This window comes from Glutamicibacter sp. AOP12-B1-11 (assembly GCF_052379245.1).
Classification (GTDB): domain Bacteria; phylum Actinomycetota; class Actinomycetes; order Actinomycetales; family Micrococcaceae; genus Glutamicibacter.
In genome coordinates this window covers 1-112,539 of record NZ_JBQSYL010000004.1, presented here as the reverse complement: position 1 = coordinate 112,539, position 112,539 = coordinate 1, and the positions used below count along the sequence as shown (strand labels likewise).

103 protein-coding genes, 7 tRNA genes and 1 riboswitch (1 of these 111 only partly in view) are annotated in these 112,539 nt (G+C 63.5%); of the genes, 43 read left to right on the top strand and 67 right to left on the bottom strand.

Annotated elements, in window-relative coordinates; genetic code table 11:
* From ACT3UQ_RS03605 to ACT3UQ_RS03585, 5 genes are all read left to right on the top strand, one after another.
* A protein-coding gene (locus ACT3UQ_RS03605) for a glucose-6-phosphate dehydrogenase assembly protein OpcA (RefSeq protein WP_105552303.1) crosses the window boundary here: on the top strand, window positions 1-701 show its 3' portion. Its footprint begins 241 nt before the window's first position; 701 of the gene's 942 nt are visible here — the last part of the coding sequence; its start codon lies beyond the left edge, outside the window; the stop codon is at window positions 699-701.
* A complete protein-coding gene (gene pgl, locus ACT3UQ_RS03600) occupies window positions 691-1,431 on the top strand; it encodes a 6-phosphogluconolactonase (protein ID WP_444636501.1) in 741 nt (246 codons plus the stop codon). Before ACT3UQ_RS03605 ends, pgl begins: the two co-directional genes overlap by 11 nt.
* A 73-nt stretch (window positions 1,432-1,504) precedes the next feature.
* Window positions 1,505-2,485: an FAD-dependent oxidoreductase gene (locus ACT3UQ_RS03595; RefSeq protein WP_444636500.1), complete on the top strand. Its 981-nt coding sequence runs from the start codon at window positions 1,505-1,507 to the stop codon at window positions 2,483-2,485.
* 212 nt (window positions 2,486-2,697) lie between these two features.
* Window positions 2,698-4,065 carry a TrkH family potassium uptake protein gene (locus ACT3UQ_RS03590; RefSeq protein ID WP_444636499.1) on the top strand — a complete coding sequence of 456 codons (1,368 nt, stop codon included), beginning with the start codon at window positions 2,698-2,700 and terminating at the stop codon, window positions 4,063-4,065.
* Window positions 4,058-4,753, top strand: coding sequence for a potassium channel family protein (locus ACT3UQ_RS03585; RefSeq protein ID WP_444636498.1), 696 nt, complete (start codon window positions 4,058-4,060; stop codon window positions 4,751-4,753). Before ACT3UQ_RS03590 ends, ACT3UQ_RS03585 begins: the two co-directional genes overlap by 8 nt.
* A 72-nt stretch (window positions 4,754-4,825) precedes the next feature.
* Here the strand turns inward: ACT3UQ_RS03585 and secG are convergent, their stop codons facing one another.
* The 12 genes from secG to uvrA form a co-directional block, all read right to left on the bottom strand.
* Window positions 4,826-5,077, bottom strand: a complete 252-nt coding sequence (secG, locus tag ACT3UQ_RS03580; RefSeq protein WP_096285146.1) for a preprotein translocase subunit SecG — start codon at window positions 5,075-5,077, stop codon at window positions 4,826-4,828.
* Between the two features lie 22 nt (window positions 5,078-5,099).
* On the bottom strand, window positions 5,100-5,915 hold the full coding sequence (gene tpiA / locus ACT3UQ_RS03575) for a triose-phosphate isomerase (RefSeq protein WP_105552307.1): 816 nt from the start codon (window positions 5,913-5,915) through the stop codon (window positions 5,100-5,102).
* Between the two features lie 4 nt (window positions 5,916-5,919).
* On the bottom strand, window positions 5,920-7,146 hold the full coding sequence (locus ACT3UQ_RS03570) for a phosphoglycerate kinase (RefSeq protein WP_444636497.1): 1,227 nt from the start codon (window positions 7,144-7,146) through the stop codon (window positions 5,920-5,922).
* Between the two features lie 16 nt (window positions 7,147-7,162).
* Complete coding sequence (gap, locus tag ACT3UQ_RS03565; RefSeq protein WP_096285152.1) at window positions 7,163-8,170, bottom strand: type I glyceraldehyde-3-phosphate dehydrogenase; 1,008 nt, start codon at window positions 8,168-8,170, stop codon at window positions 7,163-7,165.
* A gap of 199 nt (window positions 8,171-8,369) precedes the next feature.
* Entirely contained in the window at window positions 8,370-8,999 is a 630-nt protein-coding gene (locus tag ACT3UQ_RS03560) for a superoxide dismutase (protein ID WP_105552309.1), read from the bottom strand.
* Between the two features lie 63 nt (window positions 9,000-9,062).
* A complete protein-coding gene (gene whiA / locus ACT3UQ_RS03555; protein ID WP_105552310.1) occupies window positions 9,063-10,043 on the bottom strand; it encodes a DNA-binding protein WhiA in 981 nt (326 codons plus the stop codon).
* A gap of 27 nt (window positions 10,044-10,070) precedes the next feature.
* Complete coding sequence (locus ACT3UQ_RS03550) at window positions 10,071-11,096, bottom strand: gluconeogenesis factor YvcK family protein (protein ID WP_105552311.1); 1,026 nt, start codon at window positions 11,094-11,096, stop codon at window positions 10,071-10,073.
* A gap of 6 nt (window positions 11,097-11,102) precedes the next feature.
* The gene (gene rapZ, locus ACT3UQ_RS03545) at window positions 11,103-11,996 is read right to left on the bottom strand and encodes an RNase adapter RapZ (RefSeq protein WP_096285160.1); all 894 of its coding nucleotides are present in this window, start codon (window positions 11,994-11,996) and stop codon (window positions 11,103-11,105) included.
* Window positions 11,997-12,005: 9 nt separating this feature from the next.
* Window positions 12,006-13,943 carry an excinuclease ABC subunit UvrC gene (gene uvrC, locus ACT3UQ_RS03540; RefSeq protein ID WP_105568933.1) on the bottom strand — a complete coding sequence of 646 codons (1,938 nt, stop codon included), beginning with the start codon at window positions 13,941-13,943 and terminating at the stop codon, window positions 12,006-12,008.
* Between the two features lie 2 nt (window positions 13,944-13,945).
* The gene (locus tag ACT3UQ_RS03535) at window positions 13,946-14,617 is read right to left on the bottom strand and encodes a lysophospholipid acyltransferase family protein (RefSeq protein ID WP_105552313.1); all 672 of its coding nucleotides are present in this window, start codon (window positions 14,615-14,617) and stop codon (window positions 13,946-13,948) included.
* Entirely contained in the window at window positions 14,617-15,315 is a 699-nt protein-coding gene (locus tag ACT3UQ_RS03530; RefSeq protein WP_258133478.1) for an HAD hydrolase-like protein, read from the bottom strand. Before ACT3UQ_RS03530 ends, ACT3UQ_RS03535 begins: the two co-directional genes overlap by 1 nt.
* 97 nt (window positions 15,316-15,412) lie before the next feature.
* Window positions 15,413-18,283, bottom strand: a complete 2,871-nt coding sequence (uvrA, locus tag ACT3UQ_RS03525; RefSeq protein WP_444636496.1) for an excinuclease ABC subunit UvrA — start codon at window positions 18,281-18,283, stop codon at window positions 15,413-15,415.
* Between the two features lie 385 nt (window positions 18,284-18,668).
* Between uvrA and ACT3UQ_RS03520 the strand changes: the two genes are divergently transcribed.
* On the top strand, window positions 18,669-19,499 hold the full coding sequence (locus tag ACT3UQ_RS03520; protein WP_096285170.1) for an SDR family NAD(P)-dependent oxidoreductase: 831 nt from the start codon (window positions 18,669-18,671) through the stop codon (window positions 19,497-19,499).
* A 166-nt stretch (window positions 19,500-19,665) separates the two neighbouring features.
* Here the strand turns inward: ACT3UQ_RS03520 and ACT3UQ_RS03515 are convergent, their stop codons facing one another.
* Window positions 19,666-20,043, bottom strand: coding sequence for a GntR family transcriptional regulator (locus tag ACT3UQ_RS03515; protein WP_096285172.1), 378 nt, complete (start codon window positions 20,041-20,043; stop codon window positions 19,666-19,668).
* A gap of 82 nt (window positions 20,044-20,125) precedes the next feature.
* On the opposite strand from ACT3UQ_RS03515, the gene ACT3UQ_RS03510 reads away from it, so the two are divergent.
* Window positions 20,126-20,779, top strand: coding sequence for an MBL fold metallo-hydrolase (locus ACT3UQ_RS03510; RefSeq protein ID WP_444636495.1), 654 nt, complete (start codon window positions 20,126-20,128; stop codon window positions 20,777-20,779).
* A gap of 28 nt (window positions 20,780-20,807) precedes the next feature.
* Here ACT3UQ_RS03510 and ACT3UQ_RS03505 read toward each other — a convergent pair whose 3' ends face one another.
* Both ACT3UQ_RS03505 and ACT3UQ_RS03500 read right to left on the bottom strand, forming a co-directional pair.
* The gene (locus ACT3UQ_RS03505) at window positions 20,808-21,287 is read right to left on the bottom strand and encodes a GNAT family N-acetyltransferase (RefSeq protein ID WP_444636494.1); all 480 of its coding nucleotides are present in this window, start codon (window positions 21,285-21,287) and stop codon (window positions 20,808-20,810) included.
* A gap of 40 nt (window positions 21,288-21,327) precedes the next feature.
* Window positions 21,328-22,119 carry a methyltransferase domain-containing protein gene (locus ACT3UQ_RS03500; protein WP_105568929.1) on the bottom strand — a complete coding sequence of 264 codons (792 nt, stop codon included), beginning with the start codon at window positions 22,117-22,119 and terminating at the stop codon, window positions 21,328-21,330.
* A 77-nt stretch (window positions 22,120-22,196) separates the two neighbouring features.
* Between ACT3UQ_RS03500 and ACT3UQ_RS03495 the strand changes: the two genes are divergently transcribed.
* Together ACT3UQ_RS03495 and ACT3UQ_RS03490 are read left to right on the top strand one after the other, a co-directional pair.
* Window positions 22,197-24,725, top strand: coding sequence for a DEAD/DEAH box helicase (locus tag ACT3UQ_RS03495; protein ID WP_444636493.1), 2,529 nt, complete (start codon window positions 22,197-22,199; stop codon window positions 24,723-24,725).
* A gap of 245 nt (window positions 24,726-24,970) precedes the next feature.
* On the top strand, window positions 24,971-25,174 hold the full coding sequence (locus ACT3UQ_RS03490) for a hypothetical protein (protein WP_105552320.1): 204 nt from the start codon (window positions 24,971-24,973) through the stop codon (window positions 25,172-25,174).
* A 60-nt stretch (window positions 25,175-25,234) separates the two neighbouring features.
* Here ACT3UQ_RS03490 and ACT3UQ_RS03485 read toward each other — a convergent pair whose 3' ends face one another.
* A complete protein-coding gene (locus ACT3UQ_RS03485; protein ID WP_444636492.1) occupies window positions 25,235-26,239 on the bottom strand; it encodes an NAD-dependent epimerase/dehydratase family protein in 1,005 nt (334 codons plus the stop codon).
* A gap of 150 nt (window positions 26,240-26,389) precedes the next feature.
* Here ACT3UQ_RS03485 and ACT3UQ_RS03480 point away from each other — a divergent pair, with 150 nt between their 5' ends.
* Window positions 26,390-26,962 (top strand): dihydrofolate reductase family protein, encoded by a 573-nt coding sequence (locus tag ACT3UQ_RS03480; protein WP_105568926.1) that lies wholly within the window; start codon window positions 26,390-26,392, stop codon window positions 26,960-26,962.
* On the opposite strand, the gene ACT3UQ_RS03475 is transcribed toward ACT3UQ_RS03480, so the two are convergent.
* Window positions 26,959-27,711, bottom strand: coding sequence for a metal-dependent hydrolase (locus tag ACT3UQ_RS03475; RefSeq protein WP_105568925.1), 753 nt, complete (start codon window positions 27,709-27,711; stop codon window positions 26,959-26,961). The genes ACT3UQ_RS03480 and ACT3UQ_RS03475 overlap by 4 nt on opposite strands.
* Before the next feature lie 62 nt (window positions 27,712-27,773).
* Here ACT3UQ_RS03475 and ACT3UQ_RS03470 point away from each other — a divergent pair, with 62 nt between their 5' ends.
* The 3 genes from ACT3UQ_RS03470 (at window position 27,774) to ACT3UQ_RS03460 (ending at window position 30,399) form a co-directional block, all read left to right on the top strand.
* Entirely contained in the window at window positions 27,774-28,250 is a 477-nt protein-coding gene (locus ACT3UQ_RS03470; protein WP_444636491.1) for a GNAT family N-acetyltransferase, read from the top strand.
* Entirely contained in the window at window positions 28,247-29,533 is a 1,287-nt protein-coding gene (locus tag ACT3UQ_RS03465; RefSeq protein WP_444636490.1) for an alpha/beta fold hydrolase, read from the top strand. The genes ACT3UQ_RS03470 and ACT3UQ_RS03465 overlap by 4 nt, the downstream gene beginning before the upstream one ends.
* A 194-nt stretch (window positions 29,534-29,727) precedes the next feature.
* Window positions 29,728-30,399, top strand: a complete 672-nt coding sequence (locus ACT3UQ_RS03460; protein ID WP_105568922.1) for a hypothetical protein — start codon at window positions 29,728-29,730, stop codon at window positions 30,397-30,399.
* 74 nt (window positions 30,400-30,473) lie between these two features.
* On the opposite strand, the gene ACT3UQ_RS03455 is transcribed toward ACT3UQ_RS03460, so the two are convergent.
* The 6 genes from ACT3UQ_RS03455 to coaE form a co-directional block, all read right to left on the bottom strand.
* Window positions 30,474-31,751 carry an MFS transporter gene (locus ACT3UQ_RS03455; protein ID WP_444620551.1) on the bottom strand — a complete coding sequence of 426 codons (1,278 nt, stop codon included), beginning with the start codon at window positions 31,749-31,751 and terminating at the stop codon, window positions 30,474-30,476.
* Between the two features lie 50 nt (window positions 31,752-31,801).
* Window positions 31,802-32,254, bottom strand: coding sequence for a MarR family winged helix-turn-helix transcriptional regulator (locus ACT3UQ_RS03450; RefSeq protein WP_096285196.1), 453 nt, complete (start codon window positions 32,252-32,254; stop codon window positions 31,802-31,804).
* A gap of 133 nt (window positions 32,255-32,387) precedes the next feature.
* Window positions 32,388-33,446 (bottom strand): TerC family protein, encoded by a 1,059-nt coding sequence (locus ACT3UQ_RS03445; protein WP_105568920.1) that lies wholly within the window; start codon window positions 33,444-33,446, stop codon window positions 32,388-32,390.
* 292 nt (window positions 33,447-33,738) lie between these two features.
* A complete protein-coding gene (uvrB, locus tag ACT3UQ_RS03440) occupies window positions 33,739-35,820 on the bottom strand; it encodes an excinuclease ABC subunit UvrB (RefSeq protein WP_096285200.1) in 2,082 nt (693 codons plus the stop codon).
* Window positions 35,821-35,882: 62 nt separating this feature from the next.
* Complete coding sequence (locus ACT3UQ_RS03435) at window positions 35,883-36,140, bottom strand: hypothetical protein (RefSeq protein ID WP_105552329.1); 258 nt, start codon at window positions 36,138-36,140, stop codon at window positions 35,883-35,885.
* Window positions 36,140-36,730 (bottom strand): dephospho-CoA kinase, encoded by a 591-nt coding sequence (gene coaE, locus ACT3UQ_RS03430; protein ID WP_105649596.1) that lies wholly within the window; start codon window positions 36,728-36,730, stop codon window positions 36,140-36,142. Before coaE ends, ACT3UQ_RS03435 begins: the two co-directional genes overlap by 1 nt.
* Window positions 36,731-36,756: 26 nt before the next feature.
* Between coaE and ACT3UQ_RS03425 the strand changes: the two genes are divergently transcribed.
* The 3 genes from ACT3UQ_RS03425 (at window position 36,757) to ACT3UQ_RS03415 (ending at window position 40,225) form a co-directional block, all read left to right on the top strand.
* Entirely contained in the window at window positions 36,757-37,428 is a 672-nt protein-coding gene (locus ACT3UQ_RS03425; protein ID WP_105552330.1) for an IMPACT family protein, read from the top strand.
* Window positions 37,425-38,543: a class I SAM-dependent methyltransferase gene (locus tag ACT3UQ_RS03420; protein WP_181148235.1), complete on the top strand. Its 1,119-nt coding sequence runs from the start codon at window positions 37,425-37,427 to the stop codon at window positions 38,541-38,543. Before ACT3UQ_RS03425 ends, ACT3UQ_RS03420 begins: the two co-directional genes overlap by 4 nt.
* A gap of 62 nt (window positions 38,544-38,605) precedes the next feature.
* Window positions 38,606-40,225 carry an HNH endonuclease signature motif containing protein gene (locus tag ACT3UQ_RS03415; RefSeq protein ID WP_444636489.1) on the top strand — a complete coding sequence of 540 codons (1,620 nt, stop codon included), beginning with the start codon at window positions 38,606-38,608 and terminating at the stop codon, window positions 40,223-40,225.
* On the opposite strand, the gene ACT3UQ_RS03410 is transcribed toward ACT3UQ_RS03415, so the two are convergent.
* From ACT3UQ_RS03410 to polA, 5 genes are all read right to left on the bottom strand, one after another.
* Entirely contained in the window at window positions 40,222-41,535 is a 1,314-nt protein-coding gene (locus ACT3UQ_RS03410; RefSeq protein WP_444636488.1) for a hypothetical protein, read from the bottom strand. The genes ACT3UQ_RS03415 and ACT3UQ_RS03410 overlap by 4 nt on opposite strands.
* A gap of 232 nt (window positions 41,536-41,767) precedes the next feature.
* Window positions 41,768-43,249: a 30S ribosomal protein S1 gene (gene rpsA, locus ACT3UQ_RS03405; protein ID WP_105552334.1), complete on the bottom strand. Its 1,482-nt coding sequence runs from the start codon at window positions 43,247-43,249 to the stop codon at window positions 41,768-41,770.
* 218 nt (window positions 43,250-43,467) lie between these two features.
* The gene (locus ACT3UQ_RS03400) at window positions 43,468-44,781 is read right to left on the bottom strand and encodes a GNAT family N-acetyltransferase (protein WP_105568917.1); all 1,314 of its coding nucleotides are present in this window, start codon (window positions 44,779-44,781) and stop codon (window positions 43,468-43,470) included.
* Between the two features lie 67 nt (window positions 44,782-44,848).
* Window positions 44,849-45,751 (bottom strand): polysaccharide deacetylase family protein, encoded by a 903-nt coding sequence (locus ACT3UQ_RS03395; RefSeq protein ID WP_105568916.1) that lies wholly within the window; start codon window positions 45,749-45,751, stop codon window positions 44,849-44,851.
* Between the two features lie 101 nt (window positions 45,752-45,852).
* Window positions 45,853-48,555 (bottom strand): DNA polymerase I, encoded by a 2,703-nt coding sequence (gene polA, locus ACT3UQ_RS03390; RefSeq protein ID WP_105552337.1) that lies wholly within the window; start codon window positions 48,553-48,555, stop codon window positions 45,853-45,855.
* Here polA and ACT3UQ_RS03385 point away from each other — a divergent pair.
* On the top strand, window positions 48,554-49,039 hold the full coding sequence (locus tag ACT3UQ_RS03385; protein ID WP_105568915.1) for a hotdog fold thioesterase: 486 nt from the start codon (window positions 48,554-48,556) through the stop codon (window positions 49,037-49,039). The two genes, polA and ACT3UQ_RS03385, sit on opposite strands and share 2 nt — an antisense overlap.
* Window positions 49,040-49,046: 7 nt before the next feature.
* On the opposite strand, the gene ACT3UQ_RS03380 is transcribed toward ACT3UQ_RS03385, so the two are convergent.
* The 4 genes from ACT3UQ_RS03380 to ACT3UQ_RS03365 all read right to left on the bottom strand — a co-directional run bounded on the left by ACT3UQ_RS03380 (window position 49,047) and on the right by ACT3UQ_RS03365 (window position 52,066).
* Window positions 49,047-49,592 (bottom strand): dihydrofolate reductase family protein, encoded by a 546-nt coding sequence (locus ACT3UQ_RS03380; protein WP_105568914.1) that lies wholly within the window; start codon window positions 49,590-49,592, stop codon window positions 49,047-49,049.
* Between the two features lie 71 nt (window positions 49,593-49,663).
* The gene (locus ACT3UQ_RS03375) at window positions 49,664-49,900 is read right to left on the bottom strand and encodes a hypothetical protein (RefSeq protein ID WP_105552340.1); all 237 of its coding nucleotides are present in this window, start codon (window positions 49,898-49,900) and stop codon (window positions 49,664-49,666) included.
* Complete coding sequence (locus tag ACT3UQ_RS03370; RefSeq protein WP_105552341.1) at window positions 49,897-51,138, bottom strand: inorganic phosphate transporter; 1,242 nt, start codon at window positions 51,136-51,138, stop codon at window positions 49,897-49,899. Before ACT3UQ_RS03370 ends, ACT3UQ_RS03375 begins: the two co-directional genes overlap by 4 nt.
* Before the next feature lie 310 nt (window positions 51,139-51,448).
* Window positions 51,449-52,066: an ANTAR domain-containing response regulator gene (locus tag ACT3UQ_RS03365; protein WP_096285230.1), complete on the bottom strand. Its 618-nt coding sequence runs from the start codon at window positions 52,064-52,066 to the stop codon at window positions 51,449-51,451.
* A 188-nt stretch (window positions 52,067-52,254) separates the two neighbouring features.
* Between ACT3UQ_RS03365 and ACT3UQ_RS03360 the strand changes: the two genes are divergently transcribed.
* Window positions 52,255-52,336 (top strand) — tRNA-Leu (locus tag ACT3UQ_RS03360).
* A 183-nt stretch (window positions 52,337-52,519) separates the two neighbouring features.
* Here the strand turns inward: ACT3UQ_RS03360 and pyk are convergent.
* The 11 genes from pyk to hisI all read right to left on the bottom strand — a co-directional run bounded on the left by pyk (window position 52,520) and on the right by hisI (window position 67,638).
* Window positions 52,520-54,031, bottom strand: a complete 1,512-nt coding sequence (pyk, locus tag ACT3UQ_RS03355) for a pyruvate kinase (RefSeq protein ID WP_105552342.1) — start codon at window positions 54,029-54,031, stop codon at window positions 52,520-52,522.
* Window positions 54,032-54,114: 83 nt separating this feature from the next.
* Window positions 54,115-55,584, bottom strand: a complete 1,470-nt coding sequence (locus ACT3UQ_RS03350; protein ID WP_105552343.1) for a glutamate synthase subunit beta — start codon at window positions 55,582-55,584, stop codon at window positions 54,115-54,117.
* A complete protein-coding gene (gene gltB / locus ACT3UQ_RS03345; protein ID WP_444636487.1) occupies window positions 55,577-60,190 on the bottom strand; it encodes a glutamate synthase large subunit in 4,614 nt (1,537 codons plus the stop codon). The genes ACT3UQ_RS03350 and gltB overlap by 8 nt, the downstream gene beginning before the upstream one ends.
* A gap of 509 nt (window positions 60,191-60,699) precedes the next feature.
* Window positions 60,700-61,662 (bottom strand): prolipoprotein diacylglyceryl transferase, encoded by a 963-nt coding sequence (gene lgt, locus ACT3UQ_RS03340; RefSeq protein WP_444636486.1) that lies wholly within the window; start codon window positions 61,660-61,662, stop codon window positions 60,700-60,702.
* A 2-nt stretch (window positions 61,663-61,664) separates the two neighbouring features.
* Window positions 61,665-62,447: a tryptophan synthase subunit alpha gene (gene trpA / locus ACT3UQ_RS03335; protein WP_444636485.1), complete on the bottom strand. Its 783-nt coding sequence runs from the start codon at window positions 62,445-62,447 to the stop codon at window positions 61,665-61,667.
* Window positions 62,448-63,710, bottom strand: a complete 1,263-nt coding sequence (gene trpB / locus ACT3UQ_RS03330; protein ID WP_105552345.1) for a tryptophan synthase subunit beta — start codon at window positions 63,708-63,710, stop codon at window positions 62,448-62,450.
* Window positions 63,711-63,796: 86 nt separating this feature from the next.
* Window positions 63,797-64,621, bottom strand: a complete 825-nt coding sequence (gene trpC, locus ACT3UQ_RS03325; protein ID WP_444636484.1) for an indole-3-glycerol phosphate synthase TrpC — start codon at window positions 64,619-64,621, stop codon at window positions 63,797-63,799.
* A 1-nt stretch (window position 64,622) separates the two neighbouring features.
* The gene (locus ACT3UQ_RS03320) at window positions 64,623-64,871 is read right to left on the bottom strand and encodes an HGxxPAAW family protein (RefSeq protein WP_105552347.1); all 249 of its coding nucleotides are present in this window, start codon (window positions 64,869-64,871) and stop codon (window positions 64,623-64,625) included.
* A gap of 146 nt (window positions 64,872-65,017) precedes the next feature.
* Window positions 65,018-65,602, bottom strand: coding sequence for a Trp biosynthesis-associated membrane protein (locus tag ACT3UQ_RS03315; protein ID WP_181148234.1), 585 nt, complete (start codon window positions 65,600-65,602; stop codon window positions 65,018-65,020).
* Window positions 65,599-67,161 (bottom strand): anthranilate synthase component I, encoded by a 1,563-nt coding sequence (locus ACT3UQ_RS03310; protein ID WP_105552349.1) that lies wholly within the window; start codon window positions 67,159-67,161, stop codon window positions 65,599-65,601. Before ACT3UQ_RS03310 ends, ACT3UQ_RS03315 begins: the two co-directional genes overlap by 4 nt.
* A gap of 75 nt (window positions 67,162-67,236) precedes the next feature.
* A complete protein-coding gene (hisI, locus tag ACT3UQ_RS03305; protein WP_096285251.1) occupies window positions 67,237-67,638 on the bottom strand; it encodes a phosphoribosyl-AMP cyclohydrolase in 402 nt (133 codons plus the stop codon).
* A gap of 134 nt (window positions 67,639-67,772) precedes the next feature.
* On the opposite strand from hisI, the gene ACT3UQ_RS03300 reads away from it, so the two are divergent.
* The 3 genes from ACT3UQ_RS03300 (at window position 67,773) to ACT3UQ_RS03290 (ending at window position 70,099) form a co-directional block, all read left to right on the top strand.
* Complete coding sequence (locus ACT3UQ_RS03300; protein ID WP_105552509.1) at window positions 67,773-68,414, top strand: TIGR03085 family metal-binding protein; 642 nt, start codon at window positions 67,773-67,775, stop codon at window positions 68,412-68,414.
* A gap of 134 nt (window positions 68,415-68,548) precedes the next feature.
* Window positions 68,549-69,181, top strand: coding sequence for a DUF6318 family protein (locus ACT3UQ_RS03295; RefSeq protein ID WP_444636483.1), 633 nt, complete (start codon window positions 68,549-68,551; stop codon window positions 69,179-69,181).
* Between the two features lie 78 nt (window positions 69,182-69,259).
* Window positions 69,260-70,099: a hypothetical protein gene (locus tag ACT3UQ_RS03290; RefSeq protein ID WP_141393509.1), complete on the top strand. Its 840-nt coding sequence runs from the start codon at window positions 69,260-69,262 to the stop codon at window positions 70,097-70,099.
* 77 nt (window positions 70,100-70,176) lie between these two features.
* On the opposite strand, the gene hisF is transcribed toward ACT3UQ_RS03290, so the two are convergent.
* From hisF to ACT3UQ_RS03225, 13 genes are all read right to left on the bottom strand, one after another.
* Window positions 70,177-70,947: an imidazole glycerol phosphate synthase subunit HisF gene (hisF, locus tag ACT3UQ_RS03285; protein WP_096285255.1), complete on the bottom strand. Its 771-nt coding sequence runs from the start codon at window positions 70,945-70,947 to the stop codon at window positions 70,177-70,179.
* 27 nt (window positions 70,948-70,974) lie between these two features.
* Window positions 70,975-71,823 carry an ATP phosphoribosyltransferase gene (gene hisG / locus ACT3UQ_RS03280; RefSeq protein WP_096285257.1) on the bottom strand — a complete coding sequence of 283 codons (849 nt, stop codon included), beginning with the start codon at window positions 71,821-71,823 and terminating at the stop codon, window positions 70,975-70,977.
* Window positions 71,824-71,958: 135 nt separating this feature from the next.
* Complete coding sequence (locus ACT3UQ_RS03275; RefSeq protein WP_096285317.1) at window positions 71,959-72,222, bottom strand: phosphoribosyl-ATP diphosphatase; 264 nt, start codon at window positions 72,220-72,222, stop codon at window positions 71,959-71,961.
* Window positions 72,223-72,293: 71 nt separating this feature from the next.
* Complete coding sequence (ribH, locus tag ACT3UQ_RS03270) at window positions 72,294-72,770, bottom strand: 6,7-dimethyl-8-ribityllumazine synthase (protein ID WP_105568907.1); 477 nt, start codon at window positions 72,768-72,770, stop codon at window positions 72,294-72,296.
* A 30-nt stretch (window positions 72,771-72,800) separates the two neighbouring features.
* Complete coding sequence (gene ribB, locus ACT3UQ_RS03265) at window positions 72,801-74,024, bottom strand: 3,4-dihydroxy-2-butanone-4-phosphate synthase (RefSeq protein WP_444636482.1); 1,224 nt, start codon at window positions 74,022-74,024, stop codon at window positions 72,801-72,803.
* Complete coding sequence (locus tag ACT3UQ_RS03260; RefSeq protein WP_105552353.1) at window positions 74,024-74,647, bottom strand: riboflavin synthase; 624 nt, start codon at window positions 74,645-74,647, stop codon at window positions 74,024-74,026. Before ACT3UQ_RS03260 ends, ribB begins: the two co-directional genes overlap by 1 nt.
* 13 nt (window positions 74,648-74,660) lie before the next feature.
* Window positions 74,661-75,719 carry a bifunctional diaminohydroxyphosphoribosylaminopyrimidine deaminase/5-amino-6-(5-phosphoribosylamino)uracil reductase RibD gene (gene ribD, locus ACT3UQ_RS03255; protein ID WP_105552354.1) on the bottom strand — a complete coding sequence of 353 codons (1,059 nt, stop codon included), beginning with the start codon at window positions 75,717-75,719 and terminating at the stop codon, window positions 74,661-74,663.
* Complete coding sequence (gene pnuC / locus ACT3UQ_RS03250; protein ID WP_105552510.1) at window positions 75,716-76,426, bottom strand: nicotinamide riboside transporter PnuC; 711 nt, start codon at window positions 76,424-76,426, stop codon at window positions 75,716-75,718. The genes ribD and pnuC overlap by 4 nt, the downstream gene beginning before the upstream one ends.
* A 113-nt stretch (window positions 76,427-76,539) precedes the next feature.
* A riboswitch (FMN riboswitch) is annotated at window positions 76,540-76,677 on the bottom strand.
* A gap of 32 nt (window positions 76,678-76,709) precedes the next feature.
* A complete protein-coding gene (rpe, locus tag ACT3UQ_RS03245; protein ID WP_105552355.1) occupies window positions 76,710-77,372 on the bottom strand; it encodes a ribulose-phosphate 3-epimerase in 663 nt (220 codons plus the stop codon).
* Between the two features lie 41 nt (window positions 77,373-77,413).
* Window positions 77,414-78,928, bottom strand: coding sequence for an RsmB/NOP family class I SAM-dependent RNA methyltransferase (locus ACT3UQ_RS03240; RefSeq protein ID WP_105552356.1), 1,515 nt, complete (start codon window positions 78,926-78,928; stop codon window positions 77,414-77,416).
* Window positions 78,925-79,857 (bottom strand): methionyl-tRNA formyltransferase, encoded by a 933-nt coding sequence (gene fmt, locus ACT3UQ_RS03235; protein WP_105568902.1) that lies wholly within the window; start codon window positions 79,855-79,857, stop codon window positions 78,925-78,927. The genes ACT3UQ_RS03240 and fmt overlap by 4 nt, the downstream gene beginning before the upstream one ends.
* 3 nt (window positions 79,858-79,860) lie before the next feature.
* Window positions 79,861-80,424 (bottom strand): peptide deformylase, encoded by a 564-nt coding sequence (def, locus tag ACT3UQ_RS03230; protein WP_105552358.1) that lies wholly within the window; start codon window positions 80,422-80,424, stop codon window positions 79,861-79,863.
* A 72-nt stretch (window positions 80,425-80,496) separates the two neighbouring features.
* The gene (locus tag ACT3UQ_RS03225; protein ID WP_444636481.1) at window positions 80,497-81,360 is read right to left on the bottom strand and encodes a cytochrome; all 864 of its coding nucleotides are present in this window, start codon (window positions 81,358-81,360) and stop codon (window positions 80,497-80,499) included.
* A 194-nt stretch (window positions 81,361-81,554) separates the two neighbouring features.
* Between ACT3UQ_RS03225 and ACT3UQ_RS03220 the strand changes: the two genes are divergently transcribed.
* The 8 genes from ACT3UQ_RS03220 to ACT3UQ_RS03185 all read left to right on the top strand — a co-directional run bounded on the left by ACT3UQ_RS03220 (window position 81,555) and on the right by ACT3UQ_RS03185 (window position 83,905).
* Window positions 81,555-81,627: transfer RNA gene (locus ACT3UQ_RS03220), tRNA-Gly, on the top strand.
* A 55-nt stretch (window positions 81,628-81,682) separates the two neighbouring features.
* Window positions 81,683-81,753: transfer RNA gene (locus ACT3UQ_RS03215), tRNA-Cys, on the top strand.
* Window positions 81,754-81,776: 23 nt separating this feature from the next.
* Window positions 81,777-81,848 (top strand) — tRNA-Val (locus ACT3UQ_RS03210).
* Between the two features lie 34 nt (window positions 81,849-81,882).
* Window positions 81,883-81,955 (top strand) — tRNA-Gly (locus tag ACT3UQ_RS03205).
* A 54-nt stretch (window positions 81,956-82,009) separates the two neighbouring features.
* A tRNA-Val gene (locus tag ACT3UQ_RS03200) sits at window positions 82,010-82,081 on the top strand.
* Window positions 82,082-82,109: 28 nt separating this feature from the next.
* Window positions 82,110-82,185: transfer RNA gene (locus ACT3UQ_RS03195), tRNA-Gly, on the top strand.
* 164 nt (window positions 82,186-82,349) lie between these two features.
* Complete coding sequence (locus ACT3UQ_RS03190; RefSeq protein WP_105552360.1) at window positions 82,350-82,571, top strand: antitoxin; 222 nt, start codon at window positions 82,350-82,352, stop codon at window positions 82,569-82,571.
* A gap of 146 nt (window positions 82,572-82,717) precedes the next feature.
* The gene (locus tag ACT3UQ_RS03185; RefSeq protein ID WP_444636480.1) at window positions 82,718-83,905 is read left to right on the top strand and encodes a benzoate/H(+) symporter BenE family transporter; all 1,188 of its coding nucleotides are present in this window, start codon (window positions 82,718-82,720) and stop codon (window positions 83,903-83,905) included.
* A 22-nt stretch (window positions 83,906-83,927) separates the two neighbouring features.
* Here ACT3UQ_RS03185 and zapE read toward each other — a convergent pair whose 3' ends face one another.
* Window positions 83,928-84,968, bottom strand: a complete 1,041-nt coding sequence (zapE, locus tag ACT3UQ_RS03180) for a cell division protein ZapE (RefSeq protein WP_096286345.1) — start codon at window positions 84,966-84,968, stop codon at window positions 83,928-83,930.
* Window positions 84,969-85,183: 215 nt separating this feature from the next.
* On the opposite strand from zapE, the gene ACT3UQ_RS03175 reads away from it, so the two are divergent.
* Genes ACT3UQ_RS03175 through ybaK form a run of 3 tightly spaced genes read left to right on the top strand, consistent with a single transcriptional unit; the run spans window position 85,184 to window position 87,072 of the window.
* Window positions 85,184-86,098 carry a sulfurtransferase gene (locus ACT3UQ_RS03175; protein ID WP_105552362.1) on the top strand — a complete coding sequence of 305 codons (915 nt, stop codon included), beginning with the start codon at window positions 85,184-85,186 and terminating at the stop codon, window positions 86,096-86,098.
* Entirely contained in the window at window positions 86,095-86,529 is a 435-nt protein-coding gene (locus ACT3UQ_RS03170; protein ID WP_096286349.1) for a SufE family protein, read from the top strand. The genes ACT3UQ_RS03175 and ACT3UQ_RS03170 overlap by 4 nt, the downstream gene beginning before the upstream one ends.
* Window positions 86,530-86,565: 36 nt before the next feature.
* Window positions 86,566-87,072, top strand: coding sequence for a Cys-tRNA(Pro) deacylase (gene ybaK, locus ACT3UQ_RS03165; protein WP_096286351.1), 507 nt, complete (start codon window positions 86,566-86,568; stop codon window positions 87,070-87,072).
* On the opposite strand, the gene ACT3UQ_RS03160 is transcribed toward ybaK, so the two are convergent.
* Window positions 87,063-88,280, bottom strand: a complete 1,218-nt coding sequence (locus ACT3UQ_RS03160) for an alpha/beta hydrolase family protein (protein WP_096286353.1) — start codon at window positions 88,278-88,280, stop codon at window positions 87,063-87,065. The genes ybaK and ACT3UQ_RS03160 overlap by 10 nt on opposite strands.
* A 62-nt stretch (window positions 88,281-88,342) precedes the next feature.
* Here ACT3UQ_RS03160 and msrB point away from each other — a divergent pair, with 62 nt between their 5' ends.
* The 10 genes from msrB (at window position 88,343) to ACT3UQ_RS03110 (ending at window position 98,760) form a co-directional block, all read left to right on the top strand.
* Window positions 88,343-88,750 carry a peptide-methionine (R)-S-oxide reductase MsrB gene (gene msrB / locus ACT3UQ_RS03155; protein WP_096286355.1) on the top strand — a complete coding sequence of 136 codons (408 nt, stop codon included), beginning with the start codon at window positions 88,343-88,345 and terminating at the stop codon, window positions 88,748-88,750.
* A 147-nt stretch (window positions 88,751-88,897) separates the two neighbouring features.
* Window positions 88,898-90,271 carry a DUF6421 family protein gene (locus ACT3UQ_RS03150; RefSeq protein ID WP_105568899.1) on the top strand — a complete coding sequence of 458 codons (1,374 nt, stop codon included), beginning with the start codon at window positions 88,898-88,900 and terminating at the stop codon, window positions 90,269-90,271.
* A 10-nt stretch (window positions 90,272-90,281) separates the two neighbouring features.
* Entirely contained in the window at window positions 90,282-90,971 is a 690-nt protein-coding gene (locus ACT3UQ_RS03145; RefSeq protein WP_181148233.1) for an SDR family NAD(P)-dependent oxidoreductase, read from the top strand.
* A gap of 81 nt (window positions 90,972-91,052) precedes the next feature.
* Entirely contained in the window at window positions 91,053-92,114 is a 1,062-nt protein-coding gene (locus ACT3UQ_RS03140) for a threonine aldolase family protein (protein ID WP_105568897.1), read from the top strand.
* 55 nt (window positions 92,115-92,169) lie between these two features.
* Window positions 92,170-92,811 (top strand): DUF3000 domain-containing protein, encoded by a 642-nt coding sequence (locus ACT3UQ_RS03135; RefSeq protein WP_105552367.1) that lies wholly within the window; start codon window positions 92,170-92,172, stop codon window positions 92,809-92,811.
* Between the two features lie 34 nt (window positions 92,812-92,845).
* Window positions 92,846-94,063, top strand: coding sequence for a ribonuclease D (locus ACT3UQ_RS03130; protein WP_444636479.1), 1,218 nt, complete (start codon window positions 92,846-92,848; stop codon window positions 94,061-94,063).
* 147 nt (window positions 94,064-94,210) lie between these two features.
* A complete protein-coding gene (locus ACT3UQ_RS03125) occupies window positions 94,211-95,461 on the top strand; it encodes a thiolase family protein (protein WP_105552369.1) in 1,251 nt (416 codons plus the stop codon).
* Window positions 95,462-95,471: 10 nt separating this feature from the next.
* Window positions 95,472-97,586 carry a 3-hydroxyacyl-CoA dehydrogenase NAD-binding domain-containing protein gene (locus ACT3UQ_RS03120; RefSeq protein ID WP_444636478.1) on the top strand — a complete coding sequence of 705 codons (2,115 nt, stop codon included), beginning with the start codon at window positions 95,472-95,474 and terminating at the stop codon, window positions 97,584-97,586.
* A 153-nt stretch (window positions 97,587-97,739) separates the two neighbouring features.
* Complete coding sequence (locus ACT3UQ_RS03115) at window positions 97,740-98,213, top strand: Rieske (2Fe-2S) protein (RefSeq protein ID WP_105568894.1); 474 nt, start codon at window positions 97,740-97,742, stop codon at window positions 98,211-98,213.
* Window positions 98,214-98,283: 70 nt separating this feature from the next.
* The gene (locus ACT3UQ_RS03110) at window positions 98,284-98,760 is read left to right on the top strand and encodes a QcrA and Rieske domain-containing protein (protein ID WP_105552372.1); all 477 of its coding nucleotides are present in this window, start codon (window positions 98,284-98,286) and stop codon (window positions 98,758-98,760) included.
* 91 nt (window positions 98,761-98,851) lie between these two features.
* On the opposite strand, the gene ACT3UQ_RS03105 is transcribed toward ACT3UQ_RS03110, so the two are convergent.
* Window positions 98,852-99,826 carry an aldo/keto reductase gene (locus tag ACT3UQ_RS03105; protein WP_105552373.1) on the bottom strand — a complete coding sequence of 325 codons (975 nt, stop codon included), beginning with the start codon at window positions 99,824-99,826 and terminating at the stop codon, window positions 98,852-98,854.
* A 136-nt stretch (window positions 99,827-99,962) separates the two neighbouring features.
* Between ACT3UQ_RS03105 and argG the strand changes: the two genes are divergently transcribed.
* Window positions 99,963-101,390 carry an argininosuccinate synthase gene (gene argG, locus ACT3UQ_RS03100; protein ID WP_096286375.1) on the top strand — a complete coding sequence of 476 codons (1,428 nt, stop codon included), beginning with the start codon at window positions 99,963-99,965 and terminating at the stop codon, window positions 101,388-101,390.
* A gap of 246 nt (window positions 101,391-101,636) precedes the next feature.
* Here argG and ACT3UQ_RS03095 read toward each other — a convergent pair whose 3' ends face one another.
* The 8 genes from ACT3UQ_RS03095 to ACT3UQ_RS03060 form a co-directional block, all read right to left on the bottom strand.
* Window positions 101,637-101,972, bottom strand: coding sequence for a hypothetical protein (locus ACT3UQ_RS03095; protein ID WP_105649551.1), 336 nt, complete (start codon window positions 101,970-101,972; stop codon window positions 101,637-101,639).
* 105 nt (window positions 101,973-102,077) lie between these two features.
* On the bottom strand, window positions 102,078-102,647 hold the full coding sequence (locus tag ACT3UQ_RS03090; protein ID WP_105568890.1) for a hypothetical protein: 570 nt from the start codon (window positions 102,645-102,647) through the stop codon (window positions 102,078-102,080).
* 34 nt (window positions 102,648-102,681) lie between these two features.
* Window positions 102,682-103,257 carry a DUF402 domain-containing protein gene (locus ACT3UQ_RS03085; protein ID WP_105552511.1) on the bottom strand — a complete coding sequence of 192 codons (576 nt, stop codon included), beginning with the start codon at window positions 103,255-103,257 and terminating at the stop codon, window positions 102,682-102,684.
* Between the two features lie 8 nt (window positions 103,258-103,265).
* The gene (gene dxs, locus ACT3UQ_RS03080) at window positions 103,266-105,233 is read right to left on the bottom strand and encodes a 1-deoxy-D-xylulose-5-phosphate synthase (protein ID WP_444636477.1); all 1,968 of its coding nucleotides are present in this window, start codon (window positions 105,231-105,233) and stop codon (window positions 103,266-103,268) included.
* Window positions 105,234-105,413: 180 nt separating this feature from the next.
* Window positions 105,414-106,268, bottom strand: coding sequence for a phosphotransferase family protein (locus ACT3UQ_RS03075; RefSeq protein ID WP_444636476.1), 855 nt, complete (start codon window positions 106,266-106,268; stop codon window positions 105,414-105,416).
* Window positions 106,269-106,381: 113 nt separating this feature from the next.
* The gene (gene acnA, locus ACT3UQ_RS03070) at window positions 106,382-109,090 is read right to left on the bottom strand and encodes an aconitate hydratase AcnA (RefSeq protein ID WP_444636475.1); all 2,709 of its coding nucleotides are present in this window, start codon (window positions 109,088-109,090) and stop codon (window positions 106,382-106,384) included.
* Window positions 109,091-109,280: 190 nt separating this feature from the next.
* Complete coding sequence (locus tag ACT3UQ_RS03065; protein ID WP_105649554.1) at window positions 109,281-110,603, bottom strand: class I SAM-dependent RNA methyltransferase; 1,323 nt, start codon at window positions 110,601-110,603, stop codon at window positions 109,281-109,283.
* A 5-nt stretch (window positions 110,604-110,608) separates the two neighbouring features.
* Window positions 110,609-112,537 carry an APC family permease gene (locus ACT3UQ_RS03060; protein ID WP_444636474.1) on the bottom strand — a complete coding sequence of 643 codons (1,929 nt, stop codon included), beginning with the start codon at window positions 112,535-112,537 and terminating at the stop codon, window positions 110,609-110,611.
* Between the last annotated feature and the right edge of the window lie 2 nt (window positions 112,538-112,539).

Genomic DNA, 112,539 nt, shown 5'->3' with positions numbered 1-112,539 from the left:
GCGTCGGCGGTGACGCCGGCGCCTCCGAGGTCATCGTGATGCGCACGCATGGCCCGGATATGGCCGCCGACGAGGCGCTGATCTCCGCGCTGCTGCTGCCCGACGCGCCGATCGTGGCCTGGTGGCCGCACGGGGTCCCGGCCGACCCGTACAACACCGCGCTGGGCAAGCTGGCGCACCGGCGGATCACCGACTCGAACGAGACCAAGGATCCTACCGAGGCGCTCTTCCAGCGCGCGAGCACCTACCGCGCCGGGGACACCGACCTGGCGTGGACCCGCATCACCCTCTGGCGCGCCCAGCTGGCGAGCATTATCGATTTGATCGGTACCGAGGGCTTGAGCGGCATCACCGTGAAGGGTTCGGAGAACTCTCCGTCCACCTCGCTGCTGGCGGCCTGGCTGACCATGCGCCTGGACGTCCCGGTGACCATCGCGGCGGATAAGTCCACCGGCGGGCTCTCCAGCGTGCGTCTGGCTCGTGAGGATGGCGACGTGGAGCTTTCCCGTCCCTCCGGAGCCGTGGCCCACCTCTACCTGCCCGGCAGCGCGCCGCAGCGCATCTCGCTGCCGCGCCGCTCGGTGGCCGAATGCCTGGCCGAGGAGATGCGCCGCCTGGACGCGGACGATGTCTTCGGCGAGGTCATCACCCGCGGGCTGAACCTGACCAACCTAAGGAGCATCATTCCCAGTGATCGCTAGACAGATTGTCATCCATGAAGACACCGCCGCCACCGCGCACGGGGTCGCAGCCCGGCTGATCACCTCCATCGCCGATGCGATCGCCGCCCGCGGGGTCGCCCATGTGGTGGTTACCGGCGGCACGCTGGGCATCGCGGCGCTGGTTGCCGTGGCGCAGAACCCGGCGAAGGCTTCGGTGAATTGGTCCCAGGTGCACTTCTGGTGGGGAGATGAGCGCTTCGTCGCCGCCGGCAGCACCGAGCGCAACGCGGTGCAGGCCGAACCGCTGTTCGCCGCCCTGGACGAGCTGGGCCTTGACCGTGGCGCCGTCCACGCGATGGGTGACAGCGACGCTTACGCCAGCGCCGAGGACGCGGCTGCCGCCTACACGCGGCTGCTCGCCGAGGAGGCCGGCGACGGCGCGGCGAACCCGGTCTTCGACGTGCTGATGCTCGGCATGGGCCCGGATTCGCACGTGGCCTCGCTGTTCCCGGACCACACGCGCTCCACCGAGCTCGGGGCGATCGCGGTGCACGACTCCCCCAAGCCGCCACCGCACCGGGTGTCGCTGACCATGAGCACCATCAACACGGCCCGCGAGGTCTGGTTGCTGGTCTCCGGTGCGGAGAAGGCGCCAGCCTTGGCCGCTGCACAGCACGAGGTCAACGAGGCCAAGGTGCCGGCAAGCGCCGTGCAAGGCACCGAGGCTACCCGCTGGCTGATCGACCGCAGCGCCGCGACGCTGCTCTAAGCATCACCGCAGACCGGTGCCGCCCCAAAGCAATGGGCGGCACCGGTCTTGGTGATTTGAAAGGACCCTAGACATGACCGCGCAGCAACAGCCGGCAGAGGCTCAGCGCATCACGGTGATTGGCGCCGGAGTGATCGGGCTGTCCACCGCCCACGAGCTGGCCCGCGCCGGCCACCGCGTCACCGTCATCTCGGATCAAGAACCATGGCAGACCGTCTCCGCCGTGGCCGCCGCCATCTGGTTCCCCTACCACTCGGAGAACTCCCCCGCCGCGGATCTGCTGCTGGCACGCTCGCTGGCGCGGTTCGAAGAACTGGCGTCCATCCCCGAAACCGGAGTGGACCTGCGTTCGGGTCTAAACGTGGATCACCTGCCCGGGGCCGACCGCTCCTGGACCAGAATCGTTGCGAAGACAATCGAAGCGCCAAAGGCAGAGCTGCCCGAAGGTGCCCACGCCGGAGTCTACGCCCGCCTCCCGATCATCCCCATGACCACCTACCTTTCGTGGCTGCGCACTGAGGTCGAAGCGCTCGGGGTGGTTTTCATCCACGCTACGGTCAAGGAACTAACCGAGCTTAATGGCAGCGCAGATCTTGCGGTCATCGCCGGCGGGCTGCGCGGTGGACAGCTATTGGGCGATGACGAGTCCGTCTACCCGATCCGCGGCCAGGTGGTACGCCTGGCCAACACGAAAAAGCTCACCGACTGGCTGTGCGACGACGACTACCCCGGCGGGGTCAGCTACATCATTCCCCGGCGCGAGGACATCATTGTCGGCGGCACCGACACGGTCAATGATTGGAACCGCGACGTCGAGCCGGAGACCGCGGCGGCAATTCTGCGCCGCGCCACCGAGCTGGTGCCAGAACTCGAAGGGCTGGAGGTCCTGGAGCACAAGGTGGGACTTCGTCCGGCGCGCGATGCCATCCGCCTCGAACGCGTTGCGGGACACCGGATTCCGGTCATCGCCGCCTACGGCCATGGCGGCGCGGGAGTCACCCTGTCGTGGGGCACCGCGCAGCGCGTCGTCGAGCTGGTCGGCGAAAGCCACTAGCCGCTCGCATTCCCCGAAGATCCTCGAAGGCAAATCCCGATTATGCGGTTTGACTTCGGGGATCAACGCTTTAATCCCGATCGTCGACGCACCGGGCGGCCCGATTCGATGAGATGCATATCACGGATTAATACCTTGAAGGCAGGCGTAGTATTTCATTCGTTACACGCGCTCGCGCTTCCGCACGGCGTCACTACGACCAATGTGAAATCATGCTCGCAAAGAAGTCCGGACTCCAAGTGAGCCCTCGCCACAATTCCCTGGCCCGGCCAGCGCAACTCGTCGCCCTGGGGTTTCTGGGCGCTATCCTGATCGGTGGCTTGCTGCTCGCCACACCGTGGGCACACACCGATGGAAGATTCACCCCACTGATCGACGCGCTCTTCACCGCCACCTCGGCGGTCTGCGTCACGGGCCTGACCGTGGTGGACACCGCAACCCACTACACGCTCTTCGGCAAGATCATCATCTTGGCGCTCATCCAGCTCGGCGGGTTGGGCATCATGCTTGTCGCCTCCCTGCTGAGCATGCTGCTCATGGGCAAGATCGGGTTGCTCACCCGGCAGTCCTCCCAGCGCGAAAGCAAGGCCCTGAGCGGACAGGACGTCCGCACAGCCACGAAAACCATTCTGCTCTTCTCCCTGTCCCTCGAAGCCATCACAGCGGTGCCACTGGCCCTGCGCTTCTGGTTGAGCTACGACTACGATGCCCCCTCGGCCCTATGGCACGCGGTGTTCCATGCGGTGTCCGCGTTCAACAACGCAGGATTCGCGCTCTATTCGGACAGCCTCATGGGTTTCGTGGACGACCCCTGGATCAGCTTGCCGGTCAGCTTCGCGATCATCCTCGGCGGACTCGGCTTCCCGGTACTCGTTCAGCTGCGCCGCTACGGACGCAACACGCTCAAATGGAGCATGAACACCCGACTCGTGCTGCTCATGACCGCCCTGCTGCTGCTCGGCGGTACGGTGTTCATCACCGCCATGGAGTGGAACAATCCGGAAACCCTTGGCACCTTGGACCCGGCGGCACGCGTGCTTGCCGGCTTTTTCCACTCGGTGCAAACTCGTACCGCCGGGTTCAACTCCATCGATATCGGTGCCATGCACCCTGCCTCGTGGCTCGGCATGGATGTACTCATGTTCATCGGCGCCGGCCCGGCCGGCACCGCCGGTGGCATCAAGGTCACCACCGCGGCGGTGCTGCTATTTATCATCCTCACCGAGCTGCGCGGCGAAACGGCCGTCAATGTGCTGGGCAAACGGCTTTCGCGGTCCATTCATCGCCAAGCGCTGACGGTCACGCTCTTGGGCACCGCCGCGGTCTTCGCGGGCACCATGGGATTGTTGCTGCTGACGCCGTATTCGCTGGATCGTTGCCTCTTCGAGGCGACCTCGGCCTTCGCCACCGTTGGCCTGTCCACCGGCATCACCCCCGACCTGCCCGATGGCGGCAAAACCATTCTGATCGCGCTCATGTACTTAGGGCGCGTCGGAGTGCTCTCGCTCGGCTCGGCCCTCGCCTTGCGCGACCGCAAGGCCCTCTACGAACTTCCAAAAGAAAGGCCCGCAATTGGGTAAGCTACTGAATTTCCGCTCAGATTCGAAGAACATTGCCGCCGCGGACTCGGTCGCGGTGATTGGCTTGGGGCGCTTTGGCGCTTCGCTCGCCATGGAATTGATGAAATCGGGCACCCATGTGCTGGGCATCGACTTGAACGAGGATAATGTCCAGGCGTTGAACGGTGAGCTGACCCAGGTGGTGCGGGCGGACGCCGCACGCCGCGAGGTGCTCGAGCAGCTTTCAATTCACGACTTTGACCGCTTAGTGGTCGCCGTAGGCAGCCATCTGCAGTCCTCCATCCTGTGCTGCTCGCTGCTGGTCAGCATGAACATTCCATTGATTTGGGCGAAGGCTCAGGATGACCGGCACGGGCTGATCCTCGAACAACTTGGGGTGCACCACATTGTCTACCCCGAAAAGGATATGGGCCGGCGCGTAGCGCATCTGGTGCGCGGCTCGATCATGGATTACGTGGAGGTCGACCCGGGCTACGCCCTGGTGAAGATGACCGCACCGGCTAGCCTGCATGGGATGCGGTTGAGCGAGATGGGGGTCCGGAAGAAGTACCGGGTCACCATCGCCGCGAAAGCCAATGCGTCCGGCGTTTGGCAGAATACCGATGCGGACACGGTGCTGGTCGAAGGGGACCGCGTGCTGGTGCTTGGATCCACCGCGGACACCGATCGCTTCGGCCAGCTGCGCTAGGCGGCAAAAGCGAATCCAGGCTTAACTAGGAAAGGGGACCCACTGTCGTGGATCCCCTTTCCTAGTTGTCTGCTATGACTCGATGCTGAAGCGCATGACCAGGGCTAGGCCGATAATGACCGCGCCCCAGACCAGACCAAGAACAATGGTGATGCGGTTCAGGTTGCGCTCGGCAACACCGGAGGAACCCATCGAGCTGGTCATGCCGCCACCGAACATGTCGGACATACCGCCGCCTCGACCCTTATGGAGAAGGATCAATAGGGTGAGCAGGACACTGGTGATACCCAGCAGTACCTGCAGAATGATCTTGATGATATCCAAGTCGACGGTTCCTTAATTAGATTCAGTCGGTGACGAGATGGTGCTCGAACCTAACAATATTAGCAAACTCTTCGGCATCCAAACTAGCACCGCCGACCAGCAGGCCATCAACATCGCGTTCACGCATGATCTGCGCGGCATTTGCGGCCTTGACGCTTCCGCCATAGAGCAGGCGCGCCTTCTGCGCAATCTCCTCGCCGAAGCGCTCGACCAATGCTCCGCGAATCGCGGCGCACAGCTCCTGCGCATCGGCCGGGCCCGCCACCTCGCCGGTTCCGATAGCCCACACCGGCTCGTAGGCGATGACCAGCGTTTCGGCCTGTTCGGCGGTGACGCCTTCCAGGGACTCGGCAAGCTGGTTCAGCGTGTAGGCAACATGCTCGTTCGCCTGGCGTACCTCAAGGCCTTCGCCGACGCAAAGCACCGGGGTCAGCTCGTGGCGGTACGCGGCGGCAAGCTTCGCGGCAATCACGGCGTTGGACTCGTTGTGGTACTCGCGGCGCTCCGAGTGGCCGACCAGCACGTAGCTGCAGCCAAGCTTATTCAGGAACTGGCCGGAGATCTCCCCGGTATAGGCTCCCGAGTCCTGTGCGGACAGGTCCTGTGCCCCGTAGACGACGTCCAGCTTGTCGCCCAGGGTCAGGGTCTGCACACCGCGGATGTCGGTGAACGGTGGGAACACCGCAACCTCGGCACGGTCGTAATCGTGCTGCGCATCCTTCAGCGTCCACGCGAGCTTCTGCACCAGGGTGATGCCCTGGACGTGGTCCATGTTCATCTTCCAGTTGCCCGCGATCAGCGGCTGGCGCACGTAGGCGCCGTTATTCGACATCGTCATAAATTTAGCCTTCCAAAGCGGCAACACCCGGCAGGGTCTTGCCTTCAAGGTATTCGAGCGACGCTCCGCCACCGGTGGAGATGTGGCCGAAGTCGTCCTCCGAGAAGCCCAGGGCACGTACCGCGGCGGCTGAGTCGCCACCGCCTACGACGCTAAACGCCTCGGAACCTGCCAATGCCTGGGCCACCGTGCGGGTGCCCTCGGCGAAGGTCGGGATCTCGAAGACGCCCATTGGGCCATTCCAGAACACGGTGTTTGCGCTCGTGATGTAGCTTGCGAACAGTTCGGCGGACTTCGGTCCGATATCGAGGCCGAGTCCGTTCGAGCCGAAGCTGGCTTCTTCGATCTTGTCGGCGGCAAGCACCTCGTGCTCGGCGTCTGCCCCGAACTTGCTGGCAACGACGACGTCCGATGGAACGATGATGTCGCAACCGAGCTTTTCGGCGCGGGCCAGGTATTCCTGGCAGACCGAGATCTGGTCTTCTTCAAGCAGCGAGCCGCCGATGGCGTATCCCTGGGCCTTGAGGAAGGTGAATGCCATGCCGCCACCGATCAGCAGCTGATCGGCCTTGCCTAGCAGGTTGTCGATGACCGCGAGCTTGTCCGAAACCTTCGACCCGCCCAGTACGACCACGTAGGGACGCTTTGGTGCTTCGGTCAGGGTCTTGAGGACCTTGACCTCGGTTGCCACCAGGTCGCCCTGGTAGCTTGGCAGCAAGGCTGCGATGTCGAATACCGAGGCATGCTTGCGGTGCACCGCACCGAAGGCATCGTTGACGTAGGCGCCGTTGTCACCGGTCAGTGCGGCCAGCGCCGTGGCGAATTCTTCACGCTCGGCGTCGGCCTTGGAGGTCTCGCGGGCGTCGAAGCGCACGTTCTCGAGGACCAGCACCGCACCCTCGGCCAACGCGGCGGCGGATTCGCGAGCCGAAGCTCCTACTACGTCCGTTGCCACGGTGACATCGAAGTCTGCAAGTTCGTTCAAGCGGCGAGCGGCAGGCTCGATGGAGTACTTCGAATCGACCTGGCCCTTAGGGCGACCCAGGTGTGCCATCACGATGACCTTGGCGCCAGCCTCGGTCAGTTTGGTGATGACCGGAAGGGACGCGCGCACGCGTCCGTCATCGGTTACGGTCGCCCCGTCGAGCGGTACGTTCAGGTCGCTTCGGACCAAAACGTACCGCCCGCGGACACCGTCAGCGAGTAATTCGTCGAGAGTGTGAGAAGACATGTCTCTAGGTTATCGACTAGAGGCTTGATCCCACGAATTCAACAAGGTCAACAAGTCGCGAGGAGTAGCCCCACTCGTTGTCGTACCAAGCCACAACCTTGACGGTGTTGCCAATCACGGAGGTCAGGCCGGAGTCGAAAATGGCGGAGTGCTTGTTCGTCACAATGTCGGAGGAAACCAGCGGATCGGTCGAGTACTCGAGGTAGTCGGCCAGCTTGCCTTCGGTGGCAGCCTTTTCGAAGGCGGCGTTGATTTCTTCAACGGTCGCGGTGCGAGCCAGGTTGACGGTCAGGTCGGTGGCCGAGCCGGTTGGTACCGGTACGCGCATTGCGTAACCGTTAAGCTTGCCCTTCAATTCCGGAAGCACCACGCCGATGGCCTTAGCGGCACCGGTGGAGGTCGGGATCAGGTTCAGCGCTGCGGCGCGGGCACGGCGCGGGTCGCTGTGCGGTGCATCCTGCAGGCGCTGGTCGGCGGTGTATGCGTGGATGGTGGTCATCAGGCCGTCGACAATGCCGAATTCATCGTTCAGAACCTTGGCCATTGGGGCCAGGCAGTTAGTGGTGCACGATGCGTTCGAGATGATGTTGTGCGTGGCTGGATCGTACTTGTCGTGGTTGGCGCCCATCACGATGGTGATGTCTTCATCGCTGGCCGGAGCCGAGATGATGACTTTCTTTGCACCGGCGGTGATGTGCTTGCCAGCGTCGGCAGCCTTGGTGAAGAATCCGGTCGATTCGATGACAACGTCGACGTTCAATTCGCCCCATGGCAGGTTTGCCGGGTCGCGCTCCGAGAGCACCTTGATGCGGCGCTCTCCGACGACGATGGTGTCGCCATCTACGGATACCGCTTCGCCGACTGGGCCCAGAACGCTATCGAACTTCACCAGGTGAGCCAGTGCATCGATGGAACCGAGGTCGTTGACTGCAACGATTTCGATGTCTGCCTTGTGCGCCAGAGTGGCACGCAGGAAGTTGCGTCCGATACGACCGAAACCATTGATTCCAACACGAGTAGTCATGTGGCTATCTCCTCTAAATGGGATGATTGCGCCACTGCCGTGCTTTTCACGGAAGTGGCCTGCTTATCTAAGAGGACACTCCGTTGTGTCGTGAGTTGCAGACCTCGTGAAACACGAGGTCTGCAACACACCTGATACATCCTACGCGAAATTCGCGGAGAATGTGAGCTGAATTACCAGAAGGTTAATTCGGCAATAATTACTTACCTGGAACCACCAGCGAAGCAGCGCCAGTGCGAGCGGCTTCGAAGCGAGCCTGGACGTCGGCCCAGTTCACGATGTTCCAGAAGGCCTTGACGTAGTCAGCCTTGACGTTGACGTAGTCCAGGTAGAAGGCGTGCTCCCACATGTCCAGCATCAGCAGCGGGATGGTTCCCACTGGGACGTTGCCCTGCTGATCGTACAGCTGCTCGATGACCAGCTGGCCACCTAGCGGCTCGTAGGCCAGAATTGCCCAGCCCGAGCCCTGCAGGCTCATGGCCGAAGCGGTGAAGTGACCGCGGAATCCGTCGAAGGAGCCGAAGAACTCGTCGATGGCCGCTGCCAACTCGCCTACTGGCTTGTCGCCACCCTCTGGTGAGAGGTTGTTCCAGAAGATCGAGTGGTTGGTGTGTCCACCCAAGTGGAACGCCAGGTCCTTCGAAAGCTTCGGGATGTTGCCGAATTCGCCCTTTTCGCGGGCTTCTGCCAGCTGCTCCAACGCCGAGTTAGCGCCTGCAACGTAGGTTGCGTGGTGCTTCGAGTGGTGCAGCTCCATGATGCGAGCCGAGATGTTCGGCTCCAGTGCAGCGTAGTCATACTGCAGTTCTGGCAGTGAATAGACAGCCATGATTCTCCTCAATCTTCTCAATTGGTTGAATCTCCGCGGAAGGTCTGCCGCGGGGACACTTTTTTACTGTTCCAGTTCATCTACTGGAACACTGGACTCGGTACCAGGTATTCCCAGATCACCAGCTTTTTTATCCGCCATGGCTAAGAGCCTGCGGATCCGGCCGGCAATCGCGTCCTTGGTCATTGGAGGTTCGGCCATGCGGCCCAATTCATCCAGCGACGCTTGCTTGTGCTCCAGGCGAAGCACCCCGGCGTAACGCAGGTGCTCAGGCACCTCGTCGCCAAGAATCTCCAGTGCGCGCTCCACGCGTGCACCGGCAGCCACAGCAGCTTGCGCGCTGCGGCGCAGGTTCGCATCGTCGAAGTTCGCCAGCCGATTTGCGGTGGCGCGGACTTCTTTGCGCATGCGGCGTTCTTCCCACACCATCAGTGCGTCGTGTGCGCCCATGCGTGTCAGGAGTTGGGCGATGGCATCGCCATCGCGAATCACCACTCGGTCCACCCCGCGTACCTCACGCGCCTTGACGGTCAGGTCCAGGCGTCGAGCCGCACCGACCAGGGCGAGTGCGGCCTCTGGGCCGGGACAGGTAATTTCAAGTGCCGAACTGCGACCCGGTTCGGTTAGTGAACCGTGGGACAAGAACGCGCCACGCCACACCGCTTCGGCGTCGGCGGTGGAACCGTTGACGATGACCGAGGGCAGACCGCGTACCGGCCGTCCACGTTGGTCGAGAAGCCCGGTTTGGCGTGCCAAAACTTCGCCGTCCTTAGCGACGCGCACGATGTATCGGCTGCCCTTACGGATGCCGGAACCGGAGACCATGACAATCTCCGCGTCGTGTCCGTAGAGCTCGCCAATGGCGACCTTGAGCCTGCGAGCGGTCGCAGCTAAGTCAACCTCAGCCTCGATTACTATTCGCCCGGAGACAATATGCAGTCCGCCGCTGAAGCGGAGCATGGTCGAAACCTCGGCTTTGCGCACCGATGGCTTGCGAATCTCAACCCGCGACAGCTCGTCTTTGACGGAAGCCGTCAATGCCATGAATCAAACTCCCTTACATAGATCCGATTAGGATCCTATTGCGGTAAACACCTCATGATAGGCCGCCGCTAAGCGCAACGGGTCGTGCTCGGCACGACCGTCAGATACACCTACTCTACTAAAGAAGACACGTGCCCCGAGTTTTTGCGCTGCCAGCTCAAATCTCTCCTTGTTACGAACCCGCGATTCATCAGCGATAATCGCGTCGAATTGAACGTTCGGGGCGTAACGTCCCAAAACCTCTAGATGCGCGGCGGCATCCATTCCAGAGGTCTCGGCAGTATCGACGGATAGATTCATGGTCAACAGTTTTTTCGCCGTGGTATCTGCGATGGCTTGACGCATATCGGGCAGCAACAAGTGCGGAAGCACCGAGGTGTACCACGACCCTGGACCCAGAATGATCCAGTCGGCCAATTCGATCGCGTCCAACGCCTCGGGGCAGGCCGGAGCTCCGTCAGGTTCCAAATACACCTTGGAGACCAGTCCCCCGCCACCCGCCGCGGCCAACTGCGCCTGGCCATCTATGCGACGCTTGATCAGGGTATCGGTGACTTCGTCCGCTTCAAGAACTTCACCATGGATCGACAGCGGAACGGTGCTCATGGGCAGCACCTGGCCACGTGCGCCCAGCAACGCGCCGGCCCAGCGCAGTCCAGCTACCGGGCTATCAAGCAATTCCCAGAGCGCGAGAATCAGCAGGTTGCCCACCGCATGGCCGTTCAGCGGCTCTTCTGGATGCTCATCCGATTGGAACCGGTGCTGCATGACATCGCGCCAGGTGCGGCCCCAGTCATTATCGTCACATAAGGCGGCCAGCGCCATGCGCAGGTCCCCCGGGGGAAGCACATCGAAGGAACCGCGCAGCCTTCCGGAACTTCCACCGTCATCGGCCACGGTCACCACGGCGGTCAGTTCCGTGGTGAGCCGGCGGAGCGCCGAAAGCGAGGCAGACAGGCCATGCCCACCACCCAACGCAACCACCGAGGGGTTGCGCATATCATCGGGCCGGGTAAGACCCTGAATCGGGATTGGTCCCGTTGCGAATGCCATCGAAGACTACTCCCGGCCTAAATCACGGTGCGTGATATTCACTCGCACATTGGGCAGCTGCGCCAGTCGGCGCCCCAATTCAATGGTCGTTGCCACGGAGCGGTGCTTGCCGCCGGTGCAGCCAACGGCAATCGTCGCGTAGTGCTTATTCTCTCGCCGATACCCCTCGAACACTGGCTCCAGTGCCTTAAGGTAGTTTTCGATAAATTCATTGGTCCCCGGCTGACGCAGGACGTAGTCCGAGACTTCCTTGTCCTTGCCGGTTTGCGGACGCAATTCCGGAACCCAGTGCGGGTTCGGAATGAAGCGCACGTCGGCCACGTAGTTGGCGTCGGTGGGCAGGCCGTATTTGAACCCGAAGCTCATGACGTTGATCCGCAAAATGATCGGACCCGATTCGGCAAATAGCTCATTCGCCGAACGCGCCAGGTCATGCACCGACATGGATGAGGAGTCCAGAATGAGTTCAGCGGCTTCACGCAACGGTCCAGTCACGTCCCGCTCTCGCTTGATGCCGTCGACGATCCGCCCGTCGCCCTGCAACGGGTGCGGACGGCGACCCTGTTCGAAGCGCCGGACCAGGACCTCATCGCTGGCGTCCAAGTAGACCAGGCGGTACTTCACCCCGCCGCTGGTGAGCAGCGCCAGAGATTCACGAATCTCTGGAAAGAGATCTTTGGAGCGCACATCCATGACCACTGCCAATCGTGGAATGGTTCCTTGGGAACGGCTCATCAGCTCGGTGAGCATACCCAGCATGGATGGCGGCAGGTTCTCCACCACATACCAGCCAAGGTCTTCGAGTGCGTGGGCCACCGTGGTTCGACCGGCGCCTGACATGCCGGTGACGATCACGAGTTCGGATTCCGGAGGTTTTACAGCTTCATACTCGGTGGTCATACCTCAAGGCTAGTCGAGAATTTCACCGGTAGTCATGTTCACACCCGCACGTGAAGTATCTTCCAAGGATTCTTTGATGGAAGTCGCAAGCTTTTCCCCGACTCCAGAGACCTCCATGAGCTGCTCCAAGGACGCGGCCCGGATCTTTTTCATCGATCCAAAGTGCTTACGGAGCGCTTCCTGTTTCGATTTGCCTAAGCCCGGAACGGCATCCAAATCCGAGGAAATCATCGACTTCGAACGCTTGGCGCGGTGGAAGGTAATGGCAAAGCGGTGTGCCTCATCGCGCAGGCGCTGCACCAGGTACAACGCCGCCGAAGCACGCGGCAAGATCACCGGGAATGGGTCCTCCGGCAGCCAAAGCTCTTCGAGCCGCTTCGCCAAGCCAACGACGGGAATATCATCAATCCCCAAGTCATCGAGGGCTTTTTGAGCCGCGGCCACCTGCGGCGGGCCACCGTCGACGATCACCAAGGACGGCGGGTAAGCAAATTTCTTCACTTCGCTGGTTCCGGGCTCAACCTCGCCGGTGCTGAAAGTGTCCGGGTCGATTTTTTCCTTCAGGTACCGGCTAAAGCGTCGGTGGATCACGTCGTACATGCTCGCGGTGTCATCACGCGCGGCATCACCGGTAATCGAGAATTTTCGGTATTCGCTCTTCTTGGGCAGCCCGTCCTCGAAAACCACCATCGAGGCGACAACGTTGGTCCCCTGCGTATGCGACGCGTCGTAACATTCGATGCGCAACAGGGCGGTTTCGGCACCGAGCGCTTCTTGCAGTTCCTGCATCGCGGCCGAACGGGTCGAAATATCACCGGCACGTTTGGACTTGTGCAGGCGCAGCGCCTGCTCGGCGTTCTCCACCACGGTTGAGGCCAGCGCCGCCTTGTCACCACGCTGCGCAACGCGCAGGGAAACCTTCGAGCCACGCAGTTCGGTCAGCCAGGTGGTGACATCTTCAATGTCATCGGGCAAGGTGGGCACCAGAACTTCACGCGGGATCCGGTCGGCATGATCGGCATAAACCTGGGTGAGCAGCTGCTCGACGAATTCAGCGTCCGTCAGGTCGGCGACCTTTTCGACCACCCATCCGCGTTGCGAGCGGATACGGCCGTCGCGCACGTGGAAGACCTGCACCGCGGCTTCAAGCTCATCGGCATGAATGCCGAAGATATCCGCTTCGGTGCTCTCGGCAAGCACCACCGCATTGCGCTCGAAAACCCTGTTCAGGGCGGCGATGTCGTCACGGTAGCGGGCTGCTTGTTCGTATTCAAGATTGGCGACGGCAGCCTGCATCTGCGCGGTCAGCTCGCGGGTGAACTTCCCTGCTTCGCCACCCATGAAGGTACACAGGTCATCGGCCAGGGCTCGGTGGTCTTCTGGAGAGATCCGACCGACGCAAGGCGCGGAGCATTTATCGATATACCCCAGCAAGCACGGGCGGCCCGAGGCTTCGGCACGCTTGAAGACCCCTGGCGCACAGGTGCGTACCGGGAAGACGCGCAAAAGCGTATCGAGAGTTTCGCGGATCGCCTTGGCCGGATAAAACGGGCCGAAATACTTCACGCCCTTGCGCTTGTCCCCGCGCATGACCAGGGCGCGCGGGAATTGTTCGTCCATCGTGATGGCCAGGTACGGATAGGTCTTATCGTCGCGGAAGACAATATTGAATCTCGGGGTGTATTCCTTGATCCAGGTGTACTCGAGCTGAAGCGCCTCCAGCTCGGATCCGACGGTTGTCCATTCGACGCTGGCCGCGGTGAACACCATCGTGCGGGTTTTAGCGGTCAGGCGTTCCGGGTTGATGAAATATGAGGCCAAACGATTGCGCAGGACACGGGCCTTGCCCACATAGATGACCCGGCCGTGCTCGTCGCGGAAGCGGTAGACACCCGGTTTAGTGGGGATATCCGATGATTTCGGACGGTAGCTGGCTGGATCTGCCATGGCTACTTCGCGTCCGGTGGCAACTGGTTGTACGAGTCCACACGTTCCTGACCGCTCAGCTCGGCGATCGCGTCAACGATCCGGTCCGTCGCGCGGCGGCGTTCGGGCAGCGGATGCTTGCGGCCCAGCTGGTCAAAGTACAGCGGCTCCCCGTAGTGAATGGAGAACTTCGTCGGGCGAATGCCCTTGGTGTCGGCCGGCTGCAGCTTCTCGGTGCCGATCAGTCCCACCGGGATCACCGGGACACCCGTGGTCAGGGCCAGCCAGCCCACTCCGGTCCGGCCACGGTAGAGCTTGCCGTCGCGTGACCGGGTGCCCTCCGGGTAGATTCCGATGCCGCTTCCGTTTTCGATGATCTCCACCAGCGAGTCCAGGGCCGCCACGGAGGCCGCCTGCTCACCGCGCTGCACCGGGATGGACCCTACGGATTCGAAAAAGGTCTTCATGGCTTTGCCTTTGAGGCCGGGGGTGGTGAAGTATTCGGCCTTGGCGAAGAACGCGACATCGCGTGGGGTCAACGCCTGCACGATAATCGAGTCGAGGAACGACAAGTGGTTGGAGGCGACGATGAAGCCGCCTTCCTTGGGAACGTTGTGGACCCCGGTAATCTCCGGACGGCACAGGGTGTGCAGCATGCCGCGGATCGAGGAGCGGGTCATGGTGTAGAGGCTCATTAGTTCAGGCCCTCCTGCATCGGCTGTCCGTTGAGCGCCGCAGCACGTTCTTCACCCAGCAATAGGACGGCGAGCTCAGGCACGCTATCGGCCAGGTGGTCTGCCGCGTCCAACTCGTTGGGAAGCGCAAAACCCCAGCTGACACCAATCGATGCCACCGAGTTTTCACGCGCCGCATCCAGGTCGTAGTAGCGATCGCCGACGACCACGGTGCGTGCCGGATCCAGCTCGCCCGCCTGGAGCGCGGCCCGGACGATATGCGTCTTGCTCGAACCCAAGGATCCGTGCTCCGAGGCGTTGCCGAAGATGGCGTCCAGCGCGGAATCCAGCCCCTGCTTGGCGATCAGGTCCCGTGCAATGGGCTCCGGCTTGGCCGTCGTCACTGCCACGTAGATTCCGGCCGCGCGGAGCGCAGCCAACAGTTCGCGCAGTCCCGGGTAAACCCGCGAGGCGGCCATGCCCACCGCCGCGTACCTGGCACGGTATGCGGCGATGATCTGATCGATATTCTCGTCGGTGACACCGTCCAGGGTGCGCAGACCGATTTGCAGCGGTGGACCCACCAACGCCTCGACGGCTTCCTCTCCGGGATCGGTGACATCATGCGCCACGAGGGCATGACGAATTCCGGAAGTAATGGAACCTGCGGGGTCCACGAGAGTCCCGTCCAGATCAAAGAGCACGCTTGTTACCGACATATTCACTTAGACATCATCCCATGAAGCGGACTCACGTTAGGAATCCATAACTGAAAACGCATATTCAGCGGGTCCGCCTCGCTCGGGATTTGAGGTTCTAGAGAATTTCGGCCAGGTACTTTCCGGTGTGCGATTCGTCGACCTTCGCCACGGATTCCGGGCTTCCGGTGGCCAAAATCGTTCCGCCGCCCGAGCCGCCTTCCGGCCCCAGATCGATCACCCAGTCGGCCGACTTGATGACGTCCAAGTTGTGCTCGATGGTCAACACGGTGTTTCCCTTGTCCACCAGTCCTTGCAGAACCAGCAGCAGCTTGCGGATGTCTTCGAAGTGCAGACCGGTGGTCGGTTCGTCGAGCACGTAGATGGAGCGGCCGTTTGAACGCTTCTGCAATTCCGCGGCGAGCTTCACACGCTGCGCCTCGCCGCCGGAAAGCGTGGTGGCCGGCTGCCCCAGGCGCACATAGCCCAGTCCCACATCGACCAGGGTCCTCAGGTGGCGGGCGATCGGGGTGAACGCGGCGAAGAACTCGGCGCCCTCGGAGATCGGCATATTCAGCACGTCCGAGATGTTCTTGCCCTTGTAGAGCACCTGCAGGGTTTCGCGGTTGTAGCGCGCGCCCTGGCAGACCTCGCACGGCACATATACGTCCGGCAGGAAGTTCATTTCGATCTTCAGCGTGCCGTCACCCGAGCAGGACTCGCAGCGCCCGCCCTTGACGTTGAATGAGAAGCGGCCCGGCTGGTAGCCGCGCAGCTTCGCCTCATTGGTCTCCGCAAAGAGCTTGCGGATATTGTCGAAAACTCCGGTGTAGGTGGCCGGGTTCGACCGCGGGGTCCGCCCGATCGGCGACTGGTCCACGTGCACGACCTTGTCCAGGTGCTCGAGGCCCAGCACCCGGGTGTGGCGGCCGGGAACCTGCTTGGCGCCGTTGAGCTTATTGGCCAGCACCTTGTACAGGATGTCGTTGACCAGCGTCGACTTGCCCGAACCTGAGACACCGGTAATGGCGGTCAGCACGCCCAGCGGGAACTCCACGGTGACGTCCCGCAGGTTGTTTTCCTTCGCGCCCACCAGCTTGAGCATGCGCTTCTTGTCGGCCTTGCGGCGCTTTTTCGGCAGCTCGATCTGCTTGCGCCCGGAGAGGTAGTCTCCGGTCAGCGAGCGGGTGTTCTCCTTCAGCCCCTCCAGCGAGCCGGAATGGACCACCTCACCGCCGTGCTCCCCTGCGCCCGGACCGATGTCCACAATCCAATCCGCCTCGGCGATGGTGTCCTCATCGTGTTCGACGACGATCAGCGTATTGCCCAGCGAACGCAGATGCAGCAGGGTTTCGATCAGCCGGCGGTTGTCGCGCTGATGCAGGCCGATGGAGGGCTCGTCCAGCACGTAGAGCACTCCGACCAGCCCGGAGCCGATCTGCGTGGCCAGGCGGATGCGCTGCGCCTCGCCACCGGACAGGGTGCCCGCGGCGCGTTCCAGGGTCAGGTATTCCAGGCCCACGTCCAGCAGGAACTTCATGCGCGCGCCAATTTCCTTCAGCACCTGGGTGGCGATCTGCGCCTCGCGGTCGCTGAGCTCCAAGGTGGTGAGGAATTCGGCCGCCGCGCGCAGATCCATGGCCGCCACCGCGGCGATCGACTTGCCGCCGATCAGCACCGACAGCGAGGCCGGGTTCAGGCGTGCGCCGCCGCAGGTAGGGCACGGAATCTGGCGCATGTACTGCTCGTAGCGATCGCGTGCGTGATCCGATTCGGTTTCCTCATGCTTGCGGTGCACATAGGAGATGACGCCTTCGAACCCGGTGGAGTACTTGCGCTCCCGGCCGAAACGGTTCTTGTACTGCACGACGACCTTGTGGTCTTTGCCGTTCAGGATCGCCTGGCGCGCCGGTGCCGGCAGGTCCTTCCAGGCGGTGTCCATGCTGAAGCCCAGCTCCTTGCCGAGCCCCTCGATCAACCGGTTCCAGTATTCGGTGGTCGCCTTGCCCAAGGACCACGGCGCGATGGCCCCGTCGGCCAGTTTGACCTCGGCATCCGGGACGATCAGGTGCTCATCGACTTCGAGCTTGGTGCCGATGCCGCTGCAGGCCGAACAGGCGCCGAAGGGGTTATTGAAGGAGAAGGTCCGGGGTTCGATCTCATCGATGGCCAGCGGGTGCTCGTTCGGGCAGGCGAGGTTCTCGGAGAACGCGCGGACGCGCTTCGGGTCGTCCTCTTCCAGATCCACGAAGTCCACCAGCACGCGGCCCTCGGCCAGGTTCAGTGCGGTTTCCACCGAGTCGGTCAGCCGCTGGTGCACCGTGTCGTTAATGGCGAGGCGGTCAACGACCACCTCGATGGTGTGCTTGACCTGCTTGGCCAGCTTGGGCGGCTCGGTCAGCTGAATGGTCTTGCCGTCGACCCGGGCACGGGAGAATCCCTTGGAGGAGAGTTCGGCGAACAGGTCAACGAACTCGCCCTTGCGGGCGCGCACCACCGGGGCCAGCACCTGGAAGCGGGTCTTCTCCGGCATCTCCAGCAGCTGGTCGACGATCTGCTGCGGCGACTGCTTCGAAATGGGTTCCCCGCATTCGGGGCAGTGCGGGCGTCCTACGCGGGCCCAGAGCAGGCGCATGTAGTCATACACCTCGGTGATGGTGCCCACGGTGGACCGCGGGTTGCGGCTCGTGGACTTCTGGTCGATCGACACGGCCGGGGAAAGCCCTTCGATGAAGTCCACATCCGGCTTGTCGACCTGGCCCAGGAACATGCGCGCATAGGCGGACAGGGATTCGACATAGCGGCGCTGCCCCTCGGCGAAAATCGTGTCGAAGGCCAGCGATGACTTGCCGGAGCCGGACAAGCCGGTAAAGACGATCATCGCGTCGCGCGGAAGATCCACGTCTACGTTCTTCAGGTTGTGCTCGCGCGCACCCTTGACGATCAGACGGGACAAATCCAGTTTTTTGCTTTCTGCAGTAATAGCCACGAAGTAATACTAATCGAAAACTACTTCGAATAAACGTGGTGCTTGGCACAAATGCGCGTTACTTTCGCGCAGGGCGATATCCCGGGCATTTCCTTGCCTGAAGATTTGCTGGTCGGCGGCCGTTTGGGGCCTCAAACGGATCGAGCAGGAGAAACCAGACGATTAGGCACCAGCGTCGGCAGCGTTCATCCTCTTGGCATGTCCCCACAAAACTGCCCCGACGAGCCATGTGGCCGGCACCTCCCGGCGAAGCGCTCCAGCCCGGCCACGGAACCCTTGGCCTTCAACTAAATACGGCCACCGGCGTCCGCTGGGATGACTTGCCAGTTCGCTCGGATAATGGGAGGCTGAGCTCCCGCGCCGGCATTGAGGAAATGTATCCACCATGAGCAAAACCATTATCATCACCGGCGGCAGCGACGGCATCGGTGCGGCCGCCGCGCGCACGCTGGTTGGCCGTGGCCATCGCGTCGTCATCGTCGGGCGCTCGGAGGGCAAAACCAAAAGCATCGCCGCAGAGCTGTCTGTGCCTTACTATGTCGCGGATTTCGCGGAGCTGAACCAAGTCAGAAAGCTGGCAGATGATCTGCTGAAGGCATACCCGGAAATCAACGTGCTCGCGAATAACGCAGGCGGGATCATGGGTAAGCGAACCCAAACCGTTGATGGGCATGAAACCACTTTCCAGGTCAACCACCTTGCTCCGTTCCTGCTCACCAGCTTGCTCATGCCAGCGCTGTTTGCCGGCAAGGCAACGATTATCCAGACAGCCAGTGCGGCCGCTCGGATCTTCGGGCGGATGGATATCGAAGACCTGCAGAATACCGTGGGCTACGCCCCGCAGAAAGCCTATGGCAACGCGAAACTCGCTAACATCCTCTTCACTCAGGAATTGCAGCACCGGTTCGGACCACGAGGCGTCACTGCCGTTGCTTTCCATCCGGGTATCGTCGCCAGCAGCTTTGCCAGCGAAACTACGCATTTCATGCGGCGCATTTACCACGGGCCACTCAAACGACTATTTACGGTCACTCCCGAAAAAGGGTCAGATCAGCTTGTTTGGCTCGCGGAAGGGACTCCTGGAACGACTTTCCTGCCGGGTTCCTACTATGAATCCCGCAGGATAGCGACAAGGGTAAGTGCCGAAATGCACAACCCGAAGTTCGCAGAACAACTCTGGAAGAAGTCGGCTTCACTGCTCCGAACCGCCAACTGACAGGATTTGCCCGAGTTATCTGAGCGTGGCGCAGAATCTGCCGATGGTTCTGGTGCAGTGCGGTTTGGGCCCAACTTGCATGAACCAACCTCTAGGGACACTCAAATCGCGTTTCGGGTTAGCTCGCCTCGCACAGCCCGGTGCCCCATGGCCCGAAGGCCACTAATTAACGGGGCAGCGAGCTGAAAGCGGCGCGCAGGTATCTGACCGCGGTTTCTTCGTCCACCGACCAGGTCTGGGCAACGCGTGCCAGATCGGCTGCGGCATCGCTGACTTCTTGCTGGGCACGATCCTCGGCCGCTTGCACGATGGTTCCGTGCCGCCCGCGGGTCACGACCGCGCCCTGAGCTTCCAGCTCCTTATAGACCTTAGCCACCGTGTTCACCGCAAGATCCAGGTCACCGGCGAGCGCCCGCACCGAGGGAAGCTTGGTTCCGGGTGCCAAATCTCCACCCGCAATACGTGCCAGGATTTGCTCTCGTACCTGCTGGTACGGTGCGACAGCCGATTTCGAGTCGATACGGATGAAATCCAGATTGGCCATGGGCGCTCCATTCGGTGCAATGCTTTAGTTGATTCACTGAGCCTATCGCGTTCAAGCCAGTCGCCACCGTAGGGTAATGGGTATGAGTGAACTTCTATTAGCCGACGTCACGATTCGGTCGGTGAGCGTCTCGGAAATGAACAACAACGTTTACTTGGTCACCGAACGGGCCAGTGGCAAACAACTACTGATCGATGCGGCCGACGAAACTCCTGCGATTCTTGAACTCGTGGCCAGCGCCGCCAAGGATGGCCCCGAACCAGAGGTCGTTGGCATCGCCACGACCCATGAGCATTGGGACCACGTGCGGGCCCTGGCCGAGGTCGTCGAACGCTTCGCCGTTCCAACGTATGCAGGCGCCGAAGATATCAACGGTATCGCCAAGGAGTCCGGCGTGAAGATCAGCCACGGGCTGACCCATGGTGATCGAGTTTCCGTTGGCAAGGTGGAACTTGAGGCCATCCACCTTCGCGGGCACACCGCGGGCTCGATCGCATATGCATTGCAGGACTCCTCGGGACAGCAGGTCATCTTCAGCGGAGACAGCCTTTTCCCCGGGGGTGTAGGCAATACCTGGGAGGACCCGGAGCGCTTCGAGTCGTTGCTCAACGACGTATCCGAACGTATCTTCGAAAAGTTCCCGGATGATACCGTCGTCCTGCCCGGTCATGGTGGCTCCACCACCGTGGGCACCGAGCGCCCGCACCTCGGTGAATGGCGACAGCGCGGCTGGTAATCCATCATTTGCAGCATTGCCCATCAGGCTATGGCCCGGTGGGCAATTCTTGCAGGTAGAGCAGCATCCGCCATTCACTGCCCGGTTCGTGGTTCACAAACCCGCGGTCCTCATAAAAGCGACGAGCCTGCGCATCGTCTTCATCCACGTTGATGTGCATTTCGCTGCCCCCGCGCGCGGCCAGCTGGCGCAGGACATGATCAAGGATGGCGCCGCCGATGCCTTCGCCGCGCAGTGGAGGGCGCACATACAGCTCATCAAGCACCGCGAGCGGTCCGTCGGAATAGATGGTTGGCCGCAGGGTCACGATGGCGTGGCCCGACGGCTCAGGTGCAGGACCGGCGAGCACCGCATAACAGTGTGGGCCAGCGAGCATGCCCCGCAACCGCCTGGCTAGTATCTGCTCCGTGGGGCAGGGAGAACCGAACTCCGCATTAAAGTCAGCCTGCAGCTTTGCCAGCTGCGCGCAGTGTTCCGCCGTGGCTACGTAGGTGCGCCGCTTTTCCATGCGGCCATTGTCCTCCATGTCCAGCGCCGGCACCAGTGATTCAGCCCTGCTTGCGTGCCACCATAAAGATGCGCCGGAAGGGAAAGTTCGTCAGCTTGGCACCGTCCGGTGCCGTGAACGACGGGTAATGCTCGGCGACGGCAGCGGAATAGTCCGCTTCGAAATCCAGGTATTCGTCCTCGGGCAATGTGGCCTTGATGGGCAGCAAAGCGGTGCCTCGCACCCAGTCAAGGATCGGGCTCTCCCCCACCATCACCTGGTGGTACGTCGTCTCCCACACATTTGCCTGGAACCCTGCCTCGAGCAATAGCCGCTGGTACTCTTGTGGTTCGCCCACCACGTCTTCGTGCCGCAGCACGCCACCGAGCCTGCCCGCCCACTTCGCCCCGTCGGCCACCTGACGCATCACCGCATGGGAGGCAGCGCCGAAGTTTCCCGGCATCTGGATTGCGACGTAGGCGCCGGCCTTCAAATCACCCAACCAGTTTTTGAGCAGTTCGCGGTGTTCGGGGAGCCACTGCAGCATGGCGTTGGAAAAGAGCAGGTCGATCTCGGGTCCCGGGTGCCAGTGGCGTGCATCGAGCAGGTCGAAGCCCAGATTCGGCAGCCGCACCGCGCCGTTGGCTTGGGCGATCATCTCCGGCGAGGAATCCAATCCGGTCACCTGCGCCTGCGGCCAGGTTTCGGCCAGCAGACTCGTCTTGTCTCCCGGCCCGCAGCCCAGGTCAACGATCTGCCTAGGGGTGATTTCGCCTAGCTGACCCAGCAGGTCTTCGTAGGGTCGTCCGCGGTAATTCGCGAATTCAGCGTATTTATTCGGGTTCCACTTCATATTTCCGAGCCTAGTACCACGGCTCAGCGTTCAGCTAGCCTCCGGTCACAGTTCTCAACGGATAGGCTTAGAGCATCATGTTGCTCACCGATTACCTGCCTGCAGATGCGAAGAACGTTTCCGACGACGAGATCTACGAGTCCTTTGGCCGCTGGGTAACCACCCGCGGCATCGACCTATACCCCGCCCAGGACGAGGCTTCGATGGCCTTGGCCGCCGGAAGCAACGTCATTTTGGCGACGCCCACCGGCTCGGGCAAGTCGCTGGTCGCCATTGCCGCGCACTTCTACGCGATGTCCCGCGACCAGATCAGCTTCTATACCGCCCCGATCAAGGCCCTGGTCTCGGAGAAGTTCTTCGACCTGTGCAAGATCTTCGGGGCCGAAAACGTCGGCATGGTCACCGGCGACTCCTCGGTGAATGCCGACGCGCCGATCATCTGCTGCACCGCCGAGATCTTGGCAAACATCGCCCTGCGCGAAGGCTCGCGCGCGGATGCCGGGGTGGTCATCATGGACGAGTTCCACTTCTATGCAGATCCACAGCGCGGCTGGGCCTGGCAATTGCCGCTCATCGAGCTGCCGCAGTCGCAGTTCCTGCTGATGAGCGCCACCCTGGGCGACGTGAGCCGTTTCGAGAAGGAACTTGAAGACCGCACCGGAAAAACCACCGTGACGGTGGCGCACTCCGAGCGTCCCATCCCGCTGCACTTCTACTACTCGATGGAACCGGTTCAGGAAGCCGTCGAGGAACTGATCAAAACCCAGCAGGTCCCGATCTACATCGTGCACTTCTCCCAGCTGGACGCGATCGATCGCGCCACCGGCTTGATGAGCGTCAACGTGTGCACCCGCGAGGAAAAGGACCGCATCGCCGAGCTGGTGGCCGGATTCCGCTTCGCGGCAGGGTTCGGCAAGACGCTGAACCGGCTGGTGCGCCACGGCATCGGCGTGCACCACGCCGGCATGCTGCCCAAGTACCGCCGGCTGGTCGAGCAGCTGGCCCAGGCCGGGCTGCTGAAGGTCATCTGCGGTACCGACACCCTGGGCGTGGGCATCAACGTGCCCATCCGCACGGTGCTGATCACCGCGCTGTCCAAGTTCGACGGCACCCGTACCCGCACCCTCAACGCCCGCGAGTTCCATCAGATTGCCGGCCGCGCCGGGCGCGCCGGCTTCGACACCGCCGGCACCGTGCTGGTCCAGGCTCCCGAGCATGCGATCGAGAACCACAAGGCCATGGAAAAGGCCCTGAAGAAGCACGGTGAGGGCTCCTCAAAGCTCAAGCAGATCCCGAAGAAGAAGCCGCCGCAGAACTTCGTCACCTGGGGCGAGAAGACCTACGACAAGATCGTGCATGCCGATCCGGAGACGCTGAAGTCCTCCTTCCAGGTCTCCCACTCGATGCTGCTGAACCTGCTCGAACGCGAGGACAATGCCTTCGAGGCGGCCATGCGCCTGCTCACCGAGAACCATGAGACCCCCGCCTCACAGCGCAAGCTGAAGCTGCGCGCCCTGGGCATTCTGCGCGAGCTGATCGCCACCGGCGTGGTGGTGCGGCGCGCGGAACCCGATGAATACGGCAACTACTACGAGCTGACCGTGCACCTGCAGCAGAACTTCGCGCTGAACCAGCCGCTGTCGCCATTTGCCCTGGCGGCCCTGGAACTCTTCGAACCAGAATCCCCCAGCTACGCGTTGGATGTCGTCTCGGTGATCGAGGCGACCTTGGAGAAGCCGCGCCAGGTGCTTTCGGGCCAGGAGAAGAAGGCCCGCGGCGAGGCAATTGCCGCGATGAAGGCCGAAGGCCTGGACTACGACGCGCGCATGGCGGCCCTGGATGAGGTCACCTACCCGCAGCCGCTGGCGGAGAAGCTCGAGGCGGCCTTCGAGCAGTACCGTTCCGGTGCCCCCTGGTTGGCGGACTTCGAGCTTCAGCCCAAGTCCGTCGTGCGCGACATGTACGAACGCGCCATGGGCTTCTCGGACTTCGTCCAGTACTACCAGCTGGCTCGCTCCGAAGGTGTGCTGCTGCGCTACCTCACCGATGCGTACAAGGCCCTGCGCCAGACCGTCCCGCAGGATTCGCTGCGCGAAGACCTCGAAGACCTCATCGAATGGCTGGGCGAATTGATCCGCCAGATTGACTCTTCGCTGCTCGACGAATGGGAGGAGCTCTCGCGCGGCGAGCTGCACGAAGAAACCGAGATCACTCCCCCTGCCCCGGAGAGGCTCACCACGAATATGCGTGCCTTCCGCGTGATGGTTCGCAACGAGATGTTCCGCCGGGTCAAGCTCTTCGCCGATGAACAAGATCAGGCCTTGGGCGAACTCGATGGGCATAGCGGTTTTGCTGCCGATGACTGGGCCGAGGCCATGGATGACTACTTCGAGGAACACGAGGACATCGATGACGGCCCGAACGGCCGCGGCTCGAACCTATTTGTGGTCACCGAGAAGCCGAACCGGATCTGGGAGGTCCGCCAGATCTTCGCCGATCCGGAAGAGCACCATGACTGGGGAATCAACGCCACCATCTCCTTGGACGACTCCGATGAACTCGGCGCCCCGGTAGTCACGGTCACCGCGGTCGGTCGGATGGACTAGTTCTTCGCGGCAGTCGATTGCCTTGCCTTTCGCTCACCTAGTGGCGGTTGTCATGTACCTGATGCAGGTGCATGAGAACCGCCACTTTTATAGCAGCAAGGTTTTTCCATATCTCCTAGTCCGGCCGGCTATCAGATAGCTCTAGCGGGTACTTGCCCACGGTCAAACGCAGCCGAAAAAAATTCGGCGGAAATTAACCTGTCACGGCTAACCTTTTGCGTGGATTCGACGGTATTGTTTGTCCCATGAATCCAATCAGGCTGCGCAAGATCGGCAGTTTCGTCATGTTCCTCGCATGGCTGAGTCTCATTAGCAATCACGCGGTGCTGTTCACCGCCGAAGGTCTGCTGGCCACGCTGCTGCAGGTGGCATTGACTGTTGCGGGTACGTGGTTGCTGTACCAGAGCTGGAAACCACGGTCCCAGGCGCAAGGGTTGCCTCAGCCCTAAACCGGCGAACCGCCCCGTCCGGGGAATAATTAAAATACGCGGTTCGCTACGGCGCGTGGCCTAGCGGCTGGTTCCGCGCGCGGCGGCGGCCAAATTTTCCAGGACGCCTACCTCCTCTTCACGACTCAGACCGGTCCGTGCGCGGTCTGTTCCGTTGAGCCATTGAAGCGTGTCAAGACTAGTCCGCGCTAAGGACCGGGTGCGCAGCCCCGCTTGCCGAGCCGGACGATGATCGCGATCAAGCATGCCGGCCACCGCCGGATCCGGAAGCCACAGCGGAAGCGAGCGTTCCCCGCTCCATGGCACCACGCCCTGCTCGTGCAGCGACGCAGCATCGGCCCAGTGCACCCTTGGCTCGCCTTCCAGCGCCTCGAAGATCTGCGCGATGAATTCGCGGCGCGAAGTTGCCGGGCCCACCGCGTCAAAGGTTCCGGTGGATTTATTCTCGGCGAGCTCGATGAGCCAGGTTGCCAGATCGCGCGCGTCCAGTACCTGCACCGGGTCTTCGGCGGCAAGCGGCACCAATAGTTCCAAGCCGTCCGCTAGGCTGCGCGCCGCATGCTCCGGCCAATAACTGAACCTGCCGGTGGGATCCTCGGGCCCGATGAGCAGTCCCGGCCGGATGATCGCGGCCGGCGCGTGAAGTTCTCCAATGAGTTGCTCGCAGGCAACCTTCATCGCCCCATAGGATTCGGCCGTTGATTGCCCGCCGTCGCTTTCCAGCGGTTCGAATAGTTTGGTGTCGGCTGGTGTTCCGCCGGGGTGCGACAGATCGGCATACACGGAGATGGTGGACACGAAGACCCAATGATCGGCGCGGAGCTCTTGCGTGGCCCGGCGTACGTGCGCCGGGGTTCGCGAGACATCGATCACCGCGTCGAATTGCCCGGCGGTGAGTTCGACTGGCGCCGGCTCGTTCCGGTCCCAATAAATGAACTCGCAGCCCTGCGGAGCCACCCCGCTTTCCCCGCGGGCCGCGCAAGTGACCCGGTGCCCGGCATCCGACGCGAATTGGGCAACGTACTGCGATAGGAACATCGTTCCGCCAAGCACAAGAAGTTTCATGCTCCCAAGTACAGCAGTGGCAGAGGCCACAACAAAGGGCTTTCACTCTGGGCACACCGCCCAGGCCCGGTTCCCTAGCGGCCGTATTCCGTGCGTGTTAGCATGTGAAAATTACCGGGCCGAGAACCGGTTCGAAGAAGGGTGTGCGCGATGGGTCGAAAGCTTGTTTACTATGTGGCGGTGAGCCTGGATGGTTATATCGCGGCGCCCGATGGCGGTTTTGCGGCGTTTCCCACCGAGGGAGACCACATGCAACCGATCCTTGGCGAATACGCCGACGCGGTACCCGCACATATTCACCAGGCCCTTGGAACCAGCGCTCCGGGTACCAAATTCGACACCGTGCTGATGGGCTGGAATACCTACAATCCCGAAATCTACGGCGGCCTCGACAGCCCCTACACCCATCTTCGGCAGATTGTGGTCTCGCGTTCCGCGCGCACGGTCCCGGAGCACATTGAACTCACCGGCGACCCGGTGGGCAAGGTACGCGAATTGAAACAGGATGCCGGGCTAGATATCTACCTTTGCGGCGGCGGGCAATTGGCCGGAGCGCTCAGCGAGGAAATCGACACGCTCATCCTCAAACGCCACCCGCTGGTCTTCGGCTCGGGAATCGCGTTGTTCGGTGCCGCCGGCTACGCCGCGTTGCCCTTTGTCCCGGTGCGCACTCGGACCTTTGATTCCGGAGTGAGCATCATCGAGTACGAGCGCACGCGCTAAGCCAAGATGATCGCTATGGCCACATAGGATGTCATCAGGCTGGCAAGGATCCATTCGGCCTTCGAACCGGTTTCGGCGAGGATCGGCAAGGCGACCCGCCCGTTAGCTTTCCAGCAGTCCCCGATGACCGGTATTCTGCGGAACCACCGCGGGGCACCGATCTTGATCGGCCACAGCAAGTTGCACCCGCCGATGGTGAGCATATCCCCCAGAATGTGCACGATCACCCCGGCGGTGACCGCCAGCGGGAACCAGGCCCGTTCGAGCGGAGCGTTCATGCCGACAAACGCCCCGGCGGCCAGGGCAATCACCCAGCACAGCAAGGGCGGCATGAATTTCACGCTTTTCACCGCGAAGGAAATCAGCAGGATCGCAAAGAGCGCTGCGCCGGGATACACCACCCCGAGCTGGGACACTTCCATCGACCACGAGTCGGCCAGCCAGGCCACAAAAATGAAGAACAAGATGCCCAGGATCGAGTGCGTCCCGTTGCGGTGGCCGCCGGCGACCTTCCCGATGATCCGCGCGAGGATATTGGAAATCGGCGGCAGGGAACGGGCGATCGTGGCGTTGTGATGGTCGGCGTCGGGCAGCAGGGCCGCCCCGGCGCAGACGATCGCCCCGGCGAGGGTTTCCCACCGCTCCATGTGCAATGCGCCGAATCCCAGGTTCACGGATCCAACGGTCACCGGAGTTGTTATTGCTAGCCATGCGGCTGCGCCGCTCATGGCGTGGTGTCCACCCATCATGGATTCCACCTTAGGACTGGTCACCGACGTTATAGCCGCACGACGGCGGTAAGCTTAAGCACATGTCACGAATCAGAGAAGCGCGCCTTGCGGACTGCCCGCGAATCCTCGACTTGATCCACGAGCTGGCGGTGTATGAAAAAGAACCAGACGCCGTGAAGAACACGGTCGCGGACTTGGAAGAACACCTCTTCGGCGAGGATCCGAAGGTCTTCACCCACGTCGCCGAGGACGAGTCCGGGCAGCTTGTCGGAATCGCGATGTGGTTCCCGACCTACTCCACCTGGGAAGGACGCCACGGCATCCACCTGGAGGATCTGTACGTGCAGGAAAGCGAGCGCGGCAAGGGCACCGGCACCGCGCTGCTCAGAACCTTGGCGCAGATCTGCGTGGCGCGCGGCTACCGCCGGCTGGAGTGGGCGGTACTTGACTGGAACGCCCCGGCGATCGCCTTCTACGATTCGATTCATTCCTCCACCATGGACGGTTGGAGCACCCGCCGCCTGGACGGCCCCGCACTAGAGGAGATGGCCCGATGATTCACTACCGCGGCATGGACGTCACCGAGCACCGCATCGAAGTCCCGCTGGAGCATGGGACCGCAGGCGGGGAGAAGATCACCGTCTTCGCCCGCGAAATCAGCACCGATGCGGGCAAGCCATGGTTGCTGTTCCTGCAGGGCGGCCCGGGCGGGAAAGCCCCGCGCCCCGGCTCCCTGTCCGGCTGGCTGGCCGAAGCGGTCAAGCACTTCCGGGTGCTGCTGCTCGATCAGCGCGGCACCGGCCTGTCCACCCCGGCGAACCACCAGACGCTGGGTTTGCGGGGCGACGCGGCCGCCCAAGCGCGCTACCTCACGCATTTCCGCGCCGACTCGATCGTGCGCGACGCCGAGGCGCTGCGTGAGCAGCTGGGCATCGAGAAGTGGAGCACCTTCGGGCAGAGCTACGGCGGGTTCTGCACGCTGACCTACCTGTCGATGTTCCCCGAATCCCTCGAACGCAGCCTGGTCACCGGCGGGCTCGCCTCCCTGGATGCCGATGCGCAGACCGTGTACCGGGCCACCTACCAGCGCATGGCCGAACGCAACCGCGAATACTTCTCCTGGTACCCGCAAGACTTCGAGACCCTGCACAGGATCTACGAGCACCTGCGGCACAATGACGACGAGCTGCTGCCCGACGGGCGCAAGGTCACGGTGCAGCTGGTGCAGATGCTCGGCATGTTCCTAGGCGGCAACACCCGCGTGCACCTGCTGCACCACGTCTTCGAGGAGGCCTTCGCACCGACTCCGGGAGGCCCCCGGCTCTCGGATGCCTTCCTGTCCGCCCTGTACGCCCAGGCCTCCTTCGCCGCCAATCCGCTCTACGCGCTGATGCACGAAACCATCTACGCCCAAGGTTCGGCGACCCAGCGGGCCGCGGAGCAGGTACTGGAGGAGTATCCGGACTTCGCCGAGCAGGCGGACACCCCGCTGCTCACCGGTGAGATGGTCTACCGCTGGCATTTCACCGAAGATCCCGCGCTGCGCCCGCTCGAAGAGGTGGCGCGGATTTTAGCCGAGCACGAACATTTCGGCCCGCTCTACGACCTCGACGTGCTCGCGCGCAACACCGTCCCGGTCGCGGCCGCCGTCTACCACGATGACGTCTATGTCGACCGCGAACTGTCCTTGCGCACCGCTTCCCAAGTCAAGGGCCTGCAACCCTGGGTCACCGAGGATTTCCACCACGACGGAATCGGCGATGACGGTCCGGCCATCTTCCGCCGGCTGCTGGCGATGACTAACGGGGAAGACCCGGAAGCCGCAGCGGCCGGCGACTGAGCACTATCGCCGGTGCTCCGCGGTGGCTAGACTGGCACACAAGCAAAGGCGCCAACCAACCTCGAAGTTGCTTGGCGCCTTCGCTTTGGCGGGCCTTGGTGCAACTGGTGTGGCGGATGCTGTTCGCGCACGCCGCGCGTGCTAGGTTTTCGCTCAAGGGCAGCTAGCCCGATATATAGGTCGAAAGGAACACTATGGGAAACAATACTAATGGTGTCGATGTTCCAGACGATCTGGTCTCGAAGGTCGAAGAATTTGACGGCATCATCGCAGCCGCACACCTGCCATACAACATGACGATCGATCGCGCCGAAGAGGACGCGTTGGTCTACAAGTTCGTCGAGTCCGAAATTGACTTCGCTCTGGTTCTGCATGGTGAAGCAATTTTCGCCACGACCTCCGCACTGGATGATTCGGACGCTGATTTCGAGCCGGTTTATACCTTCGACCCGGAGTTCCCGCTCACCGCCGAGGACTTCGCCGAACGGCTCACCGACTTCGTGAACCTGGCGCAGAATTGGCAGGAAGTTTCCGAACTGCCTTTCGTGGCCGAGCACCCCGAGTACTTCGGCCCCTCGGACAAGCCGAACAGTGTGCTGCTCTACGAGGATGGCTACCGCTACGAGCTGCTGTTCGTTGAGAACGGCGACCATTTGGTTCTGGCACGTCCCATCGATACCGAGGCCTACGAAGTGGACCCCGAAGAGGACGAAGATGAAATCCCGTTGATCTACACCAACCACCACATGCTGCACCCCACCATGGGCGGAGCATTCATCGTGATGTTGGCGGAGACCTTCGGGCTGCCGGCCGAGGAAGAGGCGCTGCTCGCGCCACTGCGCATCATCCTCACTCCGACGAACTAAGTATCAGTTAAACACGGCTGGGGCCTGAGTTACCTTAAGTGGTAAGTCAGGCCCCAGCATCGTTTTAAGCCCGGCTAGCGGGTCGAACCGGTGGGAGCCACCGTATCGGCGGCAGCTATTTCCTCGGGCCCCGTGTGCGCCCCGGCGCCGAGGTGGGACAGGTGCCCACCGAGCAGTCCCAGCACCAGGATCGAGGCGAACACGGCGGCGGCGCCGAACCAGTAGGGCGCGCCGGCCCCCATGGCCGCGGCGATCGGTCCGGCCACCGCAGGGGCGATCGCTCCTCCCAGGAAACGCACTCCCGAGTAGGTGGAGCTTGCCACGTTGCGCGGCAGCTCGGTGGCTTCCATCACCGCCTCGGTCAGCGCGGTGTTGAGGATGCCCAGCACCAGGCCGGCGACGACGATCAGCGCGATGAGCGCGCTCAGCTGCGTGTGCAACACCGCCATCGAGGCGAGCAGCAGTCCCAGCAGGCTCAGCGCGGCAAACATGATGGGGCGCAGGCCGAAACGCCGGGTCAGCAACGGGGCGACGAGCACCGAGGTGATCGCCAGCGACAGTCCCCAGCCGAAGAACACCCAACCAAGTTCCGCGGCGCCAAATTCGATTCCCTGCGTCTTGGCGGCGGCCTCCAGCGGGTAGGGCGAATAGGCCAGCAGCACGAAGAACCCGAAGTTGTACAGCACCGCGGTGAGCGCCATGGTGCGCAGGGCGGGATTCCGCAGGGCCGCAAAGCTTGCCCACGGGGAGATCTTCAGCTGGCCCGCGGGCTTGTCCGGCAAGCTGAGGAATGCGAGGATCGCGATGAGTCCGATCGCCATCAGCGAGGCGGTGCCGAAGAACGGTCCGCGCCAGGACAGGCTGCCGAGCACCCCGCCCAGCAGCGGCCCCACCGCCATGCCCACGCCCAGCGCCGCCTCGTAAAGCACGATCGCCTGCCGGCTGCCACCGCTGGCGGCGCCGACGATGGCGGCCAGGGCCGTGGAGATGAATAGCGCATTGCCCAGTCCCCAACCGGCGCGGTAGGCGAGGATCTGGTTGATCGAGCCGCTGGCCCCGGCCAGCGCGGCGAAGAGCACGATCAGCACCAGTCCGCCGAGCAGGGTCTGCTTCACGCCGATCAGCGTGGAGACCCAGCTGGTGAAGAACATCGCCAACCCGGTGATGAACAGGTAGCTGGTGAACAGCAGCATGGTTTGCGAGGCCGTGGCGTCCAGGTCTCGGCTGATCGCCGGAAGGATCGGATCGACCAGCCCGATTCCCATGAACGAGACCATGCAGGCGAAGGCGATGGCCCACACGGATTTTGGTTGGTGCAACAGCGGATTGCGCGGTTGAGTATTTTTCGTCATAAAGCCAGCTTCTGCGAATTATTAGTTGTTTTGGCAGGTGCGGCGCGGGGCTAGCGATCCAGGTTTTCGGCCAGTTCCAGCACCATGCGCTCGAGCAGCGGCAGCGCCCGGTTGAGCGTCTCCCGCTCCGGCTCGGTCATCGCTTCGATGCTGCCGGTCAACGCGTTGATCGCCCGTTGCCTATACGCCGTGAGCTCTTCTACCCCGAGCTCGGTCACCGAGACAAGCGAGGCGCGGCCGTCTTGCGGATCGGCGGCACGCTGCACCAGTCCGTCCTTTTCCAGGCGCATCACCAACCCGGTCATGCTCGGTTGGGCGATGCGCTGCTGCACGGCCAGATCCCCCACGCGCTGCGGTCCCTGCCGGTGGAGCACCGAGAGCACCCGCCATGCGGTGACCGACCGCCCGTCGCCAGCGGCCTGGCCGAGCAGCCGGGACATCGCCCCGGAAAAGAGCGTCAGGCCTCCCGCGAGGCCGGCCAGGGGATCTTCTTCGCTTGTCACAAGTACAACCTAGCAGATTTACATAGGCCACCTATGTAAATTGCGGCTTTATGTTACCCAGAGAACAGAAAACCCGCCGTATTCCATCGGTGAGGATGGAATACGGCGGGTGATTTCCCGATTCGGGTTCGGACTACTTGCCCGAGTCCTGATCGCGTTCGATCGAAGCATTGGAAGCAGCCTTTTCGGCCTCCGCAGCCTCGGCCTTGGCGGCCGCGTTGCGGCCCAATGGGGTCCAGAGCGAGAGCACCGTGGCAATAACGATGGTCGCCAGGATGACGATCAGCGACAGCGAGGTGCTGATGTCGAGCCATGGCAGGTCGATGTGCTGGCCGCCGTTGATGAACGGCAGCTCGTTCTCATGCAAGGCGTGGAATACGAGCTTGACGCCGATGAAGGCCAGGATGAAGCTCAGTGCGTGCTTCAGGAAGACCAAGCGGTTCATCAAGCCGCCAAGCAGGAAGTACAGCTGGCGCAGGCCCATCAGCGCGAAGATGTTCGCGGTGAAGACGATGAATGCCGAATCGGTCAGCCCGAAGATCGCCGGAATGGAGTCGACCGCGAACAGCAGGTCGGTCATGCCGATGGTAATGAAGACCATGACCATTGGAGTGAACAACTTCTTGCCGTTTACCACGGTGCGCAGCTTGTTGCCGTCGTACTCCTTGGCGAATGGCATCTTGCTGGTCAGCTTCTTGACCAGGCCGTTTTCGCTGCCCTCATCCTCATCGTCGTCCTTGAGCTGGTGCCAAGCGGTCCAGAGCAGGAAGGCGCCGAAGATGTAGAAGACCCAGGAGAAGTGCTCGATCATGGCCGCGCCGGCGAGAATGAAGATCGCACGCAGCACCAGTGCGATGATGATGCCGAACATCAGCACCTCTTGCTGGTACTTACGCGGCACCGCGAAGCGGGTCATGATGATGATGAAGACGAACAGGTTGTCGATGGACAACGAGTACTCGGTAATCCAGCCGGCGTAGAACTCCTGGCCGATCTGGGAGCCAGCCTGCCACCAGACAATGCCGCCGAAGATCAGCGCCAAGGTGATGTAGAAACCGACAAAAAGCCCGGCTTCCTTCATCGATGGTTCGTGCGGTCGACGCACGACGTACAACAAATCAAGCAGCAGGATGACGCACAGCGCCACCAAGGCAATGATTTCAAATTGGATAGTTAACCCTGTAGTGCCCACAGAAGAGCAGCCTTTCGTCGTAAGGGTAGGACAAAGATTCGCAAGTCTCTCCGCCGTCACAAATCAATTCGTGTTCGGCTGCTGCGCCCGGCGAAACTTCGATGGTCCGCGTGTTGACGTTCACAGCATTTGGGATACTCCCCTACGTACGAGATTCAATTGTAGCCTACAGGCGGTCTAGCGCGCGCCCCGGGCGGGGCACCCCACTGCCGCGCCACCACCCTTCCTGCACCTCCAGCGCCTGCATCCACGCTAGTCAGAGGGTACACGGACGGCGCTGATTAACATTGTGTTAAGCGTGCCCGGCGTCCTTCATCTGGCGTAGTTCCTTCTTCAGCTCCCCCACCTCGTCGCGAATGCGCGCGGCCAGCTCGAACTGCAGCTCGGCGGCCGCCGCATGCATCTGCTCGGTCATCTGCTCGATCTGCCCGAGCAGGTCCTCCGCCGGCGCGGCGGCCAGACCATCCTTGCGGATCGGCGCGGCCTTGCGCTTGGCGTCCTTGGCCAACCGGTTGTTGCTCAGCAGCTCCTGGGTGTCGGCATCCTCGCGGGCCAGCTGATCGGTGATATCGGCGATCTTCTTGCGCAACGGGGTCGGGTCGATCCCATGCTTCTCGTTGTGCGCCCGCTGGATCTCCCGGCGCCGGTTGGTTTCTTCGATGGCCTTTTCCATCGCATCGGTGACCTTGTCCGCGTACATGATCACCTGGCCGGACACGTTGCGCGCGGCACGGCCGATCGTCTGGATCAGGCTGGTCGCCGAACGCAAAAAGCCCTGCTTGTCCGCATCCAGGATCGTCACCAGCGACACCTCGGGAAGGTCCAGGCCCTCGCGCAGCAGGTTGATGCCCACCAGCACGTCGAAGGAGCCCATGCGCAATTCGCGCAGCAGCTCCACGCGGCGGATCGTATCCACATCCGAGTGCAGGTACTGCACGCGGATCTGGTGCTCGGTGAGGTAGTCGGTCAGGTCCTCGGCCATCCGCTTGGTCAGCGTGGTCACCAGCACGCGCTCATTGCGGGCCACGCGCACGCGGATCTCGTCGAGCAGGTCATCGATCTGCCCCTTGGTGGGCTTGACGATGATCTCCGGGTCGATCAGCCCGGTGGGACGGATGATCTGCTCCACGAAGCCATCGGCCTTGCCCAGCTCGTACTTGCCCGGGGTGGCCGAAAGATACACGGTCTGCCCGACGCGCTCGAGGAATTCATCCCACTTCAGCGGGCGGTTGTCCATGGCCGAGGGAAGCCGGAAGCCATGCTCCACCAGGTTGCGCTTGCGCGACATATCCCCCTCGTACATGGCGCCGATCTGCGGCACCGTCACATGCGACTCGTCGATCACCAGCAGGAAGTCATCGGGGAAATAATCGATCAGGCAGTGCGGGGCGCTGCCCGACTCGCGGCCGTCGATATGCCGTGAATAGTTCTCGATGCCGTTGCAGAAGCCCATCTGCTCCATCATTTCCAGGTCATAGGTGGTGCGCATGCGCAAGCGCTGGGCCTCGACGAGCTTATTCTGCGACTCCAGCTCCTTCAGCCGCGCCGCCAGCTCGTCTTCGATGGTCTTGATCGCCTTGTGCATGCGTTCGGCGCCGGCGACATAGTGGCTGGCCGGGAAGATGTACATTTCGGTTTCCTCGCGGATGACCTCCCCGGTCACCGGGTGCAGCGTGTAGATCGCCTCCACCTCGTCGCCGAAGAACTCGATGCGCAGCGCCTGCTCCTCGTACATCGGGATGATCTCCACGGTGTCCCCGCGCACCCGGAAGGTGCCGCGGTGGAAGTCCATGTCATTTCGGGTGTACTGCATGGCCACGAACTGGCGCAGCATCGCGTCGCGGTTCAGCTCCTCGCCCCGGCGCACCGTGACCATGCCCTCCACGTACTCCTCTGGGGTGCCCAGCCCGTAGATGCAGGACACCGTGGCGACGACGATCACGTCCCGGCGGGTGAGCAGCGAGTTGGTCGCCGAGTGGCGCAGCCGCTCGACCTCCTCGTTGACCGAGGAATCCTTTTCGATGAAGGTATCGGTCTGCGCGACATAGGCTTCGGGCTGGTAGTAGTCGTAGTAGGAGACGAAGTACTCGATCGCGTTATTCGGCATCAGCTCGCGGAATTCGTTGGCCAGCTGCGCGGCGAGCGTCTTGTTCTGCACCAGCACCAGGGTGGGGCGCTGCACCTGCTCCACCAGCCAGGCGGTGGTCGCCGACTTGCCGGTTCCGGTGGCGCCGAGCAGCACGATGTCCTTCTCGCCGCCGTTGAGCCTTTGGGTCAGCTCCGCGATGGCGGTGGGCTGATCTCCGGCGGGGGTGTATTCGCTGACGACTTCGAAGGGGGCGACGACGCGCTTGATCGGCTGTGCAAGGCTCATGCCTCCAGCATAACGAGGCGCACCGACACTCGCCTACGCTTGGGGGCATGCCGATCGCGAAATTACCTGCCGCGGCCCAGCCGGGTGCCGGTGCGCACCGCATTGCGCGCCGCGGTCCGGCGGATCTGCGCGCCGAAGAACCCAACGGTCAGCGCCGTGGCGGCGATCAGCCCGAGCAGGGCGATCCAGCCGGAGAGATACACCACCGGCGAGTAGGGGCCATTGGAGGCAACATATTCCGCCCGGCCCCCGAAGCCCAGCCAGAGCACCAGCGCGAGCGCGAAGCTCGCCAGCATCGTCCACTTCGAAATTTTCAGCATCAGCGGCGCAGTTCCTTCTCAAATAGTTCGGTCACCCGGGCGCGGAGCTCTTCGAGTGTCCCCTCATTATGCAGCAGATGATCGGCGATCTGCGCACGCTGCGCGTCGCTGGCCTGGGCGGCCATCCGGGATTCGGCATCCGCCCGGGTCCACCCGCGGTCCTCGATCATCCGGCGGATCCGCTCCGCGCGGGGGGCCTGCACGACGATGACGGTGTCAAAATCCTGCGCCTGCCCGGATTCGGCGAGCAGCGGAATGTCCTCCACCACGATCGCCTGCTGCCCCGCGGCCGCGCGCAGCTCCTGCGCCCGGGCGCGCACCAGCGGGTGCACGATCGCGTTGAGCTTGCGCCGCTGGGCCTCGTCGCCGAAGACCAGCGCACCGAGCGCCGCACGGTCCAGCGACCCGTCGGCGGCGAAAACGCCCTCCCCGAAGGCCGCCCGGATCGCCTCCAGGCCCGGCGTTCCGGGCGCAACAACCTCCCGGGCGAGCTTGTCCGCGTCGATCAGCACCGCGCCGAGTTCCACCAGACGCGCCGCCACTGCCGATTTGCCGGAAGCCACGCCGCCGGTCAGTCCCACATGGATCATGTCTACCACCCTATAAACTAAGTACGATGAACACCAACGACTCGGCCGCCACCCGCTACACCACGCTCGGCGGCGACAGCGTGCACGAGGTCGAGATCAAGCGTTCGCGCTTCATCACCTACCTCTTCCGCGTCGAATCCGAGGCCGCCGCCCGGACGCATCTCGCGGCGCTGCGCAAAACCCATTTCGACGCCCGCCACCACTGCAGCGCGTTCATCATCGGCCCGGATCGGATGACCCAGCGTTCAAACGACGACGGCGAGCCCTCGGGCACCGCCGGAATCCCGATGCTCGAGGCGCTGGCCAAACGCGATACCGGGCAGGGCGCTGACCTCTCCGATGTCCTCGCCGTCTGCGTGCGCTACTTCGGCGGCATCAAGCTCGGCGCCGGCGGCCTGGTCCGCGCCTATTCCGACTCCGTCTCCCAGGCGCTGAACCACGCGGCCCTGCGCACCCGCCAACGGCTGCGCCTCTTCGAGCTGCCCGCCGCGCATGCGCTGGCCGCCCGCTGGGAAAACGAGCTGCGCTCCGCCGGCTACCAGCTGGGCGACACGCTCTGGCGGGAGACCGACGCGGTGCTGCGTATCGGCATCAACGACGAGCCCGGTGACGCCCAGGCGCTGCGCACCGCCATCGCCACACTGACCTCCGGCGCCGGAATGCTGCGCCCGATCGACACCAGATGGGTGGACCTATGAGCCGCGAACTCCTGGCGCAGCTGCGCCGCTGGCCCGATATCGAGGCGGAGAACCTCTTCGCCGCCGATGCCGCGGACCGGCTGATCCTGGACACCGTCACGCACTGGCCGGAAACGGTGGCCGTGATCGGGGACCATTACGGCGCGCTGGCCCTCGGGGCGCTGGCCTCCGGCGCAAGCCGGGTGCAGGTGCACACCGACTCGCTGACCTCCGCGCGGGCGATCAGCGCGAACCTGCAACGGCTGGCCCCGGACTGGGCGGACCGTCTGGAATTCCGCGCGCTCGATGAGGTAGCCCGCGGCGCGACCCTGGTGCTGCTCTGCCTGCCGCGCGGGCTGGATGTGCTCGAGGAGCAGGCCGCCGCCATCGCCGCACAGTGCGACGCGCACACCATCGTGCACGCCGGCGGCATGCTCAAGCATATGAACCGCACGATGAACGAGCTGCTGGCCAAGCGCTTCGCCGCCCTGGAGGTCTCGCACGCCCGGCAGAAGGCCCGCGTGCTCACCGTGCACACCCCCTTGCCCGGGGCACCGTCGGGCGCCTACCCGCTCGCGGCCACGCATTCGGTGAACGGGACCGAATTCACCCTGCGCGCCGGGGCGGCCACCTTCGGCGCGCAACGCCTGGACCCGGGCACCCGGCTGCTGCTGGAGAACCTGCCGGAGCTCTCCGACCATGCCACGCTGCTCGATCTGGCCTGCGGCAACGGCTCCATCGGAGTCTACGCCGCGCTCACCCACCGCGCGCTGCGCGTGGACGCCTCGGATCATTCGGCCTCGGCGGTCGCCTCCACCCGGCTTTCGGCCGCCGCCAATGGGCTCGAAGGACGGATCAGCGCCGTGCAGGACGACGGCCTGGCCCGGCACCCCGCGGCCAGCGCCACGCTGGTCACGCTCAATCCGCCCTTCCACATCGGGAACACGGTCCACGCCGGCATCGCGCTGAAATTGATCGACGAGGCGGCCCGCGTGCTGGCCGAGGGCGGGATCCTGCTCTGCGTCTTCAACTCGCACCTGCGCTACCGCGGCGAGCTCGCCCGGCGCATCGGCCCCACCGAGCAGCTCGCCCGCAACTCCACCTTCACCGTCACCCGCTCCGTTCGCCGCCGCTGACCTTATCCACACCCCGGAACCCGGCCGCGCGCTTCGGACCGCGCCCCGGGCACACTGGAGCCATGAGTACGAGGATCGAGCAGACCGTCGCGGATCTGCAAGCGCAGCTGGCCGGCTCGGGGGAACTTTCCACCCCCGAGCTGCTGGCCCTGTCCTCGCTCGCCGCCGATATCCTGCCCGCCCTGCGCACCGCCAGCACCACGCTCACCGACCCGCGGGCCGCGCTGGCCCTGAGCACGCACACCGAACGGCTGGCCCATGAGGCGGTCCGCACCCAAACCCACTGCGCCCACCTGGTCGAAGCCAGCGGCGCGCACCGCTTGGACATCGCCACCCTCGACGCGCTGCGCGCGCAGGCCATCGACTACGCCACCGCCCCGGCATTCGCCGAGTCCCGCCCCAGCTACAAGGGCGCGACGGAACTCCTCGCCGCCTGGCTGAACCTCGACATTTTCGAGGCCCGCCGCCGGGTGGAGGACGCGCACCTGGTCATCTGCCAATTCGACCAGCAGGGAAACCGCTACCCGGCGCAATTCCCCCGCCTCGCCCAACGCTTCGCGACCCGCGGCGCCGACCCGCGCGAAACGCTGAGCGCCGCCCGCCGGCTGCATAAGCTCGAACCGGTTCCGGGAGAATTCGACGCACCCGGCACGGCCTGTGCGCAGGATGCCAGCGGGCAGCTGGTCGAAGAAGCCGCCGTGGAACTGCTGGAGGAGCCGGAACCGAAAACCCGGTCCAAGAAGTTGAACCAGCTGATCAAATCCGCCAAGGCCACTGCTGCCGAGCTCGAGCCGGAGTCGGCTGCCGGAATCTACCGCCAGGGTGAAAAGGATGGGCTCATCGTCTACCAGGTCCGGCTCTCCGCCTTGGACGCCGATGCCTTCGAATCGCTGCTTTCGCAGGCGGACAATCCGCGCACCGAGGCCGGCGCCGCCAGCCGCCAAGTCGAATCGGCCCACGCATCGGGCACCATCCCGGAGCACCCGGATTTCGTCTCCGACGAACAGGCCGCGGCGAGCACCTGGAACCCGCTGGTGGAGGCGACGGTCGCCCGGCGCCGACTGCAGGGGCTGATGAACCTGTTGACGGTCAATAGCCAGAAGCTCAGCCGGCTGCTGACCGCCCGCACCGCGCAGAAGCCCTCCGCGGGCACACCCGGCGAGGCGCTCGCCCCGGCGGACCTCGAGATCCCGGTGGTTCAGCCTACCATCATGGTCCATCTGACCTTGGCGGAGCTGACCGGATTGGCCAAAACCCACGGGGTGACCGACAGCGGCTTTGAAATGCGGCCCACCGACCTGAGACAGGCCCTGGCCAAAGCGAAGATCATTCCCCTGGTGCTCGGCGGCCGCGGAGAAATCCTGGACATCGGCCGCGAACAACGAAACTTCCCCAAGTACATGCGCCGGGCGATCAAAGCCAGAGACCGTGGCTGCATTGTGCCCGGTTGCACCGTGCCGCCCGAGCACTGCGAACTCCACCACATCTGGTGGTGGTCAAACGGTGGACCCACCGCGGTGTACCTGGGCTGCTGCCTGTGCACCGGGCATCATCACGACGTGCATGCCGGAGTGCTGAAGGTTGCCTCCAACGGCGGCGTCCCGCAGGTCATCCTGCCCAAATTCGTCGATCCGACGCAGACTCCGCAACGCAACAGCATCAATGCCCGCCGCGCGGCCTAGCCTACCGGGTGCCCGCAGATAAACGGCCGCTTGCTGCGCACCCGCACCGCATAGCCATCGATCCCGGCGCCAGCCAAGGAGATCCGCTCGAACTCCGGCAGTGCGGCCGGGTCAAACTGTTCGACCTGCATGGTGTTATCCGCTCCATCGCGCCAATGCAGTCCACGCGTCTGGCGTTTGCGCGGTTCCGCGGCCCGGCGCGGCAGGTAGTTCGCGGCCGCTTGGCGGCCCTGGCCGAACACCGTACGCACCTCCAAACGCACCGGCATCGAGTCCCAGCCGCTGAGCCCGGCGATCACCATCCGGTCCCCGCGCCGCACCAGACGGTCGCTGACATGCTCGCCCCAGACCCATGGCTGATCGGCCACGCGCAAGAATTCGGCGGGGCTCAAGTTATTAACCGCCGCGATCCCATGCACCCGGCAGTTATCGAGGCATTCGGCGAATTGCCCGTATTCCAGCGTCTTGGGCTCCCGGCCCGGATCCGTGCAGTCGCATCCGCCCCCGGACAGCGGCTCGGCCGGCACCACCTTGCCCACCGCGGTGAAACTCAGCGGTCCATATCCCCGGGCCAGCGGGATCTCCAGTGCAAGGTGCCCGGCCAGCCGTTGTTCGATGAACCGCACGAGCACCACGACCAGGCACAGAGCCAATGCCATGACTCCGATGACCAGGGAGTCGATGCGATCCCGATCCAGCGCGTTGACCACCTGCTTCGCATCGGTGAAAAACTGCCAGACCAGCTTCAGCAAGGGGTAGATCATCGAGCCCAGCGCCAGATACCACAACGTTTTCGGCAATTGCCGGTAGGCGTGCAACCGCGAGCGCTGCTCGGGCGGAATATCGACCGTGGAGGTTGAAAGAGCACGCCAACGACGCAACCTGGCGATAAAGCGCAGCTGATTGAACAGTCCCGTCAGCGCCAGCAGCCCGAAGAAGGCGCCGCTGCCCAGCAGCACCAGCTGCGGCACACCCACTGGCTGCAGGATCAGATACAGCGCGGCCGTCGCCGTCAAAGCCAGCCAGGGCGCGATCCGGCAGGCGGCCCACATCACCGCAACGCATGCGGCGATCACCGAGAAGGTCAGCAGTCCGCCCAGTTCGAGCTCTTCCCGATCGCGGTAGGCGAAGCGGAACAGGTAAACGTTCAACGCGATCAGCGGCAGCCAGCTCGCGAGCAGGACGATCACATTGGGGATGTCGCGCGGGATGCTGCGCCACTCTTCCTCGGTCACCGAGTAGAACGGCACAGGCTTGCTTTGCGCCGCCCGCACTCCCTCCGAGGCGTATCTCGCCTTCAACTGAGCCATTGCTTATCCTCACCGGCCTCGACTACCCGCTAACAATGATTTAGTCTATAGGCCGGACTTTATGCTTGCACTCCACCTTTGGGTTGATCTTCAATACGCCCCCTACGCAGCCTGGATGAACCGCATCTGGAAAAGAGCAGTTAAATGAAGGAAAGGCCCAACCCGGAGCGGGTTGGACCTTTCCTCTCAGTACTTGCCTAGCTTGACGCTAAGCTCAGCGCAGCAACAGAAATTAGTTGCCGGTCAGCTTCTCGCGCAGGGCAGCCAGTGCTTCGTCCGAAGCCAGGGTGCCTGCATCGGTGGCTGGAGCCTCCGAGGAGTACGATGCTGGAGCAGCAGCTGCGGCAGTTTCGCCGGCAGCAGCAGGCTCTGCTTCTGCGTCGGCAGCGATTGCGGCAACAACCTGCTTCTTGTGAGCTTCCCAACGCTCCTGAGCGGCAGCGTACTGTGCCTCCCAAGCGGCGCGCTGGGTGTCGAAGCCCTCGAGCCATTCGTTCGACTCTGGGTCGAAGCCCTCTGGGTACTTGTAGTTGCCCTCTTCGTCGTACTCTGCGGCCATGCCGTACAGAGCTGGATCGAATTCGGTACCCTCTGGGTCCACGCCTTCGTTAGCCTGCTTGAGCGACAGCGAGATGCGGCGGCGTTCCAGGTCGATGTCGATGACCTTGACGAACAGCTCGTCGCCCACGGAGACAACCTGCTCGGCCAGTTCAACGTGGCGCACTGCAAGCTCGGAGATGTGGACAAGGCCTTCGATGCCGTCTTCGACGCGAACGAACGCACCGAATGGAACCAACTTGGTGACCTTACCTGGTACAACCTGGCCCAGCGCGTGAGTGCGGGCGAAGGTCTGCCAAGGATCTTCCTGGGTAGCCTTCAGCGACAGCGAAACGCGCTCGCGGTCCAGATCGACTTCGAGAACCTCGACGGTGACTTCCTGGCCAACTTCGACAACCTCGGATGGGTGGTCGATGTGCTTCCAGGACAGCTCGGAAACGTGGACGAGACCGTCTACGCCGCCAAGGTCCACGAATGCACCGAAGTTGACGATGGAGGAAACGACGCCCGGACGAACCTGGCCCTTTTCCAGCTTGTTGAGGAAGGTCGAGCGGACCTCGGACTGGGTCTGCTCGAGCCATGCACGGCGGGAAAGCACAACGTTGTTGCGGTTCTTGTCCAGCTCGATGATCTTGGCTTCGATTTCCTGGCCGATGTACGGAGCCAGGTCGCGCACACGGCGCATCTCGACGAGCGATGCTGGCAAGAAGCCACGCAGGCCGATGTCCAGGATGAGGCCACCCTTGACAACCTCGATGACGGTACCGGTAACGACGCCGTCTTCTTCCTTGATCTTCTCGATGTCGCCCCAGGCACGCTCGTACTGAGCGCGCTTCTTGGACAAGATCAGACGGCCTTCCTTGTCTTCCTTGGTCAGGACCAAGGCTTCGACGCTGTCGCCAACGGTGACAACTTCACCTGGGTCAACGTCGTGCTTGATGGAAAGCTCGCGGGAAGGGATGACACCTTCGGTCTTGTAACCGATATCGAGCAGAACTTCGTCGTGGTCAACCTTGACGACGGTGCCTTCGACGAGGTCACCATCGTTGAAGTACTTGATGGTGGCATCGACTGCGGCCAAGAAGTCCTCAGCGGATCCGATGTCGTTAATTGCGACAACTGGTGCGCTGCTGTTCTCGTTCGAGGTGATGGTCATGTAGTAGGGACTCCGATGTGGATAGATTTGATCAGTCGAAACCCCGGAAGTCCCGGAATTTCGAAGGGGGTAGAACATGAATGCGGACACAACAAAGCCATGGCACGCTGTTCAAGTCTACGCGCCTAGCACACGGCGGGTCAAAGCGTAACCCGCCAACATCCTCGCAAGCGTTTTGTGAACTTCGTCATATCTGCCGGTTAATGCGACCCGTCCCACTAGAAACCGTGCGGAGTGAATCCCTCGCAAGCCGTGCTGAATAAGTCCAGCCACGGCCCTGCTGTTCCTCCGCCTTCCAGTTCAGCGCGTCCTGACGCAAGCAGGAGGTCCAGCTGAACAGTGCCCAGATACAGTCCAGCCAGATCCCGCTCCGACAGCGCCACCCGCGGCAGATCGGATTCGGCCTGCCCTTCCTCGATTCGGCTCACCGTGGCGCGGGAATCGGACACGTCGAACAGGTAGGTTCCGGAGATCAGGTTCATCGGATCATTCACGCACAACAGCAGACGGCCGTCACGCTGGTAGCCGCGGGCTTCGAAGGCAGCGGCAACGTCAAGCACCCGAAGCCACAGCACATCATCGATCGAACGCACCTGGTAGTCCCGCACGTTATCCAGTACATTGCGCAGTGGATCCGCCACAGGGCCTTGGCCGTGCACTTCCTCGACCAGGTCATGGTTGCCCAGGTACTCGAAGAGCTTGAAGCGGGCGGCGTCGCTCGTGGCCACCAGCTTTTGCACGACCAGCTTTGCCTTGGGCTCATCCCATCCGCCGAACTTGTAGGCGGCGAAACCACCGAGCTGGCCGGCGCCGTCGTAATAAGCGGCGAAGCGCAGGTTCTTCGGCTTATCCAAGGTCTCCCAAGTGTCCCAGCGTCCCAGGGCGAAGCCGTTGTCGTACTCGGTGCTGTCCACGGAACCGAAGGTTTGCTCCAGCGCACGCACGGCCAGCGCAGCATACTCGGCCCCGAACTGCTTCGGATCAATGTCGATCACCTGTCCAGGCACCTGCACCCGCAGCTTGACCCCGTGGGCGCACTTGAGCGTGAATCGGCTTTGGTAGGTGGCTGGCTCGAAGCCGTACCGCCCGTAAATGGTCGCCTCCGACGCGGTCAACGCCGCAATCGGGAATCCCGCCTGCTGGGCATAAGCCAGGTCGGCAGTGATCTGCCTCGACAGGATTCCGCGCCGCCGATAGCTCGGAGCGACCGTGACCGCAGTAATCTTGTGCGCTGCAACGGGCGCCTGGCCGCCGGCATTGAGCAGCCCTGGGAACGCGCCATAGGTGTGCACCGGGTGCGCGGCATGTCGCGAGTGCGGCTCGGCAGCTGGATCGAACACCAGTGAAAAGCGCATTTTCAGCGCGTAGGTCAGATCCAGGTAGTTCGACCACTGGTTCTCTTCGGGCAGCTGCTCATAGAAGCCGATCCCGGTGGCCTGGTGGAACAGCTTGATCGATTCATCGAGCTCGGGGCTGCGGACGGTGGCCTGGTAGGTCCGGGTTTCCAGCTTCGGCTTGCTTGCTAATTCCATCGTGCTCCTCGGCAGGAAATATGTGGCTGATCACAGTCTATGCTAGCGCCGGTGCGGCGCAAGGGGTTCACCAGGCTTCGGAGAGCTTAACGAACTCCAGTCCGTCCTGGAGGGCACCAGCCAGTCCGCGAGCGATCCCCCGGGCCGTGCCTGACGCCGGTTGGTTGAAATGCCCGATCCCCACGCCGCCGTCCTTCAGCAACTGAAATTGTGCGGCCACCGTTGCTGCCGGGAAGGTCGCGCCCGCATCCAGATTCACCGTGAAGTTCATCGGGATCAGTCCCAGCTGGCGGCACAGCGCCGCTGAGACCTCATCCATATGCGCGGTGCCCGATCGGAAAAACCGCGCCGCCACCCCGAACTCATCGTTCAGATACCGCTGGTTGCCCATGACCTCGTCGTAGGCTTCGCCCACCGAACGAGTTCCGGAAATTCCGTAGGCCGCTTGCCCATCTATGGTCAATGGAACATGCGAGGTTCCATGATTTGCGATTTCAAACAATGGATCGTCTACCAGCTGCGCCAAGTATCTGCCGTTGCTCCTGGCCCATCGCTGGTTGACGAACAATGTTGCGGGCACCTCGCGCTCGCGCAAGGCATCGATCAGCGCATGGTCGATAGCCGAACCATGCGCTCCCCCGCAGGCGTCAAAGGTCAGCGCCACCCTATTTTTCCCGGTGGGCATCGCCAGTTCGATCCCCTTGGCCTCCAAACCGAACTCGCCTGCCGGAGCATTCTTGAATTGCTCGATGATCTGCGCGCGCGTGGGGTACTGCTGCGCGGGGCTGGCAACGGACGAGGGCGCGTTGGTTGCAGGGGTACTGGTTGTCGAAGCAGGCGAGGATGCAGCCATCGATTCCGACGCACCCTTGGGCACCTGTGCAGCGCAGCTGCTAAGCAGCCCCGCTGCGGCTGCCCCGAAGCCCAAGGCTCCGGCCTTCAAAGCCCAGCGGCGCGAGCGCTGTTCCATGTTCGTCTCTTCCATCATGCACAGTGGTTCGCACCGAGGGGCAGGTGCACCATCAGATGCCCCTGCCCCTCGGTGTTTGCTTCGCTTCGGGAGCAGGGCTCTTAGTGCTCGGCCTCATGCCAGGACTTGCCGATGCCCGGCTGGACGTCCAAGGGGACCTTCAGCTCGGCGGCCCGGCTCATCTCGCCCGTCACCAGTTCCTGCACCGCGTCGAGTTCACCGGCGGCTATCTCCAGCACCAGCTCATCGTGCACCTGCAAAAGCATCCGGGATTTGTACTTCCCCTCGGCCAGCAGCTTGGCAATGTTCAGCATCGCGACCTTCAGCAGATCCGCGGCGGATCCCTGGATCGGCGCGTTCAGCGCCGCGCGTTCGGCGATATCGCGCAGCCTGCGATCGGAGCTGTTGAGCTCCGGCAGGTAGCGCCGGCGGCCGAAGATCGTTTCGGTGTAGCCGTCCTTGCGCGCCTGGTCGACGACGGAACGCAGATAGGTGCGCACCGCGCCAAAGCGTGCGAAGTAGTCCTTCATCAGCGTGCGCGCCTCATCGACGGAGATCTTCAGCTGCTTGGACAGCCCGAAGGAGCTCAGCCCGTAGGCCAGGCCGTAGCTCATCGCCTTCACCTTCGAACGCATCTCGCTGGTGACCTCTTCGGGGGCCACGTCGAAGACATGCGAACCGACGAACCGGTGCAGGTCCTCGCCGCTCTGGTAGGCCTCGATCAGGCCCTCGTCGCCGGACAGGTGCGCCATGATACGCATTTCGATCTGCGAGTAGTCCACGGTCAGCAGGGTTTCGTATCCCTCGCCGACGACGAACACGTCGCGGATGCGCCGACCCTCTTCGGAGCGGATCGGGATGTTCTGCAGGTTCGGGTTCAGGCTGGACAAGCGTCCGGTCGCGGCCACCGTCTGCGCATAGGTTGTGTGGATCCGGCCATCGTCGCCGATCGATTTGAGCAGCCCCTCAACGGTCTGGCGCAGCTTGATCGCCTCGCGGTACGCCATCAGCGCCACCAGGAACGGGTGCTGGGTCTTGACCAGCAAATCCTGCAGGGATTCGGCATCGGTGGTGAAACCGGTTTTGATCTTCTTGGTTTTCGGCAGGTCGAGCTCTTCGAAGAGCACCACCTGCAGCTGCTTCGGGCTGGAGAGGTTCACCTCGTGCCCGATGGAATCGTAGGCTTCCTTGGTGGCCTGGTCCACCTGCGAGGTGAAGTGCGCGTGCAGCTCGTCCAGGCGCTCGCGGCTCACCGCGATGCCCGCACGCTCCATCTCGAAGAGCACGTCGATCAGCGGCAGCTCCATGTCCTTGGCCAGCTCCGCGGCATGCTTTTCGGCGAGCTTGGTGGCGAGGAACGCGGACAGATCAAAAATCGCCTGTGCCTGCGCCAGCGTCGGCTCGATCAGGTCCGCGGTGAGACCCAGATCCAGTTCGCCCTTCTTCGCCGGCTTGAGCACCGGTACCGTGTACTTCAGGTGGTATTGCACCAGATCCACCAGCTCGTGGCTGCGCCGGTCCGGCTGGATCAGGTAGGCGCTGATCAACGTGTCATCGCCTAGGCCGGCGACGCGGAAGCCACGCTCGTAGAGCCGGTGCATGGCGAGTTTCGCGTCGTGGAAGATCTTCGGTGCCTGCGCGTCGGCCAGGAAGCCGGCAAGCACCTTCTCGGTGTCTTCGCCCAGGCTGGACAGTTCCAGCCAGAGCGCCTTGCCCTCACGGAACAGTGCCACCCCGACGGCTTCGCCCGCGGTCACCGCCGCTTGCACCGCAATCGGCGCTCCCTCGCCCTGGGCGATGAATTCGCCCAGTGCCTTCGCATCCTTCGCTTCAAGTCGCTCGAACGCCGCCGCTTCGGGCTGCTCTTCGTCCTCCTGCGCGGCAAAGAGATCGAAGAGCCGCTTGCGCAGGGTGTTGAATTCCAGGGCGTCAAAGAGGTTTTCGATCTCGTCGCGGTTCGGCGCGACCAGTTCGGCTTCGTCCAGGGTCACCGGCAGTTCCAGATCGTGGCGCAACTGGTTCAGCCGCCGGTTGCGGGTGACGTTGTCCAGGTGGGCGCGCAGGCTCTCGCCGACCTTGCCCTTGATCGCGTCGGCATTTTCCAGGATGCCGTTGAGGTCGCCGTAGAGGTTCAGCCATTTCGCGGCGGTCTTCGGTCCCACGCCGGGCACGCCCGGCAGGTTGTCGGCGGTCTCCCCCACCAGCGCGGCCAGATCCGAGTAGCGCTCGGGGCGCACGAAATACTTGGTTTCTACCGCTTCGGCGTCCATCGGCGGGATATCGCTAATGCCCTTCTTCGGATAGAGCACCATGGTCTTGTCGGTGATCAGCTGGAAGGCATCGCGGTCACCGGAGACGACAAGGACTTCGAAGCCCTGCGCTTCGCCCTGGGTTGCCAGGGTGGCCAGGATGTCGTCGGCCTCAAAGCTTTCAAGGGTGATGCTGGGAATGTTCATCGCCTTCATGACCTCTTGAATCAGGTCGATCTGGCCATAGAATTCTTCCGGAGTCTTATTTCGTCCGCCCTTGTATTCGGTGTATTCCAGGGAACGGAACGTTGGGGTGTCCAGGTCGAAGGCCACCGCAACGTGCGTGGGCTTCTGCTGGCGGATCATCGTCAATAGCATGGAGACGAATCCGTGGACGGCATTGGTGTGCTGGCCGGTACTTGTCGCAAAGTTTTCGGCTGGCAGCGCATAGAACGCGCGGAAGGCCATCGAGTGTCCGTCGATGATCAGAAGTTTCTTGTCCGACGTGAATGTCGTTTTGGTAGTTTCGCTCACACCTGAAAGCCTAGTTGCCATGAGCGACAATTTCACTTCTCACGACGAGCAATCTTCAGCACACCCCTTTGCCCAGCAGTTGACTAGGCATGGTGTCCCGCAGGCGATGTGGCCTTTTCTCCAGGGACACGGGGTGGGCACCCTAGTCGAAAAGCTTGATATCCACTTCACCGAGTTTGGCGCCGACCGAGTTTGCGCGACCATGCCGGTCGCAGGAAACGCTCAGGTGGTGGGCATCCTGCACGGCGGGGCATCCGCCGCGCTGGCCGAAACCTTGGGCTCGATGGCTGCCGCCCTGCACGCACGGGGCAAGGCAAACCCGGTAGGAGTCGACCTGAATGTCACCCACCACAAGGCCGCGCGCCAGGGCTTGGTCAGCGCCGTGTGCACGCCGCTGCATTTGGGCCGGCGCGTCACCACCCATGAGATCGTCATCACCAACGAGGCAGGCCAACGCGTGGCCACGGCCCGAATCACCAATATGCTCCTGCCCATCGAGGGCTAGCCGAGCGCTAGGAGACGGCGTAGCTTGCGGCGAAGATATCGTCGCCGAGTTCACGGATTTTCAGTCCGGATAGCTGCGCGTTGGCATCGCGGCCGAAAATGTTCACCCCGCCGCCGAGGAACACCGGCACCGTCACCACGGTGAGTTCGTCGAGCATTCCGGCCTCGATAAAGCCGCCGGCCAGATCCGCACCGCCCACGAGCCAGACATCTCCGGCGCCGGCGCTTTTGGCAATGTCACGGCTCCAGAAACTGATTTCACCGCGGATGAAGGTCAGGTCCGTGTCGGGCAACGAGGGAAGCTCATGGTGCGTGAAGATCCACACCGGCTTCGCGCCGAATGGCCATTGCAGGTGCCCCTCGCCGATATCCCGCACGATCGTTTCGTAGGTTTTGCCGCCGACGACCACCGCGCCGATGCTGTCGAAGAACTCGCGAAGGTCGGCCTGGTAGCCGGGCAGCTCGGTAAATGGGCGTAGCCAATGCGTGTCGCCCGACTGATCGGCCACAAAGCCGTCGATGGAGGCACCCACGTAGTACTTGAAGCTAGTCATAGCTCCAGTCTAGGGGTGCCTCCATCGAAGGCAATATCTAGTTTTTGCCGCCCACCGGGCGTGCCGGATGCCTAGAGGCCCAAGATCGCTTCGCTCAGCTGCGGAACGATGAGCACCACGCCGAAGAGCACGATCAGCCCGCACAGTCCGAAGCAGAGGTAGGCGCCGTACTTATTAACCTGGGTATTGCGGTGCTCGTCGCGGGCCACCGCCAGCAGGCGCACGCCAAAGGAGTATGCGACGACGATGCACATGGCAGCTACCCAGCTGACCAGCGCGACGATGAGAAAAGCTGACCATTCGATCATGAGATATCCGCTTCCTTGTCCATGGCTTCCTGCGCAAGCTTCCGGGCCGCCGTTGCTTCGGCCTTGGCGCGGGCGCGACGCTCCTTCTTCGAAAGGATATTGACCGCGGCTCCCGAATTATCGATGTCGGACATCGCGGTATCGTGCCCCACATGGTCCTTGCGGGACATGTACCAGAACAGCAGCAGGGTTCCCACGCCGACGACGGCGACGATCCCGACGCCGACTGCGCCGATATGGGTCAGCGCCGCGGCGGCACCGCCAACGATGGCGGCCGCCGGAAGGGTGAACAGCCACCCCAGGGCAATGCGGCCCGCGGTGCCCCAGCGCACTTCTGCGCCCTTGCGTCCCAGGCCGGAACCGATGACCGAGCCGGATGCCACCTGCGTGGTGGACAAGGCGAAGCCCAGGTGCGATGAGGTGAGAATTGCCGAGGCGGTCGAAACCTCGGCGGCGAAGCCCTGCGCGGGCTTCACATCGGTGAGCCCCGAACCCATGGTGCGGATAATGCGCCAGCCACCGGTGTAGGTGCCCAAGGCAATGGCCACCGCACAGGTTGCAACGACCCACAGGTGCGGGCCGGTGCCGGCGCTCTGCATCCCCGAAGCGACCAGAGTCAGGGTGATAACACCCATGGTCTTCTGCGCGTCATTGGTGCCGTGCGCCAGCGCCACGAGCGAGGAAGAGAAGATCTGTCCGTAGCGGAAGCCTCCGCGTTTAGGCGAGGCGCCGTTCTGCCGCTTCGTGATCGAGTACGCAAGCTTCGTGCATAGATACGCGGAAATGCCCGCAATCAGCGGGGCGCACAATGCCGGCAGAAGCACCTTGGAGAGCAACACCCCGTAGTCGATGGCGCCGAACCCGGCACCGACGATCGCGGCGCCAACCAGCCCACCGAACAGGGCGTGGGAGGAGCTTGAAGGCAGGCCGAGCATCCAGGTGAATACGTTCCAGATCACCGCGCCCATAAGTCCCGCAAAGATCATTTCCGGCATGATCTGCACGCCGGTGGTGGGATCTTCGTTGATAATGCCGCCAGAAATCGTCTTGGCTACCTCCGTAGAGAGGAAAGCACCGACGAGGTTCAAAACCGCAGCGAGAGCTACAGCCTTTTTTGGAGTGATTGCTCCGGTTGCGATTGGGGTGGCCATCGCATTGGCCGTGTCATGAAAACCATTGGTGAAGTCGAAAAACAACGCCAAGGCGATGACCAGGACGACGATTAGCGTCAAATCCATTGAATACCAGCCTGAGGGTCGAACGGCAAGGAAAAAGAACTTGGGCCGAGAGCTGCAAAATCCAGCGAAGATGATGGCGTGCGGGATTGGGCTCAAAGCGCAATTTCAATCTTATGCCCCTGAACAGATACGTCAATCCGGCCAGTCAACCAACCCCGGGCAAATTCCGCATGAACTTTTGGTGCCCAAGTAGGCAATTACCGTGTTCATGCCGGATCGCGCTTTTGCGGGCAGAGAAAATGTGCGCCAAACCATAGGTGGCTTGGCGCACATTCGCGCGGCTCGCTGCGCCGCAGGCAATGGCGGGAGGCTACTTAACCTGATCGATCACGGTGTCCGCGACCTGCCGCATGCTCAGTCGACGGTCCATCGAGGTCTTCTGGATCCAGCGGAATGCTTCCGGTTCGGTCAACCCCATCTTGGTGATGAGCAGCGACTTGGCCCGGTCCACAAGCTTTCGAGTCTCGAACTGCTCGGCGAGGTTGCTGACCTCGGACTCCAGGGCACGCAGCTCGTCGTTGCGCGAAATCGCGATTTCGATCGCCGGGGTCAGGTCGGCCGGGGTGAAGGGCTTGACCACGTAGGCCATGGCGCCGGCTTCGCGCGCCCGCTCCACCAATTCCTTTTGGCTGAATGCGGTGAGCAGCACGACGGGGGCGATGCGCTCCTTGACGATCGACTCGGCGGCGGTAATGCCATCCATCACCGGCATCTTTACATCCATCAGCACCAGATCCGGCTTCAACTCACGCGCCTTCTCCAGCGCGCTCTGGCCGTTGTCGACCTCGGCCACCACGTCATAGCCTTCGGAGCGCAAGATCTCAACGATATCCAGGCGGATCAGCGTCTCGTCTTCGGCTACGAGCACGCGTCGCGCCGCGGAAGGCGCCTCGGAAGGGATTTTGGTAATTTCTGGTAGCTCGCTCATAGGGCGCCTTCCTTAGTGGTCTGCGTACCTGCCTCGTTAGCCGGCAGAATTCAAGATGTATTTCGCGGCGAGCCGCGCTGCTCCCGTTTCGTATCTAAGCCTACTTGCATGTACCCTTATTAGGGCGATGACGCGAGGTTATCGATTAGGAAATCTACGAAACCTCTAGTAAACTCGTCAATGTGCTCGCCCAAGTGGCGGAATCGGTAGACGCGCCGCACTCAAAATGCGGTATCGAAAGATGTGTGGGTTCGAGTCCCACCTTGGGCACATCATGAATGCCGTCGGAGAAAGTGAAAACTCTCTCCGGCGGCATTTTTTCTTTTAATTATTCGCCCCTGTGATGCATCTCGCAGCGAGGATGGATTGGTTCCAAACGCGAATGAGCCTGCCCGCAGGATCGATGAAACGATCTTGCGGGCAGGCTCACTTTTGTTGGCTCAAAGCTACGGCTTAGAGATCCTTGGGCGTCGAAACGTTCGCAGGATCCCATGGCCCGACAACTTCGCGCGCCGGCATTGGCTTGCCGTCGACCAGCTGACCGGCATCAGCCAGGTCCCCGACCTTGTGCACGCGCAGCGAATTGGTCGAACCGGCTTGCCCCGGAGGGGAACCGGCAGCGATGCAAACCAGATCGTTGATCTGGGCCAGGCCTTCGCTGAGCAGCTGCTCATCGACCTGTGCGGTCATCTTGTCGGTGTGGTCCGCGTAGGCCACCAGGCGTGCCTGCACTCCCCACATCAGGGTCATGATGTTGTAGGTCTGCTGCAGCGGGGTGAAGGCCAGCACCGGGCGCTTCGGGCGCAGGCGCGAAAGGCGTCGTGCGGAGTCACCGGACTGGGTGAAGGCGACGATGTATTTCGCGTCGAGCTGATCGGCGATTTCCACGGCCGCACGGGTAATCGCGCCGCCACGGGTCTTCGGCTGCGAGCCGAGACGTGGAATGCGATCCAGCCCGTGCTGCTCGGTGGAGGAAATAATGCGCGACATGGTTTCCACGGTCTCCACCGGGTAGGCGCCCACCGAGGTCTCCCCCGAAAGCATCACCGCGTCGGCGCCGTCGAGCACCGCGTTGGCGCAGTCCGAAGCCTCGGCACGGGTTGGGGTCGGCGATTCGATCATCGATTCGAGCACCTGGGTGGCGACGATGACCGGCTTGGCCCAGCGGCGCGCGAGCTCCACCGCACGTTTCTGCACCACCGGAACGTCTTCCAGCGGCAGCTCCACGCCCAGGTCGCCACGGGCAACCATGATCGCGTCGAAGGCGTTGATGATTTCTTCCAGCGCGGCAACTGCCTGCGGCTTCTCGATCTTTGCGATCACCGGAAGGCGGCGGCCTTCCTCGTCCATGATTTCGTGCACGCGCTCGATATCGCTGGCATTGCGCACGAAGGACAACGCGATCATGTCGACGCCGGCACGAATGGCCCAGCGCAGATCGTCCTCGTCCTTTTCGCTCAGCGCCGGCACGTTGACCGCAACGCCGGGCAGGTTGATGCCCTTGTTATTGGAGACCTCGCCGCCGACCACGACCTCGGAGCGCACCTCGGTATCGGTGACCTCGATGGCTTTGAGCTTCACCTTGCCGTCGTTGATCAGCAGGAAGTCCCCCGGCTTCACATCGGTTGGCAAGCCCTTGAAGGTGGTCGAGCACAGGTTGCGAGTACCCTGGATGTCCTCGATGGTAATGGTGAATTCTTCGCCGACTTCCAAGATGTACTTGGCGTCGTCCTTGAAACGACCCAGGCGGATCTTCGGGCCTTGCAGGTCTGCGAAAATGCCGACCGCGCGCCCCACCTCGGTCGCCGCGTTACGTACGTTTGCCAAGGATTGAGCATGCATGGAGTAGTCTCCATGGCTCATGTTCAGTCGGGCGACGTCTACGCCCGCTTGAAGTACCGCTACGGTGTTTTCATAGCTCGCTAGGGCCGGGCCCCATGTTGCCACAATTTTTGCGCGTCTCATACCGTCAGCCAAATGCCTTTCATGTTTGCATAGGCAAAATGCGGCGAACCCGTTTGGGTTCGCCGCATCAAAGCCTATGCCACTCAAATGATGCTGATGGCTCTATCTGTTGGAGCAACTGGTGCAGGAAGGTTCGTCGTTTCCATCAGGAACTTATCGACTCCGGCGGCGCAAGCGCGGCCTTCGGCGATAGCCCAGACGATCAGCGACTGCCCCCGACCGGCATCTCCGGCGGCGAACACCGATTCGGAGTTCGTCATGTAGTAGCCATCTCGGGCGACGTTGCCCCGGTTGTCGAATTCGATGCTGAGCTGCTCATCGAGCCCGGAAGGTTCCGGACCGGTGAAGCCAAGAGCCAGGAGAACCAGATCCGCTTTGATAACGCGTTCCGTCCCAGGCTTCGGCAGGCGCTTGCCGGCAACGAATTCTGTCTCTGCAACTGTAACACCGATCACCTTATTCTGCTCGGCTCCCTCGCCGGAAACGAAGTTCACGGTCGAGGCCAGATAGCTGCGTTCGCCGCCCTCCTCATGCGAGGACTGCACCTCGAAGAGCAGCGGCATCGTGGGCCACGGCTGGGTGTCGGCGCGTTCGGTCGGCGGCTTCTGGCCGATGGCCAAGGTGGTCACCGAAGCGGCTCCCTGGCGCAGCGCGGTGCCGATGCAGTCGGATCCGGTGTCGCCACCGCCGAGCACGATCACGTGCTTGCCCTTCGCATCGATGCGCGCAGCGTCCAGGGTTCCGGCCACCACGCGGTTGTTCTCTGTGAGGAACTCCATGGCGTGGTGCACGCCATCCAGGTCATGGCCCGGGATGGGCAGCTCCCGCGGGATGGTGGCGCCGGTGGCGACGATCACCGCGTCATAATCGCGACGCAATTGATCCCAGCTGATCTCCTTGCCGATCTCGATGCCGGTGCGGAAGATCGTGCCTTCCTCACGCATCTGGTCCAGGCGGCGGTCGATGATCTGCTTTTCGAGTTTGAAGTCCGGGATGCCGAAGCGCAGCAGGCCGCCGATCTGCTCGTCGCGCTCGTAGACCGCCACGGTGTGGCCCACCCGGGTCAGCTGCTGGGCGGCAGCCAGTCCGGCCGGACCGGAACCGACGATGGCCACGCGCTTCTCGGTGTGGCGCGCCGGCGGCTGCGCGATGAAGTCGCCCGCGTCCATCAGATGCTCGGCCAGCTCGGCCTCGACCTGCTTGATGGTGACCGCGGGCTGGTTGATGCTCAGCACGCAGGCCGCCTCGCAGGGGGCGGGGCACAGCTTACCGGTCAGTTCCGGGAAGTTGTTGGTGCTCAGCAGCCGGGCCGCGGCATCGTCCATCCGCCCGCGGTAGGTCAGGTCATTGAACTCCGGGATCAGGTTGCCCAGCGGGCAGCCCTGGTGGCAGAACGGGATGCCGCAGTCCATGCAGCGCGAGGCCTGCTCCTGCAGCGTGCCTGCCTGCTGGCGCTCAAGGACCTCCTTGTAGTCCATCAGGCGCACCGGCACCGGGCGCTTGGGTTGGGTGACGCGTTCGGTCACCTTCAAGAATCCGCGTGGATCAGCCACGGGTCACCTCCAAAATCTTGTCCCATACCTGCGGCGAATCCGGATTCTCTCCGGCGGCCGCCGCTTCGGCACGGATATTTTCAACCGCGGCGAAATCGCGCGGGATGATGCTGGTCAAGCGCTGGCGGGTCTGCTCCCAATCCAGGATCAGGCGCTGCGCCTGCGGCGAGGCGGTCAGCGCGATGTGCTCGGTGAGCAGCGCGTGGATCGCCTGCGCCTCGGCCTCGTCGATTCCGCGGACCAGCAGATCGCCGGCCGCGGCGGCCAGCGGATTCAGGTTCTTCTCCTCGAAGTCCAGCACCCAGGCCATGCCGCCGGACATCCCGGCGCCGAAGTTGCGTCCGGTGGCGCCCAGGATCAGCACCCGGCCGCCGGTCATGTATTCGCAGCCGTGTTCGCCGATGCCTTCGGTGACGATCGTGGCGCCCGAGTTGCGCACCGCGAACCGTTCGCCGACCATGCCGTTGATGAACATCTCGCCGCTGGTCGCGCCGTAGCCGACCACATTTCCGGCGATCACCTGGTCCTGCGGGTTGGACAGGGTGGTGCGCGGCGGGTGGATGGCGATCCGTCCGCCCGAGAGCCCCTTGCCGACGTAGTCGTTCGCGTCGCCGGAGAGCCCGAGGGTGATGCCGGCGGGCAGGAAGGCGCCCAGGGACTGGCCCGCGCGCCCGGCCAGGTTCACCCGGATGGTGTCCGCGGCCAGTTCTTCGAGCCCGAAGGTCTTGGTCACGTGGTGGCCGAGCAGCGTGCCCACCGAACGGTCGGTGTTCACGATGTCCGCGTCGATCACCACCGGGATCCGGTCCGCCAGGGTCTGCGCGGCCGCGGCCAAGAGCCGCTGGTCCAGATGCTTGTCAAGACCGTGGTCCTGGCCGATCCGGCGGCGGCGTGCGGTGAGTTCCACGTCGGGCACGTGGGTGATCGCGCCCAGGGCCAGGGACTGGACCTTGTCGTGGGCGCCGGCCTGCGCGCCGCTGAGCAGCTCCACCCGGCCGATGACCTCCTCCAGGGTGCGCGCACCCAGGCTGGCGAGCAGTTCGCGGACCTCTTGCGCGATGAACTCGAAGAAGTTCACCACGAATTCGGCCTTGCCGCTGAAGCGTTCGCGCAGCGCGGGGTTCTGCGTGGCCACGCCCACCGGGCAGGTGTCCAGGTGGCACACGCGCATCATGATGCAGCCCGAAACCACCAGCGGGGCGGTGGCGAAGCCGAATTCCTCGGCGCCGAGCAGCGCGCCGATGAGCACGTCGCGCCCGGTTTTCAGCTGGCCGTCCACCTGCACGGTGACGCGGTCGCGCAACCCGTTGAGGATCAGCGTCTGCTGCGCCTCGGCCAGGCCGATCTCCCACGGGGTACCCGCATGCTTGAGCGAATTCATCGGCGAAGCGCCGGTGCCGCCATCGTGCCCGGAGATCAGCACGACGTCGGCCTTCGCCTTGGCCACGCCGGCCGCGACGGTGCCGATGCCGGACTCGGAGACCAGCTTCACGTGCACGCGTGCCGCCGGGTTGGAGCACTTCGCGTCGTGGATCAGCTGGGCCAGGTCCTCGATCGAGTAGATGTCGTGGTGCGGCGGCGGGGAGATGAGTCCCACGCCCGGGGTGGAGTGGCGGGTCTTGGCGATCCACGGGTAGAGCTTCTGGCTCATCAGCTGGCCGCCCTCGCCGGGCTTCGCGCCCTGGGCCATCTTGATCTGGATGTCATCGGCGTTGGTCAGGTACAGGCTGGTCACCCCGAAGCGGCCCGAGGCGATCTGCTTCACGGCGCTGCGGCGCACCGGGTCGAGCAGCCGCTCGGGATCCTCGCCGCCCTCGCCGGTGTTGGACTTGCCGCCCAGCCGGTTCATCGCGATGGCCAGGGTCTCGTGCGCCTCGGCGGAGATCGAGCCGTAGCTCATCGCCCCGGTGGCGAAGCGCTTCACGATCGAGCTGACCGGTTCGACCTCGTCGATGGGGATCGGGGTGATGGACTCGGTGTTGAACTTCAGCAGCCCGCGCAGGGTTTTCAGCTCCGAGGCCTGGTCGTCGACGGCCTTGGTGTACTCCTTGAACACGTCGTAGCGGCGGGTCCGGGTGGAGTGCTGCAGGCGGAATACGGTCTGCGGGTCGAACAGGTGCGGCGGCCCTTCGCGGCGCCACTGGTACTCCCCGCCCACCTCCAGCTCGTTGGGCTGGCTCGCCCCGGAATGCTCCGGGTAGGCCCGGGCGTGCCGGGCCGCGGCCTCGGCGGCGACGACGTCGAGCTCAATGCCCGAGAGCTTGGTGGCGGTGCCGGTGAAGTACTGGTCGACCACGCGCTGGGAGAGCCCCACGGCCTCGAAGGTCTGCGCCCCGCAGTAGGAGGACACCGTGGAGATGCCCATCTTGCTCATGATCTTCAGCACCCCCTTGCCCAGGGACTTGATCAGGTTCGCGGCGGCGGCCTGCCCGGTGATGCCCGGCAGCGAGCCTTCCTCGGCCAGCTGCTCGACGCTTTCCAGCGCGAGGTACGGGTTGATGGCGCTGGCGCCGTAGCCGATGAGCAGCGCGATGTGGTGGACCTCGCGGGCGTCGCCGGACTCGATGATCAGCGACACGCGGGTGCGGTTCGAGCTCTTGAGCAGGTGGTGGTGCACCGCGGAGGTCAGCAGCAGCGACGGGATCGGAGCCCAGGCCGCGGAGGAGTCGCGGTCCGAGAGCACGATGTAGCGCACCCCGCGGTTCACCGCGGCGGAGACCTTTTCGCAGATTTCCTGCAGCCGGGCCCGCAGTTCGGATTCGCCGCCGGCCGGGCGGTAGAGCCCGCGGACCTTCAGCGAGTACTTGGCGCCCGACGAGTCGCGCAGGTTCACGATCTTCGCGACCTGGTCGTTGGTCAGCACCGGGTAGTCCAGATCGATCTGCGTCTGCGCCACGCGGTCCAGGGAGAGCAGGTTGCCGTCGGGTCCGATGGAGGTGCGCATCGAGGTGACCAGCTCCTCGCGGATCGCATCCAGCGGCGGGTTGGTGACCTGGGCGAAGGACTGCGTGAAGTAGTCGAAGAGCAGCCGCGGGCGCTGCGAGAGCGCGGCGATCGGGCTGTCGGTGCCCATGGCGCCCAGCGGCTCGGCTCCGGTGCTGGCCATCGGGGCCAGCAGCATGCGCAGCTCCTCCGCCGTGTAGCCGAAGGTCAGCTGGCGCTGCAGCACGGAGGCCGAATTGTGGCGCACATGCTCCAGGTCCGGGAACTCCTCCAGGGACTTGATATTCGTCCCGACCCATTCGCGCCACGGCTTCGCGGCGGCGACCTCGGCCTTGATCTCGGCGTCATCCACGATGCGTCCGGCATTCAGGTCCAGCGCGAACATCTTGCCCGGGGCCACGCGGCCCTTGGAGACGATATGCTCCTCGGCGATGTCGATGACGCCGACCTCGCTGGCGAGCACCACCAGGTCGTCGTCGGTGACCCACCAGCGCGCCGGGCGCAGTCCGTTGCGGTCCAGCACCGCGCCGGCCAGCTGGCCGTCGGTGAAGCAGACCGCCGCCGGGCCGTCCCACGGTTCGATGAGCATCGAGTGGTACTGGTAGAAGGCGCGCAGGTCGGCGTCCATCTGGGTGTCGTTTTCCCAGGGCTGCGGGATCATCATCATGATCGCCTCGGTGACCTTGCGCCCCGAGAGCATCAGCATCTCGGCGACCTCGTCGAAGCTCGCGGAGTCCGAGGCGCCGGGGGTGCAGATCGGGAAGAGCTCCTCGGGCACCTCGCCGAGCAGCTCGGATTCCAGGGTCGACTGGCGGGCGCGCATCCAGTTGCGGTTGCCCTTGACGGTGTTGATCTCGCCGTTGTGCGCGATGGTGCGGAACGGCTGGGCCAGCGGCCACGACGGGAAGGTATTGGTGGAGAAGCGCGAGTGCACGATCGCGCAGCGGCTGGTGAAGCGCTCGTCGGACAAGTCCGGGAAGAACGGCTCGAGCTGGGCGGTGGAGACCATGCCCTTGTAGACGATGGACTGCGCGGAGAAGGAGGCGAAGTAGACGCCGATCTTATTGTGCGCGCGCCGGCGGATGCGCCAGGCTGCCGCGTCCAGGGCCCGGGAGTCGAGCTCACCGGAGGCCGCGCTGGAGGCGACGAAGAATTGGGTGATATGCGGCATGACCGCACGGGCGGAGGCGCCAAGTACTTCCGGATCCACCGGGACGGTGCGCCAGCCGAGCACGGTCAGCGACTCTTCGGCGGCGAGCTCTTCGAGTTCGGCCTTGGCGAACTCCAGTTCGTTCTGCGCCGCGGGCAGGAAGCCCATGCCGACCGCGTAGCTCCCGGGGGCGGGCAGCTCGAATTCGGTGACGGCGCGCAGGAAGGCATCGGGCAGGTGCAGCAGGATGCCCGCTCCGTCGCCGGTCCCCTCGTCGGCGCCGATGGCCCCGCGGTGTTCCAGGCGGCGCAGCGCGGTCAGCGCGTGGCTGACGATCTCATGAGTTGGGTGGTTCTTCAGCGATGCAATCATCGCCAGTCCGCAGGCATCCTTTTCGGCGCTCGGGTCGTATAAACCCTGCGCCGGCGGAATTGCCGCGAATCGGGTATAGGGCGAGGGGGCGGCCTCGCCAAATCCGGGCGAGGCGTTCAACTGGACTCCGGTCATGCTCATGAGCGTGCCTTTCGTGGTTCATGCGGCGGAAAAGGCGAACCGGGTCCCACCTTGGGGATTCTCGAAGGTGCGTCAGCCACCGGTCGCCTTAACCTCGTGGCCAGCTGCGCCGCCGGCGGGGTGGGGCCGAGCGGGTGCGCTGCTTCGAAGGTTGAAGGATCCACCGCGTTGTGGTTCCTGCGCCTCGCCCGGGTCATGGGGTGTGGACTCCCGGAGAGGTGCGTAGATTTACCTTACGCCCCCTATGTTTCCCGCTTTCGCGCGGTTTTGTTTCGAAAATGTTAAAACGGTCACGCACAGCGCCAGCTAAAAAGCAGGTTTATTCGCGGTGATGCTGGCCTTTTCCATTGTTTCGCCCGGGGTTGAGCCGATTTTTAAATGTTTCGCGCAGATTGCGTACCGCCCACCCGAGGGGCAAAAAAGTCCTGCGTTAACGCCGAAACGGGGACCGAAAAAACACGCGCTGGTGTTTTTCGATCCCCGTTGGAGGTGCGGAGGCAGCTCCGCGATCAGCCCGGCGGCTGCTCGTCGTCCTTCGTGATCTGCCGCTCGGTGTTGCTCGACGGAGCGTCGGTGCCCGCCGCCGCGGCGCGGGCCGCCGGCTCGCGCCCGGGCAGGAAGAGCGAATCCTTGCCTTCCCCGCGCAGCTTCGCCAGCACGTAGGCCAGCGCCAGCGAGCCGAAGACGACCAGGGCGATGGCCAGCCACTGGTGGATGCGCAGGGACAGCGGGCCGATGCTGATGATCTCCGCCGCGTCCAGGCGCAGCGACTCGGTGAAGGTCCGGCCGATGCCGTACCAAATCACGTAGCAGCAGAACAACGCTGTGCGGCGCAGCGCGAACTTCTTGTCCAGCGCCAGCAGCACCACCACGCCCAGCAGGTTCCACAATGATTCGTAGAGAAAGGTCGGGTGGAAGAGCGTCTCGGGCGGCAGCGAGGCCGGGAAGTTATAGTGCTCCGGGTCGATTTCAAGTCCCCAGGGCAGGGTGGTCGGCGCGCCGAAGAGTTCCTGGTTGAACCAGTTCCCCCAACGGCCCACGGCTTGGGCCAGCAGCACGCCGGGGGCGACGGCGTCGATGAAGGCCGAGAGCCGCACCCCGCTCCGCCGGCAGCCGATCCAGGCGCCGACGATGCCCAGCGAGACCGCGCCCATGATGCCCAGTCCGCCCAGCCAGAGCTGCGGGATCTCGGCCCAGTGCGCTTGCTGCCCGCCGAGCCCGAAGTAGTACATCGGGTCGGTGATCAGCACGTGGTAGAGCCGGCCGCCGACGATGCCGAAGGGGATCGCCCAGATGACGATGTCCCAGAGCAGGTCCGAGTCGCCGCCGCGGGCACGCATCCGCCGCCCGGTCAGCCACAGCGCCAGCACGATGCCCAGCAAGATGCACAGCGCGTAGGCGTGGATGGTCAGCGGGCCCAGGGAGAGCTTGGAGAATTCCTCCGGCGGAGACGGGATGGAGACCGGGAGCATGCCTAGGCCCGTCCGCTCAGCTCCGCGGCGAGGCGGCCCACGGCGGGCACTCCCCCGTCGCGCAGCGCGGCGACCAGCGCGGTGCCCACGATCACCCCGTCGGCGTAGCCGCCGATCTCGGTGACGTGTTCGCGGCGTGAAACGCCGAGCCCGACGCAGGCGTTCGCGGCGCCGGCGGCATGGGCGGCGTCCACCACGGCCTGCGCGGCGGAGGAAACCTCGCTGCGCGCCCCGGTGACACCCATCAGCGAAACGCAGTAGACGAACCCGGAGGAGGCCGCGACGGTCTGCTTCACGCGCGCCTCGGTGGAGCTCGGAGCGATCAGGAACACCCGTTCCAGGTCGTACTTCTCGCTTGCGGCCTGCCATTCGGCGGCCTCGTCGGGCACCAGGTCGGGGGTGATCAGCCCGGCCCCGCCGGCTTCGGCGAAGCGCCGGGCGAATTCGTCCACGCCCAGGCGCAGCACCGGGTTCCAGTAGGTCATCACCATCACCGCGGCGTCGGTGCGCTCGGTGATCCCGCGCACGATGTCGAAGATCTGTGCCACGCGGAAGCCATTGGCCAGCGCGTGGTTGGTCGCCTCCTGGATGACCAGCCCGTCCATCACCGGGTCCGAGTAGGGGATGCCCATCTCGATGACGTCCACCCCGTTCTCGGCCAGCGCGACGGCCGCCTCGATGCTGGTTTCGACATCCGGGAAGCCCGCGGGCAGGTAGCTGATCAGCGCCGGGCGGCCTTCGGCACGCGCCGCGGCGATCTTTTCTGCACTAGTGACACGCGACATTTAGTTGCCCTCCGGGGTGTTCTCAGCGGCCTCGGAATCGAGCATGCCGAACCATTGCGCGGCGGTGGACACGTCCTTGTCCCCACGGCCCGACAGGTTTGCGATGATGATGGTCTCTTCGGGCTGCGCGCCCTCGGCGATCTTGCGGGCCGCCAGCCGGATGGTGCCGGCCAGCGCGTGCGCGGATTCGATCGCCGGCAGGATGCCCTCGGTGCGGCAGAGGATCTTGAACGCGTCCATCGCCTCGGTGTCGGTGACCGGTTCGTAGTGCACGCGGCCGATATCCGCCAGGTAGGCGTGCTCCGGGCCGACGCCCGGGTAGTCCAGGCCCGCGGAGATCGAGTGCGACTCGATGGTCTGCCCGTCGTCGTCCTGCATCAGGTAGCTCTTCGCCCCGTGCAGCACGCCGGGCTTGCCCAGGGTGATGGTCGCGGCGTGGCGGTCGGTGTCCACGCCGTCGCCGCCGGCCTCGAAACCGTAGAGTTCCACCTCCTTGTCGTCGAGGAAGCCGTGGAAGATGCCGATGGCGTTCGATCCGCCGCCGATGCAGGCGGTGACCGCATCGGGCAGGCGGCCGGCCTGCGCGATGATCTGCTCGCGGGCTTCTTCGCCGATGACCTCGTGGAAGTAGCGCACCATGGCCGGGAACGGGGCCCCGCCGGCGGCGGTGCCCAGCAGGTAGTGGGTGGTGCCTACGTTGGCGACCCAGTCGCGCAGCGCCTCGTTGATCGCGTCCTTCAGCGTCTGGGAGCCGACGGTCACCGGGATCACCGTGGCGCCGAGCAGCTGCATGCGCGCGACGTTCAACGCCTGCCGGCGGGTGTCCTCGGCGCCCATGTAGACCACGCATTCCAGGCCCATCAGGGCCGCTGCGGTGGCCGAGGCGACGCCGTGCTGGCCGGCTCCGGTCTCCGCGATGATGCGGGTCTTGCCCATGCGCTTGGCCAGCAGCGCCTGGCCGAGCACGTTGTTGATCTTGTGGCTGCCGGTGTGGTTCAGGTCCTCGCGCTTGAGGAATACGCGCACGCCGCCGCAGGCCTCGGTGGAGAAGCGCTTCGCCTCGGTCAGCAGCGAGGGGCGGCCCGAGTAGCTGCGGTTCAGCTCCTTGACCTCTTCGATGAACGCCGGGTCGGCCTTGGCCGCCTCGAACGTCTCGTTCAGCTCATCCATGGCCGCCATAAGCGATTCGGGCATCCAGCGTCCGCCGTACTGCCCAAAATACGGTCCGCTGGCATGTTTCAGCGAGTCATCCGATGCGTTCATCGATTCCCTCTTCTCTTGAATTTTTTAGCGGTGCCCGGCCAGGAAGCAGGCCCTGGCCGGGCACCGAAGATCTGGGTTCGGCTCGCCTAGCGCGCCGGCTTGGCTGCGGTACCCGCCGCGATGAACTCCGCGACGGTGGCTTGCGGGTCCGCGTGCTTGACCAGCGCCTCCCCGACGAGGATTCCGTCCGCCCCGGCCGCAGCGTAGATTTCCACCTGTTCGGCCGATTCGACACCCGACTCGGCAATGAGCACCGCGTCGCTTGGCAGCAACGGGGCCAACGCGCCGAAGGTGTCCACATCCACCTCGAGGGTCTTCAGGTTGCGCACGTTCACGCCGATGATCTTCGCCCCGGCCTTTACGGCCCGCGCGATTTCCTCCTCGGTGTGCGTCTCCACCAGTGCGTTCATTCCCAGCTTGTGGGTCAATTCTAGGAAACTGGAGAGCGTTTGATCATCCAGCGCCGCAACAATGAGCAATACGAGGTCCGCGCCGTGCGCCCGGGCCTCGTAGATCTGGTACTCGTCGACGGTGAAATCCTTGCGCAGCAGCGGAATCGAGACCGCCTCGCGGACCGCGTCCAAATCGGCCAGCGAACCGCCGAAGCGCCGCTGTTCGGTGAGTACGGAGATCACCGAGGCGCCGCCGGCGGCATACGCCGCGGCGAGCTCCGCCGGTTCGGGGATCTGCGCCAGCGCGCCCTTGGACGGGGACTTGCGCTTCACCTCGGAGATCACCCGCAGGATGGTGTCGCGCGCGGCGGGACCGGCCTGGCCGCCGAGGGCCGCGAAGCCGTCGCGGGCCGCCGGCATGGCGGCCGCGGCGGCCTTCACCTGCGCGAGGCTGGTGATGGCGCGACGGGCGCCCAGGTCTTCCCGGACGCCCGCGATGATGTCATCAAGAACAGTCAATTTAGTGCGCTGCTCCGCTGCGCGAACCGCCCACGCCGAAACCGGCCTTCTTCATGATCCAGCCGACGATCAGGCCGAGCACCATAATGCCCGCGCCCGCGTAGACGATGGCCGAGTTGTGGAACGCGAAGGCGACGCCGCCGACGATCGAACCGACGATCATGGTGCCGACGCAGGCCCAGGCTGCGATCGAGTTGCCGTGGCCGATTTCTTCGTTGTAGACCGGGTCAATCTCGGTGTTCTGCGACATTGCTGGATGTCTCCCTTTTGCTCTTCAGGTTGCGCGCCGCCCCGGTGGACCGGTCGGCGCGATGGACTTCGCTTACTATTCTGCCACTTGGACTTGATGATGGCCTATTCCACGGCGCTTCGTTGCGTCCCGGTGGGCCGAATCACCTACTGGTTGCCGCTGGTGGGATCCTCGCCCTTGGAGAGCTGCTCCCAGTCGGAGATCCCGCGCGATTGCGCGTCCTTGGCCGCGGGGGCCGCGGAAACCTCCCGGTCGTACTTCGAGCTCTTTTTCCACCCGCCGCAATAGATCAGCACCAGAATTCCCTGCAGCACGATGATCGCCCCGGCCACCACGGTCAGCGACGGCCAAAGCGAAACGGTGTACTGCCCGGCGCCGCTGGTCAGCCCGGTGGCCTCGGCCACCGCGCCGGCGGCCGCCGCCTGCGGGTTGGTGACCGCTTGGACTCCGGCGGCGATCACCGCGATGCCGGCCAAGAGGGTGATCAGCCCGATCAGGTAGCGGGCGATCTTCCCGGCGATCAGCAGCGCAAGCGCACCGGCGAGCACCGCGACGCACAGGGCGGTGACGGAGGCGGCGGCGGTGGACCCGTCGACGACGATCTCCGGGACCTGCACGGTGCCGGATTCGACCTGGACCACCACCCAGGTGCGGGTGGCGGTCCACAGCCCGGCCAGCGCTCCGAGGATGCCAAGCAGGGCGGTATTGCGGGCGGTGAGATGTTTTTTCACTTGGTTCCACCAGTTTCGGTATTGGCTGGGCGCATCGAGCCGGCGGCCCACACCGCACGCAGCGGGGCGGCGGCCTTGTTGACGGTTTCCAGCGCTTCGTCGGCGAATTTCGAATCGTTCACGATGCCGCCGCCGGCCTGCACGTAGGCGCGGTGATCCTTGAGCAGCGCGGAGCGGATCGCGATGGCCATGTCCATGTCGCCGGCGAAGTCCAGGTAGCCCACCACGCCGCCGTACACTCCGCGGCGGTAGGGCTCGTACTCGTCGAGCAGCTGCAGCGCCCGGGGCTTGGGCGCCCCGGAGAGCGTGCCGGCCGGGAAGGTGGAGGCGAGCACGTCGTAGGCGTCCACGTCCTCCCGGGCCTTGCCGACCACGTTGGAGACCAGGTGCATGATGTGGCTGAAGCGCTCCACCTCCATGAACTGGGTGACCTCCACGGTGCCGGCCTGGCAGACGCGCGAGAGGTCGTTGCGCGAGAGGTCCACCAGCATCAGGTGCTCGGCGCGTTCCTTTTCGTCGGCCAGCAGCGACTTCTCGTGCAGCTGGTCTTCCTCGTAGTTCGCCCCGCGCGGGCGGGATCCGGCGATCGGGTGGGTGACCACATGCGCGTCGTTGACCGTGACCAGCGCCTCCGGGGAGGAGCCGACGATCTGGAAGGGTTCGCCGTCCTCGTTCTCGAAGTTGAACAGGTACATGTAGGGGCTCGGGTTGGTCGCGCGCAGCACCCGGTAGACGTCCAGCGCGTCCGCCTTGGTCTCCAGCTCGAAGCGCCGCGAGACGACGATCTGGAACACCTCGCCGTCGACGATGGCCACCTTCGCCTTCGCCAGCGCCTCCAAATACTCGTTTTCGGCCCAGGAGTGGCTGACCGCTTCCATCAGCGTTTCGCGCGGCACGTCGGTGCCCTGCAGGGTGATGGCCGTGGAGTCCAGCGGGGTGCCGAGCTGGTCGAGCATCTTCTGCAGCCGCGCCACCGCGGCATCGTAGGCCGCCTCGGCGTGCTCTTCGCGGCCATCGAAGTTGATCGCATTGGCGATCAGCGTCACGGTGCCCTCGGTGGCGTCGTGCGCGGCCATGTCGGCGACCAGGTTCATGCTCAGTTCGGGGATGTTCAGGTCATCAACCGGCGGATTGGGCAGGCGCTCCCAGTGCCGCACGCACTCCCAGCCGATGAAGCCGACCATGCCGCCGGTTAGCGGCGGCATGCCCGGGACCGGTTCGGTATGCAGCGCGCGCACGGTGTCGCGCAGGACGTCCACGCTCACCCCGCCGGTGGGCAGCCCCTCGGGTACATGCCCCTGCCAGTAGGCCTCTCCGCCGCGGGTGCTCAGCGTCGCGGGCGAGTTCACCCCCACGAACGAGTACCGGCTCCACACCCCGCCGGGGGCGGCGGACTCCATCAGGAAGGTGCCGGGCCGTCCTCCGGCCAGCGAGCGGTACAAGCCGATCGGGGTCAGCGAATCGGCCAGCACCGAGATGGTGACCGGAATGACGCGGCGGTTGGGTGCCATGGCCAAAAAGGCCTCGCGGGAAGGGGAAATCTTGCCTAGGGTTTTCATTCAGCTTCTTTTCAAACGCGTAAACTTTGCGGACGCCCGATGCTTGCCGGGGCGCTCGTGGGCTGCAAGCCCGGACTATTCGGGGCGGTGGCCGACGGTGGCGGGCAGCTGGCGGTCGGTAAAGCAGGACTCGGTGCCGGTATGGCAGGCGGCTCCCACCTGGTCGACCATCAGCAGCAACGCGTCGCCGTCGCAGTCCAGGGCGGCGGACTTCAGGTACTGCCCATGCCCCGAGGTATCTCCCTTGCGCCAGTATTCCTGGCGCGAGCGCGAGTAGAACGTGACTCGCCCGGTGGACAGCGTGCGGCGCAGCGCTTCGTCGTCCATCCAGCCAAGCATGAGCACCAGCCCGGTGTCATGCTGCTGCACGATCGCGGCGAATAACCCGTTCGCATCGCGCTTCAGGCGCTGCGCGATCTGCGGGTCGAGGTTTTCTGGTTCGGGGCTCGGATTCGAGCCGCTCTGAGAAGTAGACATCCCCTTTAGCATACTGGGTCTCCCGCGTTCAGCTCCCGAGCGTGACGCACCGCTTAGAGCCAATCGCAACCGCTTGGCGACACCCGCGGATGATTACGCCCATCAATCGCCGACCCGTGCTAGTTTCAGAGGTGATGCACCTAGTACAAGCTTCCAGATTGGCGTTGGCCGAGACCCTGCTAGCAGCGGGCCCCAGCGCCGACACTCTGTGCGCCGGTTGGCAGACCCGCCACCTCGCCGCGCACTTAGTCCTCCGCGAAAATTCTCTGCTCAGCGCCGGCGTCGTGCTGAAGCCGCTCGCCACGAAACTCGATGTGCGCCTGCAAGAACTCGCCGACGACGCGCAAACCCCCGAACGGTATGCGGCCCTGGTGCGCCGTTTCCGTGCCGGGCCCAAGGGCTACTCCCCCTTTTCCTTCGAAAAGCTGGACAAGGCGCTGAACCTCAACGAATTCTTCATCCACACCGAAGACGTGCGCCGTGCGCGCACCCAGTGGGCTCCCCGGGTACTGGACAAGGAGTACACGGAGCTGCTGTGGCAATCCCTCATCAAGACCTCGCGCTTGTTCTTCCGCAAGGCGCCCGTGGGCATCATCCTGTGCCGTCCGGATGGGCAACGCCACGTAGCGAAGAAGGCTCCCAACGCCGTATCCATCAACGGCCCGGTCACCGAGCTGATGATGTACGCCTCCGGACGCACCGATGAAGCCCTGGTGACCTTCGAAGCCGGTCAAAGCGCGCTGCAGATTATCCGCGGCTACCATCCCTCGATCTAGCGCTCGTCACTAATTCCTGGCTCGGCCTGACGGCCTCGAGTTATCCACACATTTCACGCATGCTCTCCCAATAACTGCGCGAGGGGTCTAGGATATCGCTCAAACGCGATCCTCGACATGCTCGGAGAGTTCTCATGAACACTCGGAAAATTGCAGTGGCACAATCTGTCGTTTTGGCTTGTGCATTGACGGTTACGGCCTGCGCGGGTGGCGCGTCCCCGCCGGACCCCACAGAGTCATCTAGCCCGGTGGTGCAAGAATCGAAAACCACCACGCCAAGCCCGTCCCCGGCGAAGCCGAAATACGAGCCGGCAACCGCAACAGGGCCCGCGAAAAATGTTCCGAAGCCGCAGATGCCCGAGCTGGCCAAAAAGCAAAATGAAGAAGGCGCCATTGCCTTCGTCAAGTACTACTTCGACTTAGTTAATTATTCTCTCGAAACTCATACTGTCGACGACATAACCAAAATAACGATGCGTAGCTGCAAGGTCTGTGGCGACAACCTAATCGATCCAGTTAGTAGTCGAGCAAAGCTCAAGTACTGGCAGGTCGGCGGTCAGTACGATGCAGATGTTGAAAGCGTCAAGAAAACGAGCAGTACCGAAGCCATCCTGTCTTTTTCAGCAACAGCCGAGAAGACAGAGATTTATTCAGCACCCAGCGAGCTTGTCGCGCGTGGCACTGCCTCAGAAGAACCGATAACGGGGATCACAGTTCTTCGTTGGGACGATGGGTGGAAAATGTTCGATTTGAAATTCTCGGAATAAGACATGCAACACCATATATTGATCTCTGCTTTTGCGTTGTTCTTAGGTTGTACAGGTACACAGTCCATTAACTCGAGCATGTCGATTGCTGATGTTGCCGAGTCACCACTAATTTGTCCATATCTAAATCAATTTCACAATAACCAAATTGAAGTCTTAGTTGAGGAATGCGATAAAAATTATGTCGAAACCGACCCTTATCACCAAGACCAGCCTGACCTAATAAATCAACAGCCAAAACAACGTTATGAAGTAGAATATCTCGACGGTTGCGTTATCGGATTAGAACGATTTCGAGGCTGCAATCAGAATCCGGACTCCGTACTTTGCGAAGACGGAACGTCACCGTATTCACGCATAATAAGGTTCACCGGAGGACCGCGTGATGGAGAAACACAAATCACACATCAATTGTGTCCAGAAGACAATACACCAATTGATCTCAGAGATGGGGAGCTAGTTGAACGACTAGTAATCACACCTTCAGAATTCAGAAAATTCCCCATTCGTGGTTCGAATCTGAAGAGTGATCCCCATAAATTTTCGCTTCGAAACGGCCACACACACCTGTGGGCTGAAGGTGATACTCAAGATTTCAACACGGACATTAGAGGCATTCCCACGAAACTAAGGGCTATCCCAGTTGGCTGGAATTGGAATTATGGTGATGGAAATACCCGGAACCTGGATTTCCCAGGCGAGCCAGCACCGGAGCATACCCTTCGAGATAAAACACCGACAAGCCATTCCTACACAGAAACGGGCACCTACGGTGTCGGGCTCACCACGTTGTTCCGCGGAGAATTCAGCGTCGATGGCGGCCCGTGGCAGGCAATCCCGGGACAAGCCGCCGTGCCAAGCGACCCTATCGAAATTGATGTCTGGCGAACTAAGAAGCAACTCATCGCTACGGATTAGCATTTGCCGAGGCTGCGATCTTGCGGACACAAAAATGGGCCAGTTCAAAATGAACTGACCCATTAGTTGTTTGATGCCTAGCGTACCGGATAGCCCGCTTCGCGGATCTTCTCCTTGACCTTGGCGATCATATCGGTGGGTCCGAAGTGGAAGATCGAAGCAGCCAATACCGCATCGGCTCCGGCTTCGATTGCCGGCGGGAAGTCCTCCGGCTTTCCTGCACCGCCGGAGGCGATCAGCGGAACCTTCACGGCCGCGCGGACGGCGCGAATCATTTCCAGATCGAACCCGTCCTTGGTGCCGTCGGCATCAATCGAGTTCAGCAGGATCTCGCCCACGCCACGTTCGGCTGCATCCTTGGCCCACGCAACCGCGCACATGCCGGTGCCCGTGCGGCCGCCATGGGTGGTGACCTCATAGCCCGAGGCGATCGACGGATCGTTGGTCCGACGGGCGTCCAGGGAAAGCACCAAGACCTGCGAACCGAAGCGTTCGGTAATCTCGTTGATCACGTCTGGCCGAGCCACCGCCGCGGTGTTGATCGAGGCCTTGTCTGCGCCATTGCGCAGCAGGCGATCGACATCCTCCGCCGCGCGCACGCCGCCGCCAACGGTCAATGGGATGAAAACCTCTTCGGCCGTATGGCGAACGACCTCGAAGGTCGTCTCCCGGTCCGAGCTGGAAGCGGTCACGTCGAGGAAGGTGAGTTCATCGGCACCGGCCAAGTTGTAACGCCGGGCAAGTTCCACCGGGTCCCCGGCATCGCGAAGGCCTTCGAAATTAACTCCCTTGACGACGCGTCCGGCATCGACGTCGAGGCATGGAATAACACGGATTGCTACGCTCATGAGCTGAAATCTCCTAGGGTGGCGTAACTAGATGCGGCAGGCGTGGATCTGGCTGACCAGAATCGCGCGAGCGCCAACGTCGTACAGCTCATCCATGATGTTGTTGGTTTGCGACTTCTTCACCATGGCGCGCACGGCGCACCAGTCCGAGTTCGCCAGGTCGGAAACGGTCGGCGATTCCAGACCGGGAGTCAGCGCGCAGGCCTCTTCGACCTGAACGCGGCGAATGTCATAGTCGAGCATGACGTACTGGCGGGCGACCAGCACGCCGGACAAGCGGCGGATCAGCAGGTCAAGACCGGCCGGCTTGTGGCCGACTCGTCCGATGAGCACCGCTTCCGACTGGAGCAGCACATCGCCGAAGATTTCCATGCCGGCGGCCTTGATGGTGTTTCCGGTTTCGACCACATCGGCGATCGCATCGGCCACACCGAGACGCACAGAGGACTCAACCGCACCATCCAGGCGGACGACGCTCGCGTCGATCCCCTGCTTCTTCAGGTAGTGGTCCAGAAGAATGTCATAGCTGGTGGCGATGCGCTTGCCGTTGAGCTCTTCGACGGAGTTGAACGCTCCGACCGGGGCAGCAAAGCGGAAGGCGGACTTGCCGATGCCAAGGGATAGCTGCTCCTCGACATCGTCGTCGACATCTGCATCGAGGTACAGGTCACGACCGGTGATTCCGACGTCAAGGATGCCGCGGCCTACATAGACGGCGATATCGCGCGGACGCAGGTAGAAGAATTCAACGTTGTTCTCTTCATCGACCAGAACCAGTTCGCGGGTGTCGCGGCGCTGGAGATAGCCGGCTTCCTTGAACATGGTGGAGGCGATTTCGGAGAGGGCGCCTTTGTTGGGCAGGGCTACGCGAAGCATTTATTTACTCGTTTCATGAGTGTGGCGCCGGGCGATAAGCCAAAAACAAGCGCCAAGGATTTAATTGGCCGTTGTTACTGCCGCCGAGCGGTGCCTGCGACCGGGTGCGATGACCCGGTCGCAGCAGCGCGACGGCTATAGATGCTTGTAAACGTCGGCCAAGGACAGACCCTTGGCAATCATCAAAACCTGCAAGTGGTAGAGCAGCTGGGAGATCTCCTCGGCTGTTTCCTCGTCACTTTCGTACTCGGCGGCCATCCAAACTTCGGCGGCCTCCTCGACAACTTTCTTGCCGATGCCGTGGACACCGGAATCAAGTTCGGTGATGGTACGAGAGCCTTCCGGGCGGGTTTGGGCCTTGAGCGACAGTTCGCTGAAGAGCTCGTCAAAAGTTTTCACGTCTACAAGACTAGCGTTTTTCCGGCTGGTGCCCGAATTTTCCATGCCTATTGTGACGTCCCAAGCGGCCATTAGCGTAGCGCTGCGACGGTCATCACAGCGGCCGAGAAGGCTTCGTAGCCCTTATCCTCGCTGGAACCTTCCAGGCCTGCGCGGTCCAGCGCCTGCTGCTCGTCGTCGCAGGTGAGCACGCCGAATCCGACCGGTACGCCGGTGTTCACCGAAACGTCGGTCAGCCCGTTCGTGGCGGCCAGGCAGACATAGTCGAAGTGCGGGGTCCCGCCGCGAATCACCACGCCGAGGGCGATGATCGCATCGTAGGACTTAGCCAGCGCGCTTGCGGCCACCGGGAGTTCGAAGGTGCCGGGCACGCGGATCAGGCTCGGATTCTCGATCCCCGCGTCGCGCGCGGCTCGCTGCGCGCCGTCGATGAGGCCGTTCATGATGATCTCGTGCCAGCTGGCGGCAACGATCGCGACTTTCAGTCCCGACAAGTTCAGCGCCTTGAGCTCATCGGCGACATTTGTCGGGGCTCCATGCTTGCTCATGTGATATTCCTTAAGGTTTGCGTTGCTGTTCTAGAAGCTGGTTTTGGTGTTCGGCAGTTGCAGGTCATGGCCGAACCGGGCCTGCTTGGTGCGCAGGTAGCTTTCGTTTTCGCTGCGTGGTGCGATTCGGCTGGGCACCAATTCGGTCACCGCCACCCCGGCCTGGGCGAGCTTGGCCTGCTTGTCCGGGTTGTTGCTCAACAGGCGGATCTCATCGATCCCCAGGTGCTTCAGGATCGCGGCGACCGCGAAGTACTCGCGCGCGTCGGCGGGGAAGCCCAGGTGGAGGTTCGCGTCGAGGGTGTCCACGCCGGTTTCCTGCAGCGCGTAGGTGCGCAGCTTGTTGAACAAGCCGATGCCGCGGCCCTCGTGGCCGCGCACGTACACCAGGTGCCCGCCCTCGGCGGCGATCTGCTCCAGCGCCGCATGCAGCTGTTCGCCGCAATCGCAACGGTAGGACCCGAAAACGTCGCCGGTGAGGCATTCGGAGTGGATGCGCACCAGATTCGTGGCCCCCTCCAGCGTGGGCGCCGGGTGGCTGAGCACGATGTGCTCGTGGCCCTCCACGCTGGCGGCCCGGGCGCTGAAGGTGCCAAAGGGGGTGGGCAGCGAAACGGCTTCGGTCAGCGAGATTTCGTCGTTGACCCGGCGCCAACGGGCGAGGTCCTCGATGCTGACCAGCGGCAGATCGTGGGCCGCGGCGAAGTCACGCAGATCATCGAGGCGCATCATCGAGCCGTCGTCGTTGACGATCTCGCCGATCACGCCCACCGGCTCCAGGCCCGCACCGCGGCAGAGATCCACCGCGGCTTCGGTGTGTCCGCGGCGCTCCAGCACGCCTCCGGCGGCGGCACGCAGCGGGAAGATGTGCCCCGGGCGGCTGAGCTGTGCCGCCTCGGCGGCGGGGTCCGCCAGCAGCCGGGAGGTGACGGCCCGGTCGGCGGCGGAAATTCCGGTGCTGATTCCGCTGACCGCGTCGCAGGAGACGGTGAACGCGGTGCCCTTGGAATCCTGGTTGATGCCGACCATCGGGGCCAGGCCCAGCTCGTCGGCGCGCTGGGCTTCCAGCGGCACGCAGATGACCCCGGAGGTGTAGCGGATGGTGAAGCCCATCAGCTCGGCGGTGGCGAATTGCGCGGCGAAGATGATGTCGCCCTCGTTTTCGCGGTCTTCATCGTCCACCACGACCACGGCCTTGCCCGCGGCCAGGGCGGCCAGGGCGGTGGGGATCGAGTCCAGTTCCTTGCGGGTCATTACTTGCCGCCTCCAAACGCGTTCAGCCGGGCCACGTATTTTGCGAGCACGTCCACCTCGATATTGATGGCGTCGCCGACCTGGCGGGAACCCATGGTCGTCTCCTCCAGCGTGATCGGGATGATGCCGACCTCCACCCAGTGGGCTCCGGTGGCGGTTGCCGCGGAGACCGCGGTGATGGTCAGCGAGATGCCGTCCAGCGCGATGGAGCCCTTTTCCGCGGTGAGCGGGGCGTATTCATCGGGCAGCCCGATGCGGAAGGTGGTCCACTGGCCGTGATCTTCGCGGGCCAGCACCGTGCCGACGGTATCAACGTGGCCCTGGACGACGTGGCCGTCGAGCCGGCCGCCGGCCGGGGTGCAGCGCTCCAGGTTCACGATCGAGCCGGCGCGCAGCTGACCGGTGCTGGTGCGGCGCAGGGTTTCGCCCATCACGTCCACGCTCAGGGTTTCGCCCTCCAGTTCGGTGGCGGTCAGGCAGACGCCGTTGACCGCCAGCGAGCCGCCGAGGCCCAGCGCCTCGGTATGGCCCGGTGCCTTCAAGGTGAGCACGGCAAGATCTTCGTTCGGGTGGTTCTCGATGCCCAGCACCGTGCCGGTGCCGGTGATAATTCCGGTAAACATTTTTTGGGGTCCTTTAAAGTGTGTGGGATGTGCGCTCGGGCAGCGGTTCCAGATGCATCAGCACGTCCGCGCCGAGGCGGGTGAGCGCGTCGGGTTGGTGGGCGTCGAGCCTGAACTGGCGGGCCTGGGACAGGGTGGTCACCGAGCCGATATTCACCGAGGTACCGCCGGCGCCGATGATCACCGGTGCCTGGTAGCAATAGATCTCATCGGCCAGGTCGGCCTCGATAAACGCCGAGGCGATGATCGAACCTCCCTCGATGAGCAGGTGGTTGAAGCCCAGTTCGGTGGCGCGGTTGACCAAGTCGTTGACCTCGTGGGTGCGCAGCTGCTCCCAACGATCGTCGTAGGCCAGCGCCAGGTCCTCGGGCAGCGCCCGGTGGCCCAGCACAAATCGGTAGGGCTGGTGCTCGTGCAGTCCCCCGGCGGCGGTGCGCGCGGTCAGCCGCGGGTCGTCGGCGATCACGGTGTTCGTGCCCACGACGATCGCGTCCACCCGGGAGCGCAGCCCATGGGCGTGGTTGCGCGAGGCGTCTCCGGTGATCCACTGGCTGCTGCCGTCGGGGGCGTTGATCCGCCCGTCCAGGGACTGCGCGGTTTTCACGGTGATGAACGGACGGCCCTGCGCCTTGGCGCGGAACCAGCGGTGATTCAACTCCCAGGCGGCCAGATGTTGCTCGCTCTGACTGACGGCGACCCCGCGCGAGCGCAGGTAGTCCGCTCCCCCGCTGGCGGTGGCGGTTTCATCGCTCATCGCATAGTGCACCTGCCCGATGCCGGCGTTGGCGATGGCCTGCGCGCAAGGTCCGGTGCGCCCGCGGTGGTTGCATGGCTCCAGGGTGACCACCATGGTCAGCTCCGCCGCCTGGCTGCGATCCATGCGGCCCAGCCGGCGCAGCGCATCGATCTCCGCGTGCGGGTTACCGGCGCCCAGGTGGAATCCGGTGGCGATCACGCGCCCGGCCCCATCGAGCACACACGCGCCGACCAGCGGATTTGCGCCGCGGGCTCCGCGTTGCGCCGCTTCCAGCGCGGTGCGCAGCGCCTGGTCCAATTCGCTCTGCCCGATCATGGCTGCTTTCCTTTGATCGTAGGATCTAGCATTTCGGTTTCGATCTGCGGCTTTTCGCCCTTTTTCGCCTTCATCCAGACGAAGAAGCCGACGATGGTGAAGCCGCCGTAGAACAGGTACATGAAGGCGCTGGCGTAGTAGCCGGCGGAGAAGAGCAGCGGGACGCCGACCGCGTCCACAGCCACCCAGATGAGCCAGAATTCGACCCAGCCCTTGGCCATGCCATAGGTGGCCAGCAGCGAACCGACGAAGGTCCACGCATCGGCCCACACCGGATCGTAGGATCCGAGCATCCGGAACAGCGGGGTCACCGCGATGGTGCCGACGATGAGCACGGCGATCAAGCCAATGCGTTCATTGGTCGTGGCCCATTTCGGGGTGACCGCGTGGCCGCCGTCAACACCGTCGCGGGCCTGCTTCCAGCGCACCCAGCCATAGAATGACACCGCGATGAACATGATCTGGCGTCCGGCTTGGCCCCATAGGTTGGCGGTGTAGCCGGTGTCGAAGATGCTGCCCAAAAAGACCGTCAGGAGCAGCAGGTTGCCGACAATGCCGACGGGCCAGGCCCAGACCTTGCGGCGCATGCCGCCTAGCGCACTGGCCAGGCCGAAGATATTGCCGACCACTTCGCGCACCAGAAGTGCCGAGGAGCCGATCGCAATTTGTGAGTTAAAAGCTTCAATGAGCCACCGCAGAATATCCATCATTCACCCTTCTCGAAGCGGCGGCTCCGGGGGTGTGCAGTTGATGGGCCTATGGCCAGGCGTTCGTTCGGCTCGCTCGAGCGGAACGGTTGGCTAGGCCATGGCAAATCAAACCCGTGCTTCTCCCATCCAGACTTTAACTGTCGGTACCGGAATTTCACCGGCTCAACCGCTTCCTTGGCTTGTGGCCTTGGTTGCGGGTCGCGGACTATAACCGCCGGTTCGGACTTACACCGACCCCGGAGCACGTATTCGTGTTTACTAGTGACTAGTTTGGCATATTTTAATGCGCGATGCGTGCAAGATTTCTTAATGCGTCGATTTCCGCCGCCGGTTCCGGCGCGGAGTAGACGGCCGAACCGGCGACAAACACGTCCGCTCCGGCTTCGGCGGCGCGCAGAATCGTATCCCGCGAGATGCCCCCATCCACCTGGAGCGCGATCGGCTTGCCGGTTCCGGCGATGGCCGCGCGGGTGCGCTTGATCTTGGGCAGCACCAGGTCAAGGAACTTCTGCCCGCCGAAGCCCGGCTCCACGGTCATCAGCAGCACCATGTCCAGCTCGCCGAGCATATCCAGGTACGGTTCGATGGGGGTGGCCGGGCGCAGGGCCATCGCCGCCTTCGAACCGGCCGCGCGCAGTTCGCGGGCCAGGCGGATCGGCGCCGCGGAGGCCTCGGCATGGAAGGTGACCGAGTCCACCCCCAGCTGGGCGTATTCCGGGGCCCAGCGATCGGCGTCTTCGATCATCAGGTGCACGTCGATGGGCAGGTCGCTGACCTTTTCAAGCGCATCGACCACGGGCAGCCCGAGGGTCAGGTTCGGCACGAAGTGATTGTCCATCACGTCCACGTGCACCGCGTCGGCGGTGTGGATGCGCGCCAGTTCGCTGGCCAGGTTCGCGAAGTCGGCGGACAAGATCGACGGATTAATACGCGGGTTGCTCATCGGTGCTCCTTGGGGGTGGGCGCTGGATTCCGGCGCGCGGGCTACGCGCTTTTGGTGATGATTGCCATGAACATGGCGTCGGTGCCGTGGATATGCGGCCACAGCTGGGCGGTGCTGCCGCCGGCCAGCTCGTGCCCGGCGGCGGGAGTGCCATCCAGGGCCACGGCGGACACCGCGGCCCCGGTGTCCAGCAGCGTGGCGGCGGGGTTCGACTTCAGGAAATCTTCGACTACCAGCCGGGTTTCGGCCATATGCGGCGAGCAGGTCACAAATCCGATGACCCCGCCGACGCGGACCGCGTTGAAGGCGGCGGCAAGCAGTTCGCCCTGCAGGCTGGTCAGCTCCGGGATGTCCCGTGGCTGCTTGCGCCAGCGCGATTCCGGGCGGCGGCGCAGCGCACCGAGCCCGGAGCAGGGGGCATCGACCATGATCCGGTCGTAGTCCCCGGCAAAGTCGGCGGTGCCGAACTCGCGGCCGTCCTTGGTGGTGACCATCCAGTAGTCCGCGGGGACCGCGGACATCGACTGCTCGACCAGCCGTGCACGGTGTTCGGTGGGTTCGTTCGCCGTGAGCCGCGCGTCGCGTTGCACCGCGAGCGCGCCAAGCAGCGCGGCCTTGCCGCCGGGGCCGGCGCACAGATCCAGCCAGTACTTGTCTTCGCCGTCCACCGGGAGTTCCACCGCGGCCAGCGCGCGGGCCATGAGCTGGCTTCCGGCATCCTGCACGCGCACGGTCCCTTCGCGCACTCCGGGCACCCGGGCCACGTCCCCGTGCTTGTAGGTGGCCGAGGCCTCGACCACGGTGCCCGGCTCGGCGCCGGCTTCGAGGGCCGATTCCAGGGTGCCCAGCCCGGGCAGCGCGACCAGGTTGACCACCGGAGCCAGGTTATCTGCTTGGAGCAGCTCGGGCAGCTCCGCGGCATCCCGTCCGTGGGCGATGAGCGCGCCGCGCAGGGCGCGGACGATCCAGTCCGGGTGGGAATGCTCGATCGACAGCTTTTCGGACGCGCTGCCAGCTGCGGCGGTCAGCAGCGCGATCCACTCTTCGGGTTCCTTCACGCTCACCTTGCGCAGCACCGCGTTGATCAGCCCGGAGGGCCCGGCGCCGATCTGCGCGCGGGCCAGCGAGACGGTCTCATCGAGCGCGGCGTGCTTGGGCACGCGCATGGCCAGCAGCTGGTGGGCGCCCAGGCGCAGGGCGTCGAGGATCGCCGGGTCCAGCTCGGCCAGCGGCCGGTCCACCAAGGTGGTGAGGATTGCGTCGTAGAACCCCTGGGAGCGCAGTGCGCCGTAGGCAAGTTCGGTGGCGAATCCCGCATCGCGCTTTTCCAGCTGGTGCTCGCGGATCAGCTTGGGCAGGACCAGGTTGGCGTAGGCGTCCTTGGCGGAGACCTCGCGCAATACCTTGAAAGCCACCAGCCGGGCCGGATCGGCCGCACGCTTGCGCTGGCCGGGGGCGGACTGGCTGTACTTGCGCGGGCGGTCGCCCTGGCCGCGGTTGCGGGTGCGGCCGGATTCATTGCGTCGTGGTTCGTTTACTGGTTCGTGCCCGCTCATGCGAAGCTCACTTTCGTTCCCTGGGTCAATACGCCGCGAGCCCAGTCGGAGGCGTTCATCATTTTTTTGCCTGGCGGCTGGATGGTTGAAAGTTCCAGCGCCCAGGTGCTGGTGCCCACATAAACCACCGGGTGCTTGCCCGGTTCGATGTGCACCTCGCCGGGTGCCAGCTCGGCCATCTCGCGCCGCTCACGCAGCGGGCCGAATTTGTAGCGTGCCTGATCCGCGGTGGCCCAGGCGCCCGGAAAGGGGCTGGTGCCATGGGCGCGGCGACGGATTTCGGTGGCCGTGCGGGTGAAGTCCAACTGCGCGTCGACGTCGGTAATTTTCGGCGCATAGGTGTGCGATCCGCTTTGCGGTATCGCCACCGCTTGACCCGCATCAAGCGCCTGCAGGGTCTGCACCAGCAAGGTGGAACCGGATTCGCTGAGCCGATCGAGCATGATCCCGGCGGTGTCCAGCTCGCCGATCCGCTCGGTGACCTGCCCGAACACCGGGCCGGTATCCAGCCCGGTTTCCAGTTGGAAGGTCACCGCGCCGGTGATGTCATCGCCGTGGATGATCGAGTGCTGCACCGGGGCGGCGCCACGCCAATCGGGCAACAGCGAGAAGTGCAGGTTGATCCAACCGTGTTTGGGCACGTTCAGCGCGGCGGCCGGAACCAGCCCGCCGAAGGCGACGATGGCGGCGGCGTCCAGGTTGAGCTCGGCCAGCTGCCCGGTGACCTCGGCGTCGATCTTATTCGACTTGATGGTGCGCAGGCCCAGCTGCTCGGCGCGGGCGGCGACCGGCGAGGCGGTGAGCACGCGTTTGCGTCCCAGCGGGGCGTCGGGGCGGGTCAGCACGGCGGCGATGTCAAAACCGGCGGCGTGCAGGTGGTCCAGCGAGGTGACGGCGACCTGCGGGGTGCCGGCGAAGAGGATGCGCATGGGTTAGTTCCCCATTCCGGCGCCGAAGCTGGATCCGAGGAATCCTGCGCGTTGCGCCACGGTGGCGGTGGCGGTCTGTTCGTAGTTGCCGGCACGCAAGGTGCGCCAGGCGGCCTTCTTCTCCTCGGGGGCCAAGCGATCCAGGAAGAGGATGCCGTCGAGGTGATCGGTCTCATGCTGCACGCAGCGCGCCAGCATCCCTTCGCCGGCGATGCGGACCGGTTTTCCGAACTTGTCCACGCCGCTGGCAACCACCTGGCGGCGGCGCGGCACCGGAGCGGAAATACCCGGGATCGAGAGGCAGCCTTCGATTTCGTCGGGCTGGAAGTCCTCGCTCAGTTCGAGCACCGGGTTGATGATATGTCCGCGTTCCTTGCCGATTTGGTAGGTGAACACGCGCAGCGAGACCCCGACCTGGGGCGCGGCGAGGCCTGCACCGTCAACGTTTTCCATGGTCTGCTCCATGTCGTCGACCAGCTTTTGGATTTCCGGTCCAAACTCGGTCACCTCCTGCGCTGGTGTGCGTAGAACGGGATCGCCGATGATCCGAATTCCCAAAATCGCCATGGTACGTGTGGCTCCCTCTCGGTTGGTCAACTATCGCTCAGTCTCGGGCGGACCGACACTAACCACACCAGTCTACGGTGCCCCGGGCCCCGAGGCATGAGGTGGCGGGGTGATCTCGACCAGCGCGGCTCGTGCCTTGGAGATTTTGAGCTGCGCCTCCCAATTGCGGCGCAGCGCATAGAACTTGGACCAATAATCGGGCAAGGCGGCCGGTGGCGCCATGAAAGTCCGGGTTCCGCTCTGCCCGAGGGCCACCGCGAGCAGCATCGAATCGGTGCCGTAGGGCCACGGCTCCCAGTTGCCCGTCTCGGCGTCCGCTACACGCTCTTCGGCTTTGGCCGCGGCAGCGAGCTGCATGATGACCTTGTCGTCCGGGGTTTTCACCAATCCCTCGCGATCGGTGCCCTTCGTCTTGTAGTCCAGCAGGCACACCTTCCCTCCGATGCGGGCGACCAGGTCGATGGTTCCGGCATAACCTACGCTTTCGTTCCAGACGGTCACCTCGGTTGCCAGCGGTTCCACCTGGTACTGTTCCCACCATTTTTCGAAGTGCGTCGCGAAGCCCAGCTCGTCGTTGGCTTCGAGGGCCGAGCGCACGGCAGCTAGTTCATCGGGCTTGCCCAGCGCGCGCAACGCAAAGTGCTCTGCGTAGTTATGCACTCGGTCCCCGCGTTCGGCGGCGGCATCGCGGTAGCGTTCTGCGGCGGCCGCGGAGTCGCGCACCAGCGAACGCATCTTGCCCGGTTGCGACAACGCATCGGACAAACGCTGATCTTCGGATAGGGACTTGGCGGCCATGTATCCGGCCCAGCCAGAAAGATCCATCTTGTCCATCCCGATCACCGTGGTGATCGACGGGACCGTGGCTTCTCCTCCCACCTGACGGCTGTACATTCGTCCTAGATCGGTTTGAATCGCAAGTTTTGGTGACGTCATGCACACGATCATGGCACGGGCAGCGGACGCTTTGCTCCTAGTCCGCACGAGAATAACTAATTTTCCGCGTAGTTCCGCGGGTTTCCGGGCTTGTGAACCAGATCTCACGCTCTCGATTTGGCAGCTTGCGGAAACTCGTATAGAGTTTTTACTCGTTGGAGCGAACGGAAACGGCGCGAAAACAAGCACTTTTTGCGGACATAGCTCAGCTGGTAGAGCGCAACCTTGCCAAGGTTGAGGTCGCGAGTTCGAACCTCGTTGTCCGCTCGCAGAAAGATTCATCGACTAAGTAAAATTAGTCAGCTCGGCTTCGGCCGAGTATGGTGGGGTGGCCGAGAGGCGAGGCAGCGGCCTGCAAAGCCGTTTACGCGGGTTCGAATCCCGTCCCCACCTCGCAAAGAGGTAAAAATCTTTTTGCGCGATTGGCGCAGCGGTAGCGCGCTTCCCTGACACGGAAGAGGTCACTGGTTCGATCCCAGTATCGCGCACGGAGTTTTGGTTTTCGGATCAAGACTCAAATATGCGGACATAGCTCAGCTGGTAGAGCGCAACCTTGCCAAGGTTGAGGTCGCGAGTTCGAACCTCGTTGTCCGCTCTGAGAAATCAGAGTTTTACTTTGTTTTCTGTCGAGATTCTTCGGAATCCTTCGGCGCGATTGGCGCAGCGGTAGCGCGCTTCCCTGACACGGAAGAGGTCACTGGTTCGATCCCAGTATCGCGCACTGGATATTGGTTTTTACTGGTATTCATGCGGTCATAGCTCAGCTGGTAGAGCGCAACCTTGCCAAGGTTGAGGTCGCGAGTTCGAACCTCGTTGACCGCTCCATAAAAAATGGGAATCACTCCAAGTGATTCCCATTTTTGTTTAACTTCCAGATGAACAACACGCCCGGGATTGCCCCAACTCTTCCCTGCGCGGCATTTTCGCTTTAGTGTAGGAGAGCAGTTGTGGAGCTAAAAGGGGTTCCCACCGTCGAATGGAGGTGCAGCATGGCAGGATTTGATGATCTGCGTGGCAAGGCAGAGGAATTCGCAAAGCAGAACCCGGATCAGGTTTCAGAAGGCATCGAAAAGGCCGGCGACTTTGTCGACGACAAGACCGGTGGCAAGTTCGCTGATCAGGTTGACGGGGTCCAGCAGGGCGCCGGAGACTTCCTAGGTGGACTCGGTGGCAACGCCGAGGAAAACGAAGGCGAGAACAACCAGGGCTAATCCCCTTGTGATTGTGCTTTGGCCTTGCCCGAGCATCCTGGAAAGGCACCGACCGCTGGTCGGTGCCTTTCTTGTTTTAACGTCATCTTCGGGCCGTGACGTGCGGCGATTACCGCAGGGGTAGCCGCAGCCTGTAGAAAATGAGTATGACTCGAAGCACTGCGGCTCAGGCCGATGGCATAGCCCAGGCGATCATCGCCGGTTTGATCACCACCATGGTGGGATTTGTTGCATCCTTCGCGGTGGTGCTGGCGGGGTTATTCCAGGTAGGCGCAACCGTTGGGCAGGCGGCCTCCGGTTTGCTGATCCTCTGCCTGTGCGTGGGCCTGAGCACCATCGTGCTGTCCTTGCGCCACCGCGTGCCGATCAGCATTGCGTGGTCCACCCCCGGCGCGGCGATGCTCGCGGCGCTGGCTCCCGGGGCCTTCGGCTTTGCCCAGGCGGTGGGCGCGTTCATCGTCGGCGGCGTGATGATCATGCTCTCCGGGCTGGTTCCGGTGCTGCATCGGCTGCTCACGCGCATTCCGGTGCCGATCGCGCAAGGCATGCTCGCCGGCGTGCTGATTCCGCTGTGCCTGACGCCTTTTACCGCCCTGGGCACGATTCCGGTCCCGGCGCTGGGAATCCTGCTGGTGTTTTTCCTCGGGCTGCGGCTGCTGCCCAAGTTCGCCGTCGCGCTGAGCATGCTGGCCGCGCTCGGCTTCGGGCTGTGGCATATCGCACGCACCGGCTTGTGGGGCCAGCTTGAGCTGCTGCCGCACCTGCAGTGGGTCTCCCCCGAATTCTCCTGGCAGGCGATCGCGAGCATCAGCGTGCCGCTGTTTATCGTGACCATGGCCTCGCAGAATATTCCGGGGGTCGCGGTGCTCGGGTCCTTCGGCTATGCCTTGCCCTGGCGCTCCTCGATGCTGGTCACCGGGGCAGGTTCCTCGCTCGGCGCCTTCTTTGGCGGGCATGCAATTAATCTGGCGGCGATTACCGCGGCGCTCGCGGCGGGCGAGCAGGCCGGAGCGGATGCCTCGCGGCGCTGGCGGGCGGCCACCAGTTCCGGGGTGTTCTATCTCATTTTCGCGGCGCTCAGCGCGCTGATCGTCTCCGTGGCCAGCGCCTCTCCGGAGGGGCTGTTCCAGGCGGCGGCGGGCTTGGCCCTGCTGGCCACGCTGGGCAATTCGCTCCTCGGGGCGGTGGCCGATCCGTCCTGGCGGCTGAGCGCACTGGTCACCGTCCTGGTGGCTGCCGGCAATCTCACGCTCTTCGGCATCGGCGGCGCATTTTGGGCGCTGGTGGCCGGGCTGTTAACGCACTTCATCGTCGAGCGCGAGGCTCGACGATGAAGCTGCTGGCGCTGCGCTAGGCCTAGAGGGCCGGCTCGCCGGCCTGCCCCTCGCGGGCCAGGGCGGTCAGCCGGGAGACCGCGCGGTAGTACTTCTTCTGGTAGCCGCCGGACATCATTTCGTCGGTGAACAGCTCGCTGAACGGCTTGCCCGAGGCGATGATCGGCACGTCCTTGTCATACAGCCGGTCCGCGAGCACCACGAAGCGCAGCGCCACCGACTGATCGGTGATGGTGTCCACATTGTGCAGCACCAGCGCGTCGGTTTCCGCCAGCAGCTGGCGGTAGCGCGAGGGGTGGACCTTGTGCAGGTGGGCGACCAGCTCGGCGAAGTCATCAACCGCGAGGGTCTGATCCGCATAGCGTTCGGCCGCGAAGTCCTCGATGGTCTCGTCTTCCAACGGCGCCGGCGCATCGGGCAGGCCACGGTGGCGGAAATCCACCCCGTCCACGCGGTGCACGTCGAACTGCTCGGAGAGGGTCTTTATTTCGCGCTGGAAGTCGACCGCGGCGAAGCGGCCCTCGCCCAGCGCCCCGGGCAGGGTGTTGGAGGTGGCGGCGAGCTTCACTCCGGCATCGGAGAGCTCGCGCATCAGCCGGGACATCAGCACGGTGTCCCCCGGGTCGTCGAGCTCGAATTCATCGATGCACACCAGCTTGTACTCGCTGAGCACGTCGACGGTGCGGCGGAAGGAAAGCGCGCCGACCAGGTTGGTGTATTCCACGAAGGTGCCGAAGGCCTTCGGGCCGGGGCTGGCATGCCAGAGCGAGGCGAGCAGGTGGGTTTTGCCCACTCCGAAGCCGCCGTCGAGGTAGTAGCCGTTCTTGGTGGCCGTTTTCTTGCCGAAGAGCTTGGAGAACAGGCCGCCGCCGTTGTTCTTGCCCACGGTTTGGGCGAAGTTGCTCAACTTGGTGACCGCTTCGGCCTGCGAGGGCTGGTTCGGGTCTGGGCGGTAGGTATCGAAGGACACCTCGCCGAAACGGTAGGACGGGTGGAAGCCGGCCAGCAGTTCATCGACCGAAAGGTTCGGTGTGGTCTGTGTCAGGTGGATGATCTTGGCCATGCGTTCGAAGGTGTCCTTTAGGTTGGCGTGCGGGTGATGATGAGGGGCCGCTGCCTTGGCCCATCGGCCAGTTTACCTTGGCGGGGGCGCGAAAATGGAGAAGAATGTCGCACCCCACACGAATGCGCAGCCACGGGGACTAGGCTAGAAGGTGAGAATGCGGCCGCCGCTTCGCGCGTCGGCCGGAAACCGAACTATGAGGAACGTGATCGCGCATGTCGCTGCCTGTTGAGCACAACCCAAGTTACGCACAGTATGCCCACCCCGAACGGCTGGTCTCCACCGGTTGGCTGGCCGAGAATCTGGGGGCCGAGAACCTGGTGGTGCTCGAATCCAACGAAGACATCTTGCTGTACTCCACCGGCCATATCCCCGGCGCCCTGAAGATCGATTGGTTCACCGAGCTGAACGATGAGGTCACCCGCGACTACGTCGAAGGCGAGGACTTTGCCGCGCTGATGTCGGCGAAGGGCATTGGCCGCGAGACCACGGTGGTGCTCTACGGCGACAAGTCCAACTGGTGGGCTGCCTACGCCTTGTGGGTCTTCACCCTCTTCGGCCACGAAGACGTGCGCCTGCTCGATGGCGGCCGCGATAAGTGGATCGCCGAGGGCCGGGAGCTTTCCACCGGCAAGCCCGCGGTGGTGGCCACCGACTACCCGGTGGTCGAACGCGACGATTCGGTGATTCGCGCCTACCTGCCGCAGGTCCTGGAGCACCTGGGCAACCCGCTGATCGACGTGCGTTCCCCGGAGGAATACACCGGCGAACGCACCCACATGCCCAGCTACCCCGAAGAGGGCGCAATGCGTGGCGGGCATATCCCGACCGCCGCCTCGGTGCCTTGGGGCAGGGCCGCGGCGGCCGATGGCACCTTCAAGCCGCGCGCGGAGCTGGAAGCCATCTACCTGGACGAGGCCGGCTTGAAGCCGGGCGATGAGGTGGTTGCGTACTGCCGCATCGGTGAGCGTTCGAGCCACACCTGGTTCGTGCTCAAGCACCTGCTGGGCTTTGAGACCGTGCGCAACTATGACGGTTCGTGGACCGAGTGGGGCAACGCGGTGGGCGTGCCGATCGTTCGCGGCGAAGCTGGCGGCGCACTACCTGCCAAGCGCGGGGCCCGCGCATGAGCGCGCTGACTCCGGCGCTGGCCGAGATCGTCGAGGAGTTCACCGAGGTCCCGGAGGCCGATCGGCTGGAACTGCTGCTGGACTTCTCCCGCGAGCTGCCCGAGCTGCCAACGCGTCTGGCCGAGCACCCGGAACTGTTCGAGCAGGTGGTGGAGTGCCAGTCGCCGCTGTTCCTGATCGTCGAGGTGGACGCCGACCGGGTGGTGAACCTGTTCTTCTCCGCGCCGCCGGAGGCGCCGACCACCCGCGGGTTCGCCTCGGTGCTGGCTGCCGGCCTGGATGGCTGCCCGGCCGCCGAGATCTTGGCGGTTCCCGAGGATATGCCGGCGCTGCTGGGCCTGTCCCGGGCGTTGTCGCCGTTGCGGATGCGTGGGATGACCGCGATGCTCGCCCGGATCAAGCGCCAGGTCTCCGAGCAGCTGGCCGCGTAGCCGCGCGGGGCTCGGCGCGCAGCGAAAGACAGGAAAATGGCGAAGAAATCGAAGGGGGCCTCCACCCCGGCAACGCTCGCGCTGGACGCGGCGGGCATCAGCTATGTGGCGCACAGCTACAGCCCGGGCGATTCGGCCGAGGGCTATGGCGCGCAGGCCGCCGCGGCGCTGGGCGTCGGCGGGGATCGGGTGTTTAAAACGCTGATGGTCTCCACCGGCGCGAATGCCAGCTTGGAGTTGGCGGTGGCGATCGTGCCGGTGGATGCGGCCTTGGATCTGAAGGCGGTCGGCGCGGCGCTGGGCAAGAAGAAGGCGCAGATGGCCGATAAGGCGGCCGCGCAGCGCCGTTCGGGCTATGTGCTCGGCGGGATTTCCCCCTTCGGCCAGCGGCAGAGCTCGCCGACCGTGCTCGATGCCGGTGCGCAGCGGTTCGAGAGCATCTTCATTTCCGGCGGGCGGCGCGGCTTCAGCCTGCAGCTGCGCCCGCAGGATGCGGTGAAGGCCCTCGGCGCGCTGCTGGCGCCGATCTCCACTCAGCGCTGAGCGGCCAGGCGTTCGGTGAGGAATTCGCGGATCGCGGCGGCAAATCCCTGTGGGTCGCTATTGGGCTCGCGGGTATGCCCGGCCCCGGAGAAGACCCGCAGGGTGACCAGGTCCGGGCGCAGCGCAGCCAGTTTCAGGCTAGGTCCGTAGGGGACGAATTGGTCGTCCTGGCTGTGCATGATCAGCGTCGGGTGCTTCAGTTCGCTGGCCCGCTCCACCCAATTCAGCCGCTTGAGGTTCACCGGCGCCGCGAGCCCAGTGACCCAGCGCCCGGCCCGGTTGGTCAGCAGCCAGCCGGCAAAGAGCCCCACCGTCTGCGGGATCTTATTGAGCCGCGCCTGGTGGGAGATCACGTCCACCCAGTTGATCACCGGGCCGACGAGCATCAGCGAATCGATGCACTGGGCCAGCTCGGAGCGGTCCGCGGTTTGCAGGCTGATCGCCCCGCCCATGGACCAGCCGAGCAAGACGATCTGCGTGGCCCCGTGCTCGCGGGCGTAATGCACGGCGGTTTGCACGTCGTGCCATTCGGTATCCCCCAGCCCATAGCGGCCATCGGCCGCATTCGGGGCAAGCCCGTCGTTGCGGTAGCTCATCAGCAGGACCGTGGCGCCGATCTCGGTGAGCACCGGCAGCGCGCGGATGGTTTCGTTGCGCCGTGCCCCGCGCCCGTGCACCCCGATCACCCAGAGGTTCTTGTGGCTGGTGCCCGGCACCAGCCAGGCCGGTCCCGGGCCGCCTTCCAGCGCCAGTTCGATATCTTGCGCGGCGATGCCGAGGTCTTCGGGATGTTCGTAGATCGCCCCGGAGAGGTAGCCGCGGCGCACCCCGTCCAGGCTCCCGCGGTAGATATGCTCCAGCTTGCGGGCGATCAGCCGCGGTTTGCCGGGCACCGCGCGGGGTGCCGAGAGCCGGGCGGCACAGGTATCGGCTTCGGAGATCAGCGTGCACCCGCCGGGATCGGCGGTGTCGGCATCCTTCAGGAAGTGCAGCCAAAGCTGGCCTTCCGCGTCGGTCACGATCTCGCGGATCACCGCGTTGCCGGTGCGGCGTTCTTCGGGAGTGACCACGCGCCGGGCAAAATACCCGGCCAGCGCGGAAACGCTCGCGGCCAGCAACGAGCCGGCGGCAACGCCTAGGCCCACGCCGATCAGCGTCGCGGGCACCGTTTTGCGCGGTTCTAAGGTTTCAACAATGTTCCGGGCCATGATTCCATACTCTCAAATGCGGTCTCGGGAATCATCTCGCGACGCAATTCGTTTGCATCAGTATGAGCGAAGAATCGAAGAAGACCGAAATCGACTGGCAGCAGATCCTCTCCCCGCAGGAGTTCCATGTCTTGCGCCAGGCCGGAACCGAACGACCCTTTACGGGTGAATACTGGGATACCACGACCGAGGGCGTGTATGCCTGCCGCGCCTGCGGGGCGGAGCTGTTCGCCAGCAGCACGAAGTTCGATGCCAGCTGCGGGTGGCCCTCATTTTATGCGCCGCTGGCCGAGGATCGGGTGCGCTACATAACCGACGAGTCGATGGGCATGAAACGCGTTGAGGTGCGTTGCGCGAATTGCGATTCGCATATGGGCCACGTGTTCGAGGGGGAAGGCTTCAAGACGCCGACGGACCTGCGCTTCTGCATGAATTCGTTGAGCCTGACCCTGCGGGAAACGGAGGGCTAAAAGCTCTGACCGTCGTGGGTCGCACCTCACACTAAGCATTAGGAATGCTTAGTCATGATTGGCTGAGCAACACTAATTCTGTTCTTTGGGCGTAGCGTGATAGCTAAGCAACGCAAACGACCAAAGAACTTGAAGAGGTGCCCCACGATGACCCAGATCTCCCACAGCCCACAGGCAACCGCACAGATGCTCGCCACCCACGAGGCATGGCTGGCACTGAAGGCGTCTGCCAGTGAATTCCAGACGCTGCAGTCCAAGGACGGCTCCCTCGCCGAGGCCGCGATGCAGCCACGCGCGGGCGAACTGATCGGCACCATCGTCGAGGCCATCGATGACCTGCTGCCGCATTTCGCCCATGACGCGAACTACCTGCAGGCGCTGGTCGCAGATCTGAAAAAGTGGGAGGCCAGCGGCTTCGGCGCGCCGGACTTCTTGGATGCGCTGCTCGAATTCCAGCCGCAGACCCAGCGTGAAGACGGGCTCCTGCACCTGGTGCTCTTCCCGATGTACACGCAGAACGGTTCGACCAACCGGCACCTCGAAGCCGTGCTGGTGCAGGTCATGTGGCCTGACTTCATCGCGCAGCTGGAGGCGGGCAGCTACTCCAACGCGCTGTTCGTGCCGCTGCGCTTCATCGATTTCACCGCCGGCTACGATACCAATTCCGCGGTGCTCTTCCCCGAATCGGTCGCCATCCGCGAAACTCCCTCCTTCACCTGGGGCGCCATCTTCCAGGACCGCGAGGCGGCCCGCTTCCGCAAGGTGCTCAAGGAAGCCGCGGCGATCACCAACCTGCAGCTGCCCGCCGATGCGGCGCAGTTGCTCACCGACCAGCAGCTGACCGAAGAAACCTTCATCATGTGGGACCTGATCCACGATCGCACGCACATGCGCGGGGACCTGCCCTTCGACCCATTCATGATCAAGCAGCGCATGCCGTTCTTCCTCTACTCGCTCGAAGAGCTGCGCTGCGACCTGACGGCTTTCCGCGAATCCATGAAGATCGCCGCGGACCCGGCAAGCGATCCGAAGGCAGCACAGACCGCGAAGCTGGTGCAGTACGCGGTCATCTTCGACCGGATCTTCCGCTTCGCGATTACCGGCTCGCGGGTGCGCAACTACGACGGGCTGGGCGGGCAGCTGCTCTTCGCCTGGATGCACCAGCACCACGTCCTGCACTGGACCGACACCAAGCTGAGCATCGACTGGGATCAGGTGCCCGAGGTGGTTGCGGCCTTGGGGGAAGCGATCGACGAACTGTACTGGAAGTCCATCGACCGCCCGAAGCTCGCCCATTGGCTGGCGGCCTATGAGCTGGTCTCTGCCACCGTCACCCCGAACCCGGCCTCGGCGTGGGCCAAGGGTCCCGAAGCCTTGCCGCTGACCGCGCCACTGCGCGAAATCACCGACCAGGTGCTGGACGATGAGTTCCCCCTGTCGATGTTCTACGAGGCGTTGAACAAGAAAATGGCGGCGGTGATCGAGTCCACCCGCGGCATGACCGGCGCCACCAGCATCTAGGATCGATACCGTGAGCAAAGTACAGAACAATCAGCTGGTGCTGATCGCCGGGGCCACCTCGGCCGCCGGGGTCGCAACGGCCCGCCAACTCCTCAACGCCGGGGCGCGCGTGCTGGTGGTCGGCAGCAACGCCGCACGCCTGGACGAACGCCTTGGCTTCGCCACCGCACGCTACGAATGCGACCTGGCCGACCGCCAAGCCGTCGATGACCTGGCCGAGAAGGTCCATGCGCAGCACGGCCAGATCGATGTGCTGCTGCATCTGGTCGGCGGCTGGCGCGGCGGCAAGTCGATCACCGGGCAGACAGACTCCGACTGGGACTTCTTGCACACCAACGTGTTGACCACGCTGCGCAACACCACCCGCGCCTTCGTTGATGACCTGGTGGCTTCGGAGGCCGGCCGGCTGGCCATCATCAGCGCCCAGGCGGTGACGAATCCGACCCCGTCGAACGCGAACTACGGCGCGGTGAAGGCCGCCGCCGAGCACTGGATCAATGCGATCGCCCGGCTATTTAGCAAGCAGGCCCCGCAGGCAGCCGCCGTGAGTTGGGTTGTCAAGGCACTGAGCGACAAGTCTGCCGGTGAGATTCCGACAGGGCATACCTCCGTCGACACCGTCGCGCAGGCAGCGGTGCAGCTTCTGGACGCCGCGGCGCTCGAGCACAACGGACAGCGACTACCGCTGGCCCAGGCCTAAGCGCGATTTGGCGCTGCTGGTGTAGCGTTTTCCACTGGGCACATCACCTGCTCAGCACCATTACGAAGGACCAAAAATCTCATGACTTTTAGCCACGACCCTGCGGTGCGCGGATTCGCCTCCGATAACTACTCCGGCGTGCACCCACGCATCCTCCAGGCAATTGCCCGCGCCAATGGCGGGCACCAGAGCGCCTACGGCGATGACGAATACACCGCCGCGCTGGACGCGATGGCGGGAGAACTGTTCGGTGCGCAGGCCGCGATCTTCCCGGTCTTCAACGGCACCGGCGCAAATGTCACCGCCCTGCAGTCCTTGCTGCCCCGCTGGGGTGCGGTGATCTGCGCGAGCACCGCGCATATCAATGTCGACGAGAATGGCGCGCCGGAACGCATCGGCGGTTTTAAGCTGTTGCAGGTCGACTCGGCCGATGGCAAGCTCACCGCCGAACTGATCGATCAGGAGGCCTGGGGTTGGGGCGATGAGCACCGGGCACAGCCGCTGGCGGTGTCGATCACCCAGGGCACCGAATTAGGCACGATCTACACCCCGGATGAAATTCGAGCCATCACCGAGCACGCCCACAAACTGGGCATGAAGGTTCACCTGGACGGTTCACGCTTGGGCAATGCCGCCGCCGCGCTCGGCGTGGAGTTGCGGGAGCTGACCACCGACGTCGGGGTCGACATCGTCTCGCTCGGCGGCACCAAGAACGGGTTGCTGCTTGGCGAAGGGATCTTGACCCTTGATCCCGCGTTGGCCCAAGATCTCAAGTACCTGCGCAAGATGAACATGCAGCTCGGCAGCAAGATGCGTTTCATCTCAGCGCAATTGCTCGAACTCTACGGGACCGGGCTGTGGCGCGAATTGGCCGGGCATTCGAATGCGATGGCTGCGAAGTTGGCTTCCGCCGTGGAAGAGCTCGACGGCGTAGAGCTGGTTTACCCGGCCCAGGCCAACGGGGTTTTCGCGCAGTTGCCTACCGAGGTATCCGATCAGCTGCGTGAGCACTTCCGCTTCTACGATTGGGACCGCGCAGCAGGTCACGTGCGTTGGATGTGCTCCTTCGACACCACCGAGGAAGATGTCAGCGCATTCACCGCAAAACTTCGCGAGCTGCTGGCTGCCTACCGCGCAGCTTGAGCCGTCTCGGCGCGCCGTACCGCTACCGCGGTGCGGCGCGTTTTAGACTCGACCTGTGACCAACGATCGTGCTTCTGCAGCTATCCCACCGGCGTTTTCCAAGGCCCTGGGCGAACTTTCGCATGCCGCCGTTCGCAAGGAATTGAAGATCACCGAAATCCCTGCTCCGGCGCGGCTGGCGCCGTTCGCCTTGGCGCTCAGCGGTGATGTGCTGGAAGGCTCTGGGCCCGGCCACGGAGAGCACGGCCAGGAGTACTCGCGCACCCCGTTTTTGCAGCCCGAAGCCCCGCTGGCGACCGGACGCTTCGTGTTGCTCTTCGACCCGGCAGGCCAGGAATTATGGGGCGGCCAGTTCCGCGTCGTGAGCTACATCCGGGCGCGCCTGGATCACGAAATGGGCCAGGACTCGATGCTTGCCTCGGTTGCCTGGAGCTGGCTTGAAGATGCCTTGCGCGAACGCCAGGCCTCCTACCATTCTGCCGGTGGCACCGCCACCCGGGTCATCTCAGAGTCCTTTGGCAATTTGGAAGGCGAGCAAGACCATATCGACATCGAACTGCGCGCTTCTTGGACCCCGCAGCAGAGCGAGGAGCTCGGGGCACATCTGAGCGCCTGGGCCGATATGGTGTGCACTTTTGCCGGCATGCCGCCGCTTCCCGAGGGCGTGCAGCAGCTGCCGCATCGCCGCCTAAGCTAAAACTTCGCGCCATCGGTCCTAGAATAGAGGGACCATGACTACTTCAGAGCCAGCCGCAGACCAGCCAACCCTGACCCCACTGACCGCCCCAAGAGACGGCATTCCGGAAGTCATCAACACCGCGGCGGCGCTGAATCGAGCGGTGCGCGCACTACGCGCCGGCAACGGGGACCTGGCCGTCGATACCGAACGCTCCAGTGGATTCCGCTATGGACGACGCGCCTTCCTCATCCAGATCCGCCGCGAAGGCGCAAGCACCTGGCTGATCGACCCGGAGAGCCTCGACTCGCTGGACCCGCTGCTGGAACTCATGAACGAGCTGCCGTGGATCCTCCACGCGGCCACCCAAGATCTACCCTGCCTGCACGACGCGGGACTCTCCCCCACCGGCCTGTTCGATACCGAACTGGCCGGACGCTTGGCGGGTTTCCCCCGCGTGGCCCTGGGCACCATGGTCGGCGAACTGCTTGGACTGCAGCTGGCCAAGGAACACTCGGCGGTGGACTGGTCCACCCGGCCGCTGCCGGAGTCCTGGCTGAATTACGCGGCGCTGGACGTCGAGGTGCTCTTCGAACTGCGCGAAAAGATTTCCGAGGTGCTTGAGGAGCAGGGCAAGCTGGAATTCGCCGCCCAAGAATTCGAGTACGTCCGCCAGCTGCCGGACCCGGTGGCCCCACCGGAAGCCTGGCGCAAACTCTCCGGAATCCATAAGATCAAAAACCGGCGCAATCTCGCGGTGGCGCGTGAGCTCTGGCAGTCCCGCGAGACCCTGGCCCAGTCCCGCGATGTGGCTCCGGGCCGCTTGCTGCCAGACTCTGCGATTATGGCCGCCGTCGACCACCGGCCGAACAGCGTCCCCGCATTGCTGCAGATTTCCGGCTTCCACGGACGCAGCGCCAAGCGCGACGCTCCGCGCTGGCTGGATGCGATGCAGCGCGGGCGAAATTCCACGGACCTCCCAGACCTGCGAACCGGCGGTTCGGAACTGCCGAACGCGCGCCTGTGGAGCGAGAAGAACCCGCAGGCCGCGGTCCGGCTGACGGCTGCCCGAGAGGTGCTTGCGGAAGTCAGCGAAGAATGGAACATTCCGGGAGAAAATCTTCTGACCCCGAAGTTCTTGCGTGCGCTGTGCTGGAATCCCCCGGCCATATACAGCGCCGGATCGATCGATGCCGCTTTGGAAGAACTCGGTGCGCGCCCCTGGCAACGTGATCTGCTCAGCGCAAAACTCGCCCAGGCGCTGCGCGGCTAGAGCAAAATAGCGCTAGCCGGGCCCGGAGGGTGGAACCAGCACTTGCACTTGAAGTTACTCATGAGTAACGTATGGTTCAGGTCACAGTGATGCTGGCCACTGCCCCGGCTCTCGGGGCAGCCTGAAACTACCCCAAGGAGCCCGACGGTGAGTGTCAACACCTCGACCGTGCCCGGAAACGCGCACACCTCGCTCGACGACCGCGATGTCGTCTTCATCGACGGGGTACGCACCCCCTTCGGCAAGGCAGGCGAGAAGGGAATCTACCACGGCACCCGCGCCGATGACCTCGCGGTCAAGGCCGTACGTGGCCTCCTTCGCCGCAACCCAGAAATACCCGCCGAGAAGATCGATGAGATCGCCATGGCTGCCACCACCCAGACCGGCGACCAGGGACTGACCATCGGACGCACCGTGGGCCTGCTCTCCGGAATCCCAAAGTCGGTGCCCGGATTCGCCATCGACCGGATGTGCGCGGGCGCCATGACCGCGGTGACCTCGCTGGCCGGCGGCATCGCCTTCGGCTCCTACGACGTGGCCATCGCCGGCGGCGTCGAGCATATGGGGAACCACCCCATGGGTGAGGGCGCGGATCCGAACCCGCGCTTCCTCTCCGAGAAGATCGTTGACCCGCAGGCCCTGAACATGGGCAACACCGCGGAGAACCTGCACGACCGCTTTCCGGAAATCACCAAGGAACGCGCCGACAGCTACGCGGTAGCCTCGCAAAACAAACTGGCTCGCGCCTATGAGAACAACCAGATCCAGCCGGATCTCGTGGCGGTCGCCGCGCAGCGTCCGGGCGAAGGCTGGGCGGTCAACACCGTTGACGAGCCACCGCGGCCGGGCACCAGCTTGGAATCGCTGGCCGAACTGCGCACCCCATTCCGTGCCCACGGCCGGGTGACCGCCGGCAACGCGGCGGGACTGAACGACGGGGCCACCGCAGCTATGCTCGCCAGCGGCGCAGCGGTGCGTGAGCTGGGTCTGACCCCGAAGATGCGCATGGTTTCCTTCGCCTTCGCCGGGGTGGAGCCCGATGTCATGGGATACGGCCCCGTTCCGGCCACCGAAAAGGCGCTGTCCAAGGCCGGCCTCAGCATCACCGATATCGGACTGTTCGAAATCAACGAGGCCTTCGCCGTGCAGGTGCTCTCCTTCCTCGACTTCTACAACATCGCACAAGACGATGAGCGAGTGAACCGCTACGGCGGGGCGATCGCCGTTGGCCACCCGCTGGCTTCCTCGGGCGTGCGCCTGATGACTCAGCTGGCCCGCCAGTTCGAAGAGGACCACACGGTGCGCTACGGAATTACCACCATGTGCATCGGCCTCGGCATGGGTGGCACGGTGATTTGGGAGAATCCAAACCACGCAGAATTTGGCGCAAAGGCTTAGGGAGCAAGAAATGACTCAGGACTTTTCGGCCGTAGCCGAACTCATGCACGATGAAACGATCACCCACTCGTTCACCAAGGATGTAGCCCTACCGAGCGGCAAAACCCTGGTACTGCTCACCCTGGACAACGGGTTGGACCATAAGAAGCCCACCACGCTGGGCCCCAACGGCCTGCTGGAGCTGCACGCCGCGCTCGAAAAGCAGGCGGCCCGCGCCAAGGCCGGCGAAATCCACGGACTGGCCATCACCGGCAAGCCCTACTTCCTCATCGCCGGCGCCGACCTCTCGGCGGTCACCCGGCTCTCCGCACCGGAGCAGGCGACCGCGATGGCCACCCTCGGGCACCGAGCCTACGCATTGCTCGCAGATCTAGGTGTGCCGACCTTTGCGTTCACCAACGGGCTTGCCCTAGGTGGCGGCCTGGAAATCGCGCTGGCCTGCACCTACCGCACGGTGAGCACCGCAGCCGGAGCCCTGGGGCTGCCCGAAGCCTTCCTGGGCCTGATCCCGGGATGGGCCGGCGTCTACCGACTGCCGCGGCTCATCGGACCAGAAAACGCGTTGCAGGTCATGGTGGAGAACCCGCTGAACAACAACCGCACGCTCTCCGGCCCGGCGGCCTACAAGCTCGGTGTGGCCGATGCGCTATTCGAGCCCGCCGACTTCATCGAGAGCTCGGTCGCGTTCGCAGACGGCGTGCTCAGCGGCGACATCGAGGTCAAAGGAGAAAATTCGGTAGACCCCAGCGATCCAGAGGTAGCCCGACGCTGGCTGCAGGCGGCAGACAAGGCCGAACAGTTTGTCGACGCGAAACTTTCCGGAGCAGCCCCCGCGCCTTACAAGGTGCTCGAAGTCTTCCGCCGGGGGTTGAAGCTCACCCAAAAGGAATCGGCCGAACTGGAAATCCAGGCGCTCACCGAGCTGATGGCCACCAACCAGTTCAAAAATACCGTGTATGCCTTCCTCGAGCTGGTGCAAAAGCGCGGCAAGCGCCCGGCCGGAGCGCCCAATGCCAAGCTCGCCCGACCGGTTACCAAGGTCGGCGTGGTCGGCGCGGGCCTCATGGCCAGCCAGCTGGCCTTGCTCTTCGTGCGCAAGTTGAACGTTCCGGTGATCATCACCGATCTGGATCAGTCACGCATCGACAAGGGCTTGGCCTACATCCACGGTGAGATCGACAAGTTGCACGGCAAAGGCCGGATGAGCCAGGACGCGGTCAACCGCGCCAAGGCGCTGGTTTCCGGTTCGGTCACCAAGGAGGTGTTCGCCGATGCCGACTTCGTCATCGAGGCGGTCTTCGAGGAACTCAACGTCAAGAAGCAGGTCTTCGCCGAGGTAGAAACCGTCGTCTCCCCCGAATGCATCCTGGCCACGAACACCTCCTCGCTCTCGGTCACCGAGATGGGACGGGACCTATTGCATCCCGAACGCCTTGTCGGCTTCCACTTCTTCAACCCGGTAGCGGTGATGCCACTGCTGGAAATCGCTGCGACGCAGTGGACGAATGAAACCACCGTAGCCACCGCCTTCGCCCTGGGCAAGAACCTGCGCAAGACGACGGTGCGCACCAAGGACGCCACGGCATTTGTGGTGAACCGCGTGCTCTTGCGGCTGATGAGCGAAGTTCAGGCCGCGTTCGACGAAGGCACCGACGCGCAGACGGCGGATACCGCGCTGACTCCCATGGGCCTGCCGATGACGCCGTTCACGCTCCTGGCCATGGTGGGTCTGCCCGTCGCGCAGCACGTCAACGAGTCGCTCAACGCGTCCTTCGGGGATCGGTTCGCGGTGTCCGAGAACCTCGGCAAATTGGTCGACGCGAAGATCACCAGCTTATGGGCCAAGGACGGCAACGGCCAGCCGATGCTGGATCCCGCGGCCCAAGCGTTGCTGAGCTTCGGCGGCAAGCCGTCGACCAAGGATGAGATCCTCACCCGGGTGCAGAATGCGCTGGCCGAAGAAATCGGCCTGCTGCTTTCCGAAGGGGTGGTCGCCGAGGCCGCCGACGTTGATCTGTGCATGATCACCGGTGCGGGTTGGCCAATGCATCTGGGCGGGATCACCCCGTATCTGGATCAGGTCGGAGCCTCCGAGCGGGTGAACGGGAAGAAATTCAATTCCTAACACCCCGGCAGTTCACGCCCCGTGTTGCCAACTCCCCCACGGAGTCGTTGGCAGCACGGGGCGTTGTCCATGCCGGACACAATCGGCGTTGACTAGAGACGAGAGTAATCTTCGGCTTAGCTATGGCACAGGTTCATCTGAGAGAATCCCGGTATGACCGAATTTGCACGCCCAGCCCGCCGCACGGTGATGTGCGCCTCCGCGCTTCTAGGATCCAGCGCCCTGCTCGCCGCCTGCGGCAACGGAGAATCTGCCGCCCCGAATCCGACACCCGGGCAAGTGCCCGAACCAACCGGCGAAGCGCAGAACGTCTTGCCGTTGGCGGACCTTCCCGAGAAGTCCCGCGCACAGGTCGTGGCGAAGGACCCGGCTACCGGTGAAGAAATAGGCGTTTTGCTTTTCCGCCAGGATGCGAAGACCGTGCATGCCTACTCGAATATCTGCACTCATCAAGGATGTGCGGTGACTACGAAATCTTCCAAAGATGATTTCTACTGCGCCTGCCACGGCTCGCGTTTCCAACCCGCCGACGGTGCGGTGTCCGCCGGTCCGGCCATTGCCGCGCTGCCTCGCTATGCCTGCACCATCGAAGATGAGCAGATCGTGGTGTATCTGGGCCAGGCCTAGCGACGGGCGGCGGAGGAATAAATGCCCTTGGGCTAGTGCCAGCCCGGGCATCGTCTGCAACAATTGGCCTATGAATGGATCTATCCCACCAACGCGCCGCAACTTGCTCGGGGCGGCCGGTGCCGCAGGAACCATCGTTGCGCTCACCGCCTGTAGCGGCGGATCCTCCTCCGAGCCAGCTATCCCGGCGAGCGAGGCGCCCAGCCCCAGCGGGGAAGGGCAAATTGTGCTCGGCACGGCAGAATTGCCCGAGAACGGCAAGGCCGAAGTGATCGTGCGCGGTCCAGCAAGCGGCAAGGACCTAGGAGTCTTACTCTATCGCGCCGACGCGGGCACGGTGCTGGCATACTCGAATATTTGCACCCACCAAGGTTGCGCGGTCGGCACGGACACCGATGAGGCGAACTTCTATTGCCCCTGCCACGGATCACGCTATGCCTACCAGGACGGTACCGTGCTCGGTGGGCCGGCCCCGCGACCGCTGGTTCGCTACGCGGCGGCCATCGAGGGCGAGAACATCCTCGTCTTCCCGCCGCAGGATTCCTGAACCACGGACAGCTGACAGTTCACGGAGCTAAGGTGCGCCGACCCCTTCTTGGGCTGGCGCACCTTAGCTCCGCGTCTTTGGCGGTGTTCCGCTAAAACAGGGCAACCTTTTGCGGGCTAGGGAAGATCGCGTCGATTTCAGCGCTTTCCTCCGTGGTGGGCACCCACCGAATCGCGTGCGCATTGGCCTTGACCTGCTCTGGGCGCGTGGAACCGGCGATCACCGAAGCCACCGGCTCTTGTGCAGCCAGCCAGCAGAAGGCCAGCTCGGCCGGTGCCAGATCGCGGTAGGCGGCAAAGGCGGAGAACTTCTCCAGCTGTTCGAAATCGCTGGTTTCCAGTAGTTGCTGGCGGGCATGGGTCAACCGGCTGCCCTGGGGCGCCGAGCCCTTGGCGTACTTTCCGGTGAGCAATCCATTGGCCAGCGGGAAGTAGGGAAGGACCCCGAGCCCGAACTCCTTGGCTGCGGGCAGCACTTCCAGTTCGGCCCGGCGGTCGATTAGGTTGTAGTGGTTCTGTGCCGAGATGAATCGCTCCGTTCCCAGCTCGCGGGCCACATATTCCGCCTGGGCGATCTGCCAGCCGGACCGATTGGAATGGCCGAGGTAGCGCACCTTGCCGCTGGTGACCAGGTCATCCAGGGCACGCAAGGTTTCGTCAATGGGAGTGTTCGCATCAGGGGTGTGGAACTGATACAGGTCGATATGGTCGGTACCAAGTCGGCGCAGCGAGGCTTCCACGGCGTTGACGATATAACGCCGCGAGCCGCGAGCCGCAAAGTCGGGCCCGTTGACGCCTTTCATATCCATGCCGAATTTTGTCGCTAGGACCACGTCCTTGCGGGCGGCGCCCAACGCCTTGCCCAGGCGCTCTTCGGACAATCCGGGTTCGCGCCCATAGGTGTCGGCAACATCGAAGAGGGTGATTCCTGAATCGAGGGCGGCGTGGATCACCGCGTCGGTTCCCTCTTGAGATTCCGTGGCGGTTCCGGGGCGCCCCAGGTTGTTGCAACCGAGTCCGACGACGGAAACACTCAGACCACTGCGGCCAAGCTGACGAAATTCCATAAGCACCTCTTTGATTGTTTTCGTGGGGCCGCTTCACGCAACGGCTACTTACCCATAGGCTATCGGGTAGGACGGTGTGCGGAACATTTCACGCCTCAATTCACTGTGTTGCATATTTATCCATTAGGATGGAAACATGTCTAAAGTCCTCACCTCTCTCCCTGTAGGCGAACGCGTAGGTATCGCGTTCTCCGGCGGCCTTGATACTTCGGTCGCAGTTGCCTGGATGCGCGACAAGGGCGCCATCCCGTACACCTACACCGGCGATCTCGGCCAGTACGACGAGCCAGATATCGATGCAGTTCCGGACCGCGCCCTGGAATACGGCGCCGAAGCCTCGCGACTGGTCGATTGCAAGCCAGCCCTGGTCGAAGAAGGTCTGGCCGCGCTTTCCTGCGGTGCCTTCCACATTCGCTCGGGCGGAAAAGCCTACTTCAACACCACCCCGCTGGGCCGCGCGGTCACCGGCACCCTGCTGGTGCGCGCCATGCGCGAAGACGGCGTTGACGTGTGGGGCGATGGTTCGACCTACAAGGGCAACGACATCGAGCGCTTCTACCGTTACGGCCTGATGGCCAACCCGAAGCTGCGCATCTACAAGCCATGGCTTGACCCGGCATTCGTCGCTCAGCTCGGCGGACGCTCGGAGATGAGCGAATGGCTGCAGGAACACGGTTTCCCTTACCGCGACTCGGCCGAAAAGGCCTACTCGACCGACGCCAACATCTGGGGCGCAACCCACGAGGCGAAGACCCTGGAACTGCTGGACACCTCCCTCGAGGCTGTCGAGCCGATCATGGGCGTGAAGTACTGGGACGAATCCGTCGAGGTCAAGGCCGAGGATGTTTCGGTCACCTTCTCCGCCGGCCGCCCGGTTGCCATCAATGGCAAGGAATACACCGATCCGGTGGCCCTGGTCAACGAGGCAAACATCATCGGCGGTCGTCACGGACTGGGCATGAGCGACCAGATCGAAAACCGCATCATCGAGGCGAAGTCGCGCGGCATCTACGAGGCTCCGGCCATGGCGCTGCTGCACATCGCCTACGAGCGTCTGGTCAACGCCATCCACAACGAAGACACCGTGGCCAGCTACCACAACGAAGGCCGCCGCCTGGGCCGCCTGATGTACGAAGGCCGCTGGTTGGACCCGCAGGCGCTGATGCTGCGCGAGGCGCTGCAGCGTTGGGTCGGCTCGGCCATCTCCGGTACCGTGACGGTACGTCTGCGCCGCGGCGACGACTACACCATCTTGAACACCGAAGGCGAGAACCTGAGCTACCACCCGGATAAGCTGTCCATGGAGCGCGTAGGCGACGCAGCCTTCGGCCCACTGGATCGCATCGGCCAGCTGACCATGCGCAACCTGGACATCGCCGATTCGCGCGGTCGCCTGGAACAGTACGCCGGCATGGGCCTTGTCGGTGGATCCACCGCAAAGCTCGTTGGCTCGTTGGAGAACGGCGGCGCCAACGATATCGTTGACGCTTCGCCTGTGGATGATTCCGGACGGGCGCAGGACCGCGCCATCGAGTCCGCAGCGTTCGACTCCGGCACCGACTAAGCGTCGCGGCAAGCCAAAAGAGCCGGCCGGAACTTTTCCCTTGCGGGATTGTTCCGGCCGGCTCTTGCGCTTTGCGCTGCATGCTAAAATTTGCTGGTCGGCTAGCTGGCTGCGCTCCAGCCGTTGAGCACCAAAAGCGGCTGCAAGGCCAAGCCGAAGCCCAGCACCACGCGGGCGATCGGCTGGCCAAGAGCAGGGGCTTGCTCCGGTTACCGCTTAGCGATTAGCTGGCTGGTGGTGAATCGCTCATGCTTCGATCAGGGCCAGCAGCGGGCTGACGGCGATTGTGAATCCGATCAGCGAAACCAGGCGCAAGACCAGGCGGATCCGCGATCCGGTCTTCGTGGTCGGGGCCGGCAGCCGGAAACCTTGCTCAACGATCCACGCGGCAAGCACCACGAAGACGCCGCCCAGAGCCAGCTGGGCGCCGGGCACGTCGCCGAGCAGCGAGGTAATGCCAATTCCAACAATCACACCGAGGCAGGCTTGGAACACCAGGTGAAGTGGTGTTCGGGTGGCCCCGATCTGTGATGTTTTACGCGTGGCTCCCGGGGATTCGTCCCGATCCTCTTGTGGAATCATTTGTCCTTTGTCCTTTGTGCTTCGTGCGGCCGATGGCGGAGAAGCCTGGCTTCAGCATCACTTTCGGGCGCAGCTACTGCGGGTCAGCGTGCTGCCCCGTCGCTTCTAGCTCAGTGAGAATGGTTTCGCCGGCATCGGGTGAGCCATCTTGACGGCCTCCAGGTTGTCATAGGGCGCGGTGCCCACGCTCATCTTGGTGAAGTCCAGCTTGGCGTCACGGATGCACACCTTAACCGCCGCGACGGCAAGCTTTGGAGCCGGTGAGAGCACCCGGATGTTCAACTTGCGCGGCGCGAAGTCGCTAGACTCCACGGTGCCAAGTCCCCGCCAGGCGAGGTGTCCGGTCAGCGCTTCGGTCGCCTTCTTCTCCATGTAGCGGTCGCGTTCGGTGCCTTCCACCGTCTTCAGCGCGTACTGCACGATCACCCAGCTCTGTTCCTCGGTAGGGATCTCCGCGAAGCCGTCCTCCGCGCAGGTGGCCAGGAATCCGGCGAAGAGCTCGTCGGCGCGTTCGGCCTTCACATCTTGGACTTCGTTGGTCTTTGACATGTGGCCGACGGTACCGTGGTTGATCACGAACTGTCCGAGTTCCTCGTCGTCAAACTGCTGGTACCAGGCTTCGCGGAACTGCAGTTCGTTCTTCTCGTCAAGACGGTAGGTGCGGATGATCGCCATAGTTTTTTCCTCTAGGTAGGTTTGGGTGCCGGGCTCAGTGCGGGAGTTCCGCGACCTTGGCCAGCCAGATCTGTCGGTGTGCGTGGGTGAAGGGCGGCAGGTTCTCGGCGACGTCGTGCAATAGCGTGGCGCTGGTTTCGCGCATCTGGCGCTGCAGTTCCTCGGGATATTTCATGCTGAGCGCATGCTCCGCGAATTCGTCTTCGTCGTCCAGGAACGTGCCTCGGGTGCGCGAACGGATGACGTCGAGGTCCATGTCCACGGAATTCACTTCCCACCCGCCGCGGCGCAGCGGCTGCCAGCCGATGGAAGTAGCCAGATCGATGTAGACATCGAAGTCATCGGCCGCATCTGAATACAGGGTCGCTACCCAGAAGCCCCGGTGCGGAACCAGGCACAGCGCGTCGGTAGCCGCCAGATGCGCGGTTCCGGGCCTGGCGACCAAAGAACCGGCCGGCTGGTGCAGCCAATGGCCGTGTTCATCGGAGCCAAGGTAAAAACCGGGGACCACCCAGTGGGGGCTACCGTCGTATTTCCAGGCGCGGCTGACAATCAGCGAGCCGAATTTCATCGGCTCCGGGTTCCGCGTTAACCCGGTTGGCAATGGCATCGGTCCGCTCACAGCTTGGGAATCTGCCCGGTGGGAAGTTCCTGGCCAGGCAGCGGCCGGGCGAAGGGCACCTTCGTGCCGAGCACCTGGGCCAGCGTGTCGCGGGCTACCTGCTTGGCGGTCAACCCCACGCGTTCAAGCACCTGGGCGCGGCTGCCGTGAGCCAGGAACTCGGTGGGCAGACCGACCTCGTTCAAGGCCGTGTCGACCCCTGCAGCGCGCATTTCGGTACGCAGCCGGGAACCGACGCCCCCGGCGCGCACGCCATCTTCGATGCAGACCACGATGCGGTGGCGGGCGGCCAAGGAAACCACCGAAGCCGGTACCGGCAGCACCCAGCGCGGGTCAACGACGGAGACCGAAATGCCTTGGCTGTTCAGCCGGTGTGCGACGTCCAGGGAGAGCTCGCTCATCGCGCCCACCGAGACGATCAGCACATCCGGGGCCGCCCGGTCGCCGAGCCGTGCCAGCACGTCAACCCCATCTGGCAGCCGGTCGATCGCCTCGACTTCCTCGCCCACCGAGCCCTTGGAGAACCGCACCACGCTCGGCGCGTCGTCGATGGCCAGCGCTTCGCGGAGTTCTTCGCGCAGCCGCGAGGCATCACGCGGGGCGGCCAGGTGCAGATTTGGAATGATCTGGGTCAGCGCCATATCCCACATGCCGTGATGGCTTGGGCCGTCGGGGCCGGTGACTCCGGCCCGGTCCAGCACGATGGTGACCCCGGCCTTGTGCAGCGCCACATCCATCAGCAGCTGGTCGAAGGCCCGGTTCAGGAAGGTCGCGTAGACGCAAACTACCGGGTGCAGGCCGCCAAAAGCCAGTCCCGCGGCGGCCGTCATGGCATGCTGCTCGGCGATTCCCACGTCGATGACGCGCTCGGGGTACTTGTCGGCCATCTTCTTCAGGCCCACCGGCTGCAGCATGGCCCCGGTGATTGCGACAATATCCTCGCGTTCATCCGCCACTACGGCGATTTCCTCGCCGAAGACGCTGGTCCAGCTCTGCGCTCCCCCGCTGGACACCGGGGTGCCGGTCTCCGGGTCGATCACGCCCACGGCGTGGAACTGATCCGCCACGTCGGCAATGGCTGGCGCATAGCCGTGGCCCTTTTCGGTCATCGCATGCACCAGCACCGGGCCGCCGAACTGCTTGGCCTGGAGCAATGCTTCTTCTACGGCGCCCTGGTTGTGCCCATCGATGGGTCCGATATATTTCAGCCCCAGATCCTCGAACAGGCCCTGCGGAGCCCACCAGTCCTTGATGCCCTTCTTGGTGGCATGCAGGGACTTGTAGGCAAAGTTTCCTACCGCCCCCGAGTCCTTGAGCCTGCCCTTGAGCTTGCTCATGGCATCTTCGTAGTACGGGTGGGTGCGGAACTTATCCAGCTGCTGGCGCAGGCCCGAGAGCTGGTTGGCGAGTCCGCCGATGGTCGGCGCATAAGAGCGTCCATTGTCGTTGACCACGATGATGGCCTTGCGATCCTTGTCGGCGGCAATATTGTTGACCGCTTCCCAGGCCATGCCACCGGTCAGCGCGCCGTCACCGACCAGCGCAATCGCGTAGCGCTCGGTGTTTTTGCGCAGCTTGTTGGCCCGCGAGATGCCATCGACCCAAGAGAGGGAGGAGGAGGCGTGGGATGATTCGACGATGTCGTGTTCGGACTCTCCGCGGTCCGGATAACCGGCAAGTCCACCTTGCTGACGCAGGGTGGTGAAGTTTTGGCGTCCGGTGACGAGCTTATGCACGTAGGACTGGTGACCGGTATCGAAGACGATGGAGTCGGTGGGTGAGTCAAAGACACGATGAATACCCAAGGTCAGTTCGACCACCCCGAGGTTCGGTCCGAGGTGGCCGCCGGTACGGGCCACATTGGCGATGAGGAATGCGCGAATTTCCGCTGCGAGGTCCTCTAATTGTTCCAGGGTAAGTGCCCGCAGATCGCTAGGCTTGTTGATGGTCTCCAACAAAGACACTGTCATCCCCTTTACTTGTTCGCCCACTACGGACCGGTCGATCCATCCGAAACTCTTAGTGTAGCTTTCGCAGGACTATTTCCATTATCCGTCACCTTGCGGTGAGGTGCGAATTTACCCGCAATGACCTTGACTACTGTTAGGCGGCAGCCCGCAAGCCTGGGGCCGCCGCCGGTATTTTCAGAATAGTTCCAACGCGTCGCGCAGCATTCGGTGTCCTTGGATTTCAAAGGCCGTGTCGCCGACCTGGTAGGCCCAGGCCGCGGTGCCGATCGCCTCGCGCAGCTGCACGATGGGCCAGCTCCGCAATTCCCGCGGGTCCTGGCCATACCCTCGAAAGAACGCGGTAGCTAGTTCAGGATGCTCGCGCCACTGCTGGGCCGAGAGCCTGGCCAGGTCGCTTTCGGCGGGCCGGAAGGCGAAACGGCCGAAGTCGATCACCCGCAGTTTCCCTTGATCTATCAACCAGTTACGCGGTTGCCAATCACCGTGCGTGGGCACCACGAGGACCGGTTCAGGACGATAATCTGCGAAGATCTTGCGCGCGGCGGCCACAAAACTCGGTTCAATCCGGTGCTCTGCGTCCAGCCATTTCAGGCCATTGGCTATGAAATTCTTTTCATATCCCTCGTCCACCTTGGCGTACTGCCCGTGCAGGAGCTGCAATGCCCGACCCGCCTGCTCGTGTACCTCCGGGTCATCGGCGCTGGAAGTCCGTTCGCATAAGACACCGGGCAAATAATCCAGGAGCAGCAGACGCAGCGCCCGATCTTCATGACGCAATGCAGCGGTCAGCCCGTGTGCCAGCAACGGGGCGGTGTAGCCTGCGTGGGCCTTGAACTCTCGGCCGAGATGAAGATTCGCCGATCCGGCCGTCTTGAGGATGTAGTCCCGTCCGAATGAACGCAAGCGCAGCACTCGGGTGTCGGTCAGACCCCACGAGAGATCTTCAACCAGCAGCGGGGAACTCAGCCACTGCTCCACCAATGCCGCCTGCGGGCCGGCGAGCAGGCCACGATGCCAGTTAGCGCTCATGGCTTCAGCTTAGTTCCTTGCCGCAGGGCATTAAATGCCCGAAGGCCCCAAAGCAATTGCTTTGAGGCCTTCGGGGGTGTTCCAGAAACCGGAACCAACTTCAGGTGGAAACCTTAGTTAGACGCGGCAATCTGGCGCAGGACGTACTGCAGGATGCCACCGTTGCGGTAGTAATCTGCTTCGCCTGGGGTGTCGATGCGCAGGTCGGCGTCGAACTCGGTGACCTTGCCGTCTTCGGCGGTAGCGGTCACCTTCAGGGTCTTCGGGGTGGTGCCGTTGTTCAGCTCGGTCACGCCGGCAATCGAGAAGCTCTCGGTACCGGTCAGACCCAGCGAATCAGCGGACTCGCCCTGTGGGAACTGCAGTGGCAGAACGCCCATGCCGATCAGGTTCGAGCGGTGGATACGCTCGAAGGACTCGGTGATGACGGCCTTGACACCCAGCAGTGCGGTGCCCTTGGCAGCCCAGTCACGCGAGGAGCCCGAACCGTATTCCTTGCCGCCAAGCACGACCAGCGGGGTGCCGGCGCTCTTGTAGTTCTCGGCAGCGTCGTAGACGTAAGCCTGCGGAGCGCCGTCCTGGGTGAAGTCGCGGGTGAAGCCACCCTCGACGCCGTCCAGCAGCTGGTTCTTGATGCGGATGTTCGCGAAGGTACCGCGGATCATGACCTCGTGGTTGCCACGGCGTGAGCCGTAGGAGTTGAAGTCCTTGCGATCCACACCGTTCTCGATCAGGTACTGTCCGGCCGGGGTTTCCGACTTGAACGAACCTGCAGGCGAGATGTGGTCGGTGGTGACCGAGTCGCCCAGCTTCAACAGCACGCGAGCGCCGTCGATGTCGGAAACCGGCTGTGGTTCGGCGGTCATGCCATCGAAGTACGGAGCCTTGCGCGCGTAGGTCGACTTCTCGTCCCACTTGAAGGTTGAACCCTCTGGGGTGTCGAGCGCCTTCCAGCGGTCGTCGCCCTCGAAGACGCCTTCGTAGCCCTTGGCGAACATGCCTTCGTCGATCGAGGAATCGATGATTTCCTGAACCTCGACTGGCGATGGCCAGATGTCCTTCAGGAAGACGTCGTTGCCCTCGTTGTCCTTGCCCAGGGAATCGGTTTCGAAGTCGAAGTCCATGGTGCCGGCCAGTGCGTAGGCGATGACCAATGGCGGGGAAGCCAAGTAGTTCATCTTCACATCTGGGTTGATGCGGCCTTCGAAGTTTCGGTTGCCCGAGAGCACCGCGGTGGCTGCGAGGTCGTTGGCGTTGATGGCCTCGGAGATCTCGGCATCCAGCGGGCCGGAGTTACCGATGCAGGTTGCGCAGCCGTAGCCTACGACGAAGAAGCCGAGCTTCTCCAGGTACGGCATGAGGCCGGACTTCTCGTAGTACTCGGTGACGACCTTCGAGCCTGGGGCGACCGAGGTCTTGACCCATGGCTTGGAGGCAAGGCCCTTTTCGGCGGCGTTGCGTGCAAGCACCGCTGCGGCCAGCATGACCGAAGGGTTCGAGGTGTTGGTGCACGAGGTGATCGAAGCGATCGAAACCAGACCGTGGTCGATGGTGAACTTCTCGCCATCTTCCTTGGTCACCTCAACTGCGGTCGATGGACGGCCAACGCCCTGGGTGTCTTCCGAGTTCGAAACGTAGTTGTGGATGTCCTTGCGGAACTGTTCCTTCGAGCCCGATAGCTCGATGCGGTCCTGTGGACGCTTCGGGCCGGCGATCGATGGCACCACGGTGGACAGATCCAGCTCGAGGTATTCGCTGAAGCGAATCTCGCGGTTTGGATCGTGCCACATGCCCTGTTCCTTGGCGTATGCCTCGACCAGGTCCACGTTCTCCTGGCTGCGGCCGGTCAGGCGCAGGTAGTCCAAGGTGACATCGTCGATTGGGAACATTGCGGCGGTCGAGCCGAACTCTGGGGACATGTTGCCGATGGTTGCACGGTTAGCCAGCGGCACTGCTGCCACGCCTTCGCCGTAGAACTCAACGAACTTGCCAACCACGCCGTGCTTACGCAGCATTTCGGTGATGGTCAGCACCACGTCGGTTGCGGTTGCGCCGGCCGGGATCGAGCCAGCGAGCTTGAAGCCGACAACGCGTGGGATCAGCATGGACACTGGCTGGCCGAGCATTGCTGCCTCGGCCTCGATGCCGCCAACTCCCCAGCCAAGTACGCCCATGCCGTTGACCATGGTGGTGTGCGAGTCGGTGCCGACGCAGGTGTCCGGGTAGGCACGAAGCACGCCGTTGACCTCGCGGGTCATCACGGTGCGAGCCAGGAACTCGATGTTGACCTGGTGCACGATACCGGTGCCCGGTGGGACGACCTTGAAGTCGTCAAATGCGGTCTGGCCCCAACGCAGGAACTGGTAACGCTCGCCATTGCGCTGGTATTCGATTTCCATGTTGCGCTCGACCGCTCCGGCGAAACCGAAGGTGTCGATCTGCACGGAGTGGTCGATGACCATTTCGGCAGGTGCCAGCGGGTTCACACGGGTAGGATCGCCGCCGAGTTCCTGCACGGCTTCACGCATCGTGGCAAGGTCAACGATGCAAGGCACACCGGTGAAGTCCTGCATCAGGACGCGCGCCGGGGTGAACTGGATTTCGGTATTCGGCTGAGCCGATGCATCCCACTGGCCCAGGGCCTTGACGTGATCTGCGGTGATGTTCGCGCCATCTTCGGTGCGAAGCAGGTTCTCCAGAAGAACCTTCAAGCTGTAGGGAAGGCTGTCCGAGCCTTCGACCTTGTTCAGTCGGTAAATTTCGTATTCGGTTCCCTTGACGTCAAGTACGCCCTTGGCACCGAAACTGTCCACTTTACTCATTGGGACTCCTCTCGCCAGACACTCATTCTTCATGCATGTGCAAACATTATTCCAGTTAGGCGTTCCTAACTGAGATTGTCATGCTTGTATCGCTGCAGTGCTAAAAACAGTCTATCCGTTACTGAAAGAAAATGCCGGATCAGCAGAAACAATCCCGCAAATTCGTGTTCCAACGGACGCAAACCATCGTTTAGCGGCGCACGAACAAGCCAATTGACTCCATATGGTGGGTATGCGGGTACAAATCGTGAATCTCCATGTGATCTAATTCGTAGCCACGTGCCATCAAACGAGCCGTATCACGGGCAAAAGCAGCCGGGTCGCAGGAGACGTAACAAATGCGTGGAACGCCGCTTTCCGCCAATTCCGCGGCGGACTGCTTGTCCAATCCGGTGCGCGGCGGATCGAGGACGACCGCACCCAGGTCTGCTTCGCGGGCCAGCTGGCGCATCAGCCGTTCCACGCGTCCGCGGGTCACTGTCACCTGGCGCACCTCGGCCAGGTTCTTCTTCGCATCCGCATGGGTTCCCGGCGCACCTTCGATGCTGAACACTCGTCCGTGCTGCCCCACAGCTTCTGCCAGGGGCAGCGAGAACAAGCCTGCACCGGCGTAGAGGTCGGCAATGACCTCGCCCGGTTCCGGCTGAGTCAGGTCCAGCACCCGTTCGGTCAACAACGTGGCTGCCTGACGGTGCACCTGCCAGAATCCCTCGCCGGTGATCCGGAAAGTCTTGCCGAGCACCTTTTCGGTCAACCAGCTGTTGCCCACGATGGTCTGCAGCTCCCCCTTGCCATCGGCGGCAGAACCACCGATCTGGCTGAACGCCGCAACGTTCACCCCTTCGGACAGCTGCTGCGCCACCCGCTTGGCCGCGCCCGGACGCAGTTCCGAGAGCAAGACCAGAACGGTTGAGTCATCCTCGCTGGAGACCGCAGCCTCCACCCGGTCGATCCCGGTGAAATCCACGGAATACAGGCCGATGGCCTCGATACCCGGATGCGCCAAGGGCATGTTGTCGATTGCGGTGAGTTCGTTGCTGCGGAATCCGCTCATCGCCAGCCGGCCGTCCTCGGTGACCGAGTAGGACATCCGGGTACGCCAGCCCAGACCGGTGGAGTCGCCCGCCACGGCCTGTACCGCCGGGAAATTATAGTCTTCGGCCTTCAAGCCGCCTAAGCGCGTCAGCTGCTCGGCAGCCACCTGGGCTTTTAGCTCGCGCTGGTAGTCCAGGGACATATGGCCGAATTCCGCTCCCCCAACCGGATCGCGGTGCTTCAACGCGTCAGCCTGTTCCCAGACATGCGCTACGCGGTGCTCGCTCGCTTCAAGGACCTCAACGACATCGGCGCGCCAGAACTTGGCGCTCTCGCCCGCATCGGTCAGGCGCACATTGACCAGTTCGCCGGGGATGCCGTGGCGGACGAAAATTACCCGTCCTTCATGGCGAGCTACGGTGTGTCCACCGTGGGCAATCGAACCTAACCGCAGCTGCAGGGTTTCGGTGGCGTTCATAAAAGTTATCCTTCGTGAGGTGTTGTATGGCGGTGTGCCGAGGATTCCTCGGTCGGGCCACCGATCAGTGCTTCGGATGAGCTCAGCAGGCGCCAAGGCACCGAGGCGATGAGCACTCCAGGTTCGTAGTGCAGGCGGTTCTTCACTCGCTGCGCGGTCTGGTTATGCACCAGCTGTTCCCACCAGTGCCCGACCACATATTCGGGAATGTAAACAACGATGAGGTCGCGGGGAGATTCACGCTTAATCGAGCGAATATGTTCGATGAGCGGTCCGGCAATTTCGCGATAGGGCGAAGCAAGCGCGGTAATCGGCACGGGAATGCGCAATCGATCCCAGGCGGCCAACGTTTGCTCGGTCTTCTCCGCTTCGATGTCCACGATGATCGCTTCTAATTTGGAGGGGCGTGAGGCTCGCGCGAAAGCGAGCGCACGCAACACCGGTTTACGCACCGTGGACACCAGCACCAAGGCATGGACACGGGCTGGCAACGCGGTCGCCGAATGCTCGTCGGAGATCGCCAGTTCGTCGTCAACCTGCTGATAGTGACGCTGCAAGGACTCCATGATCAAGGTCAACGCCACAATGCCAAGCACCGCAAGCCAGGCGCCGTGAACGAATCGGGTGGCGAGCACAATCACCAGCACCAGCAGCGAAAGAATCAACCCAATCAGGTTCAGCAGGCGCTTGCGTTGCTTGGCGGCGCGCACCTTGCGATCGGTGACGGTGATCAACACGCGGGACCAGTGCTTGAGCATCCCGAGCTGGCTGAGCGTGAAGGAAACGAACACGCCAACCACGTAGAGCTGCACCAGAATCGTCACATCACCGCTGAACAGCAAGATCAGCACGATCGCCGCGGCGCCGAGGGAAAGGATGCCGTTGGAGAAGCCCAAGCGGTCGCCACGGGTGCGTAGCTGACGCGGCAGGTAGCCATCCCCAGCCAAATGGCTGGCGAGGTTGGGGAATGAATTAAATGCCTGGTTGCCTGCGAGCAGCAAGACTGCGATGGTCAGCAGGGACACCACCACGGTGCCGAGGAAGAAGTCTCCGAAGACGGCTTGAGCCAACTGCCCCAAGACCGGGACTTGCACATAATCTTGCGCGATTGGCTGGCCGGCGAGCATCAACGAGGCCTGCGGATCGGCCACGACCTTGATTCCCGTGGCTCGGGCGAGCATCAGCGTTCCGAGCGTGAGCACCCCGGAGAGCAGACCCAGCACCAGCAGAATGCGCCCGGCGTTTCGGGCCCGGGGCTTGCGCAGGTGATGCACATTTGAAATGGGCACTTCGATACCGGTCAGCGCCGCCGAACCGGTGGAGAAGGCGCGCAGGATCAGCAAGGCGCCAAAGACGCCGTGCATGCCGGTCTCAAATTCCTGTTCCGGAATAATGTTGAACTCGGCGCTCGGCGCCAGCCCCAGATTTCCGGTCAGCGCCAGGACCCCGCCGATGGCGATCATTGCCAGCATTCCGGCGGCGAACAGGTACACCGGAATGGCCAGGGACCAACGCCCCTGTCCGCGGCCGCGGAGGTTCGCGACGACCAAGAATGCCACAATCGCCGAGGCCACCCAGGCCCGATGCTCTTCCAAGGCGGGGAAAACGCCCGAGAGGTACTGCGCGGCCGAAGAACTGGACACCGCAACGGTGAGCACGAAGTCGACCAGGAGAGCCGAGGCCACGGTGGTTCCGGAGCGCGGCCCGAGATTTTTCCGGACGATCTCATAGTCGCCGCCGCCCGAGGGGTAGGCCTCCACCGATTGACGGTAGGACAGCACGAGCACTAGCAGCACGACAAGTACCGCCACACCTACCGCCGGCGAGAGCATTGTCGCGGCAATGCCCGCCATGGCTAGGGTCAGCAGAATTTCGTCCGGCGCATAGGCCAAAGACGATAGCGCGCTGGAAGAGAAGATCTGCATATCTATCATAG

Coding starts and splice junctions, on each gene's coding strand:
- ACT3UQ_RS03455 (WP_444620551.1), bottom strand. CDS start 31,751: ATGACGAAAAATACTCAACCGCGCAATCCGCTGTTGCACCAACCAAAA.
- ACT3UQ_RS03110 (WP_105552372.1), top strand. CDS start 98,284: ATGAATGGATCTATCCCACCAACGCGCCGCAACTTGCTCGGGGCGGCC.
- ACT3UQ_RS03320 (WP_105552347.1), bottom strand. CDS start 64,871: ATGTCGCAGAACACCGAGATTGACCCGGTCTACAACGAAGAAATCGGC.
- ACT3UQ_RS03560 (WP_105552309.1), bottom strand. CDS start 8,999: ATGGCTGTCTATTCACTGCCAGAACTGCAGTATGACTACGCTGCACTG.
- ACT3UQ_RS03295 (WP_444636483.1), top strand. CDS start 68,549: ATGAACACTCGGAAAATTGCAGTGGCACAATCTGTCGTTTTGGCTTGT.
- ACT3UQ_RS03130 (WP_444636479.1), top strand. CDS start 92,846: ATGACTACTTCAGAGCCAGCCGCAGACCAGCCAACCCTGACCCCACTG.
- ACT3UQ_RS03570 (WP_444636497.1), bottom strand. CDS start 7,146: ATGTCTTCTCACACTCTCGACGAATTACTCGCTGACGGTGTCCGCGGG.
- polA (WP_105552337.1), bottom strand. CDS start 48,555: ATGGCAACTAGGCTTTCAGGTGTGAGCGAAACTACCAAAACGACATTC.
- ACT3UQ_RS03175 (WP_105552362.1), top strand. CDS start 85,184: ATGTCGCTGCCTGTTGAGCACAACCCAAGTTACGCACAGTATGCCCAC.
- ACT3UQ_RS03415 (WP_444636489.1), top strand. CDS start 38,606: ATGAGTACGAGGATCGAGCAGACCGTCGCGGATCTGCAAGCGCAGCTG.
- ACT3UQ_RS03075 (WP_444636476.1), bottom strand. CDS start 106,268: ATGAGCGCTAACTGGCATCGTGGCCTGCTCGCCGGCCCGCAGGCGGCA.
- ACT3UQ_RS03060 (WP_444636474.1), bottom strand. CDS start 112,537: ATGATAGATATGCAGATCTTCTCTTCCAGCGCGCTATCGTCTTTGGCC.
- ACT3UQ_RS03115 (WP_105568894.1), top strand. CDS start 97,740: ATGACCGAATTTGCACGCCCAGCCCGCCGCACGGTGATGTGCGCCTCC.
- ACT3UQ_RS03120 (WP_444636478.1), top strand. CDS start 95,472: ATGACTCAGGACTTTTCGGCCGTAGCCGAACTCATGCACGATGAAACG.
- acnA (WP_444636475.1), bottom strand. CDS start 109,090: ATGAGTAAAGTGGACAGTTTCGGTGCCAAGGGCGTACTTGACGTCAAG.
- ACT3UQ_RS03485 (WP_444636492.1), bottom strand. CDS start 26,239: ATGAAACTTCTTGTGCTTGGCGGAACGATGTTCCTATCGCAGTACGTT.
- hisF (WP_096285255.1), bottom strand. CDS start 70,947: ATGAGCGTAGCAATCCGTGTTATTCCATGCCTCGACGTCGATGCCGGA.
- gap (WP_096285152.1), bottom strand. CDS start 8,170: ATGACTACTCGTGTTGGAATCAATGGTTTCGGTCGTATCGGACGCAAC.
- ACT3UQ_RS03520 (WP_096285170.1), top strand. CDS start 18,669: ATGAGCAAAACCATTATCATCACCGGCGGCAGCGACGGCATCGGTGCG.
- ACT3UQ_RS03400 (WP_105568917.1), bottom strand. CDS start 44,781: ATGGAATTAGCAAGCAAGCCGAAGCTGGAAACCCGGACCTACCAGGCC.
- ACT3UQ_RS03460 (WP_105568922.1), top strand. CDS start 29,728: ATGGGAAACAATACTAATGGTGTCGATGTTCCAGACGATCTGGTCTCG.
- pyk (WP_105552342.1), bottom strand. CDS start 54,031: ATGAGACGCGCAAAAATTGTGGCAACATGGGGCCCGGCCCTAGCGAGC.
- ACT3UQ_RS03260 (WP_105552353.1), bottom strand. CDS start 74,647: ATGTTTACCGGAATTATCACCGGCACCGGCACGGTGCTGGGCATCGAG.
- ACT3UQ_RS03095 (WP_105649551.1), bottom strand. CDS start 101,972: ATGATTCCACAAGAGGATCGGGACGAATCCCCGGGAGCCACGCGTAAA.
- ACT3UQ_RS03065 (WP_105649554.1), bottom strand. CDS start 110,603: ATGAACGCCACCGAAACCCTGCAGCTGCGGTTAGGTTCGATTGCCCAC.
- ACT3UQ_RS03375 (WP_105552340.1), bottom strand. CDS start 49,900: ATGATCGAATGGTCAGCTTTTCTCATCGTCGCGCTGGTCAGCTGGGTA.
- ybaK (WP_096286351.1), top strand. CDS start 86,566: ATGGCGAAGAAATCGAAGGGGGCCTCCACCCCGGCAACGCTCGCGCTG.
- ACT3UQ_RS03490 (WP_105552320.1), top strand. CDS start 24,971: ATGAATCCAATCAGGCTGCGCAAGATCGGCAGTTTCGTCATGTTCCTC.
- ACT3UQ_RS03535 (WP_105552313.1), bottom strand. CDS start 14,617: ATGAGCCTCTACACCATGACCCGCTCCTCGATCCGCGGCATGCTGCAC.
- ACT3UQ_RS03240 (WP_105552356.1), bottom strand. CDS start 78,928: ATGAGCGGGCACGAACCAGTAAACGAACCACGACGCAATGAATCCGGC.
- ACT3UQ_RS03435 (WP_105552329.1), bottom strand. CDS start 36,140: ATGCTGAAAATTTCGAAGTGGACGATGCTGGCGAGCTTCGCGCTCGCG.
- ACT3UQ_RS03150 (WP_105568899.1), top strand. CDS start 88,898: ATGACCCAGATCTCCCACAGCCCACAGGCAACCGCACAGATGCTCGCC.
- whiA (WP_105552310.1), bottom strand. CDS start 10,043: ATGGCATTGACGGCTTCCGTCAAAGACGAGCTGTCGCGGGTTGAGATT.
- ACT3UQ_RS03480 (WP_105568926.1), top strand. CDS start 26,390: ATGGGTCGAAAGCTTGTTTACTATGTGGCGGTGAGCCTGGATGGTTAT.
- lgt (WP_444636486.1), bottom strand. CDS start 61,662: ATGCTCCCGGTCTCCATCCCGTCTCCGCCGGAGGAATTCTCCAAGCTC.
- ACT3UQ_RS03420 (WP_181148235.1), top strand. CDS start 37,425: ATGAGCCGCGAACTCCTGGCGCAGCTGCGCCGCTGGCCCGATATCGAG.
- ACT3UQ_RS03495 (WP_444636493.1), top strand. CDS start 22,197: ATGTTGCTCACCGATTACCTGCCTGCAGATGCGAAGAACGTTTCCGAC.
- ribB (WP_444636482.1), bottom strand. CDS start 74,024: ATGACCCGCAAGGAACTGGACTCGATCCCCACCGCCCTGGCCGCCCTG.
- ACT3UQ_RS03160 (WP_096286353.1), bottom strand. CDS start 88,280: ATGGCCCGGAACATTGTTGAAACCTTAGAACCGCGCAAAACGGTGCCC.
- argG (WP_096286375.1), top strand. CDS start 99,963: ATGTCTAAAGTCCTCACCTCTCTCCCTGTAGGCGAACGCGTAGGTATC.
- ACT3UQ_RS03105 (WP_105552373.1), bottom strand. CDS start 99,826: ATGGAATTTCGTCAGCTTGGCCGCAGTGGTCTGAGTGTTTCCGTCGTC.
- ACT3UQ_RS03370 (WP_105552341.1), bottom strand. CDS start 51,138: ATGGATTTGACGCTAATCGTCGTCCTGGTCATCGCCTTGGCGTTGTTT.
- trpB (WP_105552345.1), bottom strand. CDS start 63,710: ATGAACGCATCGGATGACTCGCTGAAACATGCCAGCGGACCGTATTTT.
- ACT3UQ_RS03465 (WP_444636490.1), top strand. CDS start 28,247: ATGATTCACTACCGCGGCATGGACGTCACCGAGCACCGCATCGAAGTC.
- ACT3UQ_RS03590 (WP_444636499.1), top strand. CDS start 2,698: ATGCTCGCAAAGAAGTCCGGACTCCAAGTGAGCCCTCGCCACAATTCC.
- msrB (WP_096286355.1), top strand. CDS start 88,343: ATGAGCGAAGAATCGAAGAAGACCGAAATCGACTGGCAGCAGATCCTC.
- zapE (WP_096286345.1), bottom strand. CDS start 84,968: ATGGCCAAGATCATCCACCTGACACAGACCACACCGAACCTTTCGGTC.
- ACT3UQ_RS03385 (WP_105568915.1), top strand. CDS start 48,554: ATGAGCGACAATTTCACTTCTCACGACGAGCAATCTTCAGCACACCCC.
- ACT3UQ_RS03310 (WP_105552349.1), bottom strand. CDS start 67,161: ATGAAAACCCTAGGCAAGATTTCCCCTTCCCGCGAGGCCTTTTTGGCC.
- tpiA (WP_105552307.1), bottom strand. CDS start 5,915: ATGACGATGTCGAATAACGGCGCCTACGTGCGCCAGCCGCTGATCGCG.
- ACT3UQ_RS03380 (WP_105568914.1), bottom strand. CDS start 49,592: ATGACTAGCTTCAAGTACTACGTGGGTGCCTCCATCGACGGCTTTGTG.
- ACT3UQ_RS03190 (WP_105552360.1), top strand. CDS start 82,350: ATGGCAGGATTTGATGATCTGCGTGGCAAGGCAGAGGAATTCGCAAAG.
- ACT3UQ_RS03470 (WP_444636491.1), top strand. CDS start 27,774: ATGTCACGAATCAGAGAAGCGCGCCTTGCGGACTGCCCGCGAATCCTC.
- pnuC (WP_105552510.1), bottom strand. CDS start 76,426: ATGGATATTCTGCGGTGGCTCATTGAAGCTTTTAACTCACAAATTGCG.
- ACT3UQ_RS03410 (WP_444636488.1), bottom strand. CDS start 41,535: ATGGCTCAGTTGAAGGCGAGATACGCCTCGGAGGGAGTGCGGGCGGCG.
- ribH (WP_105568907.1), bottom strand. CDS start 72,770: ATGAGCAAGCATGGAGCCCCGACAAATGTCGCCGATGAGCTCAAGGCG.
- ACT3UQ_RS03395 (WP_105568916.1), bottom strand. CDS start 45,751: ATGGAACAGCGCTCGCGCCGCTGGGCTTTGAAGGCCGGAGCCTTGGGC.
- hisI (WP_096285251.1), bottom strand. CDS start 67,638: ATGTCTACTTCTCAGAGCGGCTCGAATCCGAGCCCCGAACCAGAAAAC.
- ACT3UQ_RS03475 (WP_105568925.1), bottom strand. CDS start 27,711: ATGATGGGTGGACACCACGCCATGAGCGGCGCAGCCGCATGGCTAGCA.
- ACT3UQ_RS03510 (WP_444636495.1), top strand. CDS start 20,126: ATGAGTGAACTTCTATTAGCCGACGTCACGATTCGGTCGGTGAGCGTC.
- ACT3UQ_RS03225 (WP_444636481.1), bottom strand. CDS start 81,360: ATGACGTCACCAAAACTTGCGATTCAAACCGATCTAGGACGAATGTAC.
- ACT3UQ_RS03085 (WP_105552511.1), bottom strand. CDS start 103,257: ATGCCATTGCCAACCGGGTTAACGCGGAACCCGGAGCCGATGAAATTC.
- ACT3UQ_RS03595 (WP_444636500.1), top strand. CDS start 1,505: ATGACCGCGCAGCAACAGCCGGCAGAGGCTCAGCGCATCACGGTGATT.
- ACT3UQ_RS03365 (WP_096285230.1), bottom strand. CDS start 52,066: ATGAGCGAGCTACCAGAAATTACCAAAATCCCTTCCGAGGCGCCTTCC.
- rapZ (WP_096285160.1), bottom strand. CDS start 11,996: ATGACCACCGAGTATGAAGCTGTAAAACCTCCGGAATCCGAACTCGTG.
- ribD (WP_105552354.1), bottom strand. CDS start 75,719: ATGATCGGGCAGAGCGAATTGGACCAGGCGCTGCGCACCGCGCTGGAA.
- coaE (WP_105649596.1), bottom strand. CDS start 36,730: ATGATCCATGTGGGACTGACCGGCGGCGTGGCTTCCGGCAAATCGGCA.
- uvrB (WP_096285200.1), bottom strand. CDS start 35,820: ATGAGCCTTGCACAGCCGATCAAGCGCGTCGTCGCCCCCTTCGAAGTC.
- uvrC (WP_105568933.1), bottom strand. CDS start 13,943: ATGGCAGATCCAGCCAGCTACCGTCCGAAATCATCGGATATCCCCACT.
- ACT3UQ_RS03500 (WP_105568929.1), bottom strand. CDS start 22,119: ATGAAGTGGAACCCGAATAAATACGCTGAATTCGCGAATTACCGCGGA.
- ACT3UQ_RS03515 (WP_096285172.1), bottom strand. CDS start 20,043: ATGGCCAATCTGGATTTCATCCGTATCGACTCGAAATCGGCTGTCGCA.
- ACT3UQ_RS03550 (WP_105552311.1), bottom strand. CDS start 11,096: ATGGCATTCGCAACGGGACCAATCCCGATTCAGGGTCTTACCCGGCCC.
- ACT3UQ_RS03505 (WP_444636494.1), bottom strand. CDS start 21,287: ATGGAAAAGCGGCGCACCTACGTAGCCACGGCGGAACACTGCGCGCAG.
- gltB (WP_444636487.1), bottom strand. CDS start 60,190: ATGAGCATGACCGGAGTCCAGTTGAACGCCTCGCCCGGATTTGGCGAG.
- rpe (WP_105552355.1), bottom strand. CDS start 77,372: ATGAGCAACCCGCGTATTAATCCGTCGATCTTGTCCGCCGACTTCGCG.
- ACT3UQ_RS03140 (WP_105568897.1), top strand. CDS start 91,053: ATGACTTTTAGCCACGACCCTGCGGTGCGCGGATTCGCCTCCGATAAC.
- ACT3UQ_RS03185 (WP_444636480.1), top strand. CDS start 82,718: ATGACTCGAAGCACTGCGGCTCAGGCCGATGGCATAGCCCAGGCGATC.
- ACT3UQ_RS03425 (WP_105552330.1), top strand. CDS start 36,757: ATGAACACCAACGACTCGGCCGCCACCCGCTACACCACGCTCGGCGGC.
- ACT3UQ_RS03290 (WP_141393509.1), top strand. CDS start 69,260: ATGTCGATTGCTGATGTTGCCGAGTCACCACTAATTTGTCCATATCTA.
- ACT3UQ_RS03170 (WP_096286349.1), top strand. CDS start 86,095: ATGAGCGCGCTGACTCCGGCGCTGGCCGAGATCGTCGAGGAGTTCACC.
- def (WP_105552358.1), bottom strand. CDS start 80,424: ATGGCGATTTTGGGAATTCGGATCATCGGCGATCCCGTTCTACGCACA.
- fmt (WP_105568902.1), bottom strand. CDS start 79,857: ATGCGCATCCTCTTCGCCGGCACCCCGCAGGTCGCCGTCACCTCGCTG.
- hisG (WP_096285257.1), bottom strand. CDS start 71,823: ATGCTTCGCGTAGCCCTGCCCAACAAAGGCGCCCTCTCCGAAATCGCC.
- ACT3UQ_RS03530 (WP_258133478.1), bottom strand. CDS start 15,315: ATGTCGGTAACAAGCGTGCTCTTTGATCTGGACGGGACTCTCGTGGAC.
- rpsA (WP_105552334.1), bottom strand. CDS start 43,249: ATGACCATCACCTCGAACGAGAACAGCAGCGCACCAGTTGTCGCAATT.
- ACT3UQ_RS03090 (WP_105568890.1), bottom strand. CDS start 102,647: ATGGCGATCATCCGCACCTACCGTCTTGACGAGAAGAACGAACTGCAG.
- ACT3UQ_RS03300 (WP_105552509.1), top strand. CDS start 67,773: ATGCACCTAGTACAAGCTTCCAGATTGGCGTTGGCCGAGACCCTGCTA.
- trpA (WP_444636485.1), bottom strand. CDS start 62,447: ATGTCGCGTGTCACTAGTGCAGAAAAGATCGCCGCGGCGCGTGCCGAA.